This window comes from Thermus oshimai DSM 12092 (assembly GCF_000373145.1).
Lineage (GTDB): Bacteria > Deinococcota > Deinococci > Deinococcales > Thermaceae > Thermus > Thermus oshimai.
The window spans coordinates 212,311-321,092 of sequence record NZ_KB890614.1 but is presented as its reverse complement, the minus strand read 5'-3'; the positions used below and the strand labels follow the sequence as shown (position 1 = coordinate 321,092).

General features: G+C 69.2%; 110 protein-coding genes and 1 pseudogene (2 of these 111 only partly in view). 56 read left to right on the top strand and 55 right to left on the bottom strand.

Features of this window, described 5'->3' with window-relative positions; genetic code table 11:
* A protein-coding gene (locus B043_RS0107300; protein WP_018461475.1) for a class I SAM-dependent methyltransferase crosses the window boundary here: on the top strand, positions 1-95 show its end. The gene continues 463 nt to the left of window position 1, outside the view; only the last 95 of its 558 coding nucleotides appear in the window; its start codon lies off the left edge, out of view; it ends in the stop codon at positions 93-95.
* Here the strand turns inward: B043_RS0107300 and B043_RS0107295 are convergent.
* On the bottom strand, positions 85-2,070 hold the full coding sequence (locus tag B043_RS0107295; RefSeq protein ID WP_018461474.1) for a (Fe-S)-binding protein: 1,986 nt from the start codon (positions 2,068-2,070) through the stop codon (positions 85-87). The genes B043_RS0107300 and B043_RS0107295 overlap by 11 nt on opposite strands.
* 72 nt (positions 2,071-2,142) lie before the next feature.
* On the opposite strand from B043_RS0107295, the gene B043_RS0107290 reads away from it, so the two are divergent.
* Positions 2,143-2,343 (top strand): hypothetical protein, encoded by a 201-nt coding sequence (locus B043_RS0107290; protein WP_018461473.1) that lies wholly within the window; start codon positions 2,143-2,145, stop codon positions 2,341-2,343.
* On the opposite strand, the gene B043_RS0107285 is transcribed toward B043_RS0107290, so the two are convergent.
* The 12 genes from B043_RS0107285 to B043_RS0107230 all read right to left on the bottom strand — a co-directional run bounded on the left by B043_RS0107285 (position 2,322) and on the right by B043_RS0107230 (position 11,165).
* Entirely contained in the window at positions 2,322-2,777 is a 456-nt protein-coding gene (locus B043_RS0107285) for a divergent PAP2 family protein (RefSeq protein ID WP_018461472.1), read from the bottom strand. The genes B043_RS0107290 and B043_RS0107285 overlap by 22 nt on opposite strands.
* On the bottom strand, positions 2,761-3,609 hold the full coding sequence (locus B043_RS0107280) for a bifunctional 5,10-methylenetetrahydrofolate dehydrogenase/5,10-methenyltetrahydrofolate cyclohydrolase (RefSeq protein WP_018461471.1): 849 nt from the start codon (positions 3,607-3,609) through the stop codon (positions 2,761-2,763). The genes B043_RS0107285 and B043_RS0107280 overlap by 17 nt, the downstream gene beginning before the upstream one ends.
* A gap of 1 nt (position 3,610) precedes the next feature.
* Positions 3,611-4,066 carry a transcription antitermination factor NusB gene (gene nusB, locus B043_RS0107275; RefSeq protein ID WP_018461470.1) on the bottom strand — a complete coding sequence of 152 codons (456 nt, stop codon included), beginning with the start codon at positions 4,064-4,066 and terminating at the stop codon, positions 3,611-3,613.
* Complete coding sequence (locus B043_RS0107270) at positions 4,050-4,388, bottom strand: Asp23/Gls24 family envelope stress response protein (RefSeq protein WP_018461469.1); 339 nt, start codon at positions 4,386-4,388, stop codon at positions 4,050-4,052. The genes nusB and B043_RS0107270 overlap by 17 nt, the downstream gene beginning before the upstream one ends.
* A gap of 12 nt (positions 4,389-4,400) precedes the next feature.
* Positions 4,401-5,738 (bottom strand): acetyl-CoA carboxylase biotin carboxylase subunit, encoded by a 1,338-nt coding sequence (accC, locus tag B043_RS0107265; RefSeq protein ID WP_018461468.1) that lies wholly within the window; start codon positions 5,736-5,738, stop codon positions 4,401-4,403.
* Positions 5,735-6,229, bottom strand: a complete 495-nt coding sequence (gene accB, locus B043_RS0107260; protein ID WP_018461467.1) for an acetyl-CoA carboxylase biotin carboxyl carrier protein — start codon at positions 6,227-6,229, stop codon at positions 5,735-5,737. Before accB ends, accC begins: the two co-directional genes overlap by 4 nt.
* A 158-nt stretch (positions 6,230-6,387) precedes the next feature.
* The gene (efp, locus tag B043_RS0107255; RefSeq protein WP_018461466.1) at positions 6,388-6,942 is read right to left on the bottom strand and encodes an elongation factor P; all 555 of its coding nucleotides are present in this window, start codon (positions 6,940-6,942) and stop codon (positions 6,388-6,390) included.
* 9 nt (positions 6,943-6,951) lie between these two features.
* Complete coding sequence (locus tag B043_RS0107250) at positions 6,952-7,842, bottom strand: type 1 periplasmic-binding domain-containing protein (RefSeq protein WP_026234172.1); 891 nt, start codon at positions 7,840-7,842, stop codon at positions 6,952-6,954.
* Positions 7,843-7,848: 6 nt separating this feature from the next.
* Positions 7,849-8,013 (bottom strand): hypothetical protein, encoded by a 165-nt coding sequence (locus tag B043_RS12940; RefSeq protein WP_016329700.1) that lies wholly within the window; start codon positions 8,011-8,013, stop codon positions 7,849-7,851.
* A 9-nt stretch (positions 8,014-8,022) separates the two neighbouring features.
* A complete protein-coding gene (locus B043_RS0107240) occupies positions 8,023-8,907 on the bottom strand; it encodes an alpha/beta hydrolase family protein (RefSeq protein WP_018461464.1) in 885 nt (294 codons plus the stop codon).
* Positions 8,908-8,954: 47 nt separating this feature from the next.
* Complete coding sequence (speB, locus tag B043_RS0107235; protein WP_018461463.1) at positions 8,955-9,821, bottom strand: agmatinase; 867 nt, start codon at positions 9,819-9,821, stop codon at positions 8,955-8,957.
* An 18-nt stretch (positions 9,822-9,839) separates the two neighbouring features.
* Entirely contained in the window at positions 9,840-11,165 is a 1,326-nt protein-coding gene (locus tag B043_RS0107230) for a M20/M25/M40 family metallo-hydrolase (protein ID WP_018461462.1), read from the bottom strand.
* A 17-nt stretch (positions 11,166-11,182) separates the two neighbouring features.
* Here B043_RS0107230 and mglB point away from each other — a divergent pair, with 17 nt between their 5' ends.
* The 11 genes from mglB to B043_RS0107175 all read left to right on the top strand — a co-directional run bounded on the left by mglB (position 11,183) and on the right by B043_RS0107175 (position 21,286).
* A complete protein-coding gene (gene mglB / locus B043_RS0107225) occupies positions 11,183-11,674 on the top strand; it encodes a GTPase-activating protein MglB (protein WP_016329704.1) in 492 nt (163 codons plus the stop codon).
* A gap of 1 nt (position 11,675) precedes the next feature.
* The gene (mglA, locus tag B043_RS0107220) at positions 11,676-12,266 is read left to right on the top strand and encodes a GTPase MglA (protein ID WP_016329705.1); all 591 of its coding nucleotides are present in this window, start codon (positions 11,676-11,678) and stop codon (positions 12,264-12,266) included.
* A 206-nt stretch (positions 12,267-12,472) separates the two neighbouring features.
* Positions 12,473-12,577 carry a cytochrome c oxidase subunit 2A gene (locus B043_RS0107215; protein ID WP_016329706.1) on the top strand — a complete coding sequence of 35 codons (105 nt, stop codon included), beginning with the start codon at positions 12,473-12,475 and terminating at the stop codon, positions 12,575-12,577.
* Between the two features lie 3 nt (positions 12,578-12,580).
* A complete protein-coding gene (locus B043_RS0107210) occupies positions 12,581-13,084 on the top strand; it encodes a cupredoxin domain-containing protein (protein ID WP_018461461.1) in 504 nt (167 codons plus the stop codon).
* Between the two features lie 3 nt (positions 13,085-13,087).
* A complete protein-coding gene (locus B043_RS0107205) occupies positions 13,088-14,776 on the top strand; it encodes a b(o/a)3-type cytochrome-c oxidase subunit 1 (protein ID WP_026234171.1) in 1,689 nt (562 codons plus the stop codon).
* A 50-nt stretch (positions 14,777-14,826) separates the two neighbouring features.
* Positions 14,827-15,306: a hypothetical protein gene (locus B043_RS0107200; protein WP_016329709.1), complete on the top strand. Its 480-nt coding sequence runs from the start codon at positions 14,827-14,829 to the stop codon at positions 15,304-15,306.
* Positions 15,303-16,451: an MFS transporter gene (locus B043_RS0107195; RefSeq protein WP_018461459.1), complete on the top strand. Its 1,149-nt coding sequence runs from the start codon at positions 15,303-15,305 to the stop codon at positions 16,449-16,451. Before B043_RS0107200 ends, B043_RS0107195 begins: the two co-directional genes overlap by 4 nt.
* Before the next feature lie 64 nt (positions 16,452-16,515).
* A complete protein-coding gene (gene rpsO / locus B043_RS0107190) occupies positions 16,516-16,785 on the top strand; it encodes a 30S ribosomal protein S15 (protein ID WP_016329711.1) in 270 nt (89 codons plus the stop codon).
* Positions 16,786-16,891: 106 nt separating this feature from the next.
* Positions 16,892-19,036 carry a polyribonucleotide nucleotidyltransferase gene (gene pnp / locus B043_RS0107185; protein ID WP_018461457.1) on the top strand — a complete coding sequence of 715 codons (2,145 nt, stop codon included), beginning with the start codon at positions 16,892-16,894 and terminating at the stop codon, positions 19,034-19,036.
* 50 nt (positions 19,037-19,086) lie between these two features.
* Positions 19,087-20,838, top strand: coding sequence for a ribonuclease J (locus B043_RS0107180; RefSeq protein ID WP_018461456.1), 1,752 nt, complete (start codon positions 19,087-19,089; stop codon positions 20,836-20,838).
* A 7-nt stretch (positions 20,839-20,845) separates the two neighbouring features.
* On the top strand, positions 20,846-21,286 hold the full coding sequence (locus B043_RS0107175) for a universal stress protein (RefSeq protein ID WP_018461455.1): 441 nt from the start codon (positions 20,846-20,848) through the stop codon (positions 21,284-21,286).
* Positions 21,287-21,355: 69 nt separating this feature from the next.
* On the opposite strand, the gene B043_RS0107170 is transcribed toward B043_RS0107175, so the two are convergent.
* The 3 genes from B043_RS0107170 to B043_RS0107160 are packed head-to-tail and all read right to left on the bottom strand — an operon-like array spanning position 21,356 to position 27,019.
* A complete protein-coding gene (locus B043_RS0107170) occupies positions 21,356-23,788 on the bottom strand; it encodes a cation-translocating P-type ATPase (RefSeq protein WP_018461454.1) in 2,433 nt (810 codons plus the stop codon).
* Positions 23,785-24,147 carry a response regulator gene (locus tag B043_RS0107165; protein ID WP_016329716.1) on the bottom strand — a complete coding sequence of 121 codons (363 nt, stop codon included), beginning with the start codon at positions 24,145-24,147 and terminating at the stop codon, positions 23,785-23,787. Before B043_RS0107165 ends, B043_RS0107170 begins: the two co-directional genes overlap by 4 nt.
* On the bottom strand, positions 24,125-27,019 hold the full coding sequence (locus tag B043_RS0107160) for an ATP-binding protein (RefSeq protein ID WP_018461453.1): 2,895 nt from the start codon (positions 27,017-27,019) through the stop codon (positions 24,125-24,127). The genes B043_RS0107165 and B043_RS0107160 overlap by 23 nt, the downstream gene beginning before the upstream one ends.
* 99 nt (positions 27,020-27,118) lie before the next feature.
* Here B043_RS0107160 and B043_RS0107155 point away from each other — a divergent pair, with 99 nt between their 5' ends.
* Genes B043_RS0107155 through B043_RS0107145 form a run of 3 tightly spaced genes read left to right on the top strand, consistent with a single transcriptional unit; the run spans position 27,119 to position 29,970 of the window.
* Positions 27,119-28,264 (top strand): acyl-CoA dehydrogenase family protein, encoded by a 1,146-nt coding sequence (locus B043_RS0107155; RefSeq protein ID WP_018461452.1) that lies wholly within the window; start codon positions 27,119-27,121, stop codon positions 28,262-28,264.
* Between the two features lie 11 nt (positions 28,265-28,275).
* Positions 28,276-29,019, top strand: a complete 744-nt coding sequence (locus B043_RS0107150) for an electron transfer flavoprotein subunit beta/FixA family protein (RefSeq protein WP_018461451.1) — start codon at positions 28,276-28,278, stop codon at positions 29,017-29,019.
* Between the two features lie 9 nt (positions 29,020-29,028).
* On the top strand, positions 29,029-29,970 hold the full coding sequence (locus B043_RS0107145; RefSeq protein WP_018461450.1) for an electron transfer flavoprotein subunit alpha/FixB family protein: 942 nt from the start codon (positions 29,029-29,031) through the stop codon (positions 29,968-29,970).
* A 43-nt stretch (positions 29,971-30,013) separates the two neighbouring features.
* Here the strand turns inward: B043_RS0107145 and B043_RS0107140 are convergent, their stop codons facing one another.
* Complete coding sequence (locus tag B043_RS0107140) at positions 30,014-30,445, bottom strand: hypothetical protein (protein ID WP_018461449.1); 432 nt, start codon at positions 30,443-30,445, stop codon at positions 30,014-30,016.
* Between the two features lie 65 nt (positions 30,446-30,510).
* Here B043_RS0107140 and B043_RS0107135 point away from each other — a divergent pair, with 65 nt between their 5' ends.
* Both B043_RS0107135 and B043_RS0107130 read left to right on the top strand, forming a co-directional pair.
* Positions 30,511-32,076: an acyl-CoA carboxylase subunit beta gene (locus B043_RS0107135; RefSeq protein ID WP_016329722.1), complete on the top strand. Its 1,566-nt coding sequence runs from the start codon at positions 30,511-30,513 to the stop codon at positions 32,074-32,076.
* A 2-nt stretch (positions 32,077-32,078) separates the two neighbouring features.
* Positions 32,079-32,747, top strand: coding sequence for a uracil-DNA glycosylase (locus B043_RS0107130; RefSeq protein ID WP_018461448.1), 669 nt, complete (start codon positions 32,079-32,081; stop codon positions 32,745-32,747).
* On the opposite strand, the gene polX is transcribed toward B043_RS0107130, so the two are convergent.
* Complete coding sequence (gene polX, locus B043_RS0107125; protein ID WP_018461447.1) at positions 32,725-34,452, bottom strand: DNA polymerase/3'-5' exonuclease PolX; 1,728 nt, start codon at positions 34,450-34,452, stop codon at positions 32,725-32,727. The genes B043_RS0107130 and polX overlap by 23 nt on opposite strands.
* Positions 34,453-34,474: 22 nt before the next feature.
* On the opposite strand from polX, the gene B043_RS0107120 reads away from it, so the two are divergent.
* Entirely contained in the window at positions 34,475-34,711 is a 237-nt protein-coding gene (locus B043_RS0107120) for a hypothetical protein (protein ID WP_016329725.1), read from the top strand.
* On the opposite strand, the gene B043_RS0107115 is transcribed toward B043_RS0107120, so the two are convergent.
* Both B043_RS0107115 and nifJ read right to left on the bottom strand, forming a co-directional pair.
* Entirely contained in the window at positions 34,677-35,675 is a 999-nt protein-coding gene (locus B043_RS0107115; RefSeq protein ID WP_018461446.1) for a dihydroorotate dehydrogenase-like protein, read from the bottom strand. The two genes, B043_RS0107120 and B043_RS0107115, sit on opposite strands and share 35 nt — an antisense overlap.
* Complete coding sequence (gene nifJ, locus B043_RS0107110) at positions 35,672-39,169, bottom strand: pyruvate:ferredoxin (flavodoxin) oxidoreductase (protein WP_018461445.1); 3,498 nt, start codon at positions 39,167-39,169, stop codon at positions 35,672-35,674. Before nifJ ends, B043_RS0107115 begins: the two co-directional genes overlap by 4 nt.
* Positions 39,170-39,231: 62 nt before the next feature.
* Between nifJ and B043_RS12935 the strand changes: the two genes are divergently transcribed.
* The 4 genes from B043_RS12935 to B043_RS12330 all read left to right on the top strand — a co-directional run bounded on the left by B043_RS12935 (position 39,232) and on the right by B043_RS12330 (position 41,503).
* The gene (locus tag B043_RS12935; protein ID WP_016329728.1) at positions 39,232-39,396 is read left to right on the top strand and encodes a hypothetical protein; all 165 of its coding nucleotides are present in this window, start codon (positions 39,232-39,234) and stop codon (positions 39,394-39,396) included.
* A 4-nt stretch (positions 39,397-39,400) separates the two neighbouring features.
* A complete protein-coding gene (locus B043_RS0107100; RefSeq protein WP_018461444.1) occupies positions 39,401-40,627 on the top strand; it encodes an aminopeptidase in 1,227 nt (408 codons plus the stop codon).
* A 272-nt stretch (positions 40,628-40,899) separates the two neighbouring features.
* Positions 40,900-41,172 carry a nucleotidyltransferase family protein gene (locus tag B043_RS0107095; protein WP_026234170.1) on the top strand — a complete coding sequence of 91 codons (273 nt, stop codon included), beginning with the start codon at positions 40,900-40,902 and terminating at the stop codon, positions 41,170-41,172.
* 49 nt (positions 41,173-41,221) lie between these two features.
* On the top strand, positions 41,222-41,503 hold the full coding sequence (locus B043_RS12330; RefSeq protein ID WP_018461442.1) for a HepT-like ribonuclease domain-containing protein: 282 nt from the start codon (positions 41,222-41,224) through the stop codon (positions 41,501-41,503).
* Here the strand turns inward: B043_RS12330 and B043_RS0107085 are convergent.
* Entirely contained in the window at positions 41,500-42,741 is a 1,242-nt protein-coding gene (locus B043_RS0107085) for an aminotransferase class I/II-fold pyridoxal phosphate-dependent enzyme (RefSeq protein ID WP_018461441.1), read from the bottom strand. The two genes, B043_RS12330 and B043_RS0107085, sit on opposite strands and share 4 nt — an antisense overlap.
* A 32-nt stretch (positions 42,742-42,773) precedes the next feature.
* Between B043_RS0107085 and B043_RS0107080 the strand changes: the two genes are divergently transcribed.
* Positions 42,774-43,607, top strand: a complete 834-nt coding sequence (locus B043_RS0107080) for an SDR family oxidoreductase (protein ID WP_018461440.1) — start codon at positions 42,774-42,776, stop codon at positions 43,605-43,607.
* Here the strand turns inward: B043_RS0107080 and B043_RS0107075 are convergent.
* Together B043_RS0107075 and hslO are read right to left on the bottom strand one after the other, a co-directional pair.
* A complete protein-coding gene (locus tag B043_RS0107075) occupies positions 43,596-44,009 on the bottom strand; it encodes a universal stress protein (RefSeq protein ID WP_016329735.1) in 414 nt (137 codons plus the stop codon). The genes B043_RS0107080 and B043_RS0107075 overlap by 12 nt on opposite strands.
* A 9-nt stretch (positions 44,010-44,018) precedes the next feature.
* The gene (hslO, locus tag B043_RS0107070) at positions 44,019-45,044 is read right to left on the bottom strand and encodes an Hsp33 family molecular chaperone HslO (RefSeq protein WP_018461439.1); all 1,026 of its coding nucleotides are present in this window, start codon (positions 45,042-45,044) and stop codon (positions 44,019-44,021) included.
* A 37-nt stretch (positions 45,045-45,081) separates the two neighbouring features.
* On the opposite strand from hslO, the gene cysS reads away from it, so the two are divergent.
* Complete coding sequence (cysS, locus tag B043_RS0107065) at positions 45,082-46,521, top strand: cysteine--tRNA ligase (protein WP_018461438.1); 1,440 nt, start codon at positions 45,082-45,084, stop codon at positions 46,519-46,521.
* A gap of 46 nt (positions 46,522-46,567) precedes the next feature.
* Here cysS and B043_RS0107060 read toward each other — a convergent pair whose 3' ends face one another.
* The 5 genes from B043_RS0107060 to B043_RS0107040 form a co-directional block, all read right to left on the bottom strand.
* Positions 46,568-48,301: an acyl-CoA dehydrogenase family protein gene (locus tag B043_RS0107060; protein ID WP_018461437.1), complete on the bottom strand. Its 1,734-nt coding sequence runs from the start codon at positions 48,299-48,301 to the stop codon at positions 46,568-46,570.
* 11 nt (positions 48,302-48,312) lie between these two features.
* Positions 48,313-49,506 carry a thiolase family protein gene (locus tag B043_RS0107055; RefSeq protein ID WP_018461436.1) on the bottom strand — a complete coding sequence of 398 codons (1,194 nt, stop codon included), beginning with the start codon at positions 49,504-49,506 and terminating at the stop codon, positions 48,313-48,315.
* A gap of 10 nt (positions 49,507-49,516) precedes the next feature.
* The gene (locus tag B043_RS0107050; RefSeq protein ID WP_018461435.1) at positions 49,517-51,808 is read right to left on the bottom strand and encodes a 3-hydroxyacyl-CoA dehydrogenase/enoyl-CoA hydratase family protein; all 2,292 of its coding nucleotides are present in this window, start codon (positions 51,806-51,808) and stop codon (positions 49,517-49,519) included.
* A 66-nt stretch (positions 51,809-51,874) separates the two neighbouring features.
* Positions 51,875-54,820, bottom strand: coding sequence for a transcription-repair coupling factor (gene mfd, locus B043_RS0107045; RefSeq protein ID WP_018461434.1), 2,946 nt, complete (start codon positions 54,818-54,820; stop codon positions 51,875-51,877).
* 32 nt (positions 54,821-54,852) lie between these two features.
* Positions 54,853-55,689, bottom strand: coding sequence for a DegV family protein (locus B043_RS0107040; protein ID WP_018461433.1), 837 nt, complete (start codon positions 55,687-55,689; stop codon positions 54,853-54,855).
* Positions 55,690-55,742: 53 nt separating this feature from the next.
* Between B043_RS0107040 and B043_RS0107035 the strand changes: the two genes are divergently transcribed.
* From B043_RS0107035 to B043_RS0107025, 3 genes are read left to right on the top strand one after another with little or no spacing between them, the layout of a single operon-like run.
* On the top strand, positions 55,743-56,321 hold the full coding sequence (locus B043_RS0107035; RefSeq protein ID WP_018461432.1) for a pyroglutamyl-peptidase I: 579 nt from the start codon (positions 55,743-55,745) through the stop codon (positions 56,319-56,321).
* Positions 56,318-57,490: a lipid-A-disaccharide synthase-related protein gene (locus tag B043_RS0107030; RefSeq protein WP_018461431.1), complete on the top strand. Its 1,173-nt coding sequence runs from the start codon at positions 56,318-56,320 to the stop codon at positions 57,488-57,490. The genes B043_RS0107035 and B043_RS0107030 overlap by 4 nt, the downstream gene beginning before the upstream one ends.
* Positions 57,491-57,508: 18 nt before the next feature.
* A complete protein-coding gene (locus B043_RS0107025) occupies positions 57,509-58,711 on the top strand; it encodes a glycosyltransferase family 4 protein (RefSeq protein ID WP_018461430.1) in 1,203 nt (400 codons plus the stop codon).
* Here B043_RS0107025 and B043_RS0107020 read toward each other — a convergent pair.
* Positions 58,659-59,342, bottom strand: coding sequence for a glycosyltransferase family 2 protein (locus tag B043_RS0107020; protein WP_018461429.1), 684 nt, complete (start codon positions 59,340-59,342; stop codon positions 58,659-58,661). The two genes, B043_RS0107025 and B043_RS0107020, sit on opposite strands and share 53 nt — an antisense overlap.
* A gap of 14 nt (positions 59,343-59,356) precedes the next feature.
* On the opposite strand from B043_RS0107020, the gene B043_RS0107015 reads away from it, so the two are divergent.
* Entirely contained in the window at positions 59,357-60,523 is a 1,167-nt protein-coding gene (locus tag B043_RS0107015) for an MFS transporter (RefSeq protein WP_018461428.1), read from the top strand.
* Positions 60,514-61,695 (top strand): polysaccharide deacetylase family protein, encoded by a 1,182-nt coding sequence (locus tag B043_RS0107010; RefSeq protein WP_018461427.1) that lies wholly within the window; start codon positions 60,514-60,516, stop codon positions 61,693-61,695. Before B043_RS0107015 ends, B043_RS0107010 begins: the two co-directional genes overlap by 10 nt.
* Here the strand turns inward: B043_RS0107010 and mnmC2 are convergent.
* Entirely contained in the window at positions 61,595-62,257 is a 663-nt protein-coding gene (mnmC2, locus tag B043_RS0107005) for a tRNA (5-methylaminomethyl-2-thiouridine)(34)-methyltransferase MnmC2 (RefSeq protein ID WP_018461426.1), read from the bottom strand. The two genes, B043_RS0107010 and mnmC2, sit on opposite strands and share 101 nt — an antisense overlap.
* Before the next feature lie 19 nt (positions 62,258-62,276).
* Between mnmC2 and B043_RS0107000 the strand changes: the two genes are divergently transcribed.
* The 7 genes and pseudogenes from B043_RS0107000 to B043_RS0106970 form a co-directional block, all read left to right on the top strand.
* A complete protein-coding gene (locus tag B043_RS0107000; RefSeq protein WP_016329762.1) occupies positions 62,277-63,020 on the top strand; it encodes a DUF554 domain-containing protein in 744 nt (247 codons plus the stop codon).
* Between the two features lie 6 nt (positions 63,021-63,026).
* Positions 63,027-63,299, top strand: a complete 273-nt coding sequence (gatC, locus tag B043_RS0106995) for an Asp-tRNA(Asn)/Glu-tRNA(Gln) amidotransferase subunit GatC (protein ID WP_018461425.1) — start codon at positions 63,027-63,029, stop codon at positions 63,297-63,299.
* Positions 63,293-64,561, top strand: coding sequence for a serine--tRNA ligase (serS, locus tag B043_RS0106990; RefSeq protein WP_018461424.1), 1,269 nt, complete (start codon positions 63,293-63,295; stop codon positions 64,559-64,561). The genes gatC and serS overlap by 7 nt, the downstream gene beginning before the upstream one ends.
* A complete protein-coding gene (menC, locus tag B043_RS0106985) occupies positions 64,552-65,661 on the top strand; it encodes an o-succinylbenzoate synthase (RefSeq protein WP_018461423.1) in 1,110 nt (369 codons plus the stop codon). Before serS ends, menC begins: the two co-directional genes overlap by 10 nt.
* Positions 65,634-66,416 (top strand): GNAT family N-acetyltransferase, encoded by a 783-nt coding sequence (locus B043_RS0106980; RefSeq protein WP_026234169.1) that lies wholly within the window; start codon positions 65,634-65,636, stop codon positions 66,414-66,416. The genes menC and B043_RS0106980 overlap by 28 nt, the downstream gene beginning before the upstream one ends.
* Positions 66,397-67,506, top strand: a complete 1,110-nt coding sequence (locus tag B043_RS0106975) for an amidohydrolase family protein (protein ID WP_016329767.1) — start codon at positions 66,397-66,399, stop codon at positions 67,504-67,506. Before B043_RS0106980 ends, B043_RS0106975 begins: the two co-directional genes overlap by 20 nt.
* Positions 67,506-68,651 (top strand): annotated as a pseudogene (locus B043_RS0106970) (chloride channel protein); the annotation flags it as partial. The gene B043_RS0106975 and the pseudogene B043_RS0106970, both read left to right, overlap by 1 nt.
* Positions 68,652-68,709: 58 nt before the next feature.
* On the opposite strand, the gene B043_RS12660 reads toward B043_RS0106970, so the two are convergent.
* Entirely contained in the window at positions 68,710-69,387 is a 678-nt protein-coding gene (locus tag B043_RS12660) for a PIG-L deacetylase family protein (protein ID WP_016329769.1), read from the bottom strand.
* A 59-nt stretch (positions 69,388-69,446) separates the two neighbouring features.
* On the opposite strand from B043_RS12660, the gene aroH reads away from it, so the two are divergent.
* Positions 69,447-69,815, top strand: a complete 369-nt coding sequence (aroH, locus tag B043_RS0106960) for a chorismate mutase (protein ID WP_016329770.1) — start codon at positions 69,447-69,449, stop codon at positions 69,813-69,815.
* A 412-nt stretch (positions 69,816-70,227) separates the two neighbouring features.
* Here aroH and pruA read toward each other — a convergent pair whose 3' ends face one another.
* From pruA to B043_RS0106940, 4 genes are read right to left on the bottom strand one after another with little or no spacing between them, the layout of a single operon-like run.
* A complete protein-coding gene (gene pruA, locus B043_RS0106955; protein WP_016329771.1) occupies positions 70,228-71,778 on the bottom strand; it encodes an L-glutamate gamma-semialdehyde dehydrogenase in 1,551 nt (516 codons plus the stop codon).
* A gap of 10 nt (positions 71,779-71,788) precedes the next feature.
* A complete protein-coding gene (locus B043_RS0106950) occupies positions 71,789-72,712 on the bottom strand; it encodes a proline dehydrogenase (RefSeq protein ID WP_016329772.1) in 924 nt (307 codons plus the stop codon).
* Entirely contained in the window at positions 72,709-73,368 is a 660-nt protein-coding gene (locus B043_RS0106945) for a GntR family transcriptional regulator (RefSeq protein ID WP_016329773.1), read from the bottom strand. Before B043_RS0106945 ends, B043_RS0106950 begins: the two co-directional genes overlap by 4 nt.
* A gap of 43 nt (positions 73,369-73,411) precedes the next feature.
* Positions 73,412-74,299: a DUF4032 domain-containing protein gene (locus B043_RS0106940; RefSeq protein ID WP_018461418.1), complete on the bottom strand. Its 888-nt coding sequence runs from the start codon at positions 74,297-74,299 to the stop codon at positions 73,412-73,414.
* Positions 74,300-74,402: 103 nt separating this feature from the next.
* Between B043_RS0106940 and B043_RS0106935 the strand changes: the two genes are divergently transcribed.
* Positions 74,403-75,587, top strand: a complete 1,185-nt coding sequence (locus tag B043_RS0106935) for a glycine C-acetyltransferase (RefSeq protein WP_026234168.1) — start codon at positions 74,403-74,405, stop codon at positions 75,585-75,587.
* A complete protein-coding gene (locus B043_RS0106930) occupies positions 75,584-76,789 on the top strand; it encodes a TaqI-like C-terminal specificity domain-containing protein (RefSeq protein WP_018461416.1) in 1,206 nt (401 codons plus the stop codon). The genes B043_RS0106935 and B043_RS0106930 overlap by 4 nt, the downstream gene beginning before the upstream one ends.
* On the opposite strand, the gene B043_RS0106925 is transcribed toward B043_RS0106930, so the two are convergent.
* Complete coding sequence (locus B043_RS0106925) at positions 76,786-77,172, bottom strand: hypothetical protein (protein ID WP_016329778.1); 387 nt, start codon at positions 77,170-77,172, stop codon at positions 76,786-76,788. The genes B043_RS0106930 and B043_RS0106925 overlap by 4 nt on opposite strands.
* Before the next feature lie 100 nt (positions 77,173-77,272).
* Between B043_RS0106925 and B043_RS0106920 the strand changes: the two genes are divergently transcribed.
* Both B043_RS0106920 and hrpB read left to right on the top strand, forming a co-directional pair.
* Positions 77,273-79,177 carry a DNA topoisomerase subunit B gene (locus B043_RS0106920; protein ID WP_016329779.1) on the top strand — a complete coding sequence of 635 codons (1,905 nt, stop codon included), beginning with the start codon at positions 77,273-77,275 and terminating at the stop codon, positions 79,175-79,177.
* A gap of 47 nt (positions 79,178-79,224) precedes the next feature.
* Complete coding sequence (gene hrpB / locus B043_RS0106915; RefSeq protein WP_018461415.1) at positions 79,225-81,504, top strand: ATP-dependent helicase HrpB; 2,280 nt, start codon at positions 79,225-79,227, stop codon at positions 81,502-81,504.
* Here the strand turns inward: hrpB and B043_RS0106910 are convergent.
* Entirely contained in the window at positions 81,501-81,923 is a 423-nt protein-coding gene (locus B043_RS0106910) for an HAD family hydrolase (RefSeq protein ID WP_018461414.1), read from the bottom strand. The genes hrpB and B043_RS0106910 overlap by 4 nt on opposite strands.
* Before the next feature lie 49 nt (positions 81,924-81,972).
* Between B043_RS0106910 and B043_RS0106905 the strand changes: the two genes are divergently transcribed.
* The 8 genes from B043_RS0106905 (at position 81,973) to B043_RS0106870 (ending at position 90,327) form a co-directional block, all read left to right on the top strand.
* Positions 81,973-82,365 carry an SCP2 sterol-binding domain-containing protein gene (locus B043_RS0106905; protein ID WP_018461413.1) on the top strand — a complete coding sequence of 131 codons (393 nt, stop codon included), beginning with the start codon at positions 81,973-81,975 and terminating at the stop codon, positions 82,363-82,365.
* Positions 82,362-83,396 carry an alcohol dehydrogenase family protein gene (locus B043_RS0106900; RefSeq protein ID WP_016329783.1) on the top strand — a complete coding sequence of 345 codons (1,035 nt, stop codon included), beginning with the start codon at positions 82,362-82,364 and terminating at the stop codon, positions 83,394-83,396. The genes B043_RS0106905 and B043_RS0106900 overlap by 4 nt, the downstream gene beginning before the upstream one ends.
* Positions 83,397-83,635: 239 nt before the next feature.
* A complete protein-coding gene (locus tag B043_RS0106895; protein WP_016329784.1) occupies positions 83,636-84,046 on the top strand; it encodes a hypothetical protein in 411 nt (136 codons plus the stop codon).
* 92 nt (positions 84,047-84,138) lie between these two features.
* Positions 84,139-85,149 (top strand): LptF/LptG family permease, encoded by a 1,011-nt coding sequence (locus B043_RS0106890; protein WP_018461412.1) that lies wholly within the window; start codon positions 84,139-84,141, stop codon positions 85,147-85,149.
* A complete protein-coding gene (locus B043_RS0106885) occupies positions 85,146-86,186 on the top strand; it encodes an LptF/LptG family permease (RefSeq protein ID WP_018461411.1) in 1,041 nt (346 codons plus the stop codon). The genes B043_RS0106890 and B043_RS0106885 overlap by 4 nt, the downstream gene beginning before the upstream one ends.
* The gene (locus B043_RS0106880; RefSeq protein WP_018461410.1) at positions 86,183-88,660 is read left to right on the top strand and encodes an LPS-assembly protein LptD; all 2,478 of its coding nucleotides are present in this window, start codon (positions 86,183-86,185) and stop codon (positions 88,658-88,660) included. Before B043_RS0106885 ends, B043_RS0106880 begins: the two co-directional genes overlap by 4 nt.
* Positions 88,657-89,640 (top strand): hypothetical protein, encoded by a 984-nt coding sequence (locus B043_RS0106875; RefSeq protein WP_018461409.1) that lies wholly within the window; start codon positions 88,657-88,659, stop codon positions 89,638-89,640. The genes B043_RS0106880 and B043_RS0106875 overlap by 4 nt, the downstream gene beginning before the upstream one ends.
* A 3-nt stretch (positions 89,641-89,643) precedes the next feature.
* Positions 89,644-90,327: an SDR family NAD(P)-dependent oxidoreductase gene (locus B043_RS0106870; protein WP_018461408.1), complete on the top strand. Its 684-nt coding sequence runs from the start codon at positions 89,644-89,646 to the stop codon at positions 90,325-90,327.
* On the opposite strand, the gene B043_RS0106865 is transcribed toward B043_RS0106870, so the two are convergent.
* The 11 genes from B043_RS0106865 to B043_RS0106815 form a co-directional block, all read right to left on the bottom strand.
* Complete coding sequence (locus B043_RS0106865) at positions 90,248-90,574, bottom strand: VanZ family protein (RefSeq protein ID WP_144033150.1); 327 nt, start codon at positions 90,572-90,574, stop codon at positions 90,248-90,250. The two genes, B043_RS0106870 and B043_RS0106865, sit on opposite strands and share 80 nt — an antisense overlap.
* A gap of 32 nt (positions 90,575-90,606) precedes the next feature.
* Positions 90,607-90,999 carry a methylmalonyl-CoA epimerase gene (mce, locus tag B043_RS0106860; protein WP_016329791.1) on the bottom strand — a complete coding sequence of 131 codons (393 nt, stop codon included), beginning with the start codon at positions 90,997-90,999 and terminating at the stop codon, positions 90,607-90,609.
* Positions 91,000-91,003: 4 nt separating this feature from the next.
* Positions 91,004-92,641, bottom strand: coding sequence for an FAD-binding dehydrogenase (locus tag B043_RS0106855; RefSeq protein WP_018461407.1), 1,638 nt, complete (start codon positions 92,639-92,641; stop codon positions 91,004-91,006).
* Positions 92,642-92,665: 24 nt separating this feature from the next.
* Positions 92,666-93,610, bottom strand: coding sequence for a 4Fe-4S dicluster domain-containing protein (locus B043_RS0106850; RefSeq protein WP_016329793.1), 945 nt, complete (start codon positions 93,608-93,610; stop codon positions 92,666-92,668).
* Positions 93,610-94,671: a bifunctional 3-deoxy-7-phosphoheptulonate synthase/chorismate mutase gene (locus B043_RS0106845; protein WP_018461406.1), complete on the bottom strand. Its 1,062-nt coding sequence runs from the start codon at positions 94,669-94,671 to the stop codon at positions 93,610-93,612. The genes B043_RS0106850 and B043_RS0106845 overlap by 1 nt, the downstream gene beginning before the upstream one ends.
* 33 nt (positions 94,672-94,704) lie before the next feature.
* Positions 94,705-95,448: a twin-arginine translocase subunit TatC gene (tatC, locus tag B043_RS0106840; protein WP_016329795.1), complete on the bottom strand. Its 744-nt coding sequence runs from the start codon at positions 95,446-95,448 to the stop codon at positions 94,705-94,707.
* Positions 95,445-95,669 carry a TatA/E family twin arginine-targeting protein translocase gene (locus B043_RS0106835; protein ID WP_016329796.1) on the bottom strand — a complete coding sequence of 75 codons (225 nt, stop codon included), beginning with the start codon at positions 95,667-95,669 and terminating at the stop codon, positions 95,445-95,447. Before B043_RS0106835 ends, tatC begins: the two co-directional genes overlap by 4 nt.
* Positions 95,670-95,730: 61 nt before the next feature.
* Positions 95,731-97,092 (bottom strand): bifunctional UDP-N-acetylglucosamine diphosphorylase/glucosamine-1-phosphate N-acetyltransferase GlmU, encoded by a 1,362-nt coding sequence (gene glmU / locus B043_RS0106830; RefSeq protein ID WP_018461405.1) that lies wholly within the window; start codon positions 97,090-97,092, stop codon positions 95,731-95,733.
* A 7-nt stretch (positions 97,093-97,099) separates the two neighbouring features.
* Complete coding sequence (lgt, locus tag B043_RS0106825; RefSeq protein ID WP_155987410.1) at positions 97,100-97,936, bottom strand: prolipoprotein diacylglyceryl transferase; 837 nt, start codon at positions 97,934-97,936, stop codon at positions 97,100-97,102.
* 15 nt (positions 97,937-97,951) lie between these two features.
* Positions 97,952-98,185 (bottom strand): glutaredoxin family protein, encoded by a 234-nt coding sequence (locus tag B043_RS0106820; protein ID WP_016329799.1) that lies wholly within the window; start codon positions 98,183-98,185, stop codon positions 97,952-97,954.
* A 15-nt stretch (positions 98,186-98,200) separates the two neighbouring features.
* Entirely contained in the window at positions 98,201-98,677 is a 477-nt protein-coding gene (locus B043_RS0106815; RefSeq protein ID WP_016329800.1) for a DUF456 family protein, read from the bottom strand.
* 70 nt (positions 98,678-98,747) lie between these two features.
* On the opposite strand from B043_RS0106815, the gene B043_RS0106810 reads away from it, so the two are divergent.
* Together B043_RS0106810 and B043_RS0106805 are read left to right on the top strand one after the other, a co-directional pair.
* Positions 98,748-99,806, top strand: coding sequence for an alanine dehydrogenase (locus B043_RS0106810; protein ID WP_018461402.1), 1,059 nt, complete (start codon positions 98,748-98,750; stop codon positions 99,804-99,806).
* Positions 99,803-101,116 carry an acetyl-CoA hydrolase/transferase family protein gene (locus tag B043_RS0106805; RefSeq protein WP_016329802.1) on the top strand — a complete coding sequence of 438 codons (1,314 nt, stop codon included), beginning with the start codon at positions 99,803-99,805 and terminating at the stop codon, positions 101,114-101,116. Before B043_RS0106810 ends, B043_RS0106805 begins: the two co-directional genes overlap by 4 nt.
* On the opposite strand, the gene B043_RS0106800 is transcribed toward B043_RS0106805, so the two are convergent.
* Positions 101,089-101,832 carry an SIR2 family NAD-dependent protein deacylase gene (locus B043_RS0106800; RefSeq protein ID WP_018461401.1) on the bottom strand — a complete coding sequence of 248 codons (744 nt, stop codon included), beginning with the start codon at positions 101,830-101,832 and terminating at the stop codon, positions 101,089-101,091. The genes B043_RS0106805 and B043_RS0106800 overlap by 28 nt on opposite strands.
* Before the next feature lie 17 nt (positions 101,833-101,849).
* On the opposite strand from B043_RS0106800, the gene B043_RS0106795 reads away from it, so the two are divergent.
* From B043_RS0106795 to B043_RS0106785, 3 genes are read left to right on the top strand one after another with little or no spacing between them, the layout of a single operon-like run.
* Positions 101,850-103,298 (top strand): bifunctional ADP-dependent NAD(P)H-hydrate dehydratase/NAD(P)H-hydrate epimerase, encoded by a 1,449-nt coding sequence (locus B043_RS0106795; RefSeq protein WP_018461400.1) that lies wholly within the window; start codon positions 101,850-101,852, stop codon positions 103,296-103,298.
* Positions 103,299-103,329: 31 nt separating this feature from the next.
* A complete protein-coding gene (thrB, locus tag B043_RS0106790) occupies positions 103,330-104,199 on the top strand; it encodes a homoserine kinase (RefSeq protein ID WP_018461399.1) in 870 nt (289 codons plus the stop codon).
* Complete coding sequence (locus tag B043_RS0106785; RefSeq protein WP_018461398.1) at positions 104,184-104,918, top strand: DUF4388 domain-containing protein; 735 nt, start codon at positions 104,184-104,186, stop codon at positions 104,916-104,918. Before thrB ends, B043_RS0106785 begins: the two co-directional genes overlap by 16 nt.
* Positions 104,919-104,970: 52 nt before the next feature.
* Here the strand turns inward: B043_RS0106785 and B043_RS12655 are convergent, their stop codons facing one another.
* From B043_RS12655 to B043_RS0106770, 3 genes are read right to left on the bottom strand one after another with little or no spacing between them, the layout of a single operon-like run.
* On the bottom strand, positions 104,971-105,054 hold the full coding sequence (locus B043_RS12655; protein ID WP_008632889.1) for a 30S ribosomal protein THX: 84 nt from the start codon (positions 105,052-105,054) through the stop codon (positions 104,971-104,973).
* A 12-nt stretch (positions 105,055-105,066) separates the two neighbouring features.
* Positions 105,067-105,366, bottom strand: a complete 300-nt coding sequence (gene rpsT / locus B043_RS0106775; RefSeq protein ID WP_016329807.1) for a 30S ribosomal protein S20 — start codon at positions 105,364-105,366, stop codon at positions 105,067-105,069.
* Positions 105,367-105,425: 59 nt separating this feature from the next.
* Positions 105,426-105,803 (bottom strand): hypothetical protein, encoded by a 378-nt coding sequence (locus tag B043_RS0106770; RefSeq protein WP_016329808.1) that lies wholly within the window; start codon positions 105,801-105,803, stop codon positions 105,426-105,428.
* 22 nt (positions 105,804-105,825) lie between these two features.
* Between B043_RS0106770 and tyrS the strand changes: the two genes are divergently transcribed.
* Complete coding sequence (tyrS, locus tag B043_RS0106765; RefSeq protein ID WP_016329809.1) at positions 105,826-107,100, top strand: tyrosine--tRNA ligase; 1,275 nt, start codon at positions 105,826-105,828, stop codon at positions 107,098-107,100.
* On the opposite strand, the gene B043_RS0106760 is transcribed toward tyrS, so the two are convergent.
* The 3 genes in view from B043_RS0106760 to B043_RS0106750 are tightly spaced (each overlapping or abutting the next) and all read right to left on the bottom strand, a layout consistent with a single transcriptional unit that may run on beyond the window.
* Positions 107,097-107,651 carry a Rieske 2Fe-2S domain-containing protein gene (locus tag B043_RS0106760; RefSeq protein ID WP_018461397.1) on the bottom strand — a complete coding sequence of 185 codons (555 nt, stop codon included), beginning with the start codon at positions 107,649-107,651 and terminating at the stop codon, positions 107,097-107,099. The two genes, tyrS and B043_RS0106760, sit on opposite strands and share 4 nt — an antisense overlap.
* Positions 107,648-108,628 (bottom strand): c-type cytochrome, encoded by a 981-nt coding sequence (locus B043_RS0106755; protein WP_016329811.1) that lies wholly within the window; start codon positions 108,626-108,628, stop codon positions 107,648-107,650. Before B043_RS0106755 ends, B043_RS0106760 begins: the two co-directional genes overlap by 4 nt.
* Positions 108,625-108,782, bottom strand: the 3' portion of a protein-coding gene (locus B043_RS0106750) for a cytochrome c-type biogenesis protein (protein ID WP_016329812.1). The gene runs 265 nt beyond the window's last position; 158 of the gene's 423 nt are visible here — the last part of the coding sequence; its start codon lies beyond the right edge, outside the window — the gene reads right to left on this strand; its stop codon occupies positions 108,625-108,627. Before B043_RS0106750 ends, B043_RS0106755 begins: the two co-directional genes overlap by 4 nt.

The window sequence follows — 108,782 nt, the reverse complement described above, 5'->3', positions numbered from 1 at the left end:
TCCGCCTTCGGGCCTACGGGGAGGGGTGGATGGAGGGGTATCGGGCCTTCGCCGTCTACGAGCTTGCGCCTCGGCGGAGGCCCCTTAGGCCTTGAGGCGCGCGGCCAAAAGCTCGGCCACGTCCAGAACCTCAGGGGGCGCCTCGTCCTGGGCCACCTCCACGTTCATCATGGCCATGCAGAAGGGGCAGCCCGTGGCGATGGTCTTAGCCCCCGTGGCCTTGAGCTCCCGGTAGCGGTTCTCCGAAACCCGCATGGCCCCGGGCTCCTCCTCCTTCCAGAACTGGGCCCCGCCCGCCCCGCAGCAGAAGCTCTTCTCCCGGGCCCTGGGGGGCTCCTCGAGGCGGAAGCCCACCCCCTTCAGCACCTCCCGGGGGGCCTCGTAGACCCCGTTGTGGCGGCCCAGGTAGCAGGGGTCGTGGAAGACCACGGTCCCCTCCGCCCCCTCCACCTTCAGGCGGCCTTCCCTCAGGAGCTCGGCCAAAAACTCCGTGTGGTGGACCACCCGGTAGGCCCCGCCGAAGTCCTTGTACTCGTTCTTCAGGGTGTGGAGGCAGTGGGGGCAGGTGGTGACAATGGTCTTGGGGGCCACGGCGTTCAGGGTTTCCACGTTCTCCGTGGCCAGCTGGAAGAAGAGGTACTCGTTCCCCGCCCGCCGGGCCGCATCCCCGGTGCACTTCTCCTTCCGGCCCAACACCGCCCAGTCCACCCCGCTGGCGTTTAGGAGCTGGACCATGCTCCGGGCGATCTTCTGGGCGCGGGGGTCGTAGCTTGGGGCGCAGCCCACCCAGTAGAGGACCTCGGGGTGGGGCTTCTCCTCCACCGTGGGGACCTTTAGGCCTTCCGCCCAGTCCAGGCGCTTGTCCTGGCCGATGCCCCAGGGGTTGCCGGAGCGCTCCATGCCCCGGAAGGCGTTGTTGAGCTCCGCGGGGAACTCCCCTTCCATGAGCACCTTGGCCCGGCGCACGTCCAGGATGTGCAGCATGGGCTCGTTGCCCACGGGGCAGACCTCCACGCAGGCCATGCAGGTGGTGCAGGCCCAGAGGGCCTCCTCGTTCAGGGCAAAGTCCATGAGGGGCCTCGGGCTTTCCTTGCCCTCGGCGAAGTCCTTAAGGATCTCGTTCAGCTCGTAGCGTTCGGAGATGACGATGGCCGCCGGGGAGAGGGCCTTGCCCGTGGTGTAGGCGGGGCAGGCCTCCTGGCAGCGGTTGCACATGATGCAGGCGTAGGCGTCCAGAAGCCGCTTCCAGGAAAGGTCCTCCAGCTTCTCCGCCCCAAACTTGGCCTCCTCCTTCTCAAAGTCCAGGGGCTTGAGCGCCCCCGGGACCTCCTGCCGGAAGGTGAGGTTGACGGGCCCCATGAAGAGGTGGATGTGCTTGGAGCGGGGGAAGTAAGGGAGAAAGAGGAGGATGGACCCCAACGCGCCCCACCAGAAGAAGTGCTCCCCCAAGGCCAAGGCCCCCGGGGAAAGCCCAGCAAGGGCCCCCGCCAGGAGGCTCGCCACCGGCTGGAAGGGGTCGGGCTCCGTCTGGGCGAGGTGGAAGGCCTTGGAGAGGAGGCGGCTGCCCACGTGGAAGGCGATGAAGGCCCCCACGATGGCCGAGTCCCGGGGGATGCCCTGCCGGACCCGCTCGTGCAGGGGGGTCTTGGGGTTCCAGGTGAAGTCCCTGGGGGCCACCACGTAGCGGCGGAGCATGAGGCCCAGGATGCCCACCAGGATGGCGGCGGTGAGGAGGTCGGCGAGGAGGTTAAAGGAGTTCCAAAGGCCTCCCCGAGCGTGGAGGAGGAAGAAGCCCTCTAGAAGGTCCACCAGGTTCACCAGGAGGTAGTAGACGAAGCCGTAGAAGACGAAGGCGTGGAGGAGGGAGACCAGGGGGCGCCGCTTGAACACCGTCTTTTGGGTGAGGGTGAGCCAAAGGGCGCGCCCGATGCGCTCCGGCAGGCGGTCAAAGCGGTCTTCCGGCACGCCCCGGCGGACGGCCCGGTACACCCGGGCGAAGCCCTGGTAGGCGTAGTAGAGGCTGAAGGCCGCCAGGAGGATAAAAAGGAGTTTCTCTGGCAGGGTCAGCATGGGTCTGACCTCCTTATACTGAGTAAAAGTTTACTCCATCCCGCCTCAAAGGCAAGGGTAAAATACCCCTTCGTGGAAACCGTAGCCCTCCTCATGCTCCTCCTCTTCGGCCTTTTGAACCTCTGGGTCTTCCGCCGCTTTCAAAAGCCCCTCCTCCCCCTCCTCCTGGCCCTCTTCCTGAGCCTCTTCGTCTTCTTCCTCTCCCCCGTCCTGGGGCTTCTCCTCTTCCTCCTGGGGCAGACCCTGGCCTTTTACGCCGCGGGGAAGAGGTAGAAGCTCAAGAGGGCGACGAAGGCCCCGAGAAGGGCCCCCACCAGGACCTCGAGGTAGGTGTGGCCCAAAAGCTCCTTCAAAGGCCCGGGGGCAGGGCCCTTCCTTAAGACCTCCTGGAGCTCCTGGACCAGCTGGTTGAGGAGCTGGGCGTGGAGGCCCGCGGCGCGGCGGATCCCGGTGGCGTCGTACATGACGATGAGGGCCAACACCGCGGCCACCGCGAAGAGGGTGCTCCCAAACCCCTCTTTAAGCCCCACCCCCACCGCCAGGGCGCTCACCGTGGCGGAGTGGCTGGAGGGCATCCCCCCCGTTTCCAGGAAGCGCCCCCACTGGAAGCGGCCCTCGAGGCGGTAGTAAAGGAAAAGCTTCAGGGTCTGGGCCACCAGGTTGGCGGCCATGGCGGTCCAGAACACCTGGTTAAGCAGGAACTCCATGGCGCCTTAAGAGGGCGGCCTTCCAGGTGTTGTACATGAGCATGGCCACGGTCATGGGGCCCACGCCCCCGGGCACCGGGGTGAGGGCGGAGGCCACCTCGGCCACCTCGGGGTGCACGTCCCCAAGAAGCCTATCCCCCACCCGGTTCACCCCCACGTCCACCACGATGGCCCCGGGGCGGACCCACTCCTTTTGCACCAGGTGGGGGCGGCCCACGGCCACCACCAAAATCTCCGCCCTCCGGGCCACCTCCGGCAGGTTTTGGGTCCGGGAGTGGGCCAGGGTGACGGTGGCGTCCTCCCGAAGGAGAAGGGCCGCAAGAGGCTTCCCCACGATGTTGGAACGGCCCACGATCACCGCCTCCTTCCCCTTTAGCTCCACCCCGTAGTGCTTGAGGAGGCGGACCACCCCCAAGGGGGTGCAGGGGAAAAGCCCCTCCCCCCCGCTCCAAAGCCGCCCCACGTTCAAGGGGTGGAAGCCGTCCACGTCCTTCAGGGGGTCTATGGCCTCCAAGACCCGCTCCGTGCGGATGTGGCGGGGCAGGGGAAGCTGGACCAGGATGCCGTCCACCCCGGGGTCGGCGTTGAGCTCCTGGATGCGCCGGAGGAGGGCCTCCTCGGGAAGGTCCTCGGGGTAGACCTCCACCTGGCTCCGGTAGCCCAGGGCCCGGGCCCTTTTGTCCTTAAGCCGCACGTAGGACACCGAGGCCGGGTCCTCCCCGAGGCGGATGACCCTCAAGGAGGGGACGAAAGGGTGTTCTTTAAGGCGCGCCCGAAGCTCCTCGTACACCGCCTCGGCCACCTCGTGCCCGGAAAGAAGACGGGCCGCCATCCTACGCCTCCTTGGGCGCCGCCTTCAGGGCGCCCTCCTGGATCCGACGGTACACCTTGCCCAACACGCCGTTCACGAAGGCCCCCGAGTGCTCCCCCCCGTAGCGCTTGGCGATCTTCACCGCCACCTCAATGAGGGGGGCGAAGGGGGTGGGCTCAAAGAGCATCTCGTAGACCGCCAGGCGAAGCACGGTGAGGTCGGTCTTGGACATCTGGGCGAAGTCCCAGCCCTCCACCGTCTCCTTCAGAACGCGGTCCACCTCCTCCTGGTGGGCCTTAAAGCCCTCCAGGAGCCTCCGGGCGAAGGCCACCCCTTCCTCGTCCAGGGGGTCCCCGTAGGGGTCCTCCTCCCCCCCCATGGCGGAAAGGGCGTGCTGAAGGGCCTCTTCCAGGTCCACCCCGCCCTGGGTGTGGGCGAAGAGGGCCCGCATGGCCAGTTCCCTAGCCCTGCGCCGCATGGGCCTCCTTGGGGTACTCCACCTGGGCCACGGTGAGGTTCACCGCCTTCACCTTCTCCCCGGTGGCCAAGTAAAGGGCCTCGGCCACCTCCTTCTGGACCTTCGGGGCCAGCTCCGGTATGGGCAGGCCGTAGTCCACGGAGAGGACGAGGTCCACGCTTAGGCCCTCCGGGGTCCTTTCCACCCGCACGGGCCGGGCCCGCTTGAAGACCTCCCCCAGGGGGCGGGGGATGGTCTCCAGGGGGCGCACGCCCTGGAGCTCCATGAGGGCGTGGAGGACCAGGGCTTCCAGGGCCTGGTCGGTGATCTCGTAGTCCACCATCACACGCCCAGTCTACAGCTCCATGCGCCGGGCCACGAAGTTGGTGTAGACCGCCCCCCGGCGGAAGAAGGCGTTTTGGAGGACCTTCTGGTGGAAGGGGATGGTGGTCTTCAGGCCGGGGCCTTCAATGATGGTCTCCGAAAGGGCGCGCTCCATGCGCCGGATGGCCTCCTCCCGCGTGGGGGCCCAGGCGATGATCTTGGCGATGAGGCTGTCGTAGTGAGGGGGGATCTGGTAGCCCGCGTAGAGGTGGCTGTCCACCCGGATGCCGGGGCCCCCGGGGAAGAGGAGGGTTTCCACCTTGCCGATGGAGGGCCTGAAGCCCTTCTCGGGGTCTTCGGCGTTCACCCGCACCTCGATGGCGTGCCCCCGCACCTCGATGTCCTCCTGCCTGAGCCAGAGCTTCTCCCCCATGGCGATGCGGAACTGGGCCTGGACCAGGTCAATCCCGGTGACCATCTCCGTCACCGGGTGCTCCACCTGGATGCGGGTGTTCATCTCTATGAAGTAGAAGTTCCCCTCCTTGTCCACCAAAAACTCCAAGGTGCCCGCAGACACGTACCCCACGTGCTCCGCCAGGCGCCTCGCGGCCTCGGCGATGGCCTTGCGGGTTTCAAAGGGGAGGACGCTGGGGGCCTCCTCAATGAGCTTCTGGTGGCGGCGCTGGATGGAGCAGTCCCGCTCCCAGAGGTGGACCACCCGCTCCCCGTCCCCCAGGACCTGGATCTCGATGTGCTTGGGCTCCTCTATGTACTTCTCCAGGTAGACCGCGGGGTTGCCGAAGGCCGCCCGGGCCTCCTCCTGGGCCTGCTGGACCGCCCGCTCCAGCTCCTCCTCCGTGTGCACCACCCGCATCCCCCGGCCCCCACCCCCGGCGGAGGCCTTGAGGATCACGGGGTAGCCGATCTCCCACGCGGCGCGCTTGGCCTCCTCTATGCTTTCCAGCTCGTCCGTGCCCGGCACCGTGGGCACCCCCGCCTCCCGGGCCACCTTCCTGGCGGTGGCCTTGTCCCCTAAGGCCTTCATGTTCTCCGGGGTGGGGCCGATGAAGGTGAGGCCGTGCTCCCGGCACATCTCCGCAAAGAGGGCGTTTTCCGCCAGGAACCCGTAGCCCGGATGGATGGCGTCCGCCCCCGTCACGATGGCCGCGGAGAGGATGTTGGGGATGTTGAGGTAGCTCTGGCCCGAAGGGGGCGGCCCAATGCAGATGGCCTCGTCCGCCAGGAGGACGGGAAGGCTCTTCTCGTCCGCGGTGGAGTGGGCCACCACCGTCTTGAGCCCGAGCTCCTTGGCCGCCCGGATGATCCTTAAGGCGATCTCCCCCCGGTTGGCGATGAGGACCTTTCTCATACCGGCTGGATGAGGAAGAGGGGCTGCCCGTACTCCACGGGCTCCCCGTTTTGCACCAGGATCTTCTTGACGATCCCCGAGACCTCGGACTCAATCTCGTTCATGAGCTTCATGGCCTCGATGATGCAGAGGACCTGGCCCTTCTCCACCCGGTCCCCCTCCTTCACGTAAGGGGGGGCGTCCGGGGCGGGGGCACGGTAGAAGGTGCCCACGATGGGGGCCCGCACCTCCACGCACCCCGCGCACTCCTCCTCCTTGGCGGGAGGGGCCGCCTGGGGCGCCTCGAGGGGAACAGGGGCGGGGGCAGGCGCCGGGGGCGGGGGCGCGGCGGGGAGGGGCTGGGGTAGGGGCGCGGGCTGGGGCACCGCCACCACCTGCACCTCTCCCCCTCGCCGTACGGTGAGCTTGTAGTCCGGGGTTTCCAGGGTGAGCTCGTTCACCCCGTACTCCACCAGGGCCTGCAGGATCTGCTTCAACTCCTTGGCCGTCATAGGCGCACCTCGGGGCCAAGCTTACCCCAAGGCGGGGCCCTTTTTCCTGAACCGAGTCAAGCGAATCCCCAGGGGGGACGGGCGTCCTAAGCGGAAAAAGCTCCTCCACGGAAGGAGGAGCGCGCTAAGCATCCCGCCGAAGCGAACCGGCGGGGTGTTTAGGCCCGGCCCACGTAGGCCCCGGTGCGGGTGTCCACCTTGATGACCTCCCCGGGCTCCACGAAGAGGGGCACCTGGACCACGGCCCCCGTCTCCAGGGTGGCGGGCTTGGAGCCCCCGGAGACCGTATCCCCCCGCACCCCCGGGGGGGTGTCCACCACCTTGAGCTCCACCACCGTGGGGGGGATGACCTTCAGGGGACGGCCCTCGTACATGTCCCCGAGGACGGTCATGCCCTCTTTTAGGAACTGCCAGGCCTCCACCCGGCTTTTGGGCACGTGGAACTGCTCGTAGGTCTCGAGGTCCATGAGGACCAGCTCCTCCCCCTCGGGGTAGAGGTACTGGAGCTCCCGGGTTTCCACATAGATGTCCTCCAGCTTCTCCCCAGAGTTGAAGGTGCGCTCAATCGTGGCCCCGGTTTCCAGGTTCTTGAACTTGGCCACCACCTTGGCCCCGCCGCGGCCGATCTTCTGGTGCTGGTACTCCACGCACTCAAAAAGGCCGCCCTCCATCCTCACCTTGGTGCCGGGTCGTAAGTCGGTCACGCTGATCATGCGTCCTCCCTAGAGGTCCAGGACCTGGGGCCTAAGCCCTAAGAGGTCAATATACCGAAGATACTCCGCTTCGGTAAGCTCCCGCCCCGCCAGGGCCACCAACATGGCCTCCATGACGTTGGTGCCGAAACTCCGGCCCCCCAGCCGCGGGGTGGTGGTGATGAGCCGGGCCACCCCCCGCGCCCTTAGGAAGGCCACGTCCTCCTCGGTGGTGGTGTTGGTGAGGACGGTCTTGCCCCGCATGTCCTCGGGCATGTGGCGCCGGAGGTAGTGCCAGTCCCCCGCCACCAGGTCGGCCCAAAGGTAGTACCGGCCCCGCCAGTCCTGGACCACCCGCTCCTGGTCCTTCCCCGTGGGGTAGAGGAGGCGGAAGGGGAGCTGGGTGAGGAGGGGCAGGAGGAGGTAGGCGAGCTTTTGCAGGAAGGAGAGGCGGTAAAGGGGGATGGGCAGGCCTAAGGCGAAGATGAAATCCCCGTAGAGCACCCTAGCCCCCGCCTCGTCCAAGGCCTCCGCCAGGCCGAAGCGGTCCACGGCGGAGGGGAGGAGCACTTTTGTATTTTTCCAATCGATCAGGGGGGAGAGGGCCCGCACCGCCTGCCGCTCCAGGGTGTGCTTCAGGCCCGAGCCGTCCACCACCGGGGTCCGTTGGGCTGCTTGCCTGAGCTTCAGGGCCTCGCGGATGGTGTAGCGCCGCCCCCCCGCCCAGAGGTAGAGGTCTATCCCCCCCAGGCCGATGGCGTCCACCTTTCCGTCCAGCTCCCGGATGAGGGCCACCGCCCGGGCCATGTCCCCGTCCGTGCCCCGCCTTTCCAGAACCACCCTCTCCCCCAGGAGCTCCACCTCCGCCAGGGCATCCCGCCGGCTGGAGCCCAGGGAAACGCTCACCACGTGTTTCGCCACGAGGGGCTATTGTAGCCCAAGGTAAAGGCCCAGGGCTAGGGCCAAAAGGGCGAGGGCCAGGAAGGCCGGGGCCCCCCGCACCCCCAGGGCCCGGGCAAGCCCCCAGAGGACCCCAAGGCCAAAGGCCAGGGCGTAAAGGAGCCGGTCTGGGCGGGCGAAGACCTCCTCCATGCCCCCAGGTTACCGGAAAACCCGCCCCAAAAAAGCGGCCACCCGGGCGCGGAACTGGGCCTCCGCCTCCCCCCAGAAGAGGTGGCCCGCGGGGTAGCTGAAGCACTCCACGGGCTTTTTCAGGGCCTTGAGCCTCCGGCAAAGGGCCCAGGACCACTCCGGGGGGACCTGGGCATCCTTTAGGCCGTGGTGGACGCTAAGGGGAACGCGGAGGTCCTCGAGGTAGGTCCAGGCGGAATGGGCGGCCAGGAGCTCCGGAGGAAGGGTATAGAGCTCGCCCCCCCGGGTGCCCCCGGACCAAAAGCGGATCCTTTCCAGGTTAAGCCGCTCGTCCCCGCTCATGCTCCCGTAGAGGACCGCCCCCCTAAGGCCCGGGTCCACCAGGGCCACGATCTGGGCGATCCCGCCCCCCATGGAGTGGCCGAAAAGGACGATGCGGGCGGGGTCGGCCTGGGGGAAGGCCCCCTTGCGCACCTCCGCCAGGAGGTTCAGGACGTCCACCGCGTAGGGGTGGCGGAGGCCCCGGGCGGGGGCCCCTTCCGAGGGGGGGTGGCCCCGGTAGTTGGGGTGGAGGACCAGAAAGCCCCGCTCCGCCAGCCAGTCCGCGTAAGGGGCGGTGTAGGCGAGGAGGCGGTAGCGGCTGGGCTCCACGTAGCCGTGGAGGACGGCCACCACGGGAAAAGGCCCCCTCCCCTTGGGGAGGTTGGCGAAGCCGTGAACCCGGAGGCCCTCGGAGAGGTGGGAGAACTGCACCCGGGTGAAGCGGGCCCTTTCCTCCAAGACCCGCTCCACCCGGAAGCCCCCTTCCCCATAGGCGCGGGCCCGGAGCTCGGGGAGGGTGTACTGGGCCAGGGCCAGGCCGGAAAGGAGGAAGGCCAGGGCCAGGGGGCGCACCCCTTTAGGCTAAGGGCTTCCCAAAAGCGGAAAGGTAATCCAAGGCGCTACCCGGGCCGGAGCCACCCCGCCTTTAGGCCCTTAAGCCCGATGGCGTGGTAGACCAGCTGGGCCGCGGTCATCTCCGCGTGGAACTGGCCATTAGGGGAAAGCTCCACGAAGTCCATCCCCACCACCTCCTTGGCCCGGAAGACCGCCTCCAGGAGGTCCACCACCTGGCGGTAGGAAAGCCCCCCGGGCAGGGGGGTCCCCACGCTGGGCATGACCGAGGGGTCCAGGGCGTCAAAGTCCAGGCTGATGTAGACCCGATCCCCCAAGGCCCCAAGGACCGCCTCCAGGGGCAGGCCCTCCCGGTGAATGCGGTGGGCGGGGAAAAGGGCCACCCCCTTTTCCCGGGCGAGGTTTAGGGAGTCCCGGTCCATGGCGCGGATCCCCACCTGCACCAGGGGAAAACCCTCCTGGAGGAGGCGGTAAAACGGGCTTGCGTGGGAGTACACCGAGCCCTGCCACTCGGGGTAGAGGTCCGCGTGGGCGTCAATGTGCAGGATGGAGAACTCCCCTAAGGCCTCCCGGTGGGCCAGGACCAGGGGGTGGACGATGGAGTGGTCCCCCCCGAGGCTCACCAAAAACTTCCCCGCCCGGAGGTGCCTAAGGGCCTCCTCGTAGATCCGGCGGTGGCTCGCCTCCGCGCTCCCCGCCACGAAGGGCACGGGGGGTAGGGCGTGGATCCCCACCTCCTCCGGGGCCACCCCAAGCTCCAACAGGAAAGGCTCCAGCTCCCGGCTCGCCAGGAGGATGGCCTCCGGGCCCCGCCGGGCCCCGGGGAGGAAGGAGAGGGAGAGGTCGTAGGGCACGGGGAGGACCACCACCCGGGCCTCCTCGTAGGGGGTTTGGACTTCGCCAAAGGCCAGCATACCCGGAGAATGGTACGGCTAACCCTCGAGGAAGTAAAGCTCCAGGAGGCGGAGGAGGGCCAAGACCCCCCGCTCAAAGTCCCGGATGCGGATGTGCTCGTTGGGGCTGTGGACCCGGCTTCCGGGGTAGCCCACCCCAAGCCCCACCGCGGGGGCACCGAGGTGGTGGAGGAAGGGGTGCATGGGCCCCGAGCCCGCCATGTTGGGGTAGAGCACGGCCTTCTCCCCAAAGGCCTCCTCCAGGGCCCGCCGGGCCAGGGCCACGAAGGGGTGGGCCAGGTCGCTCCGCGCCGGGTGCTCCCCCTTCTCCAGGACCACCACCTCCACGTCGTGGAAGCCGTGGGCCTCGAGGTGGCGCTTGAGGAGAAGGGGAATCTCCTCCGGGTCCTGGTCCGGCACCAGGCGCACGTCCAGCTTGGCGTAGGCCTCGGCGGGGAGGACGGTCTTGGAACCGGGACCCCCGTAGCCCGCGTGGAAGCCGTTAAAGTTGATGCAGGGCTCGGCGTAAAGCCGCTGGTTGAACTCCAGGTTCCGCGCGCCTCCCAGGAAGTCCCGCACCCCGAAGGCCTCCTTCAGGGCCTCGGACTCGTCGGGGATCTCCGCCAGCACCTCCATCTCCAAGGGGGTGAGGGGCCGGACCCGGTGGTAAAACCCCTCCACCAGAACCCGGCCCTCCTCGTCCCGTAAAGAGGCCAGGGCCTTGCTCAGGCGGTAGATGGGGTTTTCCACCACCGCCCCGTAGGAGGAGTGGAGGTCAAAGGCCGCCGTCTTCACCCGCAGCTCCAGGGCCACGATGCCCTTAAGCCCCGCGTAGAGGTAGGGCCGCCCCCTGGCGTCCACCCCCCCGGCCTCCCAGAGGATGGCCCCCGCCCCTAGGGCCTCCTTGTGGTCCCTTACGAAGTCCGCCAGGTGGGGGCTTCCCACCTCCTCCTCCCCCTCCACCACGAAGCGCACCCGGGGAAGGAAGCCGTGCTTCTCCTGGAAAAGCCTCAAGGCCACCACCCGGGCCACCAGCTCCCCCTTGTCGTCGTGGGCCCCGCGGGCGTACCAGGCCCCCTCCTTCTCCACCAGGGTGAAGGGGTCCGTGGCCCAAAGCTCCAGGGGGTCCGGGGGCTGGACATCGTAGTGGTTGTAGAAAAGAAGGGTCCTCTCCCCCACCCCGCCCTCCGCCAGGACCACCGGGGGGCCGTAGCCCCGCTTGAGCTCCGCCCGTAGGCCCAGGCCCTCCAGGACCTCCGCCACCTTCTTGGCCCCCTCCTCCAGGGCCCGCCCCTCCGCGCTCACCGTGGGCAGGGCCACCAGCTCCGCCAAAAGGGCCTTCGCCTCCTCAAGAAAAGCCTCCATGGTAGACTGAGCATACTATGGTGGAACCCACCCTGGTCCTCTACGGGGCCCTCTACGAGAAGGCGGTGGAGGCCCTGGAAGAAACCCTACGGGAAACCGGAGCCCGTTACGCCCTTCTGGTGGACCGGAAAGGCTTCGTCCTGGCCCACAAGGAGGCCCTCTGGGCCCCCAAGCCCCCGCCTCTGGACTCCCTGGCCACCCTGGCCGCGGGGAACGCCGCCGCCACCCAGGCCCTGGCCAAGCTCCTGGGGGAGGTGCGCTTCCAGGAGATCCTCCACCAAGGGGAACGGATCGGGCTCTACATGGACGAGGCCGGGGACCACGCCCTTCTCCTCCTGGTCTTTGACGAAAGCGCCCCCTTGGGCAAGGTGAAGCTCTACGGTAAAAGGGCCGCGGAGGCTCTGGCCAGGCTGGTGGAGGAGGCCATCGCCAACCCCCCCAAGCTCAACCTGGACACGGAATACCGCGAAGGGGCCAAGGCCCTCCTGGACGAACTCTTCGGCAACTAGCATGAGCACCATCAACTTCGCCAACCGTGAGATCAACTTCAAGATCGTCTACTACGGCCCTGGCCTTTCCGGGAAGACCACCAACCTCAAGTGGATCTACGGCAAAATCCCCGAGGGGCGCAAAGGGGAGATGATCTCCCTGGCCACCGAGGACGAGCGCACCCTGTTCTTTGACTTCCTGCCCCTGGACCTGGGGGAGGTGAAGGGCTTCAAAACCCGGTTCCACCTCTACACCGTGCCGGGGCAGGTCTTCTACAACGCCAGCCGCAAGCTCATCCTAAGGGGGGTGGACGGCATCGTCTTCGTGGCGGACTCGGCCCCAAACCGCCTAAGGGCCAACGCGGAGAGCATGCGCAACATGCGGGAGAACCTGGCGGAATACGGCCTCAAGCTGGAGGACCTCCCCATCGTCCTGCAGGTGAACAAGCGCGACCTCCCGGATGCCCTTCCCGTGGAGATGGTCCGGGCGGTGGTGGACCCCGAGGGGCGCTTCCCCGTCTTTGAGGCCGTGGCCACGGAGGGCAAAGGGGTGTTTGAAACCCTGAAGGAGGTGAGCCGCCTGGTCCTGGCCCGGGTGGGAAGCGGGGCGTAAGGGGAAAGCCCAAGGCCCCCTGGACCCCAGGGTCCAGGGGGTTTCCTCTATACCCCTACCCTGTAAAAGGCCAGGCTTCTTGAGAAGGAAGGGACAAAAGTCCTCCAAAAGGGCCTTGCGAAGGGACAAATGTACCTCGCCTTGGACCGGGGTTTTGGCTACCATGAGCCCCGTATACGGCAACCGCCGTGGAGGGAGGCACGGGTATGGAAGAAAAACCGGTTGGGGCTTTAGGAGTCGTGGTGGTTCTCAGCATCACCATCCTGGTCTTCTGGCTGGGGGTATACGCCCTCTTCTTCGCCCGGGGGTAGGGTATGGACGAGCACAAGGTGCACAAGGCCATCCTGGTCTACGAGCGGGCCTGGATCGCGTTTTCGGTGGTGATGGTCCTGTTCTTCATCGCCCTCATCGGCTACACCCTGGCCACCCACACCGCCGGGGCCATCCCCGCAGGGAAGCTGGAGCGGGTGGACCCCACCAAGGTGCGCACGGAGGGCCCCTGGGCCGACCCGGCCCAGGCGGTGGTCCAGACCGGGCCCAACCAGTACACGGTCTACGTCCTAGCCTTCGCCTTCGGCTACCAGCCCAACCCCATTGAGGTGCCCAAGGGAGCGGAGATCGTCTTCAAGATCACCAGCCCCGACGTGATCCACGGTTTCCACGTGGAGGGCACCAACATCAACGTGGAGGTCCTGCCCGGGGAGGTGTCCACCGTGCGTTACACCTTCAAGCGGGCCGGGGAGTACCGGATCATCTGCAACCAGTACTGCGGCCTTGGCCACCAGAACATGTTCGGCAAGGTTGTGGTGAAGGAGTGAGCTATGGCGGCGCGAGTCGGTGAAATGAGCCGCGTGTACGCGGCCTATCCGGAAAAGAAGGCCACCCTCTACTTCCTGGTCTTGGGCTTTATCGCGGTGATCGTGGGGAGCCTCTTCGGCCCCTTCCAGGCCCTGAACTACGGGAACGTGGACGCTTACCCTCTCCTTAAGCGCCTTTTGCCCTTCGTCCAGTCCTACTACCAGGGCCTGACCCTGCACGGGGTCTTGAACGCCATCGTCTTCACCCAGCTCTTCGCCCAGGCCATCATGGTCTACCTCCCCGCCCGGGAGCTCAACATGAGGCCCAACATGGGCCTCATGTGGCTCTCCTGGTGGATGGCCTTCATCGGCCTGGTCATCGCCGCCCTTCCCCTTCTCGCCAACGAGGCCACGGTGCTCTATACCTTCTACCCGCCCCTTAAGGGGCACTGGGCCTTCTACCTGGGGGCCAGCGTCTTCGTGCTCTCCACCTGGGTGAGCATCTACATCGTCCTGGACCTCTGGCGGCGCTGGAAGGCCGCAAACCCCGGCCGCCCCACGCCCCTGGTCACCTACATGGCGGTGACCTTCTGGCTCATGTGGTTCATCGCCTCCATCGGGCTCGTGCTCGAGGCGGTGCTCTTCCTCCTCCCCTGGTCCTTTGGGCTCATGGAGGGGGTGGATCCCCTCATCACCCGCACCCTCTTCTGGTGGACGGGCCACCCCATCGTCTACTTCTGGCTCCTGCCCGCCTACGCCATCCTCTACACCGTCTTGCCCAAGCAGGCGGGGGGCAAGCTCATCTCCGACCCCCTGGCCCGGATCGTCTTCCTCCTCTTCCTCCTCCTCTCCACCCCGGTGGGCTTCCACCACCAGTTCGCCGACCCCGGCATTGACCCCACCTGGAAGATGATCCACTCCGTTCTCACCATGTTCGTGGCGGTGCCGAGCCTCATCACCGCCTTCACCCTGGCCGCGAGCCTGGAGATTGCAGGCCGCATGCGGGGCGGCCGGGGGCTTCTGGGCTGGATTAAGGCCCTTCCCTGGGACAACCCCGCCTTCGTGGCCCCCGTCCTGGGCCTTTTGGGCTTCATCCCCGGCGGGGCGGGGGGCCTCGTGAACGCCAGCTTCACCCTGGACTACGTGGTGCACAACACCGCCTGGATCCCCGGCCACTTCCACCTCCAGGTGGCCAGCCTGGTCACCCTCACCGCCATGGGCTCCCTCTACTGGCTCATCCCCAACCTCACGGGCAAGCCCATCACCGATGGGCAGAGGCGGCTCGGCCTGGCGGTGGTGTGGCTCTGGTTCCTGGGGATGATGATCATGGCCCTCGGCCTCCACTGGGCGGGCCTTTTAAACGTGCCCCGCAGGGCCTACATCGCCCAGGTGCCGGACGCCTACACCCACGCCGCGGTGCCCATGATCTTTAACGTGATCAGCGGCATCGTCCTCCTGGTGGCCCTCCTCCTCTTCATCTACGGCCTTTTCAGCGTCCTCCTCTCCGCCCGGCGGGACCCCGCCCTGGCCGAGGCCCCCGTGCCCTTTGCGGAGGTGATCTCGGGACCTGAGGACCGCAGGGTCATCCTGGCCCTGGACCGCATCGGCTTCTGGTTCGCGGTGGCGGTGATCCTGGTCCTCCTGGCCTACGGGCCCACCCTGGCCCAGCTCTTCAGCAACCTGAACCCGGTACCGGGCATGCGCCTCTGGTAGGGGACTTCCTTCCCTGGGGGCCTTTGGCCCCCAGGGGTATCCTTTAGGGGATGGGCTTTGTGGCCGGTCCTTGGCTTCCTTGGGTGGTGGGCCTCGAGCTCGCCCCCTTTTTCCTGCAGTTCTTGGGCCTGAGCCTGGGGGAGGTCCTGGGGGAGGGGCTTTGCGGAAGCGCCCTTGGGGTTTCGGAGCTCGAGGCGGTGCGCTACGGCCTGGTGAGCGAGTACTTCCTCTATGGAAGGCTCTTCCTGGCCCTCCTCGCCCTCAAGGCCACCTACGCCCTGGCCCTCCTGGTCCTCCGGTTCATGTACCCCGAGAAAGACCCCCCCTTCGCGAGAGGGGTCTGGGGAGTGGGGCTAGGGCTTTCCGGCGTCTACCTCGGGCTTTTCCTCCTCACCCGCACCCTGCCCCTTCCCTTTAGCACCCCCTTAGGGCCCGCCCTCTTGGCCCCGGCCCCTCTGGACCCCTTGAGCCTCCTCATGGCCCTGCCCGAGATCCCCCTCCTTTACCTCCTCTACAGGGGTAGGCCATGAAGCTCCCCTCCACCATCTGGCTCCTGGGCCTGGTGAGCCTCCTCATGGACGTGGCCAGCGAGATGGTCTACCCCCTCCTCCCCCTCTTCCTGGTGGGCCTGGGGGCGGGGGCGGCCACGGTGGGCCTGGTGGAAGGGGTGGCGGAGGCCACGGCCAGCCTCTTCAAGGTGGTGGGGGGCCGGGTCTCGGACCGCCTGGGGCGGAGGCGCCCCCTCCTCCTTTTGGGCTACGGCCTGCCCGCCCTCTTCCGGCCCCTCCTGGCCCTGGCCACCCTCCCCGGGCACGTCCTCCTCTACCGGTTTCTGGACCGCATGGGCAAGGGCCTGCGCACCGCCCCCCGGGACGCCCTCATCGCGGAAAGCGTCCCCCAGGAGGCCCTGGGCCGGGCCTACGGCCTGCATCGGGGCCTGGACACCCTGGGGGCCACCTTGGGCCCGCTCTTGGCCTTTTTCCTCCTCCCCCACCTGGGCCTGAGGGGGGTGTTTTTGGCCTCCGCCCTCCCCGCCCTCCTGGCCTTCCTCCTCCTCTTTCTCTTGAAGGAGAGGCCCGGGCCCCCAAGGCCCCTTCCCCCTTTGCGCCTCGGCCGCATGGGACGGGGGTACCGGCGCTTCCTCCTGGTGTCGGCCCTTTTCACCCTGGCCCTTTCCTCCAACGCCTTTCTGCTCCTGCGCCTAAAGGAACTGGGGCTTAGCGAGGGAGAGGTGACCCTGGCCTACACCCTGTACAACCTGGGCTACGCCCTCCTGGCCTACCCCTTTGGGAGCCTGGCGGACCGGGTGGGGCTCAGGAAGGCGGTGGCCCTGGGGTACGCCCTTTACGCCCTGGTCTACCTGGGCTTCGCCCTGGCGGAACGCGCCCTCTTTGGGGTGGCCTTCCTCCTCCTTTACGCCCTCTACTCCGCCCTCTTTGAGGGGGCGAGCCGGGCCTACCTGGCCACCTTGGTGCCCAAGGAGGAAAAGGCCAGCGCCATGGGCCTCTACCACACCTTGACCGGGCTTCTCCTCCTGCCGGCAAGCCTCCTTTTTGGCCTGCTCTGGCAGGCCTTGGGGGCCCGGGCGGCCTTCGGGGTGGGGGCGGGCCTGGCCCTCCTCGCCCTCCTCCTCTTCCTGGTTGACGGAAGGGAAAAGGCCCCCTATCCTAAGTGAGGCCCTTGGGAGGCCTTTGAGGAGGAAGGGGCTAAAAGCGCCTTCCCCCCTGACGGAGGAGAAGATGCCCATCAGCAAAGAGGAAAAGCAGAAGACCATCGAGGCCTTTGCCCGCTTCCCCGGGGACACGGGGAGCACCGAGGTCCAGATCGCCCTCCTCACCCTGAGGATCAACCGGCTTTCGGAGCACCTCGCCCAGCACAAGCACGACCACCACTCCCACCGGGGGCTTCTCATGCTGGTGGGGCAAAGGAAGCGGCTTCTCCGCTACCTGCGGCGGGAAGACCCCGAGCGCTACCAGGCCCTGGTTGAGAAGTTGGGGATCCGGGGGTAAACTAAACCTTAGGTCGGGGGCGGGGCCGGAAGACCGGTCCCGCCTTTTCCTCAAAATGGACCCCTGGAGGCTTTAGGCCCCTGGGGGGCTGCCTAAGGATAAGGTTATGCCCGAAGCCACACCCAATACCCCCCAGGCCCACCGGTTCCAGACGGAGGTGGGCGGCCGGCTCCTGGTCCTGGAAACCGGCAAGTACGCCAAGCAGGCCTCAGGGTCGGTTCTGGTGCGCTACGCGGACACCGTGGTCCTGGCCACGGCCCAGGCCTCGGAGGAGCCCATCCAGGCGGACTTCCTCCCCCTCACCGTGGAGTTTGAGGAGCGGCACTACGCCGTGGGCAAGATCCCGGGGAGCTTCATGCGCCGGGAGGGCCGCCCCGGGGAGAAGGCCATCCTCTCCGCCCGGATGACGGACCGGCCCATCCGCCCCCTCTTCCCCAAAGGCTTCCGCCACGAGGTCCAGATCATCGTCACCGTGCTCTCCGCGGACCAGAAGAACCCCCCGGACATCCTGGGCCCCATCGCGGCCAGCGCGGCCCTCCTGCTTTCGGACATCCCCTGGCAGGGCCCCATCGCCGCGGTGCGGGTGGGGCTCATCGGGGGGAGCTTCGTCCTAAACCCCACCCTGCAGGAGCTGGAGGAAAGCGCCCTGGACCTGGTGGTGGCGGGAAGCCGCGAGGCCATCCTCATGGTGGAGGCCGGGGCGGGAGAGGTGGACGAGGAGACCATGGTCCAGGCCCTAGAGTTCGCCCATCGGGCCATGGGGCCCATCCTGGACCTGCAGGAGGCCATGGCCAAGGCCCTGGGCAAGCCCAAGATGGCCTGGACCCCCCCCGAGACCCTGGGGGAGGAGGAGAAGGAGGCCCTCTACCGCCTGGCCCTGGAGCGGGGGCTTTCCGCCGTGCTCCAGACCGCGAGCAAAGGGGAGCGCAGCCGGGCCCTCGAGGCCTTCCGGGAGGCCCTCATCCTGGAGGCCCTCCCCAAGGGGGAGGACGGCGCCCCCTTGGAGGAGAAGAAACCCCTCTACGAGAGCGCCTTTGAGGAGATCGTCCGCAAGGAGCTGAGGCGCTTGGTGCTGGAGGAGGGCAGGCGGGCGGACGGCCGGGGGCCCAAGGACTTAAGGCCCATCTGGATCGAGGTGGACGTCCTGCCCCGGGCCCACGGTTCCGCGGTCTTCACCCGGGGGGAGACCCAGGTCCTAGGCACGGTCACCCTGGGCACGGGCCGGGACGAGCAGATCATCGACGACCTGGGCATTGACGAGACCGACCCCTTCCTGGTCCACTACAACTTCCCCCCCTTCTCCACCGGGGAGGTGAAGCGCCTTCGGGGGGTCTCGAGGCGGGAGGTGGGCCACGGCAACCTGGCCAAGCGGGCCCTACGGGCCGTCCTCCCCAAGGAGGAGGACTTCCCCTACACCATCCGGGTGGTGGGGGACGTGCTGGAGTCCAACGGCTCCAGCTCCATGGCCACGGTCTGCGCGGGCTGCCTGGCCCTCATGGACGCCGGGGTGCCCATCCGCCGCCCCGTGGCCGGGGTGGCCATGGGCCTCGTATGGGAAGGGGACCGGGCGGTGATCCTCACGGACATCCTGGGCCTGGAGGATGCCCTGGGGGACATGGACTTCAAGGTGGCGGGCACCAGGGAGGGCATCACCGCCCTGCAGATGGACAACAAGGTGGGGGGCCTGCCCCGGGAGGTCCTTAAGGAAGCCCTCCTGCAGGCCCGGGAGGCCCGGCTCAAGATCCTGGACCTCATGGAACAGGTCCTCCCCGCCCCCCGCCCCGAGCTCAAGCCCTTCGCCCCCCGGATCCTCTCCCTCAAGGTGCCCGTGGACAAGATCGGCCTGGTCATCGGCCCCGGGGGCAAGAACGTGCGCGCCTTGGAGGAGCTTGGGGTGGAGGTGGACATCGAGGAGGACGGGACGGTCCGCATCTACTCCAGCGACATGGCCGCGGCGGAGAAGGCCAAGGCCCAGATCGAGGCCCTCACCCGGGAGGCCAAGGTGGGCGAGATCTACGAGGGCACCGTGACCAAGATCACCCCCTTCGGGGCCTTCATCAGCCTCTTCCCGGGCACGGAGGGCCTCCTCCACATCAGCCAGGTGGCCCCGGGCCGGGTGGAGCGGGTGGAGGACCACCTCAAGGTGGGGGACGTGATCAAGGTCAAGGTGCACCGCATTGACGAGAAGGGCAAGATTGACCTGATCCGCCCCGAGCTGGAAGGGAAGATCCCCCCCAGGCGGCGCTCCTAGGCCCTACCCGCGAAGCGAACGGGCCCCAGGGCCCGTAAAAAAGGAGGTTTATGGAAAAAGAACGGAAACCGCGCAGGAGAAGGCGGCGCAAGCCCGGGGAAACCCCGGCCCCAAGCCCCCAGGACGCCCTGGAGATCATCCCCTTAGGGGGGATGGGGGAGATCGGCAAGAACATCACCGCCTTCCGCTACCGGGACGAGATCTTCGTCCTGGATGGGGGGCTGGCCTTCCCCGAGGAGGGGATGCCCGGGGTGGACCTCCTCATCCCCCGGGTGGACTACCTGGTCCAGCACCGCCACCTCATCAAGGCCTGGGTGCTCACACACGGCCACGAGGACCACATCGGGGGCCTGCCCTACCTCCTGCCCATGGTCTTCGGCAAGGGGTCGGAGGTGCCCATTTACGGGGCCAGGCTCACCCTGGGGCTTTTGAAGGGCAAGCTGGAGGAGGCGGGGCTCAGGCCGGGAAGCTTCAACCTCAAGGAGGTCTCCCCCGACGACCGCATCCAGGTGGGCCGGTACTTCACCCTGGACCTCTTCCGCATGACCCACTCCATCCCCGACAACTCGGGGCTGGTGATCCGCACCCCCATCGGCACCATCGTCCACACCGGGGACTTTAAGCTGGACCCCACCCCCATTGACGGGAAGGTCTCCCACCTGGCCAAGGTGGCCCAGGCGGGGGCGGAAGGGGTTTTGCTCCTCATCGCCGACTCCACCAACGCCGAGCGCCCGGGCTACACCCCGAGCGAGATGGAGATCGCCAAGGAGCTGGACCGGGCCATCGGCCGGGCCCCGGGCCGGGTCTTCGTCACCACCTTCGCCAGCCACATCCACCGCATCCAGGCGGTGATCTGGGCGGCGGAGAAGTACGGGCGCAAGGTGGCCATGGAGGGCCGGAGCATGCTCAAGTTCAGCCGCATCGCCATGCAGCTGGGCTACCTCCAGGTGAAGGACCGGCTCTATACCCTGGAGGAGGTGAAGGACCTCCCCGACCACCAGGTCCTCATCCTGGCCACCGGGAGCCAGGGCCAGCCCATGTCCGTCCTCCACCGCCTGGCCTTTGAGGGCCACGCCAAGATGGCCATCAAGCCCGGGGACACGGTGATCCTCTCCTCCAGCCCCATCCCCGGCAACGAGGAGGCGGTGAACCGGGTCATCAACCGCCTCTACGCCCTGGGGGCCTACGTCCTCTACCCCCCCACCTACAAGGTCCACGCCTCGGGCCACGCCTCCCAGGAGGAGCTCAAGCTCATCCTGAACCTCACCACCCCCCGCTTCTTCCTCCCCTGGCACGGGGAGGTGCGCCACCAGACCAACTTCAAGTGGCTGGCGGAGGGGATGAGCCGCCCCCCGGAGAAAACCCTCATCGGGGAAAACGGCGCGGTCTACCGCCTCACCCCAGACAGCTTTGAGAAGGTGGGGACGGTGCCCTCCGGGGTTCTCTACGTGGACGGGCTCGGCGTGGGGGACATCACCGAGGAGATCCTGGCCGACCGGCGGCACATGGCCGAGGAGGGCATGGTGTTCATCACCGGCCTCCTCTCCCCCAGCCCCACGGTGGAGGTGGTGTCCCGGGGGTTCGTGAAGGCCGGGGAGCGGGTTTTGGGGGAGGTGAAGAAGCTGGCCCTCGAGGCCCTCCACCGGGGCTTTAGGGAAAAAAGGCCTCTTGAGCGCATCCGGGACGACATCACCTACCCCGTGAAGAAGCTCCTGAAGAAGGCCACGGGGCGGGACCCCCTGGTCCTCACCGTGGTCCTGGAGGGTGTGGCCGCGGGGGAGGTCCAGGAGGCCCTAAGGTAGGGGGAAGATGTACCGCACCCTGCTTTTACCCACGGACGGCTCCGAAGCCGCGGAAAGGAGCCTTCGGGAGGGCCTGGACCTGGCCCAGGCCCTGCGGGCCCAGGTGAGCCTGGTCTACGTCCTGGAACCCCTAAGGCCAAACCTCCTTCTGGGGCGGGAGACCGTCCCCTATTACGAACAGCTCCTGGAGGACCTCCGGCAGGAGGGGCTACGGGCCCTGGACCGGGCCACCCGGCTGGCCCAGGAGCGGGGGGTGGAGTTCAGCGCCCACCTCCTGGAAGGCCGCCCCGCGGAGGTGATCCTGAGGCTGGCGGAGGACCACGACCTCGTCGTCATGGCCACCCACGGCCGCACGGGGCTGGACCGGCTCCTTCTGGGAAGCGTCACCTTGGAGGTGGTGCGCAAAAGCCCCAAGCCCGTCCTGGTGGTGCCCTACCGCAGGGCGTAAAGCCCTAAGGGGCCAGCCTCTCCCTCAGGCTGGTGCCCACAGGGACCGCGATGGCGGCGTCTTTGGCCTTCATGCCGCCTCCTTTCGCCAGATTACCCGATCCACCCCCTCCGCCAGGAGCCAGGTGAACAGCGCGGCCAGCACCACCCCCCCCAAGGCCAGGGGGGGCAAGAGGGGGGTTTCAAAGGCCTGGGGCAGGAAAAACGCGATCCCAAGCTGGAGGAGGACCCCCAGGGCCACCGCCCCGGAGAGCCAGGGGTTGGGCAGGGGGTGGAGGTGGGTGTGGCGGGCGGGGAAGGCGAAGAAGAGCTGGCCGATGGCCATGTAGTGGAAGACCGCCCCCCGGGCGCCCTCGAGGCCCAGGAAGAGGGGCAGGAGGGCGAGAAGCCCCAGGGCCACCAGGGCCTTCAGGCTTCCCGTGAGGAGGATGAAGCGGAGGCTCAAGGAGTCCAGGAGGGGGGCCTCCTTGGGCCTGGGAGGGCGGAGGAGGACCCCGGGGTTCCGGTCCAGGGCCAGGGCCAGGGCGGGGAGGCCGTCGGTGACCAGGTTGATCCAGAGGATCTGCACCGCGGTGAGGGGAAGGAGGAGGTGACCCTCCGGGTCCCTCAGGCCGAGGAGGGCGGCGAAGACCAGGCCCAGGGAAACCACCAAAAGCTCCGAGAGGTTGGTGGAGAAGAGGAAGCGCAGGAACTTCTGGATGTTCTCAAAGATGTTCCGCCCCTCCTCTATGGCGGCCACGATGGTGGCGAAGTTGTCGTCCAGAAGGACCAGGTCCGCCACCTCCCGGGAGACGTCCGAGCCCCGCTGGCCCATGGCCACCCCCACGTCCGCCCGCTTGAGGGCCGGGGCGTCGTTCACCCCGTCCCCGGTCATGGCCACCACGTGCCCCGCCTCCTGGTAGGCCTCCACGATGCGGAGCTTGTCCTCGGGGGCCACCCGGGCGAAGAGGTCCACCTCCAGAAGCTCCTCCCGGCTCAAGCGGGGGATCTCCGCCCCCGTGGCCACCCGGCGGACCCCTAGGCCCACCTTCCTGGCGATGGCCAAGGCGGTGGCCGGGTGGTCCCCGGTGACCATGACCACCCGCACCCCCGCCTCCCGCACCCGGCGCACCGCCTCGGGCACCTCAGGACGGGGCGGGTCCAGGAGGAGGACGAAGCCCAAGAAGGTGAGGCCTTCCTCCCGCTCCCCCTCCCCGTAGGCCAGGGCCAGGAGGCGGTAGCCCTCTTCCGCCAAGGCCTCGGCCTCCTCCAACAGGCGGGCCTGGCCCTCCCCGTCCAGGGCCAGGCGGGGGATGAGGGCCTCGGGGGCCCCCTTGAGGAAGCTCCCCTTGGGGGTGGTCACCCGCATGTACTTCCAGGCGCTGTCAAAGGGACGCTCGGAAAGGCGGGGGTGGGCTTGGCGCAGGGCCTTCACGTCCACCCTCCCCGCGGCGTAGCGGAGGAGGCCCAGCTCCAAGGGGTCCCCGGCCCCCGTGTCCAGGTCCGCGTCGTTGGGGAGGACCATGGCCAGGAGGACGAGCTCTTCTGGGGGCTTGGGGAAGCCTTCGGGGAAGTGCACCCCCTGGACCTCCATGCGGTTTTCCGTGAGGGTGCCCGTCTTGTCCGTGGCGATGAGGGTTACGCTCCCCAGGGCCTCCACCGCGGAAAGGCGGCGCACCACCGCCTTCCTTCGCGCCATGCGCTCCACCCCCAGGGCCAGGGCCACGGCCAGGATGGCGGGCAGGCCCTCGGGGACCGCGGCCACCGCCAGGGCCACGGCGAAGAGGAGGATCTTCAGGGAAAACCCCTCGGCCAAAGCCCCCAGGAGGACCAGGAGGAAGGCGAGGAGGAGGACCAGCCGGGCCACCCGGCGGCCGAAGGCCTCGAGGCGCCTTTCTAAAGGGGTCTTCTCCTCCTCCATCTCCGAAAGGAGGCCGGCGATGCGGCCCATGGCGCTCTGGGGGCCGGTGCGGGTGACCTCCAGAAGGGCCCGGCCCCGGACCAGAAGGGTTCCCGCCAGGGCCTCCTCCCCCGCCCCCTTCTCCAGGGGGACGCTTTCCCCGGTGAGGACGCTTTCGTCCAGCAGGACCCCATGGGCCTCCAGGAAGCGGCCGTCCGCGGGAATCCGGTCCCCCGCCTCCAGACGCACCACGTCCCCGGGGACGAGGAGGGCGCTGGGCAGGCGGCGGAAGGCCCCGTCCCGCAGGACCCAGACCAGGGGCTGGGCCAGGGCCTTGAGGCGGCGCAGGGCCTCTTCCGAGCGCTTCTCCTGCCACACCCCGAGAAGGGCGTTCAGGAGGAGGATGGCCAGGATGGCCAAGGCCTCCAGGGGAACCCCCTGGCCCCCTTCCCAAAGCCACAGCCCCCCCTCCAGGAGGAGGGCGAAGAGGAGGATGTAGATGAGGGGGCTTTGGAACTGGCGGAGGAACTTCCGCCAGAGGGGCTCGGGGGGCCTTTCGGGGAGGGCGTTGGGGCCCACCGCCTTAAGGCGCCGTTCAGCCTCTTGCTGGGTAAGACCCCTCACGCCTGGCCTTCCCCCAGCAGGCGGTCCACCAGGGCCAGAAGACCCTGGGCCTCAAAAGGCTTGCCCAAAAAGGCCCGGGCCCCCGCCCGCAGGGCCTCCTCTTGGCTTTGGGCGGAGACGCTGGCGGAAAGGGCCAGGACCGGGGGGCCCCCCGCCTCCCTGATCCTCCGGATGACCTCGAGGCCGGAAAGCCCGGGCATGACCAGGTCGCAGACCACCAGCTGGAACCCCTCCCCCAAAAGGGCCAGCCCCCTTTCGCCGGAGGGGGCCCAGACCACCTGGTGCCCTGCCCGCTCCAGGTGGCGGCGCAGGGTGTGGGCCACCAGGGGTTCGTCCTCAATGAGGAGGATCCGGGCCATACAGGGGTAGGATAACCCGGAAGCGGCTTCCCTTCCCCTCCTCCGTCTCCACCTCGATCCGCCCCCCGTGGGCCTCCACGATGTGCTTGGAGATGAAAAGGCCAAGCCCCGTGCCCGAAACCCCCCGTTTCTCCGCGTTCTTGGCCCGGGCGTAGCGCTGGAAAAGGCGGGGCAGGTCCTCCTTGGGGATGCCGGGGCCGGTGTCCGCCACCTCCAGGACCACCGCCTCCTCTGTGGCGCGGGCGGAAAGCCGCACCTCCCCCCCTGGGGGGGTGAACTTGAAGGCGTTACTCAAGAGGTTCCCCACCACCTGCACCACCCGGTCGGGGTCGGCGAGGAAAAGGGGAAGCTCCTCCACCTCCACCGAAAAGCCCACCCCCGAAAGCCGGGCCACCCCGGAAAAGCTCCGGGCCAGGTCTCTTAGAAGGGGGGCCAGGTGCACAGGCCGCCGGTTCACCTCAAAGCGGCCGGCCTCCAAGCGGCTCGTGTCCAGGAGGTTGTCCACCATGGTCTTGAGGCGGAAGGCGCTTTCCAGGATGAGCTCTACGGACTCCTCTGCGGAAGGGGAAAGGCCCTCCTCCTTGAGAAGCTCCGCCAGGCCCATGATCACCGCCAGAGGGGTCCTGAGCTCGTGGCTCACCGCGGCGATGAACTCCCCTTTGAGCCGCTCCGCCTCCAGGTGGGGCCTTAAGTCCCGCAGGGTGACCACCACCCCCCCCACCCGGGGGTCGTGGAGGAGGTTCCGGCCGAAGGCCTCCATGGGGATGGGCTCCCCCGAGGCGTGGAGGACGCGGAACGCCGCCGAGCGCACCTCCCCCCCATGGGCCAAAAGCTCCCGGAAGAGGCTCTCGGCCAGGGGGCGGTCCTCGGGGTGGACGAAGTCCAGGGCGTTCAGGGGGGCCTTCTTGTGCCCCTCGGGGTCGTAGCCGAGGACCGGGCGGACGCTTTCGCTCACGAAGCGGATATACCCCTCCCTGTCCAGGACGTAGACCACGTCCTGGGCGTTTTCCAATAGGGCCCTGAGGCGCACCTCCTCCGCCTCGAGGCGCTCCAGGAAGCGGGCCTTTTCCAGCACCAGGGCCAGGAGGGCGGAGAGCTGGCCGAGCCGATCCAAGGCCTTGCCGAAACGCCGGGGCCGCTTGTAGCCGAGAAGGAGGCCGCCCCTAAACCCCCCCGCCCGGAAGGGGATGACGAGGGCCGATTTCAGGCCCAAGGCCTCCGCCAGGGCGCAGTCCGCCCGGCCCAAGGCCTCCACCCCCAAAGGCTTCCCCTCCTCCATGGCCCGTTCCAGGAGGTTGGGCCGGGGAAGGCCCCCAGGGGGCAGGGGGCAGGTGGTGTAGAGGGGGCGCAACGCCCCCCCCTCCTCCGCGGCCAGGAAGGCCTCCTCCGCCCCGAAAAGGCCCCGAAGCCGCTCGGCGATGCGCGCCGCCAGGGCCTCGAGGCGCCCCTCCGCCAGGGCGGCCTGGGCCAGGTCCACCAGGGCCTGGGTAAAGGCCACCTGATCCCTCAGGGCCTTTTCCATGCGGGCCCGCTCGCTGATGTCGTGGAGCACGAGAACGCTGAAGCCCGAAAGCCTGCGCCCCCGGACGCTATAGGCCTGGCCCCCCAGAAGGAGCTCCGTCCGCCCCCCGGAAAGGGCGGGGCCCAGGGCCAGGGGAAGCTCCGCCAGGCCCACCTCCGCCCCCACCCCCAAAGCCTCCCGGGCCCGGGCGTTGGCGAAGCCCCGCTCCCCAAAGAGGACCACCACCCCGTCGGGGAGCTCCTCCAGCACCTCCGAAAGCCGCTTCCGCTCCGAGGCCAGGGCTAAGGAGAGCGCGGTCTTCTCCCGGTAAAGCTGGGCGTTCCTCAGGGCCACCCCCGCCACCCCCGAGAGGAGCTCCAGGTAGCGCACCTCCTCCTCGCTCACCCCCGGCCCCCCAGGCCCGTGGTCCACGGCCAACGCCCCCAGGGCCTCCCCCTCCGCCAGGATGGGCACGAAGGCCACCGTGGCGCCCATCTCCCCCCTCAAGGGCTCAGGGAGCTCCTCCCGGGAGAGGAGGAGGGTTTTGCCCTCCCGCACCGCCCGGGCCAGGGGGTCGGGGGAGGAGGCGAGGCTTAAGCGAATGCGGCTCCTCCCTTCCGTCCAGTAGAGGGCCTCCCCCTTGAGGGTGAGGTGGCCCTGGAGGACCCCGTCCCGGGCCAGGGCCACGGTGACCCGGTAGAACCCGAAGCGCTCCTTCAGGGCCCGGGCCAGGGTTTCCAGCACGGCGTCGGGCTCCAGGGAGCGGGCGATCTCCCGGGAGAGGGCGGTGACGTGGGCCAGGGCCTCCGCCTGGCGGGCAAGCCGGGCCAGGGCCCCGTCCCGCTCCTTCAGGAGGTGGGCGTTTTTCAGGGCCAAGGCGGTGAGCTGGGCCAAGAGGGGAAGGAGGGGCTTTAGGGGCTCGGGGACCCCCTCCAGGCTCAGCACCCCTTTGGCGGCAAAGCGGGGGCAGGAGGGGCAGATGAGGGGGCGGCTTTCCCGGCTTGCGCGGGGGCGCTGGGTGCACCGCGCCTCGGGGTCGGCCCAGCAGTAGTCCCCCTCCTCCCCCACCACGGGAAGGAGCCACTCCTCGCCCCGCTTCACCGGCCCCTCGGAGAAAAAGGCCTCCTGCACCTCCCCCTTCCGGTAGAGGGGCAGGGCGATGGCCGAGACCGTGTAGTGCCGCCCCCGGCCCGAGGCCACCTCCCCCACCAGCTCCCGGGTCTCGGGGTGGTAGAGGAACAGGGCCGCCCGCTCCGCCCCCTCCTCCGTGGCCACTTCCAGGAGGTTTCTCAGGATCTGGGTGGGCTCGAGGTCCTTGAGAAGAGCCCGCTGAAAGCGCCCGAGGACGGAAAGGGCTCCAGAAAGCCGCATCTGCCCCCATGGTAGCATGGGGCCGGGGTTGCAAGGGCGGGGCGAAAATCTTAGACTTGGTCAAAGGGAGGCCCGCCCGGGGGCCCCAAGGAGGTCAGGATGGCCATAGATTTCAGCCTCACCGAGGAGCAGAAACAGCTCCAGGCCCTGGCCCGGCGCTTCGCCAAGGAGGTCATCCTCCCCGTGGCCCGGGAGTACGACGAAAAGGAAGAGGTCCCCTGGCCGGTGATAGAGAAGCTCCACGAAGTGGGCCTCCTCAACGCCATCATCCCCGAGGAATACGGCGGGATGGGCCTCAAGATGCTGGACGAGGTCATCGTGGGGGAGGAGCTGGCCTACGGGTGCATGGGCATCTACACCATCCCCATGGCCAGCGACCTGGGCATCACCCCCGTGCTCCTTGCCGGCACAGAGGAGCAGAAGCGGCGCTTCCTGAAGCCCCTCACGGAAAAGCCCGCCCTGGCCGCCTTCGCCCTCTCAGAGCCCGGAAACGGCTCGGACGCGGCCGCCCTTAGGACTAGGGCCGTCCGCCAAGGGGACCGGTACATCCTGAACGGCACCAAGATGTGGATCTCCAACGGGGGCGAGGCGGAGTGGGTGGTGGTCTTCGCCACCCTGAACCCCGAGCTCCGGCACAAGGGGGTGGTGGCCCTGGTGGTGGAGCGGGGCACCCCCGGCTTCAAGGCCATCAAGATCCACGGGAAGATGGGCCAGCGGGCCTCGGGCACCTACGAGCTCGTGTTTGAGAACGTGGAGGTGCCGGTGGAAAACCGCCTGGGGGAGGAGGGCGAGGGGTTCAAGATCGCCATGCAGACCCTGAACAAGACCCGCATCCCCGTGGCCGCAGGGAGCGTGGGGGTGGCCCGGCGCGCCCTGGACGAGGCGGTGAAGTACGCCAAGGAACGGGAGGCCTTCGGGCAGAAGATCGCGAACTTCCAGGCCATCCAGTTCAAGCTGGCGGACATCCTCATCGGGATTGAAACCGCCCGCGCCTACACCTACTACGCCGCCTGGCTGGCGGACCAGGGCCTACCCCACGCCCACGCCAGCGCCATCGCCAAGGCCTACGCCTCGGAGGTGGCCTTTGAGGCCGCCAACCAGGCCATCCAGATCCACGGGGGCTACGGCTACGTGCGGGAATACCCGGTGGAAAAGCTCCTCAGGGACGTGAAGCTCAACCAGATCTACGAGGGCACCAACGAGATCCAGAGGCTCATCATCGCCAGGCACATCCTGGCGGAATAGGAGGCGAGGAGATGAAGTTCATCGCGGTGATCCGGCAGGTCCCCGACGGGGAGAGCAGGCTCAAGGTCCAGGGGGGGCGGGTGGACCTCTCGGGGGCCACCCTCATCCTGGACCAGATGGACGAGTACGCGGTGGAGGAGGCCCTGCGGCTGAAGGAGAAGCACGGGGGGGAGGCCGTGGTGGTGGGCTTTGGCCCTGAGCGGGTGGAGGAGGCCATCCGCACCGCCTTGGCCATGGGCATGGACCGGGGGGTGCACGTGGTCCATGAGGGCTACGCCGACCCCGTGGCGGTGGCGGAGGCCCTGGCCCCCGTGCTCCGGGAGGAGGCCCCCACCCTCGTCCTCACCGGGGGGCAGCAGGCGGACTGGGACAGCCAAGCCCTGGGGGGCGCCCTGGCGGAGGCCCTGGGGGTGCCGGTGGTGGCCTGGACCACCGCCCTCGAGCTGGAAGGCGAAACCGCCCGGGCCAAGCACGACCTGGACGAGGGGGCGGAGTGGGTGCGGGTGCGGCTCCCCGCGGTCTTCACCACCCAGCAGGGCCTGAACGAGCCCCGCTACCCCACCCTCCCCGGCATCATGAAGGCCAAGAAAAAGGAGATCCGCAAGGTGGCCGCCCAGGTGAGCCCCAAGGTGGCCCTCCTGGAGGAGACCATCCAGGAAAAGGCCAGGCTCGGAAAGATCCTGGACGGCAAGGACCCCGTGGCCGCGGCGGAGGAGCTGGTCCGGCTCCTCCACGAAGAGGCCAAGGTGATCTAGGAGGTGGCCATGATCCTGGTGGTGCTGGACCACGACGGAAACCGGCTGAGAAAGGGGAGCCTCGAGGCCCTCGCCCGGGCCTACCGGCTCCAGGAGGCCTTGGGGGGCGAGGTGGCGGGGGTCCTCATCGGGGAGGGCCTGGGCGGAGTGGCGGAGGAGGCCCGCAGGTACGTGGACCTCCTCTACACCGTGGAGGCCGGCCCCTACACCGCGGAGCGCTGGGCCAAGGCCGTTTTGGAGGCGGCCAAGAAGGGGGCTAAGGCCGTGGTTGCCCCCTCCTCCCGCCAGTCCCGCACCTACCTGGGCCGGGTGGCCTTCGCCCTGGGGGCGGGGCTTCTGGAGGACACCCTGGAGTCCTGGGCCGAGGGGGGCGAGGTCTACGCCACCCGCTACGCCTACCTGAACCGGGTAACCCAAAAGGTGAAGGCCGCCCTCCCGGTGGTGCTCACCGTGAAGCCCAACACCACCCCCCCCGCCGAGCCCAAAGGGGAAGGCCGGGTGGAGGCCCTCCCCCTCCCGCCGGTGGAAACGGTGGAGGTCCTGGAGAAGATCCAGGAGGAGAAGAAGGGGGTCTCCCTCGCCGAGGCGGACGTGGTGGTCACGGGGGGCCGGGGCATGGGGAGCGCGGAGGCCTTCAAGGCCATAGAGGAGCTCGCCGCCCTCCTCGGGGGCGCGGTGGGGGCCACCCGGGCGGTGGTGGACGCGGGCTGGCGCCCCTACGGCGAGCAGGTGGGCCAGACGGGCAAGACCGTGCAGCCCACCCTCTACATCGCCCTGGGGGTTTCCGGGGCGGTGCAGCACCTCGCCGGGATGAACAAGAGCAAGTACATCGTAGCGGTGAACAAGGACCCCGAGGCCCCCATCTTCAAGCACGCGGACTACGGCATCGTGGGGGACGTGCACCAGGTCCTGCCCGCCCTGATCCAGGCGGTGAAGAAGCTGAAAGACTAAGACCCTTGGGGCCCCCGCCGAAGCGAAGGCTTCGGCGGGGCACTTAACTCCGGTCCTCAGGCTTAGGGGGAGCGCCCTCCTCCTCCATGCGCTTTTCCTCCTGGAGCTCCTCGGCGAAAGAGGCGCCCTTTCCCTCCTTAAGGGAGGCGGGGCGCGAAGGCAGGAGCAGGCGGAAAAGGAGGTAAAGGAGGAGGGCCACCACCAAGGCCCCAAGCACGTAGGGCCAGGCGGGGGGCGCGGGGGCCTCGGGGGGCTGGGGCAGGGCCAGGGGCTCGGCAGGGGCCTGGAGCACCTCCTTTTCCAGGTCCGCCACCCGGCCCCCCAAGGTCTTTAGGGCCTCCTCCTGGGCAGAAAGGCGCTCCTCCAGGGCCGCCACCCGCGCCTCGAGGCGCCCCAGGGCCACGTACCCCCGGTACCCCACGAAGGCCAGAAGGAGGAGCAGGACCAAGGACACGCCGAAAAGCCACCTTTTCATGGAACCCCTCCTTTCCTTCCCCGGCGTAGGCCCGGGGAGTCTCGTCATAGTATCATGCGGGCCGTATGGCGGACAACGCCCGGCTCATCCTGGATGAACTCCTGGCGGAACTGGAGGAAAGAAGGAAAAAAATCCTCCTGGGCGGGGGGGAAGAGCGCATAAAAAAACAGCACCAGCAGGGCAAACTCACCGCCCGGGAGCGGATAGAACACCTCCTGGACCCCGGGAGCTTCGTGGAGCTCATGCCCTTCGTGGAGCATTTGGAAACCGGGCTCATGGAGGGCCTCGAGGCCCCCGCGGACGGGGTGGTGACGGGCTACGGCACCATCGGGGGGCGGCGGGTCTTCGTCTTCAGCCAGGACTTCACCGTCCTGGGGGGGTCCTTGGGCAAGATGCACGGCCGCAAGATCGCCAGCCTCATGGACCTGGCGGCCAAGGTGGGGGCCCCCATCATCGGCCTGAACGACTCCGCGGGGGCCCGCATCCAGGAGGGGGTGGATAGCCTCTCGGGCTACGGGGAGGTCTTCTACCGCAACGCCCTCTATTCCGGGGTGGTGCCCCAGATCTCCGCCATCCTGGGCCCCTGCGCCGGGGGGGCGGTCTACAGCCCGGCCATGACGGACTTCGTCCTCATGAGCCGGGGGACGAGCTACATGTTCATCACCGGCCCCGAGGTCATCAAGAGCGTGACCCGGGAGGAGGTGAGCTTTGAGGAGCTGGGCGGGGCCGACGTGCACATGGAGAAAAGCGGGGTGGCCCACCTGGAGGGGAAGGACGACCTGGAGGTCCTGGAGCTCATCCGCAAGCTCCTCTCCTACCTGCCCCAAAACAGCCGGGAAAAGCCCCCCGTGCTGGCCCCAAAGGACGACCCCCTCCGCCCCACCCCGGAGCTTATGGACATCGTCCACCCCGACGCCAAGCGCCCCTACAACATGCACCAGGTGATCCGCACCCTTCTGGACGGCGGGGAGTTCCTGGAGATCCAACCCCGCTTCGCCCGCAACATCATCGTGGGCCTGGGGCGGCTTGGGGGCTACCCCGTGGGGGTGGTGGCCAACAACCCCCGCTTCATGGCCGGGGCCCTGGACATCCACGCCTCGGACAAGGCCGCCCGCTTCATCCGCACCATGGACGCCTTCAACATCCCCATCCTCACCCTGGTGGACGTCACGGGCTTCCTCCCCGGGGTGGCCCAGGAGCACGGGGGCATCATCCGCCACGGGGCCAAGATGCTCTTCGCCTACGCTGAGGCCACGGTGCCCAAGATCACCCTCATCGTGCGCAAGGCCTACGGGGGGGCCTACCTGGCCATGAACTCCAAGGACATGGGGGCGGACGTGGTCCTGGCCTGGCCCACCGCGGCGGTGGCGGTGATGGGGGCCGAGGGGGCGGCCAACATCGTCTTCCGCAAGGAGATCCAGTCCTCCCCCAACCCCGAGGAAACCCGCAGGCGGAAGATCGAGGAGTACCGCCAGGCCTTTGACAACCCCTACGTGGCCGCGGCCCGGGGGTACATTGACGACATCATCAGCCCCGAGCATACCCGGGCCGTCCTCTTCCGCCACCTGGAGATGCTCTGGACGAAGAAGGAGGAGCGGCCCTTCAAAAAGCACGACAACATCCCCCTCTAAGCATGGAAGCGGACCTGGAGGCCCTTTACCAAGAGCTTTCCGCCTGCCGCCTCTGCCCAAGGCTGGTCGCCCACCGGGAGGAGGTGGCCAGGAAAAAACGCGCCGCCTACCGGGACTTTCCCTACTGGGGCAGGCCGGTGCCGGGGTTTGGGGACCCTAGGGCCAGGGTCCTCCTCTTCGGCCTGGCCCCGGGGGCCCACGGCTCCAACCGCACGGGCCGCCCCTTCACCGGGGACGCCTCCGGGGCCTTCCTCTACCCCCTCCTCTTCCAGGCCGGGCTTGCCAACAAGCCGGAAAGCGAGCCCGGGGACGACCTGAAGCTCTTTGGGGTCTACCTCACCGCCGCCGTGCGCTGCGCCCCGCCGGGGAACCGCCCAAGCCGGGCGGAGCTTAGGACCTGCGCCCGCTGGACGGAGCGCGAGCTCGCCCTCCTCCCCGAGGTCAGGGTCTACCTGGCCCTGGGCCATATCGCCCACGAGGCCCTACTGGAGCACTTTGGGCTAAAAAAGGCCCATTTCCCCTTCGCCCACGGCCGGATCCACCCCCTCCCCGGGGGGAAATACCTCCTGGACAGCTACCACGTCTCCCGCCAGAACACCCAGACCGGCAGGCTCACGAAGGAGATGTTCCTCCAGGTGCTGGAGGAAGCTAAACGCCTCGCCGGGCTTTGAGCCAGGCCATGAGCTTCTCGTAAGGAAGGGTGTTCAGGACCCTCTCCTTACCAATCCAGGCCCTTTGGGCCGTGCCCACCGCGAGCTCCATGTAGCGCAGGTGGTCGGTCTGGTGGGCGTCGGTGGAGAGGCTCACCCAAAGGCCCATCCCGTAGGCCAGGCGGGCCAGGTCGTCGGGGAGGTCCATGCGGTCGTAATAGCCGTCAATCTCCACCGCCACCCCCTGGGCCCTCGCCTTGGCGAAGACCGCCTCCCAGTCCGCCTCTATAGGCGGGCGGCGGCCCAGGAGGCGGGCCGTGGGGTGGGCCAGGACGTGGACGAAGGGGCTTTCCAGGGCCTTGAGGAGCCTTTTGGTCTGCTCGGCCTTGGAGAGCTTGAAGTGGCTGTGGATGGAAACGAGGACGATATCCAGCTCCCTCAGGACCCAGTCGGGGTAGTCCAGGCCCCCGTCCTTGTGGATGTCCACCTCCGCCCCCGCGAGGAGGTAGGGGGGCCCATGGGTCTCGTTGAAGCGGCGGATGGCCTCGATGCGCTTGAGGGCCGCCTCGGGGGAAGGCCCCCCCGCCACCCGCACCGCGGGGGAGTGGTCCGTGACCGCCAGGTACTCGTACCCCAGGGCCTTGGCCGCCCGCCAGAGCTCCTCCAGGGTGTTCTTGCCGTCGGAATAGGTGGAGTGGACCTGGAGGTCCCCCCGGATGTCCTCCGGGGCGAGGAGCACGGGGAGCTCGCCCTTTAGGGCCGCCTCCACCTCCCCCCGGTTCTCCCTTAGGGGGGGCGGGATCCAGGGGAGGCCGAGGGCGGCGTAGACCTCCTCCTCCGTGGCCCCCGCCAGGCGTTCCTCCCCCCGGAAGACCCCGTACTCGGAAAGCTTTAAGCCCTTTTCCTGGGCCAGGGCCCGTAGGCGGATGGAGTGGTCCTTGCTCCCCGTGAGGTACTGGAGGCCCGAGCCAAAGCTTTCCGGCGGGACCACCCGGAGGTCCACCTGGAGGCCATCCTTCAGGAAAACCGTGGCCCTTTCCTCCCCTTTGGCGTAGACCCGGGCCACCCCCTTTAGGCGCACGAAGCCCTCCACCACCCGCTCGGGGGTGGGGCTCGCCGCCAGGTAGTCCAGATCCCCCACGGTCTCCTTGTAGCGCCGGGCCGAGCCGCAAAGCTCCGCCTTCTCCACCCCGGGAAGGGCCCGGATCTCTTCCAAAAAGTTCCGGGCAAAGGAGAGCACCGCCCCCAAGGGGCGCCTCCTCCCGGTGGCCTGGAGGAGATCCAGCCCCTCCCGGATGCGCTCCGCCTTCTTCGGGCCAAAACCCTTAAGCTTCAGGAGATCCCCCCGCTCCAGGGCCTCTTTCAGCCCTTCCAGGGAGTCTATCCCCAAGGCCTCGTAAAGCTGGCGGGCGGTTTTGGGCCCCACCCCGGGCACGGCCATGACCGCAAGGACCCCCCGGGGGACCTGGGCCAAAAGCTCCTGGTGTTTTTTCACCCGCCCCGTGGCCAAAAACTCCAGGATCTTTTCCGCCAAATCAGGGCCGATGCCGGGAAGCTCCAACAGGGCCTCCTTGCCCTTTTGGGCCACGGTTTCAATGGGGATGTCCAGGTCGCGGAGGGTGCGGGCGGCCTCGAGGTAGGCCCGCACCCGGAAGGGGTTGTCCCCCAGGAACTCGCTCATGAGGGCGATCTCCTCAAAGACCTGGGCCAGCTCCTCGTTCCGCATAGGCCTACTATAGACTTTTCCCGTGGCCTTCCGGGAATGGGTGGTGGAGATCCTGAAGGAAGCGGGCCGCCCCCTCCACTACCGGGAGGTGGGGCTGAAGCTCAAGGAAAAGGGCCACTGGCGGGAGGTACAGGACCCGGTGAAGATCGCCCGCATCCGCCTCTCCGCCCTAGCCCGCTGGCACCGGAGCCCGGTGGTGGCCCTGGGGAAGGGGGTGTACGCCCTCAAGGAAGAAGCCGATACGAGCCCAGCACCTTGAGGTAGTTGGCCCGCTCCAAGGCCGCGGGTTCGGCCACCTTCTGGTAGCTCATGGCCCCCCGCATCTCCTCCAGGCTCTCGTACCCCTTCTCCTCCATGAAGGCCCGAAGCTCCCCCAAGACGGTGCGGAAGTGGCCGGGGCCCTGCTGGAGCACCGCGGAGGTCATCATGACCACCTGGGCCCCGGCCAGGATCCCCTTGGCCGCCTCCCGCCCCGAGTGCACGCCCCCCGTAAGGGCCAGCTCCAGCCCCACCCGGCCGTAGAGGAGGGCGATCCAGTGGAGGCGCAACAGGGCCTCGTAGGGGCGGGAAAGGGAGAGGGTGGGGACGTACTCCAGCCGTTCCAGGTCTATGTCCGGCTGGTAGAAGCGGTTGAAGAGCACGAGGCCCTTAGCCCCCGTGCCCTCCACCCGCTTGGCGAAGTGGGCGAAGGCGGTGAAGGCGTGCCCCACCTTCACGGCCACGGGGATCCGCACCTCCTCCACCACCGCCCGGATGGTGTCCAGGTACATGGCCTCCACCTCGGCCCCGGAAAGGGCGGGGTCGGTGGGGATGTAGTAGAGGTTGAGCTCCAAGGCGTCCGCCCCCGCCTCCTCCAGGAGCCGGGCGTACTCCACCCACCCCCCCCGGCTCACCCCGTTCAGGCTGGCGATGATGGGCACGGAAACCCGTTCCTTGGCCCGGGCCAGGAGGTCCAGGTGGCGCTCGGGGGAAAGGCGGTACTCGTGGGCCCGGGGGAAGTAGGAGAGGGCCTCGGCGTAGCTCTCGTGGCCGTAGTGGAGGTAGTGGTCCAGGGCCTCCTCCTCGTGCAGGACCTGCTCCTCAAAGAGGGAGTGCATCACGATGGCGCTCGCCCCCCCGTCCTCCAAGCGCAGGAAGCCGTCCAGCTTCTCCGTAAGGGGGGAGGCGGAGGCCACCAGGGGGTGCTCCAGAGGGAGCCCCAGGTAGGTGGTCTTCAGGTTCACGCCGTCACCTCCTTCGCCGCCATGCGCTCAAGCCGCTCCCAGCGGGCCCGCACCGCCCGTTCCGCCTCCTCCAACAGGGCCTCCGCCGCCTCGGGGTGGGTCTGGAGGACCAGGCGGTAGCGGTTTTCCGCGTAGAGGTACTCCCTTAGAGGAAGGGTGGGGGGCTTGGAGTCCAGGAAGAGGCCCTGGCCGGGGAGGTAGCGGAAAAGGGGCCAGTAGCCGGAGCGCTCCGCCATCTTCTGGTGCTCCATGCCCTTGGCCATGTCGATCCCGTGGGCGATGCAGTGGCTGTAGGCCACGATGAGAGCGGGGCCGGGGTGGGCCTCGGCCTCGAGGAAGGCCCGCACCGTGTGGGCGTCGTTGGCCCCCATGGCCACCTGGGCCACGTAGACGTGCCCGTAGCTCATGGCCATGAAGGCCAGGTCCTTCTTGGGGGTCTTCTTGCCCCCCGCGGCGAACTTGGCCACCGCCCCCAGCCCCGTGGCCTTGGAGGCCTGGCCCCCGGTGTTGGAGTAGACCTCGGTGTCCAGGACCAGGACCTTGACGTTGGCCCCGCTGGCAAGCACATGGTCTAGCCCCCCATACCCGATGTCGTAGGCCCAGCCGTCCCCCCCCACGATCCAGACCGTGTGGGGGATGAGGGCTTCCGCCACCGCCAGGAGGTCCTGGGCCCTGGGGTCTTGGAGGGAGGAAAGGCGCTCCCTTAAAAGGGCCACGTCCTTCCGCCTCTCCTCCACCCCCTCAGGCCCCACCTGGGCTAAGAGCCTTTCCACCAGTTCCGCCCCCAACACCTCCCGGAACTCGGGAAGGAGGCGCCTGGCGTACTCCGCCTTCTTGTCCAGGGCCAGGCGCATGCCGAGGCCGAACTCCGCGTTGTCCTCAAAGAGGGAGTTGGCCCAGGCGGGCCCCCGGCCCTCCGCGTTCTTGGCCCAGGGGGTGGTGGGCAGGTTGCCCCCGTAGATGGAGCTGCACCCGGTGGCGTTGGCCACGATGAGGCGGTCCCCGAAGAGCTGGGAAAGGAGCTTCAGGTACGGGGTTTCCCCGCACCCCGCGCAGGCCCCCGGGAACTCAAAGAGGGGCGGGAGGAGCTGCACGTCCTTCACCGTGTGGAGCTTTAGGGGCGCCCTGGGCGTTTCGGGAAGGCTGAGGAAGAAGTCCCAGTGCCGGTTCATCTCCTCCCGCACCAGAAGCCTCGGGGCCATGTTCAAGGCCTTGCGGCTGGGGTTGGTCTTGTCCTTGGCCGGGCAGACCTCCACGCAGAGGCTGCAGCCCGTGCAGTCGTCGGGGGAGATGGCCAGGGTGTAGGCCCCGGAAAGCTCCCGCCACATGGCCTTCCGGTGGCGGAAGCCCTCGGGGGCCCCCTGGAGGACCTCCTCCGGGACCACCTTGGCCCGGATGACGCTGTGGGGGCAGACCAGCACGCACTTCCCGCACTGGACGCAGACCCCTTCGTCCCAGGTGGGCACGTACTCGGCGATGCCCCGCTTCTCGTAGCGGGCGGTGCCCGTGGGGAAGGTGCCGTCTGGGGGGAAGGCGGAGACGGGGAGCTTGTCCCCAAGCCCCAGGGCGATGGGCCCCAGCACCTCCCGCACGAAGGGAGGGGCCTCCCCCACCATGGGGGGCAGGAGGTCTTGGCTCGAGGTCACCCGCCCGGGGATGGGAAGGGGTTCCACCCGCTCAAAGCCCAGGTCCACCGCCCGGAAGTTCTTCTCTAAAACGCTCCTTCCCCGCTTGCCGTAGCTCTTCTCAATGCCCCGCTTGATGCGGGCCTTGGCCTCCTCCTCGGGCAGGACCCCCGAGAGCTTGAAGAAGGCGGCCTGCATGATGGTGTTGATGCGCCCCGGAAGGCCCACCTGCCGGGCCAGCTCGTAGGCGTTGATGACGTAGACCTTGAGCCCCTTCTCCAGGATGGCCTCCTGGACGGGCCGGGGCAGGCGGTCCCAGACCTCCTCCTTGGGGTAAGGGGCGTTGAGGAGCAGGGTGGCCCCCTCCTCGGCCACGTCCAGCATGGGCACCCGCTCCAGGAAGCTCCACTGGTGGATGCCCACAAAGCTGGCCTTCCGGATCAGGTAGGGCTTCTGTAGGGGCCTTGGGCCGAAGCGCAGGTGGCTCACGGTGCGGGAGCCGGATTTCTTGGAGTCGTAGACGAAGTAGCCCTGGGCGTAGAGGGGGGTTTCCTCCCCGATGATCTTGATGGTGTTCTTGTTGGCGGACACCGTGCCGTCGGAGCCCAGGGCGAAGAAGACCGCCCGCACGGACCCGGGGTCCTCAAAGTCCACCTCCGGGTAGGGGAGGCTAAGCCCGGTGACGTCGTCCTCTATCCCCACGGTGAAGCCGTGGCGGGGGTTTTCCCGGGCCAGCTCCTCGTAGACCCCAAGGGCCATGGCGGGGGTGAACTCCTTGGAGGAAAGCCCGTACCGCCCCCCCACCAGGAGGGCCTGCCGCCCGCCCAGGGCCAAGGCCGCGGCCACGTCCTGGAAAAGGGGCTCCCCCAAGGCCCCCGCCTCCTTGCCCCGGTCCAAGACGGCGATGCGGCGTGCGGTCTTGGGCAGGGCCTCCAGGAAGGCCTCGAGGCCGAAGGGCCGGTAGAGGCGGACCCGCACCATCCCCACCCGCTCCCCCCGCTTCAGGAGGTACTCCAGGGCCTCCTCCACCGCCAGGCTCCCCGAGCCCATGACCACCACCACCCGCTCCGCCTCCGGGTGGCCCAGGTACTGGTAGGGCTGGTAGGGCCGGCCCGTGACCCGGCCGAAGGCCTCCATGACCTCCGCCACCACCTTCGGGGCCCGGAGGTAGAAGGGGTTGCTGGCCTCGCGGTTTTGGAAGAAGTGGTCGGGGTTCTGGGCGCTCCCCCGAAGGACGGGGGCCTCCGGGGTGAGGGCCCGTTCCCGGAAGGCCTTCAGGGCCTCAAAGGGGAAGAGGGCTTTGAGCTCCCGGTCGGAAAGGGGCTGGATCTTCTGCACCTCGTGGGAGGTGCGGAACCCGTCCATGGCGTGGAGGAAGGGGAGGCTGGCCTTCAGGGCGGCAACGTGGGCGATGGCCGCCAGGTCCTGGGCCGCCTGCACGGACTCGGAGACCAGGATCCCGAACCCCGTGGGGCGGACGGCGTAGAGGTCCTGGTGGTCGCCGAAGATGGAAAGGGCGTGGGTGGCCACGGCGCGGGCGGCCACGTGGATGACCCCGGGGAGGAGCTGGCCGGCCATCTTGTACATGTCGGGGATCATGAGGAGGAGGCCCTGGCTGGCGGTGAAGGTGGTGGCCAGGACCCCTTCCTGCAAGGCCCCGTGCAAGGCCCCCGCCGCCCCGCCCTCGGACTGCATCTCCACCACCCGGGGCACGCTGCCCAAGAGGTTGGGCAGGCCCTGGGCCGCCCATTCGTCGGAGAGCTCCGCCATGGGGCTGGAGGGGGTGATGGGGTAGATGGCGATGACCTCGGAAAGGCGGTAGGCCACCCGGGCCACCGCCTCGTTGCCGTCCACGGTGATGGGGCGCATGGTGTCACCTCTTCCCTACCCTACACCTTTCCCTTGGGGGAGAAATGTCCCATACTGGAGCCATGCGCCCTTATCTGCGCTACGGCCTCGTGGGGGGGCTTCTCCTCCTGGCCCTCCTCTTCCCCGAAGGTCGCCCACCCCTCCTCCTCCTTGCGGGCCTGGTCCTCCTCTTCGCCCGCCCCGCCGCCTGCCCCCTTGACGCCAGGGAGGGAAAGGAAAAGACTTGAGGGCGTGCGCACCTTTGAGGAGAACCTAGAGCGGCTTGCGGAACTGGGCATCCGGGTGGGGCTTAACCTACAACCCCACCAGGAGGTCATCGCCACCGCCCCCCTCGAGGCGGTGGACTTCGTGCGCCTTCTGGCCAAGAAGGCCTACGAGGCGGGGGCAAGCCTCTTCACCGTGCTCTACAGCGACAACGTCCTGGCCCGGGAACGGCTTTCCCGGGTGGCCCCGGAGGACCTGGACCGGGCCCCAGCCTGGCTCTACGAGGGCATGGGCCGGGCCTTCCGCGAGGGGGCGGCCAGGCTTGCGGTCTCCGGGAACGACCCCAAGGCCCTTGCGGGCCTGGACCCCGAGCGGATCGGCCGGGCGCAGAAGGCCCAGGCCCAGGCCTACGAGCCCGCCCTCAAGGCCATCACCGAGTTCGCCACCAACTGGAGCATCGTCCCCTTCGCCCACCCGGGCTGGGCGCGGGCCGTGTTCCCGGAGCTTCCCGAGAAGGAGGCGGTGGAGAGGCTCTGGTGGGCCATCTTCCAGGCCACCCGCGTCCTGGAAGAGGACCCCGTGGCGGCCTGGCGGGAGCACAACCGCCGCCTCCACGAGAAGGTGGCCTACCTGAACGCGCGCCGCTTCCACGCCCTCCACTTCCGGGGCCCCGGCACCGACCTCACCGTGGGCCTGGCGGAGGGCCACCTCTGGCAGGGCGGGGCCACGGAGGCCCAGAACGGGGTGGTCTGCAACCCCAACCTGCCCACGGAGGAGGTCTTCACCGCCCCCCACCGGGCGCGGGTGGAAGGGGTGGTGCGCGCAAGCCGCCCCCTGGCCCTCGGGGGGGAGCTAGTGGAGGGCATCTGGGCCCGCTTCCAAGACGGGGTGGCGGTGGAGGTGGGGGCGGAGAAGAACGCGGAGCTCCTCCTCAAGGCCCTGGAGACGGACGAGGGGGCCAGGCGCCTGGGCGAGGTGGCCCTGGTCCCCGCGGACAACCCCATCGCCAAGACGGGCCTGGTCTTCTTTGACACCCTCTTTGACGAGAACGCCGCCAGCCACCTGGCCTTCGGCCAAGCCTACGCGGAGAACCTCGAGGGCCACCCCACGGGGGAGGAGCTTCTCAAGCGGGGGGCCAACCGGAGCCTCATCCACATCGACTGGATGATCGGCTCGGAGGAGGTGGACGTGGACGGGCTCTACGAGGACGGCACCCGCGTCCCCCTCATGCGCAAGGGGGTGTGGGTGGTCTAGAGGTCCCACGGCAAAGGCGTTTAGGGCTTCGGGCCCGTCTATCCCCGGCCCCCACCTAAAGGGCCGGGGATTTTCCTAACCCCGATCAAGGCAGAAAAGGGTGGGCACCTTTTACCTACGGAAGGGGTGGGTAAGCCTAGAGCTTGGGACTGTGTATTCTGGGAGTCAACCCCTACGCCACCTCTAGGGAGGGCTTAAACTGGAAGCAAGGGGGGAAGTCCTTGGCAAGGGACGCACGGGAAAACCTCGTATCCCAGCTAGGGGGCCCAGAGGTGCAAGAACTGCTAAAGCGCCACAGGGTCAAAAGGCTCTGCTTGGTGGGTTCCCACGCCCGGGGAGAAGCCCAGGAGGCCAGCGACCTGGACCTCCTGGTGGAGTTCCTACCCATGCCCCCCGAGGAGCATGCCAGCCACTATCTGGACCTAATGTTGGAACTCCAGGAGCTCTTGGGCCTTCCTGTGGATCTCTTGGAAACGCAGAGCTTACAAAACCCCTTCGTGCGTGCCCGCATAGAGGAACACCTTCAAGAAATCTATGCCGCTTAGGGACCTCAAAGGGTACATGTGGGATATTTGAGAGGCGGGGAGGGAGGCCATGGTGTTTCTCCAGGGCATCGCCTTTCATGACTTTGTGGAAAATCCCCTCCTCCGAGCGGCGGTGGAGCGCAAGCTAGAGATCGTGGGGGAAGCCCTGTCCCAAGCCATCAAGCACTTTCCCGAAATCCAGCCCCTCTTCCCCGAAGCCCCCCAGGTCATGGCCATGCGGAATCGCCTTATCCATGCCTACGCCCGCGTAGACCCCGCGGTGGTCTTTGGGGTGGTGCACCGCCACCTTCCCGAGCTGGTGGCGAAGGCCGAGGAGCTTCTAAACCGCTAGACGCTTTCCAGGGCCTCCTGGAAGAGCGCGAGGAGGTCTTCCGGGTCCTCCAGACCCACGGAGACCCGGACGAGCCCCGGGGTCACGCCGGCCTCGAGGCGGGCCTCCTCCTTGAGGCGGCTATGGGTGGTGGTCCAGGGGTGGACGAGGAGGGTGCGGGCGTCCCCCAGGTTGGGGGCCTTGAGGAGGCGGATGGCCTTCAGGAACCGGCTCGCCCCTTCCAGGCTCCCCAGGTCCAGGGTGAGGACGGGGCCGAAGGCGGTGAGGTACTTCCGGGCCCGGGCGTGGGCGGGGTCCTCGGGGAGGCCGGGGTAGCGGAGGGCCTTCACCTTGGGGTGGGCCCTAAGGGCCTCCGCCAGGCGCAGGGCGCTTTGGCTCATCCGCCCCACCCTTAGGGCCACGGTCTCCAGGCCCTGGAAGAGGAGGTAGGCGTTGAAGGGGCTTAGGCTCATCCCCCCCAGGGAAAGCCCGAGCTGGCGCACCCTTTCGGGGAAACACCGGGGGCCTAGGGCCTCCCAGGGGACCCTTCCCTTTAGGTCGGGCTCCAGGAACTGGGGGAAGCGGGCCCAGAGGCCGGTTTCCCGGGCCAAGACCGCCCCGCCCAGCACGGAGCCGTGCCCCGAGGCCCACTTGGTGAGGCTCTGGACCACCGCGTGGGCCCCCCACTTGAGGGGCTGGGATAGCGCCCCCGCGGCCCCGAAGGTGTTGTCCACCACCAGGGCCACACCCCTTTCCTCCGCCAGCTCCGCCAGGGCCTCGAGGTCGGGGACCAGGAGGGCCGGGTTGGCCACGGTCTCCACGAAAAGGACCCGCGTCCTCTCCGAAAGGGCCTCCCGCACGGCCTCAGGCTCGGGGTCCACGTAGCGCACCCTGACCCCCATGAGGGGACTTAGGACCTGGTCCAAAAGCCCGATGGTCTGGCCGAAAAGCCCCTTGGCGGCCACCACCTCGTCCCCCGGGCGGAGGAGGGCGAGGAGGGCGGAAAAGGTGGCCGCCTGGCCCGAGGCCACGGCCACCGCCTCCAAGGCCCCCTCCAGGGCCTTAAGCCGCACCTCCAAGGCCTTTGCTGTGGGGTCCTTCTGCCGGGCGTAGACGTAGCCTTCCCCCGTGGCGAAGCGCTCCGCCCCCTCCTCCAGGGTGGGGAACCCGTAAGCGGCCACGGCGTAGATGGGAAGCCCCACCGCCCCGTGGGGATCCTCAGGGAGCCCCGCCAGCACCGCCAGGGTCTCGTACCTCATGCCCCCTAGTCTAGCCGGTAAGCTGGTGGCCCATGGAGAGGACCGTTCTGGTCACGGGGGCGGGCAGCGGCATCGGCCTGGCCACGGCCACCCTCCTGAAGGCGCGGGGGTTTACCGTCTACGCGGGGGCCAGGAAGCCGGAGGACCTCAAGAGGCTAGAGGCCCTGGGCCTCATCCCCCTCCCCCTGGACGTCACCCGCCCCGAGGACCTAGCGCAAGCCCAGGAAGCCATTCCCGAAGCGCTTTTCGGCCTGGTGGCGAACGCCGGCCTTGCCCCGGCAGGCCCCCTCGAGCTCGTGCCCCCCGAGGTGGTGGAGGAGGGCCTCAGGGTGAACGTCCTCGGGGCCCTGCGCACGGTGCAGGCCTTCCTGCCCCACCTGAGGCGGGGAAGGGGGCGGATCGTCCTCATGGGCTCCGTCTCGGGCCTTTTGGCCCTTCCCCTCATGGGGCCCTACGCGGCGAGCAAGTTCGCCCTCGAGGCCCTGGCGGACGCCCTACGGGTGGAGCTTGCCCCCTTCGGGGTCAAGGTGGTCCTGGTAGAGCCGGGCTCCGTGGCCACCCCCATCTGGGGGCGGAGCCTCCGCTGGGCCGAGGGCTACCTCCTCCCCCCGCCCCCGGGGACGGAAGGGGTCTACGGGGCCTATCTGGAAGCCGCCCGGAGGATGGCGGAGCGAAACGCCAAAAGGGGTCTTCCCCCAGAACGGGTGGCCGAGGCGGTCCTAAAGGCCCTCACCCACCCCCGCCCCAGGGCCCGCTACCTGGTGGCCCACCCGGCCCGGGCGCGGGAGGTCCGCCTCTTAAGGCTCCTCCCCGAAGCCCTCCGGGATGCCCTCATCCTGAGGGTGCTCCGGCGGCTAGCGCACTAGGAGCACCGGGCAGGGGGCCTGGGCCACCACCTTCTGGCTCTGGCTCCCCAGGAAAAGCCCCCCCAAAGCCCCAAGGCCCCGGGTGCCCATGACGATGAGGTCGGCCTTCTCCCCGTGCGCCGCCTCCAGGATGGCCCCCGCGGGCTCCCCTTCTAGAAGAAGGCCGTTCTCCGGGGGAAGGCCCACCAGGGCAAGCCCCTCCTTTAGCACCGCCTCCGCCCGCTCCAGGCGCCGCTTCAGGGCCTCCTCAAAGAAGGGCTCCCCCAGGTAGTCGGGCACGGGCTCGTAGACGTGCACCACAAGGAGCCGGGCCCCATGGGCCTCCCCTTCCGCCTTGGCCACCTGGGCCGCCCGCTTGGCGTGCTCCGAGCCGTCGTAGGCCAGGAGGATGGTCTTGAACATGCCCCTAGTCTACGCCTCCGCCCGCCTCTCCCCGGGCAGCTCCACCCTCCGGCCGCACCGGCAGGTGTCCCCCTCTATGCGGAACAGGGTGCCGTCCGCCTTGGGGTAGAGCCACAGGGCCCCGCAGTCCGGGCAGCGCACCTCGGCCACCAGGGAGCGGATCTCCTCGGGGCTGAAGCGGTAGGCCGCCCCGCACCAGTGGCAGATCACCTCCGCCCCGCCGTCTTTTACGATCATGTCCTCCCGCTCCTCGGGGGTGAAGAAGACCAGGGCCTCCAGGGCCTTCTCCCGGTTGCAGCGGCAGCGGAAGCGGGCGGGGATCTCGTTTTCCGCATAGCCCAGGGCGCGGAGGTCCGTGCGCTCCAGGCCCAGGCCCTGGAAAAGGGCCGCCAACGCCCCCTCCAGGCCCTCCTTGCGGAGGCGCTCCGTGAGGGGGCCGAAGTCCTTTAGGTTGGCCTCGAGGCGGCCCAGGACCTCCTCCGAGGCCCCGGGGAGGACCTGGACGGCGATGCCCCCCGCGGCCTCCACCTCCCCTTCCCCCTTCACCCGCACCCCCAGGAGGAGGGCGGAGGGGATCTGCTCCGACTGCCAGAGGTAGTGGGCCAGGTCCTCGGCGATCTCCCCCGAGACCAGGGGCACGGTGCTGGTGTAGATCTCCCCGTTGGGCAGGGCCCGGTCCACCCTTAAAAAGCCCCGCCCCACCGCGGCCCCCACGTTGAGCTTGCCGTCCTCCCGCAAGGGGACCTCCGCCTTGGGGTTCTTCACATACCCCCTCACCCCCCCCATGGGGTCCGCCTCGACCACCACGCCCCCTAAGGGGCCATCTCCCTCGAGGCGCAGGGTGAGGCGCTCCTTGGGGGTCTTGAGAAGGAGCTGGGCCAGGAGGAGCGCCCCGGTCATGGCCCGGCCCAAGGCGGCGGTGGCCGTGGGGGAAAGGCCGTGGCGGAGGCGGGCCTCCTCCACCACGTCCCCCGTGTCCGCGGCCACCACCCGGAGGTTCCCCTCCCCCGCCAGGGCCCGAAGGATCCGTCCCATACCCCGCCATTATGGCACGAACCCCTATAATCGCCCTATGGGCCTTGTCCTCTACGACACCCTCCAGCGGAAGAAGGTCCCCTTTGAGCCCGCGGTGAAGGGGCACGTGGGCATCTACGTGTGCGGACCCACGGTCTACGCCGACCCCCACCTGGGCCACGCCCGGGGGCCCATCGTCTACGACGTGCTGAGGCGCTACTTCCTCCACCAGGGGTACAGGGTGCGCTTCGTTTCCAACATCACCGACGTGGGCCACCTCACGGACGACGCCGACCAGGGGGAGGACAAGATCCAAAAGCGGGCCAAGCTGGAGCAGCTCGAGCCCATGGAGGTGGCCGAGAAGTACACCTGGAGCTACTTTGACGCCATGCAGACCCTAAACGTCCTGAGGCCCTCCATCGCCCCTAGGGCCTCGGGGCACATCCCCGAGCAGCTGGAACTCACCCAGCGCCTTCTGGAGCGGGGCTTCGCCTACGTGCGGGGGGGAAGCGTGTACTTCCGGGTGCGGGCCTTCCCCGAGTACGGGAAGCTTTCGGGGAAAAGGCTGGAGGAGCTCCGCGCGGGGGCCCGGGTGGAGGTGCGGGAGGAGAAGGAAGACCCCCTGGACTTCGCCCTCTGGAAGGCGGCGGAGCCGGGCCACCTCATGCGCTGGAAAAGCCCCTGGGGGGAGGGGTACCCCGGCTGGCACATTGAGTGCACGGCCATGAGCCTGAAGTACCTGGGGGAGGGGTTTGACCTGCACGCGGGGGGCATAGACCTCCAGTTCCCCCACCACGAGTGCGAGATCGCCCAGGCGGAGGCCGCGGGCTACCGCTTCGCCCGGCACTGGATGCACCACAACCACGTGCTCCTGGAAGGGGAAAAGATGGCCAAGAGCACGGGGAATCTCGTCCTCCTCCACGACCTCCTAAAGGCCCACGAGCCCATGGCCCTCCGCTTCTACCTCCTCCAGACCCACTACCGGAGCCCCATGGACTTTACCTTCCAGGGCCTCGAGGCCGCCGAACGGGGCTACGCCCGCCTCCTCCAGGCCTACCGGGAGGTGCGGGCCAGGAAGGCCCAGGCCCCTTCCGGCACCACCCCGGAGCTGGAAAGGGCCCTGGACGCCCTGGAGAAGGCCTTCCTGGAGGCCATAGAGGACGACCTCTCCACCCCCGAGGCCCTGGCCGCCTTCTTCACCTTCCTTCCGGAGCTAAACCGCCTCCTTCCCGAGGCGGGAAGGGAGAGCCTGGAGCGGGCAGAAAGGGTCTTCCACACCCTAGGGGAAGGCATCCTCGGCCTCTTCCCGGAACGGGTCCTGGAGGAAAAGGTTTCCGGGCCCCTCCTCCAAGGCCTCATGGCCCTCCTCCTGGAGCTCAGGGAGGAGGCCCGGCGGGCCCGGGACTTCGCCAAGGCGGACCTGATCAGGGAAAGGCTTAAGGCCCTTGGGGTCATCGTGGAGGACACCAAGGAGGGCCCCAAGTGGCGGCTGGAATAAAGGCCCCCCGCAAAGGGTCCTTTGCGGGGGGAAAGGCGCTTAGGGCTTAGCGGGGGATGGGGTAGCCCTCGGCCTCGAGGACCGCCTCGGCCACCCGCCGCCTCAGGGCCACCAGGTCCACGTAGTCCCGCTTGGTGAAGCGGCGGGCGGCGGAGTAGACCACCCGGGCCTCGTCCCCCTCCACCAGGCGGGGCAGGACGGAAAGGGCCCGGGCCTGGGCCCGGTCCACGGCCTGGAGGAGGTAGATCTGGGCCATGTCCTGGGCCACGCCCTGAAGCCTGCGGGCCCGGAGGAGGGCGCTTTCCGCGGCGTAGGCATCGATGAGGATGTCCGCCACCGCCGCCAGGACCTCCTGCTCCTCCTCCACCCCCTGGCCGTACTTCTGCAGGGCCAGGCCCGCCACCATGAGGGCCAGCTTCTTAAGCCCGGCGATGTAGGCCGCCTCCCGGTCCTCGGGCTCCTCAAAGCTGGGCTCCAGGATCTCCTTCTGCAGGCGCGTGGCCGCCTGCACGAGGGGAAGCTGGCCCTTCAGGGCCCGCCGGATGAGCATGCCCGGGATGAGGAGGCGGTTGATCTCGTTGGTCCCCTCAAAGATGCGGTTGATGCGGGCGTCGCGGTAGGCCCGCTCAATGGGGTACTCCTGGGAGTAGCCGTAGCCCCCGTGGATCTGCACCCCCTCGTCCACCACGTAGTCCAGGACCTCCGAGCCCAGGACCTTGATGATGGAGGCCTCCACCGCGTACTCCTCAATGCCCGCCATTACCGCTTCCGCGCCCTTCTTCCCCAAAAGGGCCTCGTCAATGAGGCCCACGGTGCGGTAGACCGCGCTCTCCGCGGCGTAGATGCGGCTGGCCATCTCCCCCAGCTTCTCCTGGATGAGACCGAACCGCCCGATGGGCCGCCCGAACTGCTGCCGGGCCTTGGCGTAGGCGGCGGAGAGCTCCAAAGCCCGCTTGGACCCGCCCACGGCCCCCGCCCCCAGCTTGTACCGGCCCACGTTGAGGACGTTGAAGGCGATCTTGTGCCCCTTGCCGATCTCCCCCAGGACGTTCTCCACCGGGACCTTCACGTCCTCCAGGATCACCTGGCGGGTGGAGGAGGCCTTGATGCCCATCTTCTTCTCCTCGGGGCCGAAGGAAAGCCCGGGGGTGTCCCGCTCCACCAAGAAGGCGGTGAAGTGCTCCCCGTCCACCTTGGCGAAGACGGTGAAGAGCTGGGCGAAGCCCGCGTTGGAGATCCACTGCTTGACCCCGTTCAGGATGTAGTGGCGGCCGTCCTCGCTCAAGGTGGCCCGGGTCTTGGCCGCCAGGGCGTCGGAGCCGGAGCCGGGCTCGGTGAGGCAGTAGGCGGCGATCCACTCCCCGCTGGCCAGCTTGGGGAGGTACTTCCGCTTCTGCTCCTCCGTGCCGAAGTAGACCAGGGGCAGGGTGCCGATGGAGGTGTGGGCCCCGTAGGTGACGGAAAAGCCCCCGCTCCCGGAAAGCTCCTCGGCCACCACGGTGGAGATGACCTTGGGCAGGTCCAGCCCCCCGTACTCCTCGGGGACGTCAATGGCGAGAAGCCCGAGCTCCCCCGCCTTTTTCATGAGGGGGACGTTGAGCTCCAGCTCCCCGTGCTCCATGCGCTCCAGAAGGGGGAGGACCTCCCGCTCCACGAAGGTGCGGGTGGTGCGGGCGATCTCCTTGACGCTCTCGTCAAAGTCCTCCGGGGTGTAGATCCCCTCGGGAGCCTCCAGAAGCCAGCCGCCGCCTTTCTTCCAAAGCTTCTTCTCCTCGGTCATGGCACTCCCTCCTAGGCCGGGTACACCTCAAAGACCCCCGCGGCCCCCATGCCGCCGCCGATGCACATGGTCACCAGGCCGTAGCCCCCGCCCCGGCGGGAGAGCTCGGCGATGAGCTGGGCGGTGAGCTTGGCCCCCGTGGCCCCCAAGGGGTGGCCCAGGGCGATGGCCCCGCCGTTCACGTTGGTCTTCTCCTCGGGCATCCCCAGGGCGCGCATCACCGCCAGGACCTGGGCGGCGAAAGCCTCGTTGAACTCAATGAGGCCGATCTGGTCCAGGGTGAGCCCGGCCCGGGCCAGGGCCTTGGGCACCGCCTTCACCGGGCCGATGCCCATCACGTCGGGCTCCACCCCGGCCACGGCGAAGCTCACAAAGCGGGCCAGGGGCTTAAGCCCCAGGGCCTCCGCCTTGGCCCGGCTCATGACCAAAACCGCCGCCGCCCCGTCGGAGTAGGGGCTGGCGTTCCCCGCGGTCACCGTGCCCCCCTTCTTGAAGGCGGGCTTGAGCTTGGAGAGGGCCTCGAGGCTGGTCTCGGGGCGCACGGTCTCGTCCCGCTCAAAGAGGACCTCCTCCATCACCTTCTTGGTCCCCTGGTAGCGCACCTTGGGGACGCGGATAGGGACCACCTCGGTAAAACGCCCCTCCGCCCAGGCCTGGGCCGCCCGTTGGTGGCTCCTAAGGGCCCACCGGTCCTGGTCCTCGCGGCTGATGCCGAAGCGCTCCGCCACCCTTTCCGCGGTGAAGCCCATGCCGATGTAGGTGGAGTAGGTCTCCGGGCTCCACTCCGTGGGGGTGAGGTCGGGGTGGAGGCGGGTGTGGTAGCCGGACATGGGCACCTGGCTCATCATCTCCACCCCGCCCGCCAAGACGGCCTCCGCCATCCCGGTCATCACCGCCTGGGCGGCCATGGCCACGGTCTGGAGGCCGCTGGAGCAGAAGCGGTTGATGGTGGCCCCCGCCACCTCCACGGGGAAGCCCGCGCGGAGGAGGGCCAGCCGGGCGATGTTGAGCCCCTGGGCCGCCTCGGGCATGGCGCACCCCCAGAGGACGTCCTCCAGCTCTTTAGGGTCCAAACCCACCCGCTCCACCGCGGCCCGCATCACCTGGGCCGAGAGGTCCACCGGGTGGAGGGTGGCCAGGGCCCCGTCCTTCTTGCCCCGGGCCACGGGGCTCCGCACTGCGCTGACGATCACGGCTTCCTGCATGGCTCCACCTCTAGTTCCTAAGGGGCTTGCCCGTCTTAAGGGTGTAGGCGATGCGCTCCTGGGTCTTGCGGGTGCCCAGGAGCTTCAAGAAGGCCTCCCGCTCCAGGTCCAAAAGGTCCCACTCGGACACCTCCCGCCTGGGACCCTCCCCGCCGGAGAGGACGTAGGCGATCTCCAGGCCGATGCGCAGGTCGTGGTCCGAGATCTCCCCCGCCTCCCGGAAGGCCCAGACCGCGTAGCGCAGGTTCCCTAAAGCCTCGCTTCCCAGGACCTGGATCCGGGGCGGGAGGGGCGGGCGGTAGTCGGGGGCCAGCTCCAGCACCCGGCGCTTGGCGTCTTGGAGGAGGAAGTCCCGGTTCATGCTGATGCGGTCCCGGTCGCGCAGGAAGCCCATCTTCCGGGCCTCGAGGGCGCTTTCCGAGGTGCGGGCTAGGGCGATGAGGTTGAAGGCCCGCTTCACCCCCTCAAAGGGGTCGGCCTCCTCGTAGGGGGCAAGCTCCTGGGTGAAGCGGAGGAGCATCTCCTTGGTCCCGCCCCCCGCGGGCAGAAGCCCCACCCCCGCCTCCACCAGGCCCATGTACAGCTCCGCGTGGGCCTGGACGGCGTCCGCGTGCAGGGTGAACTCCGCCCCGCCCCCCAGGGTGAGGCCGAAGGGGGCCACCACCACCGGGAAGGGGCTGTAGCGCAGGGACATGGAGGCCTTCTGGAACTGGCGCACCGCTAGGGCGAGCTCGTCCCAGTCCCCCTCCTGGGCCAGGGAAAGGATGAGGGCCAGGTTGGCCCCGGCGGAGAAGGCCCGCGGGTCCTCGTTGCCGATGACCAGGCCCACATACCCCTTCTCCTCCACGAACTCCAGGCTCTTCTGGAGCATGCGGATGACCCCCTCCCCGATGGCGTTCATCTTGGTGCGGAACTCCAGGAGGGCCACCCCGTCCCCCAGGTCCAGAAGGGCCGCCTCCTTGCTCTCCAAAAGGACCTTCCCCTCCGCCTTTAGGGCCTTCAGGGAGAGGACCCCTTCCCGCTTGGGCAGGGGGTGGTAGGCCCCGTCAAAGCCCAGGTAGGTCCCGTCCTTGTAGAAGGCCCCCTGGGCCTTAGCCAGGAGGGGGGGCTCGGAAAGCCCGTGCTCCGCAAGGAGGGCCTTAAGCCGCCCGTGGCCCACCGCGTCCATGTTCTTGAAGGGCCCCATCTCCCAGCCGAAGCCCCACTCCAGGGCCTGGTCCACGGAAACCAGGTCGTAGGCGATCTCCTCGGCCTTCAGGAGGGTGTAGTGGGCGGTGCGGGCGAAAAGCTCCCTTAGGAAGGCCCCGTACTTGCCGGGAAGGTCCAAGGCCCCTTGGAGGCGCTCCTCTAGGGGCCGGTCCTTTAGGGCACCAAGCTCGGGGAGGTTCGGCTTGGCGCGGGGGACGTACTCCAGGGTGTGGTAGTCCAGGGTGAGGATCTCCCCGTTCACCCGCTTGTAGAACCCCGCCCCCGCCTTCTCCCCAAGCCGCCCCTCCTCCACCAGGCGGAGGACCCAAGGGGGCAGGGCGAAGTCCTCCCCGGTGGCGTGGGCCAGCTCCTCCGTGACCAGCTTGAGCACGTCCAGGCCCGTGAGGTCCGCGGTGCGGAAGGTGGCCGAGCCGGGGCGGCCCAGGAGGGGGCCGGTGAGGGCGTCCACCTCGTCAATGGTGAGGCCGTGCTTCTCCATGAGGCGCACCGCCTGGACCATGCCGTAGACCCCCAGGCGGTTGGCGATGAAGCCGGGGACGTCCTTGGCCAAGACGGTGCCCTTCCCCAGGATGCGCTCCCCGAAGCGGCGGATCTCCCTTAGGACCTCGGGGTCGGTCTCCGGGGTGGGGATGAGCTCCAGGAGGTGGAGGTAGCGGGGGGGGTTGAAGAAGTGGGTGCCGAGGAAACGGCGCCGGAAGCCCTCGGAGCGGCCCCCCAGGAGGATCCTCATGGGGATGCCGCTGGTGTTGGAGGTCACGATGGCCGTGGGCTTCAGGAGGGCCTCGAGGCGGGCGTAGAGGGCCTGCTTGGGCTCGGGCTTCTCAATGATGGCCTCCACCACCCAGTCGCAGTCCTTGAGCTTGTCCAGGTGGTCCTCGGTGTTGCCGATCTCCACGTAGCGGGCCAGGTCCTTGTCCATGAAGGCCGCGGGCCTGGCCTTGAGGGCCCTTTCCAGGCCCCTTTTGGCGTACTCGTTCCGGTCTTCCTTCCCCGGGATGTCCAGAAGGACCACGGGGATGCCGGCGCTGGCCACCAGGGCGGCGATCCCGCTTCCCATGGTCCCCGCGCCCACCACGCCAACCTTTTTGATCATGGCCTACCTCCTTATACTGAGTCAAAGTTTACGACGAGGCCCCGCCCCTGTCAAAGGGGGAACCCCCTATCGGTCGGCGAAGAGGTAGAGGGCCTGGAGGAGGGCCTCGGGGTAGTCCTTGGGCTTTAGGCCCCGCTTCTCCAGGCGGAAGCCCGGGGGGTACTGGGTGATCTCCGCCCGCTGGGGGAGGTGCTTTAGCCCCCGGGCGTCGTAGTCCAGGGGCCAGTGGCCGAAGACCACCTCCAGGTGGGTGAGGCTTTCGGTGATGGAGCGCACCCCCTTCTTCTCCGCCACCAGGCGGAGCCGGGCAAGCTCAACGAAGGCTTCCGCCTCCTCGGGCAGGGGGCCGTAGCGCCCCTTGAGCTCCCGCACCAACCGGGAGAGCTCCGCCAGGCCCCGCACCTGGGCGAAGCGGCCGTAGTAGAGGCTTCGCGCCTCCAGGGAGGGGATGTAGTCCTCGGGGAGGCGGGCGGAGAGGGCCAGGTCCAGGGTGAGGGGGGGCCGGGCCTCGAGGGGGGCCTCCCCCTTCAGCCGGCGGATGGCCTCCTCCAGGAGCTCCGTGTAGACCTCGAGGGAAAGGGCCTTGATGTGCCCGTGCTGCTCGGGACCCAGGAGGTTCCCCACCCCCCGGATCTCCATGTCCTTCTCCGCCAGGAGGTGGCCGCTTCCGAGATCCGAGAGGTCGGCGATGGCCAGGAGGCGCTTCTCCGCCGCCTCCGTGAGGCGGGGGGGGTGGAAGAGGTAGGCGTAGGCCTCCTCCTGCCGGCGGCCCACCCGGCCCCGGAGCTGGTACAGCGTGGCCAGGCCCAGCCGGTCCGCCCGCTCAATCAGGATGGTGTTGGCCTCCCCCACGTCCAGGCCCGACTCCACGATGGTGGTGGCCAGAAGGACGTCGTAGGCCCCCTCCGCAAAGAGGAGCATGGTTTCCTCCACGAGGGCCTCCGGCATCTGGCCGTGGACCACCCCGATGCGGGCCTCGGGCACCAGGTTCTCCAAGTAGCGGCGCCGGGCCTCGATGGTGGCCACCCGGTCGTGGATGTAGAAGGCCTTCCCCCCCCGCTCCAGTTCCAGGAGGATGGCCTCCCGCACCAAAAGGGGGTCAAAGGGGGCAAGGAAGGTGCGGATAGGCTTGCGCCCAGGCGGGGGGGTCTGGATGCTGGAGAGGTCCTTAAGCCCCACCAGGGCGCTATACAGGGTGCGAGGGATGGGGGTGGCGGAGAGGTAGAGGGTGTCCACGTTGGCCTTCAGTTCCCGAAGCCGTTCCTTCTGGGCCACCCCGAAGCGGTGCTCCTCGTCCACGATGAGGAGGCCCAGGTCCTTGAAGGCCACGTCGGGCTGGAGGAGGCGGTGGGTGCCGATGACGAGGTCCACCGTGCCCTCTTTGAGCCCCTTCAGGATGGCCTCCTCCTCCTTAGGGGGGGTGAAGCGGGAGAGGACCCCGATGCGCACCGGCAGGGCCCGGAAGCGCTCGCGGAAGGTCTTGCCGTGCTGCTCCGCAAGCAGGGTGGTAGGGACCAAAAAGGCCACCTGGGCCCCGTGGCCCACCACCCGGGCGGCGGCCCTGAGGGCCACCTCCGTCTTGCCGAAGCCCACATCCCCCGAGACCAGCCGGTCCATGGGGTAGGGGGCCTCGAGGTCCCTCAGGACCTCCTCCAGGGCCCGGGCCTGGTCGGGGGTAAGGGCGTAGGGGAAGCCCTGGGCCACCTGGGCCTCCCACTCGGGGAGAGGGGGGAAGGCCCGGCCCGGGGTGGCCCTCCGCTTGGCCTGGAGGACGAGGAGCCTTTGGGCGAGCTCCTCCACGTCCTTTTTCGCCCGCTCCTTGGCCCTTTTCCACTCGTTTTTCCCCAAGGAGGAGAGCTCCGGGGGGTCGTCCGTGGTGCCGGGGTGGCGCTTGAGAAGGGGAAGCTGCTCCACGGGAAGGTAGAGCCGCCCCTCCCCCTGGTAGCGGAGGACCAGATAGTCCCGCCTGGCCCCCAAAACCTCCCGGGTCTCCAGGCCCAGGTACTGGCCGATGCCGTGCTCGGGGTGGATGAGGTAGTCCCCCGGGGAGAGGGCCGAGGGGTCGGAAAGCCCCTCCCCCCGCCTCATCCGCCCCCGCACCGCCCCGGTGGCGAAGACCAAGGCCTCGGTGAGGAAGACCTCCTCCCCCCACTCCGCCCCCCCCTCAAAGGCCCCCGGGAGGAGGGCGAGCCGCCCCGGGGGGGCGGGGTAGCGGTCCAGGAGGAGGGGCTGGAAAGGGGCAAGGCGCCTTTTCAGGTACTCCAGGGTGCGCCCATGCCCGGCGAAGAGGTGGACCCGGCGCCCCTCCGCAAGCCAGCGGGCGAGGTCCTTCTCCAAGGCCTTCAGGCTTCCCCGGTAGGGGGGAAGGGGCCTTACCCCGAGGTCCAAGGGGGGAAGGTCCACCCCGCCCCCAAAGGCCACCAGGGGCCGGCCCTGGAGGAGGGGGAAGATCGCTTTGGGGGCCAGGGCGGGGGTGTCCAGGTACACCGCCCCCGGGAAGTGGAGGATCTTCTTAGAGGTGAAGCCCTCGGCCTTCCCCGGCTTGGGGAGGAGGACGTGGCGGCGCACCTCCTCGCCCCTTACCAAAATCCTCTCCAGCTCGTCCCCGAAGAAGAGGAGGCGCACCTCCCCCTCGAGGAGCTCCAAGACCTCCCCCAAGACCCGGTAGTCCTCGTCCCGGGCGTAGCCCATGCGGAGGAGGCGGTCCAGAAGGGCCCCCCTCGGGTAGCTCCGGCCCACCTCAAAGACGAGCCGCCAGGAAGCGGGGTCCTCGGGGAAGGGGCTTAGGGCCTCCTCGTAGGAGAAGACGAAGAGGGCCTTCTCCTCCAGGGCCTCGAGGCCCGGGTTCACGTAAACGGGCGCCCCGAAGGCGGAAAGATCCCGGTAGCGCCTAAGGCGCTCCTCCGGGGCGAGGAGGACCGCCGGGGGGGTCTCGCGGGCGAAGAGGAGGGCCCGCACCGCCTGGGGAAGCTCCAGCCGGTGCCCGTAAAGCGTTTTCAGAACAGGCGTCATGGGGCCTTGCCCCTTAAGGGGGCAAACGCCCCCTATTCTAGCGCGTAGGCGTGGACGGCCAAAGCCCCTAGGCCCACGTTGGCGGCGATGGTGGCCCCGGAGCGGGTGATGCGGCCCCGCTCCAGGCGAAGGGCGCCCTCCAGGCTCCGCTTAAGCCCCTCAATCCACTCGCTCCGGGCGTCGCTGTGGGCGATGGTGATGCGGGCCACCCGCCCCCTGAACTCCCCCAGGACCAGGCTCGCCAGGGCCTCGGGCACCGCGTTTTCCCGGGCTACTTTCAGGAAGCGGATGTGCCCCTTCTCTATCCGGAGGATGGGCCTGAGGCCGAGGAGGTTCCCCACCACCTCCCCGAAGCGGGGGAGGCGGCCGTTTCGGGCCAGGTGGGAGAGGTCCGCCACGCTGAAGTAGAGGCTGGAGCGCTTAAGCCGCTCCAGCTCCCGCACGATGGCCTCCTCCTCCGCACCCCCCCTAAGCATCTCCACCGCCCTTAGGACCATGGCCCCAAGCCCCGCGGAGACCATGGCCGAGTCCACCACCCGGATGCGGGTGGGGGCCACCTTTAGGGCGGCCTCGCGGGCCCTTTCCACCGTCTTGGAAAGCTCGCCGGAAACGTGGATGGAGAGCAGACGATCGTACACCTGGAGGTGGCGCTCGTAGACCTCGGCGAAGTCCTCCACGCTGGGGGGCTCGGTGACGGGCTCGGCCCCCGCGCGCATGGCCTGGTAGAGGGCGTCGGGGGTGAGCTCCTGCCAGTCCTTGTAGCGCCTACCCCCCAGATGCACGTAGATGGGCACCAGGCCCACCGCCTCCTCCTGGAGGAGCTTGGGGGAAAGGTCCGCCGCGGTATCGGTGACGAGACCCAGGTCCACGCCCCTTATCCTATACCAGGTCAAGGATTTACCCCCTATAATGGCCCAAGCGTATGCTCCTCGTCACCAGATTCGCCCCCTTCGGCGGGCTGGACCACAACCCCGCCCAGGCGGTCTTGGACCTCCTCCCGGACCGGCTTGGGGGGGAGGAGGTGGTCAAGGCCGTCCTGCCCGTGGAGGCGGAGGCCCTGCCGGAGGTCCTCTTCCGCCTTCACGCCCTGGGGCCCAGGGCCGTCCTCCACCTGGGCCTGGCCCAGGACCGCCCCCTCCCCACCCTCGAGCGCCTGGCGGTGAACCTCCTGGACTTCCCCATCCCGGATAACCGGGGAGCCCAACCCCAGGACCTCCCCATCGTCCCCGGGGGGCCTTTGGCCCTGGCGGCGCGCTTTCCCCTTCGGGAAACCCTAAAGCGCTGGCAGGAGGCAGGCATCCCGGGCCGGCTCAGCCTCTCCGCGGGGAGCTACCTCTGCAACCAGGCCTTTTACCTTTCCCTTTACCATCTGCCCGAGGAGGTCCGGGTGGGCTTCCTCCACCTCCCCCCGGACGAGACCCTGGCCCTAGGGCGCGGGGGGGCCTACATGCCCCTAAAGGAGCAGGCCCGGGCGGTGGGGGTGGCCTTAAGCGTTTTATGAAGCCTATCCTCTTCATATCCAACGGCCCCACGGAGGACGCCATCGGGGCCCAGGTGGCTCGAGGCCTGCCCTCCCCCATATGGGCCTTGCCCCTGGTGGGCCAGGGCAAGGCCTACGAAGGGGTGGCCGAGCGCATCCTGGGCCCCCGGAAGGACATGCCCTCCGGAGGGTTCCTCTTCGGAAGCCTGCGCAACCTGGTGGAAGACCTTAAAGCGGGGTTCCTCAGCATGACCCTGGCCCAGTGGCGGGCCGCCCGGGCCACACCCCCCCCAAGGGCGGTGGTGGTGGTGGGGGACGCCTACGCCCTCAGCGTGGGGGTCTTCGCGGGCCGGGGAGCCCCCCTCTACCACCTCAACCCGCTGGTCTCCGCCCATTACCTGGAAGGCCTCTCCTCCCCCTTGGAGCTCCTCTTGGACTGGGGGGGCAGCGACTTCACCCCTTACGAGCGCCTCCTCCACCGCCGGGCCCGGGCGGTCTTCGTGCGGGATGAGAAGAGCCAAAAACGGCTCCAAAGCCTGGGGGTCCGCCACGCCTACTGGTACGGCAGCTTCGCCATGGACCTGCTTTCCCCTCCCGAAAGGGACCTGGCCTTCTTAGGCCCTGACCCCTGCCTCGCCCTCCTGCCCGGGACCCGGGGGGATGAGGCCTTCAGCCTACCCCTGATGCTCGAGGCCAGCCGCCACCTCCCCCTTACCCCTCTCGTGGCCTGGCCTAAGCCCTGGGAAGCCCTCCCCCCCTTGGAAGGCTGGGCACGGGCCTGGCCGGATGGGGACACCCTCCGGCTCACCCGAGGGGACCGGGTGGCCTGGGTTCTGCGCCGCGCGTTTTCCGCCATCCTGCACCGGTCCACCCTGGCCTTGGCCACCGCAGGCACCGCGGCCGAGCAAGCCGCCGGCTTGGGCCTGCCCATCGTGGCCTTCCCCACCCCGGGGCCCCAGTACACCCGGGCCTTTGCCCGAAGGCAGAAGCGGCTCCTAGGGGACGCGTTGCATCTGGTGGAGGCGGATCCTTATCGGATCGCAGGGCAAGCCCTTATGCTGCTGAAGGTTCCCGAGCTGTACCAGAAGGCCAGCCAGGCCGGTAAGGCCCGCATCGGCCCCCCAGGGGGGATTGGGGGTGCCATCCGGCACATCCGGGAAGATTTGGAGAGGGCACAGGAGCCATCGTAGTATGCTCGGGGGAAACGCATGCGCCTTTACCGCGTAGGCCTCTTCACCGACGTGTACTTCCCCAACCCCAACGGGGTCACCACCAGCGTCTACCTCCTCCTAAGGGAGCTCCGGCGCATGGGCCACGAGGCTTGGGTGATCGCACCCCACCACCCGGAAGCCCCGGAGGAGGAGGAAGGGGTGGTGCGGGTGCCCTCCGTGGCCTACCCCTTCTACGAGGGGCAGCAGATCGCCCTGCCCTCCGCCCGGCACCTGCCCACGGAGTTTGAGCTGGTGCACACCCACACCCCCCTCACCCTGGGGGTCTGGGGCTTGCGGCTGGCCCGCAACAAGGGCCTCCCCCACGTCTCCACCTTCCACACCCACTACGAGAAGTACGCCCACTACGTCCCCGGCCTCGCGGTCCTGGACCGGTACACAGGGATCGTGCCCCGCCTGGCCAAGGCCTTCTACAACCGGGTGGAGGTGGTCATCGCCCCCACGGAGCCCGTGAAGCGCCTGGCGGAGAGCTACGGCATCGAAAGGCCCATCCGGGTCATCCCCACGGGGATTGACAACCGCCTCCTGGAGGAAGCCCCCCTCCCCTCCCCCTGTCCCTGGCCCGAGGGGAAAAGGCGGCTCATCACCGTGGGGCGGCTCGGGAAGGAAAAGAGCTTTGACGTGGTCTTGAAGGCGGTGGCGGAGCTCGCCAAGGAGGAGGACGTTTTTCTTGTCCACATCGGGGAAGGGCCGGAGCTTCCCCACCTAAAGCGCCTAACCGAGGAGCTCCACATCGCCGAGCGGGTCCTTTTCCTGGGGCCCGTGCCCTACCGGAGGATCGGGGGGTACTACCGGCTGGCCGAGCTCTTCCTCTTCGCCAGCGAGACGGAAACCCAGGGCCTGGTGATCTGGGAGGCCCAGGCCATGGGGGTGCCGGTGGTGGCCGTGGGGGCGGAAGGGGTGTTGGAGGGGGTTCTGGAGGGAAAGACGGGGTTTTTGGTGCCCCCAGGGGACTTCAAGGCCATGGCGGAAAAGGCCCTCCTTCTTCTCCGGGACGAGGAGAAGCGGCGCGCCTTCAGCCTCGAGGCCCGGGCCTTCGCCCTGGAGCGCTCGGCAGAGCGGATCGCGGAGAAGGTGGTGGCCGTCTACGACGAGGCCCGGGAGATCCTAAAGGTGGAGCCGAAAAGGCTCATCTTCCCCTTTCCCCGCCTTCCCCGAAATAACCTCGAGGATCGCCCATGAGGTTCCTGAGCTGCCTCAGGAGAAACCGCCCCCACCCCCCTTTAAGCCGGCGGGCGGAGGTGAGGACCAAAGCCCTCGGGGCGTAGCGCAGGGGGCCGAGGGCCCTAAGCTTGTAGCCCAGGAGCACGTCCTCCCGGGCCTCCACCTCGGGGAACCCCCCCGCTTTTAGGGCCACCTCCTTCAGGACCATCAGGTTGGCCCCCGCCAGGTTGGGCCGCCCGAGAAGGGCCATGAGGTGGAGAAAGGCCCTATACCCCCACTCGGAAAGGGCGGCCTCCAGGGGGGAGACCCCGTAGAAGCGCAAGGGGCCGTAGACCCCCACCGCCCCTTCCGCCTTCTCGGCAAGGGCCTCCAGCCAGTGAGGGAGGGGCCTGGAGTCCGCGTCCGTCATGGCCACCCACTCGCCCCGGGCGGCGAGGAGCCCCGCCTGACGGGCGTGGGCCACCCCTTTCCTGGGGCAGTAGACCACCCGGGCCCCGAAGGCCTCCGCCACCTCGCGGGTGCGGTCGGTGGAGGCGTTGTCCACCACGAGGACCTCCAAGGGGGAAAGGGTCTGGGCCCTTACGGCCTCCAAGGCGGCGGGGAGGTAGGCCTCCTCGTTGTGGGCGGGGATCACCACGCTGATCCGCACGGGTATACTGTACCGTGTTTCGCCACCTCCCTTGGGCCAAGGATGGCCTCTCCGCGCTCCTAAGGCTCATCCTGGCCATCGGGCTCATGGAGGGGGTCCGGAGCGGCTACTTCGCGGGCTTCCTCCCCTTCTACGCCCCCGAGCACCTCCACCTAGGCCCTGCGGTCTTCACCCTGGCCTACACCCTGCACCAGCTTGCGGAAAACCTCTCCAAGGGTTTTGGGGGGCTTCTGGCCGAGCGGGTGGGCTTCGGCCTCATGGTGGGCCTGGCGGCGTTGGTGGGGCTTTTTGCCCTCCTCCTCACCCCCCTGGCCCAGGCGGGCTGGGCCCTTTGGGGCCTGGGCCTCCTTTGGGGGCTTGGCATGTCCGCCCTCTATCCCGGGCTTATGACCTACACCAGCCGCATCGCCCGACCCGGGCGGGAGGCCCGGGCCCTTTCCTTCACCCTCACCCTGGTCATGCCCTGGGTGGGCATCGGCCTGGTGGGGGTGGGGCAGGTGGCGGCCAAAGACCCCAAGGCCGCCCACGCCCTCCTCCTCCTGGCCCAGGGGCTGGCCTTCCTCCTGGCCCTCTCCCTCCTGCGCTTCAGGATCCCCATCCCCGCGCAAAGCCGGGAGCGCTACCCCTTGGGGCGGCTTCTCCTCTTCCTGCCCGCGGCCTTCGGCCAGACCTTCGCCCCCGCTTTGGTGTCCCTCTTCCTCCTGCGCTACGCCAAGGAGGCCTTGGGCCTCGAGCCCATCGCCCTTGGGGGGCTCCTCCTCCTGGGCGGGGGGCTGGCCTTCCTCCTCCTCCCCTTCACGGGGCGGGCGGTGGACCGAAGGGGGTACCGGGCCGCCCTCATGGGGGGGCTTTTCCTCCTGGGGGCGGTCATGGGGCGGATTCCCCTGGCCCTAGGGGTCCTGGAACTGGCCCTTCTCGCCCTCCTGGCGGGGCTCGGTTTCAGCCTCTTCCTCCCCGGCTGGAACGGCTTCCTGGCCAAGAACCTCCCCCAGGAGAACCGGGGGGCCATATGGGGGAGCCTCATGACCGTGGAGGGCCTGGGGGTGGCCCTGGGCCCCGCGGTGGGGGGGGTGCTCTGGGAGGCCTTTGGACCTAAGGCGCCCTTCTTCGCCGGGTCCTCCGTTTTCTTGGCCCTAAGCCTCTTTTACGCCTTCGCCTTAAGGAGGCCGGGATGGAAGTAGCCCTGGGGCTTACCCTCCTCCTCTATGGGCTTTCGGACCTCCTCTTCCGCCACCTGGGGCTCCTCGCCTACGCCCGGGGAAGCCGAAAGACGCCCCTGGTGGCCCTCACCTTTGACGACGGCCCCTCGGAGAGGACGGAGGCCCTTCTCGCCCTCCTCCATAGGCACGGGGTGAAGGCCACCTTCTTCCTCACGGGGGAAAAGGCCCGGGCCCGGCCGGACCTGGTGGAGAGGATCCGGGAAGAGGGGCACCAGGTGGAGGACCACGGGCTTTGGCACGAGCCCTGGAGGCTCCTCCTGCCCTGGCTGGAGTGGCGGCACATGGCGGCGGGCCAGGGGCGGTACTACCGCCCGCCCCACGGCCTCCACACCCCCTTCACCCGCCTTTTCGCCTGGGCGCTCAAAAAGCGCATCGCCCTCTGGGACACGGAGGGCAAGGACTGGCTGGACCTCCCGCCGGAAGACCTGGCGGAAAGGCTCCTCTTCTACCTCCGTCCGGGGAGCGTCGTCCTCCTCCACGACGGCCCGGAAAGGACCCTGAGGCTACTAGAGCTCGCCCTTCCCCGGATGCTCGCCCTGGGCTACCGGCCCGTGACCCTGGACGAGCTCAACCCCCTCCCCCTCTCCCCGAGGCTCGCCCTCATCCGGGGCCTGCAGGGCCTCGAGGAGCGCTACAACCGCCGCCACGGGGTGCGGCGGGCGGGGCTTGGGCCCTTCCACCTCTTCCGCCTGGAGAAGAAGCCCTTCCCCGGGCCGGCCCTGCCCGGCCTCCCCCCGGGCACCCCCGCCTTTGAGCTCCACCTGGAAAGCGAGCGGGCCATGGAGCTCTCCACCCCCGAGGCCATCCGCGCCTTCCGGAACAGCCTCAAGGAGGTCGCTAAGGCCCTTCTGGAAGACCCGGAGGTGAGGCTCGTCTACGGGGCGAGCCCCCTGGCCCTGGGGGCGGAGCTTTTCGGCTTCAAAACCGCCCCCCTTCCCCCCTGGCCCCGGCTCGTGTCCAGCCTGGCGGGGGCCTTCTTCCTTTGGCTTTACCGGGGAGAGCTCCCCAAGAAGGGGCGCTTCCTCGCCCGGCTCACCTACCTGGAGCGGGAAGAGGTCCTACGGCGATACCCACCGTCCACTCCCGCTTCCCCACCCCCCGCACCCGGTGCACCCGGAAGCCCGCCCCCCTAAGGGCCCGGCGGAAGGCCCCTTGGGCGGAGTAGGTGGCAAGCCGCCCGCCCTCCCGTAGGGCCAGGCGGAGCTTTAGGAGGACAGGGGCGCTCCAGGCCTCGGGGTTGGCCTTTGGGCTAAAGGGGTCCAGGTAGACCGCGCTGGCCCAAAAGGGGGGAAGCTCCGCCCGGGCCACGTCGGCGAAGAGGAGGCGGAGCTCCCCCCAGGGGCCCCGGAAGCGGGCCTCCGGCCAGGCCTTGAGGATCTCCCGGAACACCCCTTCCGCCCGGGGGAGGGGGAGGCGGGCCGCCTCCAGGACCTCCCGGGGAAGGGGGGCCTTCTCCACCGCCAGGTAGCGGAGCCTAACCCCCCGCTCTAGGGCGCTTTCCAGGGCGGCGCGGAAGTTCACCCCCAGGCCGAAGCCCACCTCCAGGACCCGGGGGGCGGGGTGGAGGTGGGTGAGGGTCTTCTCCAGGTAGAGCCTCCGGGCCTGGAGAAGGGCCCCTTGGCGGGGGTGGTAGGCCTCGCGGTAGCCGGGGTGGAAGAGGGTGGGGGTGCCGTCTTCGGTAAGGACCCACTCCACGAGGCCCTAGAATACCCCCATGGAGCTCGGCCTGCTCGCCAAGCTTTCCGGCACCCTGGCCAACGCGGCCACGGTCCTTCTGGGCACCCTTCTCGGGCTTTTCCTCCGGGGCAAGCTCCCCGAAAGGATGGGGGGGATCATGGTCCAGGGGGTGGGGCTCACCACCCTCTTCATCGGCGTTTCCATGGCGGGCGCCCTCTCCAAGGCCCAGGGGGGCGCGGTGGACGGGGTGGTCCTGGGCCTCCTCGCCCTCGTCCTGGGGGGGCTCTTGGGGGAGTGGGCCCGGCTGGAGGAGGGCCTCGAGGCCCTGGGGGAGCGCCTCAAGCGGGCGGTGCGGGGCGGGGGAGGCTTCACCGAGGGGTTCGTGGCCGCAAGCCTCCTCTTCTGCGTGGGGCCCATGACCCTGGTGGGGGCCCTGCAGAACGGCCTCACGGGGGACCCCCGCCTCCTCCTCCTCAAGGCCACCCTAGACGGCCTTTCCGCCATCGCCCTCACCGCCAGCTTCGGGGTGGGGGTGGGGATGAGCGTCCTGGTCATCCTCCTCTACCAGGGGGGGGTGGCCCTCCTGGCGGGGGTCCTGGCCCAGGCCCTCCCCGACCCCGCCCAGGACCCCCGGGTCCTCCTGGTCACCGGGGTGGGGGGGCTCATGATCCTGGGCATCGGGATCAACCTCCTGGGCCTTGGGCGGGTGCGGGTGGCCTCCTTCCTCCCCGCCCTCCTCCTGGCCCCCATCCTCTTCGCCCTGGCGGAGGCGTTAAGCTAAACCCATATGGAGCTCACGCCCGACCTCCTACGGCACCTGGAGTCCCTAAGCAAGCTCAAGCTCTCCCCGGAGGAGGAGGCCCTTCTCCTCCAGGACCTGAACCGCATCCTGGCCTTCGTGGAGGCCCTGCCGGAGGTGGAAGAGGGGGAGGAAGAACCCCCCACGGGCCGCCTCCGCAAGGATGAGCCCCGCCCCGGCCTTTCCCAGGAAGAGGCCCTGGCCCTGGCCCCCGAGCGGGAGGAGGGGTTTTTCCGCGTGCCCAAGGTGCTGGAATGGTAGACCTCAAGTGGCTCCGCACCCACCCCGAGGAGGCCCAAAGGGCCATCCGGCTCAAAGGGGTAGACCTGGACCTGGAAGCCCTTCTCGCCCTGGACCGGGAGGTGCAGGGCCTAAAGGCCAGGCTCCAGGAGGTCCAGACCGAACGGAACCGCATCGCCAAGGAGGTGCCCAAGGCCCAGGGCGAGGCCAAGGAAGCCTTGATCGCCCGGGGGCGGGCCCTAGGGGAGGAGGCCAAGGCCCTGGAGGAGGCCCTAAGGGAGAAGGAGGCAAGCCTCATGGACCTCCTCCTAAAAGTCCCCCTCCCCCCCTGGCCCGGGGCCCCGGTGGGGGAGGACGACCGGGCCAACCGGGAGGTGCGGCGGGTGGGGGAGCCCAGGGCCTTCCCCTTCCCGCCCCTGGACCACGTGGCCCTCATGGAGAAAAACGGCTGGTGGGAGCCCCGGATCGCCCAGGTCTCGGGAAGCCGCTCCTACGCCCTACGGGGGGACCTCGCCCTCTACGAGCTTGCCCTCCTCCGCTTCGCCATGGACTTCATGGTGAAGAAGGGCTTCATCCCCCTCACCCTCCCCTCCTATGCCCGGGAGGCGGCCTTCATCGGCACCGGCCACTTCCCTGCGGCCCGGGACCAGGTCTGGGCCATCGCCGGCACCGACCTCTACCTCACGGGCACCGCGGAGGTGGTCCTAAACGCCCTCCACAGCGGGGAGATCCTAAAGGCGGAGGAGCTTCCCAAGCGCTACGCGGGCTACGCCCCCGCCTTCCGCTCGGAGGCGGGGAGCTTCGGGAAGGACGTGCGGGGGCTTTTAAGGGTCCACCAGTTCCACAAGGTGGAGCAGTACGTGCTCACCGAGGCCAGCCTCGAGGCCTCCGACCGGGCCTTTGAGGAGCTTCTTGGGAACGCCGAAGAAATCCTCAGGCTTCTGGAGCTCCCCTACCGGGTGGTGGAGGTCTCCACCGGGGACATGGGCCCGGGGAAGTGGCGGCAGGTGGACCTGGAGGTCTTCCTCCCCTCCGAGGGGCGCTACCGGGAAACCCACTCCTGCTCGGCCCTCCTGGACTGGCAGGCCCGGCGGGCGAACCTCCGCTACCGCGACGCAGAGGGCCGGGTGCGCTACGCCTACACCCTGAACAACACCGCCTTGGCCACCCCGAGAATTCTCGCCATGCTCCTGGAAAACCACCAGCTGGAGGACGGCCGGGTGCGGGTGCCAAAGGCCCTCGTCCCCTACCTGGGCAAGGAGGTGCTGGAGCCGTGCGGATAGAGGCGGCGGAGCTGAGGATCCTGGAGCTACCCCTGAAGTTCCGCTTTGAAACCAGCTTCGGGGTCCAGACCAAAAGGACCATCCTCCTCCTAAGGCTCTTCGGGGAGGGCCTCGAGGGCCTGGGGGAGGGGGTGATGGAGCGCCTGCCCCTCTACCGGGAGGAGACGGTGGAGGGGGCCCGCTACCTCCTGGAAGAGGCCTTCCTCCCCCGCCTCCTGGGGCAGGACCTCCCGAACCCCGAGGCCCTCGCGGAGGCCCTAAGGCCCTTCCGGGGGAACCCCATGGCCAAGGCGGTGGTGGAGATGGCCTTCTTTGACCTCTTCGCCAAGGGCCTGGGGAAGCCCCTTTGGCAGGTCCTGGGGGGGGTGAGGACGCGGGTGGAGGTGGGGGTTTCCCTGGGGATCCAGCCCACGGTGGAGGACACCCTACGGGTGGTGGAAAAGCACCTTCAGGAGGGCTACCGCCGCATCAAGCTCAAGATCAAGCCGGGCTGGGACTACGAGGTCCTGAAAGCAGTGCGCCAGGCCTTTCCCGAGGCCACCCTCACCGCGGACGCCAACAGCGCCTACCGCATGGCGGACCTCCCCCGTCTGGAGCGGCTGGACGAGCTCGGCCTGGACTACATTGAACAGCCCCTGGGCTACGACGACCTCCTGGACCACGCCCGGCTCCAGGCGAGGCTCAAGACCCCCATCTGCCTGGACGAAAGCCTCACCTCGGCGGAAAAGGCCAGGAAAGCCATAGAACTCAGGGCGGGCCTCGTCTTCAACCTCAAGCCCGCCCGGCTTGGGGGGCATGGGGAAAGCCTGAAGGTGCACGCCCTGGCGGAGGCGGCGGGGATTCCCCTCTGGATGGGGGGGATGCTGGAGGCGGGGGTGGGCCGGGCCCACAACCTCCACCTGGCCACCCTGAGGGGCTTCACCAAGCCGGGGGACGTGAGCTCGGCCAGCCGCTACTGGGAGGAGGACATCGTGGAGGAGGCCCTGGAAGCGGAAGAGGGCCTCATGCCCGTGCCAGAGGGCCCCGGCATCGGGGTCACCTTAAAGCTCCCCTTCGTGGAGAGGGTCACCCTATGGCGGAGGTACGTGTCCGCGAGCTAAGGGGCCCTGCGGAGATGGAAGGGGTGGTGGAGCTCCAGCGGGCGGTCTGGGGCCGGGAGGACCGGGATTTGGTGCCGAGGGGCCTCCTCATCGCCATCCAGGACGAGGGGGGGCTGGTGGCGGGGGCTTTCATTGGGGAAGCGCTCGTGGGCTTCGTCTTCGGCTTCCCCACCAAGGACCCCGCCCTCCACCACTCCCACATGCTCGGGGTTTTGGAACCCTACCGGGGCACGGGGGCGGCCCTCCTCCTCAAGCGCTTCCAGCGGGACTGGTGCCTGGCCCGGGGGGTCAGGAAGGTGGTCTGGACCTTTGACCCCCTAAGGGGCCCCAACGCCAACTTCAACCTCCGGAAGCTCGGGGCCACCGCCCAGACCTACCTCCCCGACCACTACGGCCCCATGGGGGGGATCAACGCCGGGGCTCCCTCGGACCGGCTCCTTGCGGAGTGGGACCTCCTAAGCCCCAGGGTCTACGAGCGGATCTACGCCCCACCGCCCCCGGTGGAGGCGGAGGGACTCCCCCAGGCCAACCGGGTGGAGGGGGAAAGGCCGGTGGCGGCCCTGTTGGACCTCGAGGCCCCCCGCGTGCTGGTCCAAATCCCCGAGGACTGGGGAAAGATCCTCCGGGAGGACCCGGCCCTCGCCCTCCTCTGGCGCGAGCACAGCCGGGAGGTCTTCAGGGCCTACTTCGCCCGGGGCTACCGGGCGGTGGACTTCCTGCGGGGCCCCAACCGCTATGTTCTGGCTAAGGACTGAGCTCTGGACCGCGGAGGTGGTCTACACCGGCTTCGGCACCCCCATGCGCCGGGGGGCCTTGGCGGTGCAGGGGGGGCGGGTGGTGGGCCAGGGGCCCTTGGAGGAGCTTCAGGCCCGCTTCCCCCAAGGGGAGGTGGTGCACAAGGGCAAGGCCCTCTTCCCCAAGGCGGTGAACGCCCACACCCACCTGGACCTCTCCCTTCTGCCCCTTTACCGGGGGCCTTTTGCCGGCTTCATCCCCCACGTGCTGGCCCACCGCGCCCTGAGGGGGCTGGAAGGGGCAAAGCAGGGCCTAGACGAACTCGTACGCAGCGGGGCTGGGGCCTTTGGGGACATCGTCTTCAAGGACGAGGTCATGGACTTCCTCCTCCTGGAAAGCCCCCTGCCCGGCGTGGCCTTCTACGAGGTCTTCGCCCCAAACCCCCTGGAGGCGGAAGCGGTCTTCGCCGAGGTGCGAAGGAAGGTGGAGGCCTGGCGGAAGCGGGAAGGGCGGGTCAAGGTGGGGCTTTCCCCCCACTCCCCTTACGGGGTGAGCGCCCCCCTCCTAAGGCGCCTTGCAGAGTACGCCCGGGCCGAGGGGATTCCCCTCATGGTCCACGCGGCGGAAAGCCCGGAGGAGGTGGCCTTCCTGAAGGAGGGCCGGGGGGCTTTGGCGGAGCTCCTTACGCGCTTCGGCCTAGGGGCCTTCACCCCCCCCGGCACCACCCCCATCCGCCACCTCCACGCCCTGGGGGTCTTGGGGCCCACCACCGCCCTGGTGCACGGGGTGCAGGTGGACGAGGAGGAGGCCGCCCTCCTGGCCCAGACCGGGACCAAGGTGGTCCTCTGCCCCCGGTCCAACCGGAACCTGGAGGTGGGGGAAGCCCCCCTGGCCCTCTACGCCCGGTATGGGGTGGAAGTGGCCCTGGGCACGGACTCCCGGGGGAGCAGCCCGGACCTTAACGTGAAGAACGAGGCCCTTTTCCTCTGGGACAAGGCCGACCCCCGCCTCCTGGTGCGGGCCTTAAGCCGGGGGGGGTACCGGGCCCTGGGCCTTCCCACCCCCAGGCTCACCCGGGGAAGCCCGGTGGACTTGGTAGACTCCCTCTGATGGAAGGCGAGGCCTCCCGCCCCTCCCGCCTCGAGGCCACCGGCCCCCTCCTCCTCTACAGCGCCTTCACCGGGGCCCTGGCGGGCCTGGGGGCGGCCCTTTTGGCCTGGGTCCTGAGGGCCCTCACGGAGGGGGTGGGCCTCCTCCTCGGCTACCTTCCCCCCTTTCCCCCCGGGGAAGGGGGGGTGCTCCAGGCCTTCACCGGACCCTCCTTCCCCCTCCTCTTCCTCCTCCTCCCCCTGGCCTACGCCCTGGTGAGCCTCCTGGGAAGCGGCCTGGGCCTTGCGGCCCTCCTCCGCCACGCCCGGGAAGGGGTCCCGCCCCCCCGCTGGGTCCACGGGCGCACCCTTTTGGGGAGCCTCCTCCAGCTTGGGCTCTACTCCCCCATGGGCCGGGAGGGGCCCCTAGGGGTTTTAGGGCTTTGGCTTGGGGGGGTCTTGGACCGGCGCTTTCCCAGAGTGGGCGGGGGGCTGGCCTTCGCGGGGCTCGCCGCGGGGCTCGGGGCCGCCCTCCACGCCCCGGTGGCGGGGGCCCTCCTGGCCACGGAGATCCTCTACCGGGGGCTTTTCCTGGAGGCCAAAGCCCTCACCCCGGCCCTGGTGGGGGCCCTTTCGGGCTTCGCGGTCTACGGGGCCTTCTTAGGCTACACCCCCCTCCTCCCCTTCCGGGTGGAGGTGGACCTAAGGGCCCTTCCCCTGGGGCTTCTCCTGGGCCTCGGGGGGGCGCTTCTCTCCACCCTTTGGGTCGTGGGGGGTGAGGCCCTGGAAGACCGCCTCCGCCCCCTCCCCTTCCCCTTACGGCACGGCCTTTTGGGGCTCGCCCTGGGGCTTCTCCTTCTCCTCGCCCCGGAGGCGTTGGGAAGCGGCCTGGGCTGGGTGGCGGTGGCCGTCACCCCCCTCTTCCCCACCCTGGGCCTCCTTTACCTCCTCCTCCTGAAGCTCCTCCTCCTGGTGCTGGCCGTGGGGGCGCGGGCCTACGGGGGGCCCTACACCCCGGCCCTGGTCCTGGGGGGGCTCATGGGGGCCCTTTTGGGCCGGGTCCTGCCCCTGGGGCTCCCCCCGGAGGCCCTGGCCCTGGCGGGGGGGGCGGCCCTCCTTTCGGGGGTGGCCCGGGCCCCCTTCGCGGCCACGGTCCTGGCGGCGGAGTGGGGCGGGTACGCCACCCTGCCCCTGGTCCTCCCCGCGGTCTTCCTGGCCTACGCCCTCACCCCTCCCCCCCGGGAACCCGCCCTACCAGGGCCGGAAGGGGCACCGGCGCCTCCGTCTGAAACGCCTCCGCAAAGCGCACCCCCGCCTCCCGCCCCAGAAGCCGGCGCCGAGCCCGAAACTCCTCCAGGGTGAAGGGCCAGCGGTAGAAGTCCCGGTAGAAGCCGAAGACCGCCTCCGCCACCTCCTCCGTGGGGGTGGTGTCCACGTAGACCCAGGGGCGGGGAAGGTCCCGCCGGGGGTAGTGGTAAAGGCGCACGGGGGCGCGGTGGGCCTCCCCCACCAGCTTGGGGATGCGGCAGAGCTTTAGGGCGGAGAGCACCGCCTGGTGGGTGGCCCGGTGGTCGGGGTGGACGTCCAGGGGGTCCCAGGTGATGACCGCGTCCGGCCGGAACTCGGCCATGAGGCGGGCCAGGGCCAAGGCCTCCTCCCGCCCCCCGCTGAGAAGGGTGTCCCCAAAGGGCAGGAAGCGGTGCTGGGCCCCAATGAGCCCCGCCACGTGGGCCCCATGCCCCTCGCGGATCCGGGCCACCTCCTCCCCGGGGAGATCCCCAAACTGGCTGGCCAGCTCCCCCCGGGTCATCCAGACCAGGAGGACCTCATCCCCCCGCCGGGCGTGGAGGGCCAGGGTGCCCGCGGCCCCGATCTCGTCGTCGGGATGGGCGAAGACCGCCATCACCCTCATGCCCCCCACTTTACCAGGGGGAAGCGCATGGCGTACCATGGAGCCCAACTATGGTCCGGGGCATCAGGGGGGCCATCACCGTGGAGGAGGATACGCCCGAGGCCATCCTCCAGGCCACCGCGGAGCTTCTCCAGAAGATGCTGGAGGCAAACGGCATTCAAAGCCACGAGGAGCTTGCCGCCATCATCTTCACCGTAACGGAAGACCTCTCCTCCGCTTTCCCTGCGGAGGCCGCCCGCAGGCTGGGGATGAACCGGGTGCCCCTCCTCTCCGCCCGGGAGATCCCCGTGCCGGGAAGCCTCCCCAGGGTCATCCGGGTGCTGGCCCTTTGGAACACGGACACCCCGCAGGACCGGGTGCGCCACGTGTACCTAAGGGAGGCCGTGCGCCTCCGCCCGGACCTGGAGAGCGCGCAGTAAAGATGCCCTCACTTTACCTAAAGAAACTTTTGCGCTGGTAAGGGAAAATCTAGCTGTAAAATTCAGAATCCGAAAAGGGCCCCCCTGGAGCCTTCTCCCAACCCATTGACACAAGGGGACTCAAGATGCCAACCCCCACCCAAAACCGGGCTTCCGGGGGGGTCTTGACAGCTAAACCCTCCCGGGTGCGCAAATACGCGTTTTCTACGTTTCATCGTCCTCACCTCCCCCCTCAAAACCCCCTTTATGCGCCTATGTATATCCCAGACTCCATCTTTCTCACATTTAGGGCCCCTCTGAGCCCCCTTCTGGACGATGCGCTTAGGGGGGTAGGGTTGCCCGCGATGCTTCCCCGTAAGGGGATACAAACTGCCCCGCCGGAATACCGGCGGGGCTTCTGCTTTCTTACGGCCTAGAAGCGCTCGGCCACGGTCTTCATCTGCAGGAAGTGGAGGAGGTAGTCGGGACCGCCGGCCTTGGTGTCGGTGCCGGAGAGGTTGAAGCCCCCAAAGGGCTGGACCCCTACCAGAGCGCCCGTAATCTTGCGGTTGAAGTAGAGGTTCCCCACGTGGAACTCCCGCCGGGCCCGTTCCAGGTGCTCCCTCTTCCGGGAATAGACCCCCCCTGTGAGGCCGTAGACGGTGTCGTTGGCCACCTCGAGGGCCTCGGCGAAGTCCTTCACCCGAATCACGGAAAGCACCGGGCCGAAGATCTCCTCCTGGGCGATCCGGGCCTTGGGGGGCACCTCGGTAAAGACCGTGGGGGCGAGGAAGTAGCCTTCCCCTTCCAGGCGCTTGCCCCCAAGCACCAGCTGGCCCTCCCCCTTGCCGATCTCAATGTAGGAGAGGACCTTCTCCTCCTGGGCCCGGCTCGCCACGGGGCCGAGGTCGGGGTTCTCCTCCGCGGGGCCCACCACGAGCCTTTCCGCCCGGGCCAAGACCCTTTCCAAGACGGGCTCGTAGGCCCCTTCCGTGAGGATGAGGCGGCTTGCGGCGGAGCACTTCTGCCCCTGGAAGCCGTAGGCGGAGATGATGACCCCCTCCGCGGCCAGGTCAAAGTCCGCGGTCTCGTCCACGATGATGGCGTCCTTGCCCCCAAGCTCCAGGAAGACCCGCTTGATCCAGCGCTGGCCCGGGGCCAGGCGGCTTGCGGCCTCATTGATCCAGAGGCCCACCTCCAGGCTCCCCGTGAAGTTGATGAAGCGGGTCCGGGGGTGCTCCACCAAATAGGCCCCCACCTCCCGCCCCTCCCCCTGGACGAGGTTCACCACGCCGGGGGGGAAGCCCGCCTCGTGGAAGACCTGGAAGACCTTGGCGGCGATCACGGGGGTGTCCTCCGCGGGCTTGGCCACCACGGTGTTGCCCACGGCCACGGGGCCCGCGATCATCCCGGTGAAGATGGCGATGGGGAAGTTCCAGGGGGCGATGACCACCCCGGCCCCTAAGGGGATGTAAAAGCTTTCGTTGTCCTCCCCGGGGTAGGGGGTGACCTCCACCGAGGGGTACTTGTACTTCAGGGCCTGGCGGGCGTAGTACTCCAGGAAGTCTATGGCCTCGGCCACCTCGGCGCTGGCCTCAATCCAGTTCTTGCCGATCTCGTAGACCAGGGTGGCCTCCAGCTCCCGCCGCCTCCTTTTCATGATGGCCGCGGCTTTGAGGAGGAGGCGGCTCCGGTCCTCCTGGGGCCAGTCCTTCCAGGTGCGGAAGGCCTTCCAGGCGGCCTCGAGGGCGGCCTCGGCCTCCGCCCGGCCCCCCTTGGCCACGGTGCCCACCACCTCGCTGGGGGCGGAGGGGTTTAGGGAGGCGAGCTTCTCCCCCGTGTCCACCCAGGCCCCCCCGATGTAGAGGGGGTAGTGGCGGCCGAACTCCTCCCGCACCCGCCTCAGGGCCTCCTTCATCTCCCGGCGGGCCTCCTCCGAGGTGAAGGTCTCTATGGGCTGGTTCCTAAAGGGTTCTACGGTCATGGCGTTCCTCCTAGCCTCCCAAGAGGCTCCTCAGGACCAAAAAGAGGTTCTCGGGCCTTTCCGCGATGCGCCGGGATAGGTAGGGGTACCAGTGGGTGCCGTAGGGCACGTAGGCCCGCACCGTGTACCCCTCCCGGGCCAGGCGCCTCTGCTCCTCCGGACGCACCCCGTAGAGGAGCTGGAACTCAAAGCGGTCTTTGGGGATCCCCAACGCCTCCGCGTGCCGCTTCACCTCCCCGATCATGCGCGGGTCGTGGGTGGCCACGGCCACGTAAAGCCCCTCGTGCAGGGCGAGCTTGGTGAGGTGCAGGAGCTGGGCGTCTATGAGCCTCTTGTCCTGGAAGGCCACCTCCTTGGGCTCCCGGTAGGCCCCTTTGACCAGGCGCAGGTTGGGCCTTAGGGGAAGGAGGTCCAGGAGGTCTTTTTCCGTGCGGTAAAGGTAGCTTTGGAGGACGATCCCCACCCCCTCAAACCCCTCCGCCCGGAGGGCCTTGTACACCCGCAAGGTGGCCTCCACCCGGGGGGAGTCCTCCATGTCTATGCGCACGAAGACCCCCCGGGGCTCGGCCTCGGCCAGGATGCCCCGGAGGAGGCTTAGGGCCAAGCCCTCGGAGAGGTCCAGGCCGAGCTGGGTGAGCTTAAGGGAAACATAGCGGGGCCAGGGCTTCTCCCCAAGGGCCCGCACCAGCTCCAAAATCCCTTCCTGGAAGGCCCGGGCCTGGGCCTCGTCCGCCACCATCTCCCCCAGGAGGTCCAGGATGGCGTGGACCCCTTCCCCCTCCAGCCTTTCCGCGGCCCGTAGGGCCTCCTCCAGGCTCTCCCCCGCCACATAGCGGCGCACGAGCCCCCGCGCCCGTCTTCGGATGAGGGCCTCCACCTGGGGGCTATGGGCCACCTTGAGGACCAGGGACCGGTAGGCCAGGTCTAGGTTCATCTCCCCTCCTTTAGGCGCTCCAGAACAAGCCGCTTAAACCGCTCCACATGGGCCTCCACCGCCCTCCTCGCCCCCTCGGGATCCCGGGCCTTTAGGGCCTCAAGGATGGCCCTGTGCTCCCTCCTGGTGGTTTCCTCCTGGGAAAGGTTGGGGAGGGCGCTCCGCACCAGGGCCAGGCTGGAGAGGAGGTCCTCGTAGAGGCGAAAGAGGGTGCGGTTTCCAGAAAGCCGCACCAGGGCGCGGTGGAACTCCAGGTCCCGGCGCATCTGTTCGGCGAAGTCCTCCCGCGGGGCCTGGTCTATGGCCTCAAGGCGCTCCTCCAGCTCCTTAAGCTCCCAGGGGGTGGCCCGCAGGGCGGCGAGCCGGGCGGCCTCCCCCTCCAGAAGGGCCCGCACCCCGTAGACCTCCTCCACCTCCTCTGGGGTGAAGCGCCTAACCCGCGCCCCCTTACCGGGGACGAGCTCCACCAGGCCCTCCTCCGCCAGGCGCATGAGGGCCTCCCGCACGGGGGTGCGGGAGACCCCCAGCTCCTGGGCCAGCAGGGGTTCGGAAAGCCGCTCTTCGGGCGCGAAGCGGCCCGAGAGGAGGAGGTCTTTCAGGTGGCGGTAGACGGCCTCCCGAAGCTGGTTGGGGCGGCGGAAACCCAGGGCCTGCATCCTGTATACAGTATAACCCCACCGGGGCCCCAGGGCAACCGGGTTACCGCCGGCCAATAAGGGCCTTCAACCCGCCCCCAAGCCGCTTCCAAAGGGGCCCGAAACGGGCCTCGTAGGAGCGGGCGGCCTCCTCGGGGCCGGGGTCCCCCCCCAGCTCCTGGGCCAGGAAGTGGCGGTGGTCCATGACCCAAAGGTAAAGGTCCGCCTCCGTGCGGCCGGGGAAGTCCTTGAGGAGGCCCAGGCGGCGGATGGCCTCCACCGTGGGGCGGTAGAGGGTCTGGTACCAGTCCGCCACCGCCTCCTCCCAGGGGATGGGGCGGCCCTCCTCGAGGCCCTTGAAGTAGCGCCGGGTGGCGATGTGGTCCAGAAGGAGGTCGTAGCGGCCTAAAGCGGTGAAGCGGATCTCCTCCGCCTCGGGGATGTGCGCCTTAAGCCGGGTCTTCTCCAGAAAGTGGGCGTACTCCGCCTTGAGGATGAGGTCTTTCAGGGTATCCCCGGGCTCCACGGGCACAGGCACCTCCAGGGCGATGACCTCCGCGTCGATGTACTTCTGCCCCGTGGCCTTGGCCAGGGCCACCCGGTGGTTCCCGTCCTTGACGAAGTAGGCCTCCCCCACCTGGTAGACCTCAATGGGGGGAAGCTCCACCCCCGCAAGCTGGAGGGCCCGGAGCCGCTTCCAGCGCTCCAGGGTGTGGGGGGTCTTGGGGAGGAAGCGACGGTCAAAGTCCTCGTACCGGTCCACCGAACCCACGATGCGGTCCACCTCGATGGTCCTAAGCCCCAGGTGGTGCTCCCCTTGGGGGCGGAGGGCTAAGGCCTGGTGGAAGGGCAGGAGGGTGTTGGGCTCCCCTCTAAGGCGATGGAGGAGCTCGTGGAGCTTGGCCCTGAGCTCCAGCCTTTCCTTTTCCGCTTCCGCCTGCCAGGTCCCCATGGGTTTGGAAGCGCTACCAACGCGCCCATCCCCAGGGTAGCACGCCCCGGTCAGAAGAAGGTGAGGGCTGGACAAAACCCCCTCGCGGCCGTTAGATGGAGGCGTGAGCGTGAACCTGAAGGCTCGGATTGAGGAGGAGATCGCCCGGCTTAAGGCGGAGGGGCTCTACATCCGGCCCCGGGTCCTCGAGGCCCCCCAGGAGCCCGTGACCCGGGTGGAGGGGCGGGAGGTGGTGAACCTGGCCTCCAACAACTACCTGGGCTTCGCCAACCACCCCTACCTCAAGGAGAAGGCCCGCCAGTACCTGGAGCGCTGGGGGGCGGGGAGCGGGGCGGTCAGGACCATCGCCGGCACCTTCCCCTACCACCTGGAGCTGGAGGAGGCCCTGGCCCGCTTCAAGGGCACGGAGACCGCCCTGGTCTTCCAGTCCGGCTTCACCGCCAACCAGGGGGTGCTGGGGGCGCTTCTCAAGGAGGGGGACCTGGTCTTCTCCGACGAGCTCAACCACGCCTCCATCATCGACGGCCTCAGGCTCACCAAGGCCACCCGCCTGGTCTACCGCCACGCGGACGTGGAGCACCTGGAAGAGCTCCTCAAGACCCACGACACCGACGGCCTCAAGCTCATCGTCACCGACGGGGTCTTCTCCATGGACGGGGACATCGCCCCCCTGGACCGGATCGTCCCCCTGGCCAAGCGCTACGGGGCGGTGGTCTACGTGGACGACGCCCACGGGAGCGGGGTCCTGGGGGCTCGGGGGGAGGGCACGGTCCACCACTTCGGCTTCCACGAAGACCCCGACGTGATCCAGGTGGCCACCCTTTCCAAGGCCTGGGCGGTCATCGGGGGGTACGCGGCCGGGGCCTTGGAGCTGAAAGAGCTTCTCCTCAACAAGGCCCGGCCCCTCCTCTTCTCCACCACCCACCCCCCGGCGGTGGTGGGGGCCCTCCTGGGGGCCCTGGAGCTGGTGCAGAAGGAGCCGGAAAGGATCGGGCGGCTTTGGGAAAACACCCGCTACTTCAAGGCCGAGCTCGCCCGCCTGGGCTTTGACACCATGGGGAGCCAAACCCCCATCACCCCGGTGCTCTTCGGGGAGGCAAGGGCGGCCTTTGAAGCGAGCCGCCTGCTCCTGGAGGAGGGGGTCTTCGCAGTGGGCATCGGCTTCCCCACCGTGCCCCGGGGGAAGGCCAGGATCCGCAACATCGTCACCGCCGCCCACACCAAGGAGATGCTGGACAAGGCCCTTTCGGCCTACGAGAAGGTGGGGCGGAAGCTGGGCGTGATATGAGGCGGGCCCGGGGCCAGGTGCCCACCCCGCCGGAGCTCGTAGCCCGGATGGTGGCCCTCGCCCGCCCCTGGGCGGGGGGCCTAAGGGTGCTGGAGCCGGGGTGCGGGCGCTGCCCCTTCCTCAGGGCCTTCCGGGAAGCCTACGGGGCGGGCTTCCGCTTCGTGGGGGTGGAGCGCTTCCCCGAGGCCCTGGACCCTCCCCCCTTCGCCGAGGTCCACCTGGCGGACTTCCTGGGCTTCCAGGGGGGGCCTTTTGACCTCATCCTGGCCAACCCCCCCTACGGGGCCCCCGGGGCGGGCATCGGCCTGGGGGAGGCGGAGCGCCGGGCCTACCGGAAGCGCTTCGCCACCTGGTACGGGCGCTACAACCTCTACGGGGCCTTTCTGGAACAGGGGGTCAGGCTCCTCGCCCCCGGGGGGGTCCTGGTCTACGTGGTGCCCGCGGGCTGGATGGTCCTGGACGAGTTCCGCCGCCTGCGCCGCTTCCTGGCCCTGGAAGGGGGTTTGGAGGTGTTTTACCTGGGCCGGGCCTTCCCGGGGCTCAAGGTGCGGGCCACGGTGGTGCGCTTCACCAAGGGGGGGAGGGGCTTAAAGCTCTACCAGGGGTTTGAGGAGGAGCTTTGGGTGGACCCCGACTGGCAGGGGGGGATGGTGCGCTTCCCCCACCCAAAGGCCCTGGCCCTGGAACGGGAGGGCGTGCCCCTGGGCGAGCTCTTTGAAATCCGCTTCGCCGCCAGGAGCCCCGAGCTCAAGCGCCACCCCCTCACCCGTACCGTGCCGGGGCCGGGCCTGGTCCCGGTCCTTACCGGCCGCAACCTCAAGCCGGGGCACATCGACTACGAAACCCCCTATTCCGGCCTCTTCTTCCCCAAGGAAAGGGCAAACCTCCTCAAGCCCTTCTACGCCCTCCCCCACCTGGTGGTGGGCCACACCCGCCACGGCAAGGTGGTGGCGGCCTTTGACGAAAGGGCCTACCCCTGGCGGGAGGAGTTCCACCTCCTGCCCAAAGGGGCCCCCCTTCCCGAAAGGCGGATGGCGGCCTTAGTGGAGTACCTGAACGGCCCAGAGGTCCAGGGGTACTACCAGGGGCTCTACCGGGACGCGGTGCCCCACCTCACCCGGAGCATGCTGGAAAGGCTACCCCTCCCCCGGGACCTCCTCTTGCTTCGCAAATCCGTTTGCCCTAACGGGCAAAGCGACTAGCGGCCCGTGAAGTAGGCCCTCAAGCCCAGCCCCAGGGCGAAGAGGAGGCCCAGGGCCACGTAGACCTCGGGGCGCTTGGGGGGCTCCCTTAGGCCCCGGTGGAACCACCCCCCGGGCTCGAGGCCCCCCAGGTAGTGGAGCCCGGTGGCGAGGAGGAGGCCGTAGAGGAGGTGGAGCCCCTCCTTGGGCCTGAGCCCCAGGAAGAAGAGCCAAAACCCCAGGAGGACCTGGAGGATGGCCACCCAGGCCAAGGCCCGCACCCCCCGGTAGACCCAAGGGGCGAGGGGGCGGAAGAAGCCGGGAAGGGCAGCCAGGGCCAGTAGGGGAAGGCCCAAAAGGAGGAGAAGGCCCAAAACCCCGTGGAGGACCACGCCCCACACCATGCCCCCAGGATAAGGGGGATTAAACGGAATGAAATCATAAAACTCCACAGCCTCTGGGGGTTCAGCCCCGTATGGAAGGCACTTGTGCTAGAATGGGGGTGTGAGCTACGACGCTTCGGCCATCAAGGTGCTCAAAGGCTTGGAAGGGGTGCGCCACCGCCCGGCCATGTACATCGGGGGCACGGGGGTGGAGGGGTACCACCATCTCTTCAAAGAAATCCTGGACAACGCCGTGGACGAGGCCCTGGCGGGCTACGCCACGGAGATCTGGGTCACGCTGAACCCGGACTTCTCCCTCACCGTGGAGGACAACGGCCGGGGCATCCCCGTGGACCTCATGCCCGAGGAGGGGAAGCCCGCGGTGGAGGTCATCTACACCACCCTGCACTCGGGGGGCAAGTTTGAGGCCGGGGCCTACAAGGTCTCCGGGGGGCTCCACGGGGTGGGGGCCAGCGTGGTGAACGCCCTCTCCGAGTGGACCGTGGTGGAGGTCTTCCGCGAGGGCAAGCACCACCGCATCGCCTTCAGCCGGGGGGAGGTGACGGAACCCCTGAAGGTGGTGGGGGAGGCCAAGGGGAAGCGGGGCACCCGGGTCACCTTCAAACCAGACCCGGAGATCTTCGGGGAGCTCCGCTTTGACCCCAGCAAGATCCGCGCCCGCCTCCGGGAGGTGAGCTACCTGGTGGCCGGGCTCAAGCTCCACTTCCGCGACCTGGTCCACGGCCGGGAGGAGACCTTCTTTGACAAGGGGGGGGTGGCCTCCTTCGCCAAGGCCTTGGCGGAGGGGGAGGTCCTCCTCCACGAGAAGCCCCTCTTCCTCCGGGGCGGGGAGGGCGAGGTGGAGGTGGAGGTGGGCCTGGTCTACACCCAGGGCTACACCACGGAGATCCTCACCTACGCCAACATGATCCCCACCCGGGACGGGGGCACCCACCTCACGGGCTTTAAGAAGGCCTACACCCGCGCCCTGGGCCAGTACGCCAAGCGGGCGGGGCTCAACAAGGACAAGGGCCCCCAGCCCACGGGGGACGACCTCCTGGAGGGGGTCTACGCGGTGGTGAGCGTGAAGCTCCCCCAGCCCCAGTTTGAGGGCCAGACCAAGGGGAAGCTCCTAAACCCCGAGGCGGAGACCGCCACGGGCCAGGTGGTCTACGAAAAGCTCATGGAGGCCCTGGAGGAAAACCCCCGCCTGGCCCGGCTGGTCTACGAGAAGGCCCTGAGGGCGGCCCAGGCCCGGGAGGCGGCGCGGAAGGCCAGGGAGCTCGTGCGGCGGCAGAACCCCCTGGAGTCCGACGACCTCCCCGGGAAGCTCGCGGACTGCCAGACGGAAAACCCTGAGGAGGCGGAGCTTTTCATCGTGGAGGGGGACTCCGCCGGGGGGAGCGCCAAGCAGGGGCGGGACCGGCGCTTCCAGGCCATCCTCCCCTTGCGGGGAAAGATCCTGAACGTGGAGAAGGCGGGGCTTTCCAAGGCCCTGAAGAACGCCGAGGTGCGGGCCATGGTGGCGGCCATCGGGGCGGGGATCATGGGCACGGGGGACGAGGCCCACTTTGACCTGGAAGGCCTCCGGTACCACAAGATCATCATCATGACCGACGCGGACGTGGACGGAAGCCACATCCGCACCCTGCTCCTCACCTTCTTCTACCGCTACATGCGCCCCCTTATTGAAGGGGGCTACGTCTACATCGCCCAGCCCCCCCTCTACCGGCTCCAGGTGGGGAAGAAGGTGGAGTACCTTTACTCCGAGGAAGAGCTCCAGGCCCGTCTAAAGGAGCTCGAGGGGAAGAGCTACGAGGTCCAGCGCTTCAAGGGCCTGGGGGAGATGAACCCCGAGCAGCTTTGGGAGACCACCATGAACCCCGAGAAGCGGGTGCTGAAGCGGGTGGAGCTTAGGGATGCCCTCGAGGCCAGCGAGCTCTTTGAAAGGCTCATGGGCGAGAAGGTGGCCCCCAGGCGGGAGTTCATTGAGGAGCACGCCCGCTACGCGGAGCTGGACATCTAAACCACCCCACCGCGGCCTAGGCCGCGGTGGGGGCCCCGGATAAACCCATGGATTGGATCCAGGAAGGGGTGGAACGGCTCAGACACCACCCCCGCCTCCTCCTGAAAGCCCCCCCGGGGGCGGGGAAGTCCACCCTCTTCCCCTTGGCCCTCCTGAAGGCCTTCCCCGGCAAGGTCCTCCTCTCCGAGCCCCGGCGGCTTGCCGCCCGGGCGGTGGCCTTCCGGCTTGCGGAAAACCTGGGGGAGCCTTTGGGGGAGACCGTGGGCTACAGGGTGCGCCTCGAGGGCAAGGAAGGCCCCAAGACCCGCCTCCTGGTCCTCACCGAGGGCCTCCTCCTCCAGGCCCTCCTCAAGGACCCCACCCTGGAAGGGGTTTCCGCCGTCCTCCTGGACGAGGCCCACGAACGGCACCTGGAGACGGACCTGGCCTTAGGCCTCCTCCTTAAGGTCCAGGCCCTTCTCCGGCCCGACCTGCGCCTTGTCGTCCTCTCTGCCACCCCGGACGAGGCCCTCGTGGAGCGGATGGGCCAGGTGCTGGAGGTGGCGGAAAGGCCCTACCCCGTGGAGGTCCACCACCTGGAGCGCCCGGAGGGGCCCCTGGAGGCCCTGGCGGCCCGCTACGCCCGGAAGGCCTTCCTGGAGGGGGAGGGGAGCGTGTTGGTCTTCCTCCCCGGCAAGGGGGAGATCGCCCGCACCCAAAGGCTCCTAGCGGACCTCCCCGCCTACCCCCTCCACGGGGGGCTTCCCCTCGCGGAGCAGGCCGCCCTCCTCCGCCCAGGGCCCAGGCGGATCGTCCTGGCCACGGACGTGGCCGAGACCAGCCTCACCCTCCCGGGGGTGCGGCGGGTGGTGGACACGGGGCTGGCCAAACGCCCCCGCTTTGACCCAAGGACGGGCCTAAGCCGCCTCGAGGTGGTCCCCATCCCCGAGGAGTCCGCCCTTCAGCGGGCGGGGCGCGCGGGAAGGGAGGGGCCGGGGAAGGTCTTCCGCCTCTACCCCAAAGGGGCCTTCCCCCCCAAGCGGCCGGAGATCCTGGAGGCGGACCTGGCCCAGGCCCTCCTCCTCGCCTTAGGGCTTGGGGAGCGGTTGGAAGACCTCCCCCTCCCCACCCCGCCCCCCAGGGGGGCCCTGGAGGCGGCCTGGGGGCTCCTTCGGCTCCTCGGGGCGGTGGAGGGGGAGGCCCTCACGCCCCTGGGCCAAGCCCTCCTCGCCCTCCCCACCCACCCCCGGCTTGGGCGGATGGTGCTGGCCGCGCGGGAGCTCGGCCTCCTCCCCCTGGCGGCGGACCTCCTGGCCCTTTTGGAGGAGCGGGACCCCTTGGAGGGGGAGCCCGACCTCATGCCCCGCCTGGAAGGCCTCCTCCGGGCGAGGCGGGGGGAAGGGGGGCTTTTCCAGGCCCTAGAACGGGTCTCCGCCCTCTGGCGGAGGCGGCTCCACACCCCGCCCTTAAAGGCCCTCCCCCACCCCGAGGAGGTGGGGCGGCTCCTCCTTTACGCCTACCCCGACCGGGTAGGGGAACGGACCGCCCCGGGCCGGTACCGGCTCGCAAGCGGCCGGGCGGTGCGCCTCGAGGGGGACGGCCCCCCCTACCTGGTGGCCCCGGCGGCGGACCTGGTGGGGCGGGAGGGCCGGGTCCTCCTCATGGCCCCCCTGGCCCGGGAGGACCTCCGCCCCCTAGCCCGGGAGGAGATCCGGCGGGGGTGGGAGGGGGGGCGGTGGGTGGGCTTCCGGGAGCGGCGGCTTGGGGCCTTGGTCCTGGAAAGGACCCCCATGGACCCCGGCCCCCCCACGGAGGAGGCCCTAAAGGAGGCCCTGAAGGGGGGGCTTCCTTGGGGGGAAGCGGAGGGGCTTCGGGCGCGGGTGGCCTTCCTAAGGGCCCAGGGGGTGGATCTCCCGGACCTCTCCCCCGAGGCCCTTCTCCAAGACCTCTCCTGGCTCCTCCCCTACGCGGCAGGGGTGCGGAGGAAGGAAGAACTGGAGGCCCTCCCCTGGAAAGCCCTCCTTTTGGGGCTACTGGGGGAAAAGGCGGCCCTTTTAGAGCGGCTTGCCCCCGAAACCCTTACCCTCCCCTCGGGGCGGAGGAAGCGCCTCCTCTACCGGGAGGAAGGCCCCCTGCTCCGCCTCACCATCCAGGAGGCCTTGGGGCTCAAGGAGACCCCTAAGGTTTTGGAGGGGCGGGTGCCCGTGACCGTAGAGCTCCTCTCCCCCGCAGGAAGGCCCGTGCAGGTGACGCAGGACCTGAAGGGGTTTTGGGAGAGAACCTACCCTACCTTGCGCAAAGAGTTCATGCGCCGCTACCCCAAGCACCCCTGGCCGGAAAACCCCTAAAAGAGCTCCGCCCTCACCCCAAGCCCCCGGGCCCTTTCCACCCAGAGGGGGTTGTCGTCCAGGTACAAGGCCTCCTTGGGGGAAAGGCCCAGGCCCTCCAACGCCAGGCGCAGAGCGGCGAGCTTGTCCGGGTGGAAGAAGGCGGAAAGGCCCTCCGGGGGCGGCAGGTCCGAGACCAGGTGGAAGGGCTCGGGAAAGGGGTGCCCCCGGATCCGAAAGGCCTTGGGGTAGAGGCGGGAGGCCCCAGGGAAAAGGGCCTCCAGGACAAAAGGCCCCTCCTCCTTCAGGCGGGGAAGGAGGGCGTAAAAGGCCTCGGAAAGGTAGAAGAGGGGTTCCCCGCTGGCCTCGGAGAGGAGGCGGAGGAGGTGGGGCTCCACCGGCTCGCAGTAGACCCCGGAAAGGTCCAGGAGGTAGACCACTTCCCAAGCCTACCAGGAGCGGCTTATACTCGGTGCAAAGGAGGAAGCCATGCAGCTTTTCGGGGAAGCGTGGGCCCAGGCCTACTGCCAGAAGCTGAACGAGAGCGAGGCCTACCAGAAGGCGGCCAGCACCTGGGAGGGGTCCCTGGCCCTGGCGGTGCGCCCGGACCCCCAGGCGGGGTTTCCCCAGGGGGTGGCCGTGGTCCTGGACCTCTGGCACGGGGCCTGCCGGGGGGTGAGGGTGGTGGAGGGGGAGGCGGAGGCGGACTTCGTCATCGAGGCCGACCTGGCCACCTGGCAGGAGGTGCTGGAGGGGCGCCTCGAGCCCCTCACCGCCCTCATGCGGGGACTTTTGGAGCTCAAGCGGGGCTCCATCGCCGCCCTGGCCCCCTACGCCCAGGCCGCGCAGGAGCTGGTCCGGGTGGCCCGGGAGGTGGCATGAAGGCCGTGGTCTACCAGGGCCCCTTCCAGGTGGCGGTGGAGGAGGTGGAGGAGCCCCGCCTCCAGGAGGACACCGACGCCATCGTGGAGGTGGAGCTGGCCGCCATCTGCGGCTCGGACCTGCACATCTACCACGGCAAGATCGCGGGGGTCCTGCCGGGCACGGTCCTGGGGCACGAGTTCGTGGGGCGGATCGTGGAAAAAGGCCCCCTGGTCCCCTTCGCCCTGGGGGAGCGGGTGGTGGGGAGCTTCCAGGTGGCCTGCGGGGACTGCCCGGCCTGCCGCCGGGGGCAGTTCTTCGCCTGCCTGAGGGGAGGGGTCTACGGCTTCGGCCTGGCCCTGGGCAACCTCCCGGGGGCCCAGGCGGAGCGGGTGCGGGTGCCCTTCGCCCGCACCAGCCTCTTCCCCATCGGGGACCTCCCCGCGGAGGAGGCCATCCTGGCGGGGGACATCCTCACCACCGCCTACGGGGGGGTGCGGCCCTTCCTCACCCCGGGGATGAGCGTGGCCGTGGTGGGCTCGGGGCCGGTGGGGCTTTTGGCCCAGGCGGTGGCCCACGCCCTGGGGGCGGGGATGGTCTTCGCCATAGATCCGGAAGAAACCCGCCTGGAAAAGGCCAGGGCCCTGGGGAGCCTCCCCCTGAACCCCAAGGCCCAGGACCCCATCGCCCAGGTGCGCCGGGCCACGGAGGGGCTCGGGGCGGAGCTGGTGGTGGAGGCCGTGGGGGGGGATGGGGAGGCCCTAAAGACCGCCTTGAAGCTGGCCGCCCCCGGGGGGGTGGTCTCCAGCCTGGGGGTGCCCACCGCGGAAAAGCTGGACTACCCCTGGCTTGCCGCCTTCAGCCGGGGCCTCACCCTAAGGAGCGCCCTGGCCAACGTGCCCCGGTACATCGGGGAGGTCCTGGCCCTCCAGCGGGTGGGGCGGCTCAAGGGGAGCTTCGTCTTCAGCCACCGCCTGCCCCTCTCCGAGGCCCCGGAGGGGTACCGGCTCTTCCACGAGCGGCAGGCCACCAAGGTGGCCCTGGTACCCTGAGCACCCCCAAAACCCCATCAGACCCTGGGGCCTTCCCCACGGAGCCGGTTCTTTCCAGGCTTGACTTCTTCATTATACCGCCCTTTGCCCGTATGTAAAGTGCTATGCAGCAAAAGCCTTGGGCAAGGGGCTTGGGCGGGGTGGGTTGGGGGTTTTTGGTATCCAATCTGGGGAAATCGTGAGCCCCTTTCCCCTCGGCCCCCCTCCCCGCCCTTAGCCTGGGGAAAAGGAGGTGCGCCATGCGCTACCTGGTGGTGGCCCACCGCACGGCCAAAAGCCCGGCCCTGGCGGCCAAGCTCCGGGAGATCCTGGAGAAGGACCCCGAGGCCCGCTTTGTCCTCCTGGTGCCCGCGAGGCCTCCTTCAGGCTGGGTGTACGACGAAGGGGAGGTGCGCCGGCGGGCGGAGGAAGAGGCCAGGGCGGCAAAGGAGGCCCTTAAGGCCCAGGGGATCCCCATAGAGGAGGCCAAGGCGGGGGACATCTCCCCCCTTTTGGCCCTGGAGGAGGAGCTTGCCGCCCACCCCGGGGCCTACCAGGCCATCGTGCTCTCCACCCTGCCCCCGGGGCTTTCCCGCTGGCTCCGGCTGGACGTGCACACCCAGGCCGAACGCTTTGGCCTCCCCGTGATCCACGTCATGGCCCCCGCTTAAGCGCCCCCAAAAGGCTCGGGGCCCGGCCGATCTTCCCCCCTAGGGCCGGAGGCCCTTAGCCTTTCTCATCCTGGGTCCGTATACTTGGCCTGGTGCTGGGGCGCTACCTCCTTAAGGAAGTCCTCCTGCCCTACCTGGTGGGGGTCTTCCTCTTCGTGGCCCTCCTCACCCTGGACCTCCTTTCCAGCCTCTCCGGCTTCCTCCTGGCCCGGGGGGTGGGGGTGCGGGAGATCGCCCTCCTCGTCCTCTACCGCCTGCCCTGGACCTTAAGCCTGGCCCTGCCCCTGGCCCTGGTCTTCGCCCTCCTCATAGGCCTGGCCCGCCTCATCCGCTCCTCCGAGCTCAAAGCGGCCTACGCGGGGGGGGTGCCCCCCTTGGCCCTCCTCAAGCCCCTATTGGGCCTGGCCCTTCTGGTGAGCCTGGCGAACCTCTACAACCTGGCCGAGGTCCGGCCCAGGGCCCTTTCCGCCTACGATGCCCTCCTGGGCCGCCTCCTCTACGGGGAAGGGGGGGCGGTGGCGGTGCTCCGGAAGCAGGTCTACGCCCCCCCTGGCCTTGGGGTCTACTACGCGGAGGAGGTCTGGCCGGGGGAGAGGGCGAACCGGCTCTTGGGGGTGCGGGTGGTGGACGAAGAGGGGCGGATCTACAGCGCCGAGGAGGGGGTCTGGGACGAAAGGGGGTGGCGCCTTAAGGGCTACGTGCTGGAGGGGGGGAAGCCCAAGCCCTTCTTTGGGGTCCTCCCCTTCCCCACCCACTTCCAGCCCAAGGAGAGCCTAGGCTCCCGCGACCCCTACGACACCAGCACCTTAAGGGAGCTCCTGGCCCGGGCAGAGGTGGAATCCGGGGCCCGGTTCGCCCTCTACCGCCGCCTTTCGGACGCCCTGGGGGGCCTCTTCCTGGGGCTCGTGGCCGCGGGCCTCGGCCTCTCCCTGCGGGAGGCCGCCTGGGCGGTGCTCGGGGTGGTCCTCCTCATCTTCGGCTACTACGTCTTCTGGACCCTTACCGCCCAGCTCGCCCGCTACGACGTGAACCCCCTCCTGGCCTTCCTGCCCAACCTGGCCTATGGGGCCCTAGGGGCCTTCCTCCTCTGGAGGCTCAGGTGAAGACCCTGGACCGCTACCTCCTCCGGGAAGTCCTCCCCCCCTTCCTAGGGGGCCTTTCCGCCATCGTCCTCCTCTTCCTGGCGGGGGCGGTGTACGAGGTCCTGGCCCCCCTGGTGGCCAAGGGGGCGGACCCCAAGGCGGTCCTCCTCTACCTGGCCTACCGCACCCCCGAGGCCCTGGTGCGGGGGGCGCCGGTGGCCTACCTCTTCGCCCTTTTGCTCCTCCTCTTCCGCCTGGCGGAGGACGGGGAGCTCAAGGCCCTCCTGGCCCTGGGGGTGCCCCGGGGGCGGGTCCTCCTCCCCTTCCTAGGGTTTGGGCTCGTCCTGGCCCTCCTAGGCTTCGCCTTAGGGGAAAGCCTGGTGCCGAGGGCCCTGGCGGAGGGGCAGGACCTCTTGAGGCGCACGGTGCTGGAACGCCCCCGGGCCCTCCTCACCCCGGGGGCCACCTTCCAGGACGCCCGGGGGCGGGTGGTCTACGTGGGGAAGGTGGGGGAAGGGATCGGGGCCCTTAGGGTCCTCTCCGCAGGGGAGGTCCTTCTAGCGGAACGGGGGCGGCTTCGGGCGGGGGTTTTGGAGGTGGAGGAGGGCCTGAGGGTCACCTACGAGGGGGCGAGGCCCAGGACCCTGGCCCGCTTCCAAAAGGGGGAGCTCGTCCTCAAGGACCTCACCTTCGACCCCTGGCCCAACCCCGCAAACCGCATGCCCCTCCCCGAGCTTAGGAAGGAGGTGGAGCGCCTTAGGGCCCTGGGGCTTAGAGTGGGCCTCGAGGCCACCACCTATTACCGCCGCTACGCCGAGCCCTTCGCCAGCCCCGTCTTCGCCCTCTTCGCCGTGGGGCTCGCCTTCTTCCTCCTCTCGGGCTCCCGGAGCCTGGGGTTCGTGGGGGTGGCGGTCCTCACCTTCCTCTACTACGCCACCTGGAGCGTGGCCCGCATCATGGGGGAGCAGAACGCCCTAAGCCCCGTTCTCGCCGCCTGGGGGCCGAACCTCCTCTTCGGCCTCCTGGGGCTACTCCTCTTCCTGGGGGGTAAGCGGTGAGGGCCCTCCTCCTCCTCCTCTTCCTCCTCTACCCCGCCTTGGCCCAGGAGGGGCGGGTGCTGAAGGTGCTGGAGGCGGAGAGGCTGGAGCTAAGAGCGGAGGGGGAAGAGGAGGTCTACGTCCTGGTGGGGAACCCCGTGCGCCTGGAGCGGGAGGGAGAGGCGATTGAGGCCAAGCGGGTGGTCTACAACCGCACCCGGCGGAAGCTTTACCTGATGGAGGGGGTGCGTTACCGGGACCGGGAGGGGCGGACCATAGAGGCGGAGGAGCTCCAGCTGGACCTAGGGGACGAGTCCTTTGACGCCCTGGAGGTGCGCATAGAGGCCCGGGGCCTCCTCCTCACGGGGCCCCTCTGCCAGCGGGCCGCGGGGGCCATCCTCCTCCAGGAGGGGTACGCCACCCCCTGCGCGGGGTGCGGCCAAGCGGTGCCGGACTACGCCTTCCGGGCGGAGGAGGTGGTCCTCTACCCGGGGGACCGGGTGGTGGCCCGAAAGGTGACCCTCCTTTGGCAGGAAAACCCCATCCTGGAACTGCCCGTCCTCCTCCTCTTCCTCTCGGAAAGGAGCCCCCGGCTGGAGGTGGGGCAGGACGAGGGGGGGGTTTACCTGAAGGCTGCCCTTCCTTACGCGAGCGAGCTGGGCCTGGGCTTCACCCTCCTCCAGTACTACCAGGGCCGGGGCTATGGGTTCGGGCTGGACCACTTCGGGGTGGGGGAGGCCAAGGAACGCTACTTCTTCCTCCACACCCCCCCCGACACCTTCCAGTACCGGGGGGAGTACGGGCTCAAGCGGCCGGAGTTCGCCCTAAGCGCCCTCCTGGAGCGGGACGACACCCGGGAGAAGCTCTCCCGCTTCCGCCTGGAAGCCCTCCTCCCGGGCGCCCCCACCCCCCAGGACTGGCGGTACGCCCTGCGCCTGGAAGGCTTCCTGGACCACGACCCCGCCACCCCCCCACCGCGAACGCTGAAGCGGCTTCCGGAAGTGGAGGCGCAAAGCCCCCCCCTGCAGGAGGGCCCCTTCCGCCTGCAGGCGGGCCTCCTCCTCGGCTACTACAAGGCGGAGACCAACCCCCTAAACCGCTCCGCCCGGGCCCTGGGGCCTTACGCAGGGGCGGGCAGGGCCCTCCTCACCCACGAGGAAAGCCTCACCCTCACCCCCTGGCCCGGGGGCACCTTGAGGGGGCAGAACCGCTTCCGGGGCTTCTACTACAGCACGCAAAACCCCGATGGGGAGTACGAGCGCCAGGTGGACTGGACGGCCCAGGCCTCCTTCCGCCAGACCCTGGGGGGCTTCAGCCTCGAGGCGGGCTACCTGAGGAGCGTCCAGGAGGGGGAAAGCCCCTTTCGCTTTGACGCCCTGCCCCCAAGGCGCACCCACCAGGCCACCTTGGCCCTGGGCTTCCAGGAAAGGCCCCTCAGCCTCTCCCTGAAGGGGGGGCGGGACCTGGAGAAGGGGGCCTACCTGCCCCTGGAGGCGGAGGCCCGGCTCCAGGAGGGGGCCTTTGGCCTCCTCCTCTACCACAAGCGGGGGCTTACCGAAGGCCCCCTGGAAACCCGCCTGGAAGGAAGCCTCACCCCCTACCCCTTCTCCCTCCGGCTGGGCCTCCGCCTAGACCACGCCAAGGCCCTCTTTGACCCCCTCCTCCTCCAAGGGGGCTACGCCCTCCCCGGGGGGAGCCTGAACCTCACCCACCGCCACGGGCTGAACGGGGAAGGGGCCCTCACCACCGCGCTAAGCCTCAACCTGAGGGAAGGCCGGGAGGCCTACGCCCTCCAGGCCCAGCGGGACTGGGCCAAGGACACCCTCACCCTCCAGGGCCAGGCCCTATGGGGTCCGGAAAGCCTGGCCCTGCAGCTGGCCCTGGACCCATTGCGGCTGAACTACGCCCTCACCTTCCGCTCCGGGGCAGCCCCGGGGCCCCTCTGGGAGGCGGCCCTTTCCGGCCGGGCGGAAGGGGGCTTTAAGGGGACCAACCTGCGCCTTTCCGCCACCGCCTTTGCCCCCGAGGTGGGCTTCCGCCTCCAGGCCAACCTGCACCTGCCCGAGGTGGGGGACGAGGCGGTCTACCTCAAGGACCTCACCTTCAGCGGGGGGGCAGAGCTTTGGGGCCCCACGCCCCCGGAAGGGGAAAGCCCGGGCCTGCCGGGCCTGGCCTTCTCGGGGGGGCTCTCCTACGCCCGCGCCCCAAGCCGCCCCGAGGGGTACACCCTCTCCTTGAGGAACTTCGGCCCCACCTTTACCTTCCTGGGGCGGGAGAACACCAGGCTCCACCTCTCCGCCCTCCTCACCCAGGACCTGCCGGGAAGCCCCCTCAAGCCCCGGTTCATCGTCACCCTGGACCGGTGCTGCTGGGCCTTCCGCTTCACCGCGGACGCCGCCAAGGGGAGTGTGAGCCTGGCCTTCCTCTACGGGGGGCAGGCCGCGGGGGTGCTCCTCTCGGAGGAGGGCATCCAGCTGGGAGGTGGAACCCCATGAGGCGCACCCTTTGGCTTCTCGCCCTCCTCCTTGCCGCCTGCACCGGAAGCCAGGAGCCGGCCCTCGAGGCCCTCCTGGCGGCAGGGGGCGAGGGGCAGGTGGCCTTTTACCGCGCCCTAGACCTCCAGCGGGGGCTCTCCTCCCCCGTGGCCACCTGGAGCGCGCCAGGCCTCCAGGACCTGGCCTACAGCCAGGCCTTCCGGAGGCTCTACCTCCTCTTCCCGGACCGCCTCGAGGCCTACGACGCCACCGGCTTTAGCCTGACCGCCGTCCCCCAAACCCCCACCGCCACCCTCCCCCTCCCCTCGGACTGCACCGAAGGCTACCTGCGCCTGGGCCAAAACGCCCTCCTCGCCCACTGCCCTGGGGCGAGAAGGGCCTACCTTTCCCCCCTCCCTGACCCCAGCGCCTTAGAAGAAGCGGACCTCACCGGCCTTCCCCCCTCCAGCCGTCTGGCCCTCCTCCCCGCAGGCGGGCAGGACCTCCTGGCCTACCTCACGGGGGAGGCCATGGGCTACCGGCCGGCCCAAGCCCCCTCCGGCACCCCGGCCCTGGAAAAGCCCCTGGACGCCCCCCTCTCAGGAGACCCCCTGGACCTCAAGGCGGACGGGGGCCGGGGGCGGCTTTTGGGCCTCGGCCCCACGGCCACGGAGGTGCGGCTCTACACCCTGCAAAACGAAACCCTGCAAAGCCGGAAGGTCCTGGGGGACTTCCCCGGGGAGGCCCGGCTGGCCCTGGACCCGGTGGCGGGGCTGGTGGCCCTGGGCCGGGGCTTCCAGGTTTTGGAGCCCCGGGACTCCGGGCCCCAGGAAACCTTTACCCCTTTCCAGGCGGGCCTGGTGGGCCAGGACGGGTACCTGTACCTGGCGGCGGGGAGGTCCCTTTCCGTCTACGACCTCGTCCCCTCCCCGCCCCAGCGGGTGGCCTTCCCCACCCTGGGGCTTTCCCCAAAGGCCCTGGCCCTCATCCCGGTAGAATGAGGCATGCTCCAAGGTAAGACCGTGCTGGTCACCGGCGCTGGAGGGGCCCTGGCCCGGGCGGTGGTCCCCGCCTTCCACCGGGCCGGGGCCCGGCTCCTCCTCTCGGACCCCCGCCTCGAGCGCATGGCGGAACGGGCCGAGGCGGTGGGGGCCAAGACCTTCGTGGCCGACCTCACCCGCCTGGAGGAGGCCCAGGCCCTAGCCCAGTTCGCGGAACGGGAAGGGCCCCTTTACGGGGTGGTCCACACCGTGGGGGGGTTCGCGGCGGGGCGCTTTTTGGACTCTGACCCCGGGCTTTACGACTGGCTCTTGGACCTCAACCTCCGCACCACCTATAACCTTCTGAAGGCCGTCCTCCCCTACATGGAGGCGAGGCGGGAGGGCTTCTTCGCGGCCATCGCCGCGGGGCCCGCCTGGACGGGGGTGGGCCCGGGCCGGGCCCTTTACACCATGGCCAAGACCGCCCTGGCAAGCCTCCTCAAGTCCCTCCAGGGGGAGGTGGAGGGGGTGCGCTTCCTGGTGGTCTACCCCATGGGCACCCTGGACACGGAACAGAACCGCCGGGCCATGCCCGAGGCCGACCCCAGCCGCTGGATCCGCCCCGGCCTCATCGCCGAGGCCCTGGTCCTGGCCGCGGGGGCGGAAGGAGGGCGGTTTTTGGAGATCCCGGTCTACCCGCCCCTATAGCCGCCCCCAGGGCGTCCGCCAGGAGGTCCCACCCGAAGGCCTCCCGCCCGGGGACGAAGCTTTGGTGCCACTCGTCCACCACCCCGTAGCCCGAAGCCAGGAGGAAAGCCCCCCAAAACCTCCCCAGGCCAAGGCGCCAAAGGAGGGCCAAAAGGGCGTAGGCCAGGAAGTGGGCCCCCTTGTCCCAGGGGTGGGGAAGGCCGGCCCCGGTGGCGGGCTGGCCCGAAAGCCACCACAAGACCCCCATCCAGAGGAGGGCGAGCCCCAGGAAAAGGCCCCTCACCCCTCCACCAGCTCCCACAGGACCCCCTGGGCAAAGGAGGGGTGGAGGAAGGCCACCCGGTGCCCCCCAAACCCCGGCCGGGGGGTTTCGTCCACCGGCCGGGCCCCCGCGGCCCTAAGCGCGGCCAGGGCCCCCTCGATGTCCGGGGTGGCGAAGGCCAGGTGGTGGAGGCCGGGGCCCCGCTTGGCGAGGAAGCGGCCCACGGGGGTCTCCGGGCCTAGGGGGGCGAGGAGCTCCAGCAGGGCCTCCCCTTCCCCCCGGAGCATGGCCACCCGCACCCCCTGGGCCGCCACCTCCCCTTCCGCCTCCACCCGGAAGCCCAGGAGGAGGTAGCGGGCCTTGGCCGCCTCGAGGTCCTCCACCGCGATGCCCACGTGGTGCAGCCGCATGGGCCTATTCTAGCCCCTCCAGGACCCCTTGGGCCGCCCGGAGGCCGGTGAAGAGGCACCCCCCCAGGAAGGTCCCCTCCAGGGCCTTGTACCCGTGGAAGGCCCCCCCGCCAAACCCCGCGGCCTCCCCCGCGGCGAAAAGCCCCTCCAGGGGCGCCCCCGAAGGGGTGAGGGCCCGGCCCTTGAGGTCCGTCTGGATGCCCCCTAGGGTCTTGCGGGTGAGGGTCCAAAGCCGGACCGCCACCAAAGGCCCCCTCCCCTTTAGGAGGGGGGCGGGCTTGGCCACCCGGAAAAGCCGGTCCCCCAGGTAGCGGCGGAAGGCGTGAACCGCCAGGACCTGGGCGTCCTTGGCGAAGGGGTTTAGGAGCTCCCGGTCCCGGGCCTTCACCTCCCGCTCCAAGCGGGAGGGGTCCAGGACCCCGGGGGCCAGGGCGTCCATCCTGCGCATGAGCTCGGACAGGTCCTCCGCCAAGAGGAAGTCCTTCCCCCGCGTGAGAAAGGCCTTGACCGGGGCGGCGGGGCCCAGGAGGCGGTTTTTCAACACCAAAGGCCAGCTCCGCCCGGTGAGGTCGGGGTTCTGCTCCGAGCCGGAAAGGGCGAACTCCCTCTTCAGGGTGCGCAGGTCCAGGACGAACCAGCTCCAGTCAAACCCCGTTCCCCTCAGATAGCACAGGGTCTCCAGGGCATCAAACCCCGGGAAGAGGGGCGGGGGCAGGCGCCGGCCGGTGGCGTCCACCCAAAGGGGGGAGGGCCCGGGGAGGATGCGGATCCCGTGGCGGGTCCAGAGGGGGGTGTGGTTCTCCACCCCCTCGGGGTAGTGCCACATGCGGTCCAGGTTCACCAGCCTAGCCCCCGCCCGCTGGGCCAGGAGAAGCCCCTGGCCGTCCACGTGGTCGGGCACCCCGGAAAGGAGGCGCCCTGGAGGGGGCCCCACCCGCTCGGGCCAAAAGCGGCGCACCAGGTCCAGGTTGGCCCCGATCCCCCCCGTGGCCAGGAGGACCGCCTGGGCGCGGAAGCGGAAGGCTCCCACGGGCTTCCGGCTCGTGGGCACCCCCCTTGGCCTCGGGTCTTCCTCCAGCACCACCCCCGCCACCCCCACCACCCGCCCCCCCTCCACCAGGACCTCCTCCACCCGGTGGCGAAGGAGGACCCGGAGGAGGCCCCGCTCCTTGAGCTCCTCCACCCGGCGCAGAAAGGGCTCCAGAAGCCCCGGCCCCGTCCCCCAGACGATGTGGAAGCGGGGCACGGAGTTGCCGTGGCCCGTGGCCAGCCCCCCGCCCCGCTCCGCCCAGCCCACCACGGGGAAGAAGCGCACCCCCAAGGAGAAAAGCCAGGCCCGCATCTCCCCCGCGGCGAACTGGATGTAGGCCTGGGCCAGAAGCCGCCCCCACTCGTCCTCAGGGCGGTCGTACCCCGCGGCCCCAAACCAGTCCTGCTGGGCGAGCTCCGCGGAATCGCGGATGCCCAGGCGGCGCTGCTCGGGGGTGTCCACCAGGAAAAGCCCCCCGAAGGACCAGAAGGCCTGACCCCCCAGGTAAGGCTCCTGCTCCAGGAGGAGGACCCGCTTCCCCTTCCGGGCCACCTCCGTGGCGGCCACCAGCCCCGCCAGGCCTCCCCCCACCACCACCAGGTCGGCGTCCATGGTTGGGGATAGAATACGCCCAGCCTAGAGGTCGTACCAGGGGGGACGGCCCCGGAAGAGGGGGAGCTCCTGCAAGACCTCCTCCTTGGAGGCCTCCTCCAGGCGCATCACCTGGGGCGGGCAGCTCTCCACGCAGGCCCCGCAGCCGGTGCAGGCCTCCACCTTGAGGTAGAGCACGTACTCCTCCCCTTCCCGCTCCCGCCTCAGGGCCTCCGTGGGGCAGACGTTGGTGCACACCGGGCAGAGGGTGCACCCCTCCTCCACCCGCACCTTGGGCCAGCGCACCCCTTCCGCCCGCCGGGCCGCGGCCCGGCGCAGGCGGAGCTCAGCCGGCAGGCCCTTCTCCTCGGGCTCCTGGGGGAGGGGAAGCTCGGGGAGGACCTCGGCGGCGGTGCGCCGCGCGCTCCCCAAAAGGGCCCGGAAGAGCTCCCGCCGCCCCACGGGCTCCCCTGGCAAGGCCCCCTCCACCACCTCCACCTCCAGGTCCGGGAAGTAGCGCCGGGCCTCCTCCGCCATGCGCGCGAGGTGCTCGGGCACCCCAGGCCCCCCCACCTTGCACCCCGCGCAGTCCCCCCGGGCGAGGACCAGCTTCCCGAAGCGGCTTCCTGCCTCCGCGAGGAGCCCCGGGGTGAGGCGGCCCAGGCAGAGCACCTCCTCCCCCTTCCCCTCGGCCTTGGAACAGCGGAGCTGCCCCTTCCCGCGGATCAAGGCCTCCTGGATGGCCCCCAAGGGGTACTCCAGGGCCACCCCCGGGCAGACCCCGGTGCAGAGGCCGCACCCCGTGCACAGGACCTCGTCCAGCTCCACCCGCCAGCCCTCGAGGCGCACCGCCCCCTTGGGGCAGGCCTGGTAGCACCGGTCGCACCCCCCCACGCTGTTCTTGTAGAGGAGGCAGCGGCCCTCGGTGTAGCGGGGCCGGGGGTCCGTGGCCTTTAAGAAGGCGTCCAGGAGGTTATCCAAAAGGCCCATCAGCGTAAGAGGTCGGCGATCCCCTGGAGGAAGGCCTCAAACTGGGCGAAGTCCATCTGCTGCTGGTTGTCGGAAAGGGCCACCTTGGGGTTGGGGTGGACCTCCACGTGCACCCCGTCCGCCCCCACGGCCAGGGCCGCCCGGGCCAGGGGGGTGAGGAGGTCGGTGCGGCCCGCGGCGTGGGTCACGTCCACCACCACCGGCAGGTGGGTTTCCTGCTTGGCCAGGGCCACGGCGGAGAGGTCTAAGGTGTTCCGGGTCCAGCGCTCAAAGGTGCGGATGCCCCGCTCGGCCAGGATCACCTTTTCGTTCCCCTGGGAGAGGATGTACTCCGCGGCGTAAAACCACTCCTCCATGGTGGCGGAAAGCCCCCGCTTGAGGAGGACGGGCTTCCCCACGCGGCCCACCTCCTTGAGGAGGGCGAAGTTCTGCATGTTGCGGGCCCCGATCTGGAGGATGTCCGCGTACTCCGCCACCACCTCCACGTCCCGGGTGTCCATGACCTCGGTGACGAAGACCATGCCGAAGGCGTCCGCGGCCTTCCGCCCAAGCTTTAAGCCCTCCACCCCGAGGCCCTGGAAGCCGTAGGGGCTCGTCCTGGGCTTGAAGGCCCCGCCCCTTAGGACCTTCACCCCCCGTTCGGCGAGGAAACGGGCGGTGGCCATCATCTGCTCCTCGGACTCAATGGAGCAGGGCCCGGCGATGAGGAGGGGCCGTTCCCCGAAGACCACCCCCTTCACCGCCACCCGGGTGGGCTCGGGCTTATGGGCCCGGGAGTAGAGGAACTTCTTCTGGTCCTGCCGTTCTTCCAGGTCCAGGCTGGCCTTGAAGATCTCCTTGAAGAGCTTGCGGATGGTCTCGTCCGGAAAGGGCCCCGGGTTTTCCCGGGTGAGGTAGGAAAGCATCTCCTCCTCCCGCTTGGGGTCGTAGTGGGGCAGGCCCAGCTCCGTCTGGATGCGGCCGATCTCCTGCACCAGCCTGCCCCTTTCCGAGAGGAGGCGCAAAAGCTCCCGGTTGATCCGGTCCACCTCCCGCCTAAGGGCCTGGATGCGCTCGTCCATGGGCTATTTTATGGGGAAGCGCCCCTTCCCCTGTCAAGCGGCCTCCTCCTTGGGCCGGGCCCGTTCCGCCAGCCGGGCCACCAGGACGCTCAGCCAGTAGAGGACGAGCAGGGGCCCGGTGACGATGGAGAGGCTCACCACGTCCACCGTGGGGGTGATGACCGCGGCCAGGGTGAGGAGGAGGACCACGGCGATGCGCCAGTTCCGGGCCAAAAAGCTGGAGGAAAGAAGGCCGAGCCGCGCCAGGAGGTAGCTCACCACCGGCATCTCAAAGACCAGGCCCATGACGGTCATCATCATGAGCACCTGGCCCATGTAGCGGCCGATGGAGATCTGGGGGGTCACCACGTCCCCCAGGAAGCCCAGGAGAAAGGGGATGGCGAAGGGGAGGAAGCCGTAGTAGGCGAAGAGGGCCCCCAGGGCGAAGCTGAAGCCCGCCCCCAGGAGGAAGGGGGCCGCCAGGCGTTTCTCGTGCTCGTAAAGCCCGGGGGCGATGAAGGCCCAGACCTGGTAGACGATGAAGGGGAGGGCCAGGACCAGCCCCCCAAAGGCGGCCACCTTCAAGGAGACCAAAAAGGGCTCGGTGATGTCCAGGACGATGAGGTTCACCTGGATGCCGTTCTGCTTGGCCGCCAGGTCCAAGGGGCGCTTGAGCCAGTCCAGAAGCGGGACCCTAAAGGTCCAGGCCACGCCCGTCATCACCGCCCAGGCCAGGAGGGACCAGAGGAGGCGGGCTCGGAGCTCCTCGAGGTGTTCTACAAGGGGGGCTTCCTTCAAGCTTTGGGCTCCTCTTGGGGCTTGGCCTCAGGGGCCTTGGCCTTGGGCTCCTCCTTAACCTCCACGCTCCGCTCCAGCTCCTCGCGGATCTCCTGCGCCCCCCGCCGGAACTCGCGGATGCTCTGCCCCAGGGAGCGCCCGAGCTCGGGGAGCTTCTTGGGCCCGAAGATGAGGAGGGCCACCACCAGGATCACCAGGATTTCCGGCATGCCCAGGTTCATGCCCCTCAGTTTACCACCCGGGCTGAAGGGAACGTGAACCCTCCTTACGCTGGCGGGGTACTCAGCTCCCCTCCCGCTTCCTCCGGGCGTAGCCCAAGAGGTTCCGCTGCCGGGCGCGGGCAAGGGCCAGGGCATCCTCCGGCACGTCCTCCGTGACCACGCTCCCCGCCCCCACCAGGGCCCCAGGCCCGATGCGCACCGGGGCCACCAGGACGCTGTTGGAGCCGATGAAGGCCCCCTCTCCGATCTCCGTGCGGTGCTTCCGCTTCCCGTCGTAGTTGGCGGTGATGACCCCGGCCCCGATGTTGGCCCCCGCCCCCACCTCCGCGTCCCCCAAATAGGCCAGGTGGCCCGCCTTCACCCCCTCGTGGAGGACGCTGTTCTTCACCTCCACGAAGTTCCCCACGTGGGCTCCCCGCTTCAGCACCGCCCCCGGGCGGAGCCGGGCGAAGGGCCCCGCGTCCGCGCCCACCTCCAGGTGGGCCCCCTGGAGGACGCTATGGGGGAGGACCCGGGCCCCAGGCTCCAGGACCGTGTCCTCCAGGACGCTGTAGGCCCCCACCTCGCACCCCTCCCCCACCCGGGTCTTCCCCTTAAGCACCACCCCCGGCCCCAGGGTCACGTCGGGGGCGAGCTCCACGGAGGGCTCCAAATAGATGGTCTCTGGGAGGAGCATCCGCACCCCCCTTAGCATCCACTCCCGGCGGAGGCGGTCCAGGAGGAGCTCCTCCACCCGGGCAAGCTCCAAGCGGGTGTTCACCCCTAGGGCCTCCTCCACCCTTCCCCGCACGGCCACCACCTTTTTCCCGTGGGCCCGGTAGATGGCGATGAGGTCGGGGAGGTAGTACTCGCGGGCGGCGTTTTCGTTCCGCACCTCCCTCAGGGCCTGGAAGAGGAAGGGGTCAAAAGCGTAGGCCCCCGCGTTCACCTCCCGGATGGCCCTCACCTCCGGGGAAGCGTCCTTCTCCTCCACGTTGGCCAGGACCTCCTCCCCCTCGCGCAGGATGCGCCCGTAGCCCGTGGGGTCCGGAAGCTCCACGGTGAGGAGGGCCATCCCCGCCCCCTCCTTCAGGGCGGCGAGGAGGGCCCTTAGGGTGTCTGGGGCCAGGAGGGGGGTGTCCCCCTGGGTCACCAGGATGGGGCCGGAAAAGCCCTTCAAGGCTCCTTCTGCCTGCAAAAGGGCGTGGGCAGTGCCGAGCTGCTCCTTCTGCTCGGCAAAGACCACCGGGTAGCCCTCTAGGGCCTCCCGCACGGCTTCCCCCCCGTGGCCCACCACCACCACCAGGCGCTCGGGGGCCAGGGCAAGGGCGGCCTCCACCGCGTAGGCCAGCATGGGCCGGCCCAGAAGGGGGTGCAGAACCTTGGGCAGGCGGGACTTCATCCTCGTCCCCTGCCCGGCGGCCAGGATCACGTGGGCGTGCATGGCCCTATTATCCCTCAGGGCGCAGGCGGGCGAGGCGCCGGAGGGCCCACCAGGAGAGGAGGATGAGGGGGATGCTCACGATCTGGGTGGCGGTGAAGAGCCCAATCCCCAGCTCGTCGTTCCGGTAGACGGGAAGCCAGAGGGGGTTCAGGCGGAAGGGCTCCTCCAGCATCGAGCGCAGGACGCTGTACCAGAGGAGGAAGTTCCAGAAGGCGTAGCCGTAGAAGGGCCTCTTTTTAAGCCAGTAGAGGGAAAGGAAGAGGAGGACGAGCCCCACCCCCACCCCGTAGATCTGGGTGAGGTGCACCGGGCCCCGGAGGAGCTCGGTGCACCGGTAGACCTGGGAGATGTCGTCAATGCCGGGGCAGACCCCGGGGAAGCCCGTGGCGCTTTCCGGCCAGGTGAAGCCGATGGGGAGGGTGGTGAGGCGGCCTGCGGTGTCGGAGCCGTTCATGAAGTTGCCAAGCCGCCCCGCCATGATCCCCAGGGCCACCCCCGGGGTGGCCGCGTCCAGGTAGGGGTAGAGGGGGTAGCCCTTGCGCTTGTGGAAGTAGAGGAAGGCCAGGGCCCCGCCCAAAACGGCCCCGTGGAAGGAAAGCCCCCCGTGCCAGATGTAGAGGATCTCCGCCGGGTTCTCCAGGAAGGGCCCAGGAGAGGTGAGGACGTAGCCCAGCCGGGCCCCCACCACCCCCCACACCACCGCCCAGAAGGCCACGTGCTCAAAGCGCTCCGTGTCCAGCCCCCAGGCCTTGAGGCGGCGCTTGGCCAGCTCAAAGGCGGCGAAGATGGCCACGGTGAGGAAAAAGCCGTACCACTGGATGCGCAAGGGGCCGATCTGGATCATGGTGGGGTCCACAGCCTAACCTCCAAGAAGGGTGTTCATCTTTTCCCAAAGGGCCTTCTCGTCAAAAAGGCCCTCCATCAGCACCTCATCCCCCAAAAGGAGCACGGGCACCCGGAAGGTGTAGAGGCGGAAAAGCTCCGGATCGCTGTCCACGTCCCGGCGCACGTAGGGCACCCCCAGGGCCCAGAGGACCCGCTCCGCCTTCTCGCAAAGCCCGCACCCTTCCCGGGTGACGAAGACCAGCTCCACGCCCTAAAGCCTACCCTAAAAGATGGCCCGGAGGACGAGAAGGCCCATGGCTAGGTGCAAAAGGGCCTTCCCCACCATCCCCCCCATGAGGCCCACCAACGTGCCCCAGGCGGCCCGTAGGGCCTCCTCCGGCCTCCTTCCCGAAAGCCACTCAAAGAGCCAGGCCAGCAAAAAGGGCAGGAGGAGCACCCCCAAAACCCCAAAGAAGAGGCCCAAAAGCCCCCCGAGGAAGGCCCCCCATAGCCCCGCCCGGCCGGCCCCGTAGCGCCTGGCCCCAAGGAGGGCCGCCAGGTTGTCCAGGGCCATGGCAAAAAGGCCCAGGGCCAGGAGGCCGAGCCAAAGGCCCAAGGAAAGCTCGCGGAAGCCCACCAAAAGCTCGTGGAGAAGCGCAGCCAGAAGGACCACCAAGGTGGCGGGCACGAAGGGCAGGAAGGTGAGGAGGACCCCAAGGGCCCAAAGGACCACAAAGAGCCAGTCCGCGAAGGCCTCCATGGGGAGAAGCCTACCCAAAGGCCCCCCTAGGGACAAGTGGCCCTTCGGTAGGGCGTAAGCTCAAGGAGGTATGGACTTTAGCCTGCCGAAAGAGCGCGGGGCCCTCAGGGCCCTACCCCCCTGGGCGGGGGAGGAGGTGCGGGAAAGGCGGGTGGCCCTCACCCCCCAAGGGGTGCGGGAGCTTGTGGCCCTGGGGCACCGGGTCTTCGTGGAGCGGGGGGCCGGGGAAGGGGCGGGCTTCCCCGACGAGGAGTACGAGCGCGCCGGGGCGCGCATCGTCTACACCCAGGAGGAGGCCTACCGCCGGGGGGAGGTGGTCTTAAGGGTGGGGCGGCCCAGCCTCGAGGAGATCGCCCTCCTGCGCCCCGGAACGGTCCTCCTGGGCTTTTTGCACCTGGCGGCGGCGGAGTCCGGGGTTTTGGAGGCCCTGGAGGCGAAGGGCCTCACCGCCATCGGCTACGAGCTCTTGGGCACCCCCGAGGAGCGGCCGGTGCTTAAGGCCATGAGCGAGATCGCGGGGCGGCTTGCCCCCCAGATCGCAGGCCGCCTCCTGGAGGCCCCCCAGGGGCCGGGGATCCTCCTTTCCGGCCTGCCCGGCATCCCGCCGGCGGACGTGGTCATCCTGGGGGCCGGGGTCCTGGGCCGGGCCGCGGCCAAGGCCTTCTTGGGGGCCGGGGCCTCCGTCTACCTCCTGGACCAGGACCTGAAGGCCCTGGAGCGGGCGGCCCAGGAGGCGGCGGGGGCGGTGACCGCCCTCATCACCCAGACCCGGCTGGAGCGCTACACCGCCTTCGCGGACGTCCTGGTGGGGGCGGTGGCGGTGCCCGGGGAGAGGACCCCCATCCTCCTCACCCGGAGCCTTCTGGAGAGGATGCGGCCCGGCTCCGTCCTCCTGGACTTCGCCATAGACCAAGGCGGGGTGGCGGAGACCAGCCGCCCGGGGATCTACCAGGAGCTGGGCGTCACCCACTTCTGCGTGCCCAACGTGCCGGCCCTGGTGCCCCGCACCGCCAGCCACGCCCTCACCCTCCACCTCCTGCCCTACCTGAAGGAGCTCGGGGAAAAGGGGCCGGAGGCCCTGCGCGCGGGGGCCTACCTCTTCCGGGGGGAGAAGGGAGGTGAGCTGTGAGCGCCTACCGCAAGCGCCTCACCAGCCTCGAGGACGCCGTGGGCCTCATCCGCTCGGGGATGCGGGTCTTCGTTTCCGGCAACGCCGCCACCCCCACCCCTCTCCTCAAAGCCCTAGCCGCCCGCAAGGACGAACTGGAAGGGGTGGAGCTCATCCACCTCCTGCAGATGGGGGAAGACCCCTTCGCGGGGCCCGAAATGGAGGGGCACTTCCGGCGGCGCTCCCTCTTCGTGGGCCCGGCGGACCGGCCCGCGGTGAACGAGGGCCGGGCGGACTACGTGCCCATCATGCTCCACCAGGTGCCCTGGCTCTTTAAAAGGCGGGTCCTCCCCCTGGACGCCGCGCTTGTCCAGGTCTCCCCCCCGGACGAGCACGGGTTCTGCTCCTTGGGGGTGGAGGTCATCGCCACCAAGGCCGCCCTGGAAAGCGCCCCCCTGGTCATCGCCCTGGTGAACCCCAGGATGCCCCGCACCCTGGGGGACACCTTCGTGCACGTGTCCCGCTTCACGGCCATCGTGGAGATGGACTACCCCCTGCCGGAGCTCAAGCGGGAGGGGTTCGGGGAGGTGGAGCGGCGCATCGGGGCCCACGTGGCCAGCCTCATTGAGGACGGGGCCACCCTGCAGATGGGCATCGGGGCCATCCCCGACGCGGTGCTGGCCAGCCTCGAGGGCCGCCGCGACCTCGGGGTGCACACGGAGATGATCTCCGACGGGGTCCTGGAGGCCTTGGAGAAAGGGCTCATCACCGGGGCGCGGAAGACCCTCCACCCGGGCAAGATCATCGGCACCTTCGTCCTGGGCTCGGAACGGCTTTACCGCTTCGTGCACGACAACCCCCTCTTTGAGCTCCACCCCGCGGACTACGTGAACGACCCCTTCGTGGTGGCCCAGAACCGCAAGATGGTGGCCATCAACTCCGCCATAGAGGTGGACCTCACGGGCCAGGTGGTGGCGGACTCCATCGGCACCCGCATCTACTCGGGCTTCGGGGGCCAGCTGGACTTCATCCGGGGGGCGGCCCGGAGCGAGGGGGGGAAGCCCATCATCGCCCTCCCCTCCACGGCCAAGGGCCAAAGCCGCATCGTCCCCTACCTGAAGCCGGGGGCGGGGGTGGTCACCACCCGGGCGGACGTGCACTACGTGGTGACGGAGTGGGGCATCGCCGAGCTCTTCGGCCGCTCCCTAAGGGAACGGGCCCTGGCCCTCATCGAGGTGGCCCACCCGGACTTCCGGGAGGAGCTTCTTAAAGCCGCCTGGGAGCGGAAGCTCCTCCCCCGGAGCTACCCCGGGGCCGAGCTCAAGGGGTAAAGGGCCTCCAGGCCCTCCACCGCCCCCAGGCGCAGGGAGAGGTGGGCTAAGGGGGTGAGGGGGGTGGGCTCGGGGTTCACCTCCACCAGGTAGGCCCCTGCCGTATAGGCGATGCGGCCCAAGGAGGCCGCGGGCTCCACCTCCGCGCTGGTGCCCACCACCAGGGCGAAGTCGGCCTCGGAGAAGGCCCTTAAGGCCTTTTCCCAGGCCCCCTCGGGGAGGAGCTCCCCGAACCAGACCACGTCGGGCCGGGCCCGCGCCCCGCAGGCCGGGCAGGAGGGGGGGATGGGGAAGGCCTCGGGGAGGGGGAAGCGCCGCCCGCAGGCCTCGCAGCGGGCCCGGAGGATGTTCCCGTGGAGCTCCACCAGCCTCTTGCTCCCCGCGCGGGCGTGGAGCCCGTCCACGTTCTGGGTTACCAAGAGAAAGTCCCCGCCCCGGGCCAGGAGGTCGGCCTCGAGGCGGGCCAAGGCGTAGTGGGCGGGGTTGGGCTCCGCCTCCCGCACCTTGGCGATGCGCCAGGCGTACCACGCCCAGACCTTCTTGGGGTCCCGGGCGTAGGCCTCGGGGGTGGCGTAGTCCAGGGGGTTGAAGGCCTTCCAAAGCCCCTCCGCGTCCCGGAAGGTGGGGATCCCCGAGGGCTTGGAGATCCCCGCCCCCGTGAGGACCGCCACCCGCTTGGCCTCCCTCAGGCGCCTTCTCGCCTCTTCCAGCCCCATGGGGCTATTGTAGAACCATGCGGCTCTTCACCCCCGAGGCCATGCGCCGGGCAGACGAACGGGCGGCCGAGCGGGGCTACCCCACCCTCCTCCTCATGGAGTGGGCGGGGATGAAGGCGGCCCGGGTCTACCGGGCCCTCTTCGGCGAGGCCCCCGCGGTGGTCCTTGCGGGCAAAGGGAACAACGGCGGGGACGGGCTCGTCCTGGCCCGCCACCTCCTCCTGGAGGGGGTGAGGGTGCGGGTGTATGCGGAGGAGGGGCAGAAGGGAGACGCCCTTTTGGCCCTAAAGGCCCTCCTGGCCCACGGGGTGGAGGTCCGCCCCCTGGAGGAGGCCTCTTGGGCGGAAGGGGAGGTCCTGGCGGACGCCCTCTTCGGCACCGGGCTAAAAGGGCCCCTTACGGGGTTTTACGCGGGGCTGGTGGAAAGGATGAACGCCTCCCGCCTCCCCATCCTGGCCCTGGACCTGCCCTCGGGGCTCCCCCACGCCCCCCACGTGCGGGCCACGGCCACCGTGGCCTTCGGGGGGCTCAAGACGCCCCACCTCTTTCAGCGGGAGGCCTGCGGGCGGCTTTTCCTGGCGGAGATCGGCCTCCCTAAGGACCTCCTGGAGGACTCCACCCTCCCGGAGGTCGCCACCTTGGAGGCCCTAAGGCCCCTCCTCCCCCGCCGCCCCCTCACCGCCCACAAGGGGAGCGTGGGCCGGGTGGGGGTTCTGGGGGGGTACCGGGGGGAAGGGCTCCTCTACGCGGGGGCCCCCCTCCTCGCCGCCCTCGGGGCCTACCGCATGGGGGCCGGTCTGGTGCACCTGGTCCTGCCCAAGGGGCACCCCCCTTCGCCCCTGGAGGCGGTCTTCCACCCCGTGCCCGCCCCCAGCCTTCCCCCCCTCAAGGTGGAGGCCCTGGCGGTGGGGATGGGTGGGGGGCCTTGGGGGGCGGCCTGGGCCCTGGCGGCCTTGGAGGCGGGCCTCCCCACCGTCCTGGACGCGGACGCCCTGACCCTCGAGGTGGCGGAGGCCTACCGCAGGCGGGGCCTTCCTGCGGTCCTCACCCCCCACGCGGGGGAGGCGGCCCGCCTCCTCGGCACCACGCCGGAGGCCGTGGCGGGAGACCCCCTGGAGGCCGCCCGGGCCCTGGCCGAGCGGACGGGCCTCACCGTGGTCCTCAAAGGGGCCCCCACGGTGGTGGCGGAAGGGGAGAGGCTTTCCGTGAACCCCACGGGCCACCCCGCCCTGGCCACCGGGGGCACGGGGGACGTGCTCTCGGGGGCCATCGCCGCCCTCTTAGCCGCGGGCCTTCCCCCCTTTGAGGCGGCGAGGCTCGGGGTCTTCCTCCATGGCCTAGCGGGGGACCTCCTGGCGGGGGAAAAGGGGATAGGCCTCCTGGCCCACGAGGTGGCCGAGGCCCTGCCCCGGGCGAGGCGGCTTTTGGAGGAGGGGCGGGTACCCATGCCTTTCGGGGTGGTCTAGAGGGCCCACTGGTATCCTGAAGGGGACTTGTATGCCCCGCCTCTTCGTCCCCGCCACCCTCGCCAACCTGGGCTCCGGGTTTGACGCCCTGGGCGTGGCCCTGGACCTTTACCTACAGGTGGAGGCCGAGCCCGCCCGGGAAGACCTCTTCGTGTACGAGGGCGAAGGCCAGGTGGAGGGCCCGGATAACCTCATCCACGAGGGCTACCGGGCCGGGATGCGCGCCCTAGGGCTTTCCCCCGAGCCCCTTTTAATCCGCGCCTTCAACCCCATCCCCCTGGCCCGGGGCATGGGAAGCTCCTCCGCCGCCCTGGTGGCCGGGGTGGCCCTGGCGGACCGGGCCTCCGGGGGGCGGCTTGGCCGGGAAGGGGTCTTCCGGGTGGCGGCCGGGCTGGAGGGCCACCCGGACAACGTGGCCCCCGCGGTCTACGGGGGGTTCGTGGCCGCCCTGGCGGACCCCCCCCTGGCCATCCCCCTCCCCCGCCCGGAAGGGGTGCGCTTCGTGCTCGCCGTGCCCCCCTACGAGGTGCCCACCCCCCTGGCCCGAAAGGCCCTGCCCGAGAAGGTGCCCCTTCGGGACGCGATCTTCAACCTGGCCCGGAGCGCCCTCTGGCCCGCGGCCCTCTTCTCAGGCCGCCTCGAGGCCCTAAAGGAGGCCTGCCAAGACCGCCTCCACCAGCCCCACCGGGCCCACCTCATGCCCGGGGTGCTGGAGGCCATCGGAAAGGCCCTGGCGGCGGGGGCCCTGGCGGCCTTCATCGGCGGGGCGGGGCCCACGGTGGCCGCGCTGGTGCGGGAAGGGGAGGAAGAGGGGGTGGCAAGGGCCCTGGAGGCCTACCGGGGGGAAGGGCGTATCCTGGTGCTGGAGATCGGGGAGGGGTTCTTTTGGAAGGAGAGCTGAGCGTTTTCCCTCTAACGGAGGCCTTAAGCCTCATCCACGAGCACCGGCGCTCCGGGACCTTGGAGGTGCAGGCCGGCCCCCTGCCCCTCACCCTGAGGCTCCAAGCGGGGGAGGTGGTGGGGGCGGCCATCCTGGACTGGGAGGGCTTGGAGGCCCTCTTCACCTTCCCCCTCCACCCCAAGGAGGGGCGCTTCCGCTTCCGCCCCGGGCCCCCGGGGACGGAAAAGCCCCTCATGCCCTTCGCCGCCCTTCTCGGGGAGTGGGCCCGGGTGAACGACGAGTGGGACCGGTTCCGCACCCTGGTGGACTCCCCAAGCCGCGTCCTGGAGGCCATCCGCCCCAAGGAGCCCTACGAGGTCTTCCAGGGGGGGAAGAGCGTGCGGGCTGCGGCCAAGGCCTGGGGGGTGCCCCTCCTCATCGCCATGGAACGGGCCTACATGGGGGTGAGGGAGGGGGACCTCTACCCCCTTCGCCGCTACGCCTGGTACGCCCTGAGGATCCGCCACCAAGGGAAGAAGAGCCCCACCCTGGAGGAGTTCGGCGCCCTGGCCGCCCTCCTGGACGGGACCCGCAACCTGGGGGAGATCATCGCCCAGGGGGTGCCCGTGGACCTGGTGCGCCGCTATTTGGTGCGGGGGCTTTCCTCCGGGGAGCTTTCCCCCCCGGGGCGGGGGTGGCTTCTCAGGGACCTCCTCTGGGAGATGGAGCGGGAAAGCTAGAGGCCCCACCGCTGCGTTGCCCGCGGTGGGGAAACCAAGGCCCTTAAAGGGCCTACTTCTTCTTGCGGGGGCGGTACTTGCCGTAGGTGCCGCGCCAGATCTTGCCCCTACGGGTGCGACGGTCGCCCTTACCCATAAGGCACCTCCCTTAGGCCTGGACCCCTGCGGCCTGCAGGGCCTTCTGCACCTTGCGCATGAGCCGGGACTTCTTGCGGGCCGCGGTGTTCTTGTGCAGGGTGGAACCCTTGGCCGCCTTGTCAATGAGGCTCTGGGCCTTGCGCAGGATGGTGAGGGCGTCCTCCACCTTGCCCTCCGCGGCCAGGGCCACGGCCTTCTTGCTCAGGGTCTTGATGGCCGACTTCTTGGCCCGGTTGCGCATCCTGCGCTTCAGGGACTGGCGGTGCCGCTTCAGAGCAGAAAGGTTCCTCTTGGGTTTCTTTTGCGCCATGATCCTCCCCTTATGCCCCCCAGGGGGCAAGCCAGGCTCAAGTGTAGCACATCCGGGCCCTAGGGGGCAAACTTGGTGGCCACCCAGTCGTAGCGCACGAAGCCCTTGGCGTCCTCGAGGCGGAAACGGATCACGTACTCCCCAGGGGCGGTGGGAAAGCGGAGCTCGCGCTGAAAAGCCCCGCTAAAGCGCTCCTCCCCCACCACCCGCCCCTCCCTTAGGAGGGCCACCCAAAGCCGCCCCTCCTTAAGCTCCCCCCCCACCTTGACCTTCACCGCGTCCATGAGGCCGGTCACCCTTATGGGGTAGCGGGCCTCCCCGGTGTACTTCCAGTAGAGCATGGGGAGGAACGGGGGGTAGCCCACGGCCAGGCCGTACTCCTCCGCGTACCAGTACATCCCCAACGCCACCAAAAGGAGGAAACCCAGGCTGCGCATTGCCCTCAGTATACTTGGGGGCATGGAGGATGCCTTTTCCTGGCTCAAGCGGGGGAGCGCGGAGATCATCCCCGAGGAGGAGCTCAAGGCCAAGCTGGCGGAGGGCCGGCCCCTCACGGTGAAGCTGGGGGCCGACCCCACCCGGCCCGACCTCCACCTGGGCCACGCGGTGGTCCTGAGAAAGATGCGCCAGTTCCAGGAGCTCGGGCACAAGGTGGTGCTCATCATCGGGGACTTCACGGGGATGATCGGGGACCCCTCGGGCCGGAGCAAGACCCGCCCCCCCCTCACCCTGGAGGAAACCCGGGAAAACGCCAAGAGCTACGTGGAGCAGGCGGGGAAGATCCTGAGGCAGGAACCCCACCTCTTTGAGCTCCGCTACAACTCCGAGTGGCTGGAAGGGCTCACCTTCAAGGAGGTGGTGCGCCTCACCTCCCTCCTCACCGTGGCCCAGATGCTGGAGCGGGAGGACTTCAAGAAGCGCTACGAGGAAGGCATCCCCATCTCCCTGCACGAGTTCCTCTACCCCTTCGCCCAGGCCTACGACTCCGTGGCCATCCGGGCGGACGTGGAGATGGGGGGCACGGACCAGAAGTTCAACCTCCTGGTGGGCCGGGAGGTGCAACGGGCCTACGGGCAAGCCCCCCAGGTCTGCTTCCTCATGCCCCTCCTCGTGGGCCTGGACGGCCGGGAGAAGATGTCCAAGAGCCTGGACAACTACATCGGCATCACCGACCCCCCAGAGGTGATGTTCAAGAAGCTCATGTGGGTGCCCGACCCCCTCCTTCCCGACTACTTCCGCCTGCTCACGGACCTAACGGAGGCGGAGATCGGGGAGGTCCTGGCCCAGGGGCCGGTGCCCGCCCACCGGGTCCTGGCCCGGCTCCTCACCGCCGCCTACAGCGAGCCCCTCCTTCCCCCCAGGCTGGACCGGGCCTACTACGAGGGCCTGGGCTACGCCTGGGCGGCCTTCGGCCGGGACCAGGGGGTGGGCCCCGAAGGGGTGCGGGAGGCCGAGGCCCGCTACGACCAGGTGGCCAAGGGGGCCATCCCCGAGAACCTGCCCGAGGTGGAGATCCCCCCTTCTGAGCTAAAGGAGGGCCGGATCCCCGTGGCCCGCCTCTTCACCCTGGCGGGCCTCACCCCCTCCAACGCCGAGGCCAAGCGGCTTATCAAGAACCGGGGCCTTAGGATCAACGGGGAAGTGGTAGAGGACCCCCACCTGGAGGTGGAGCTCAAAGGCCCCCTGGTCCTCCAGCGGGGCAAGGACCGCTTCGTCCGGGTGCGGCCCCTTTAAAGCCCTTCCATGGGCCTCAGGGGCACCTCGTGCCCGGTGGCGTAGAGGGCCTCCCCTTGGGCCTCGAGGCGCAGGCGGGGCAGGGGGTAGCGGGGGGGGCCGTAGACCGCCTTCCCCCCGAGGAGGGGGTCAAAGGCCCCGAAGTGGCAGGGGCAGCCCAGGAAGGGGCGCTCGTAGCGGAAGTTGTAGAGGAGGGAGGCGGCCTCGGGGTCGGGGACGTAGTTCAGGGTGCAGGCCTGGTGGGTGCAGATGCGGCTAAAGGCGATGTAGTGCTCCTCCCCCAGGGAAAGCCCCCCAGGGGCGGGCTCGGGGAGGCGGAGGAGGAAGGCCGAAAGCTCCCCCTGGGGCAGAGGGTAGTGGAAGGGCTTGGCCCCCCAAAGGGGGAGTTCCCCCAGGCGGGCCACCTCCACCCGGGGGCCCTCCTTCCACTGGGGCTCCATGGCTTCCGGCCGGGGGCGGAAGCGGAGGTTGTAGGTGCGCACCCCAAACCACAGGAAAAACCCTCCCGCGGCCGCCACCGGAAGGTAGAAGACGAGGTCGCGCCGCCTCATAGCGTTTTCAGGTAGTCCAGAAGGGCCTTAAGCTCCTCCTCGGAAAGGGGCACCGCGGGCATGGTGCCCCGGCCCCTTAGCACGATCTCCCGTACCGCCTCGGGGGCCCTTAGGATGGGGTTCCCCTTGAGCCTGGGGCCCACCCCCCCTTCGGCCTCCGGCCCGTGGCAGGCCGCGCAGCGGGCCAGGTACACCGTGCGCCCGTCCGTCCCGCCCGCCTCCTGGGCCTTGGCCATTTGGATCAGGCCCTGGACCCGCTCCCGGGCCTCCCCCCCCACCTCCAAGTACTTCTCCCAGGCGGCGATGGCCCGCTCCCGGTCCCCCTCCTGGAAGTACAGGTTCCCCAGGAAGAGCCAGCCCTCCGCGGCCTTGGGGTCCGCGTGCTGGGCGATCTCCAGGAAGGCCTTCGCCTCCTCCGGCCGCCCGGCCATGAAGAGGAGGATGCCCACCCGGCGGATGGCCTCCACGTTCCTGGGGTCCTTCTCCAGCACCTTGAGGTAGGCCTCCGCCGCCTGCTCGTAAACCCCCAGGGCGTAGGCCTCCCGCCCCCAGGCCAGGAGGTCCTCCACCGCCCCCGTGCCCTTCGCCCTCTCCGCCAAGGCCCGGAGCTTCTGGGCCTCGAGGCGCTGGGTGGTCACCGTCTCCCCGGGAAGCCGGGGCAGGGTGTAGCGCCAAAGCCCCACCCCCAGGAGGAGCACCGCGCCCAGGGCCAGGAAGAGGGGGAGGGGCCGGAAAGGCCGGGGCGCTGGGGGGCGGTAGCCCTCCAGGGCCCGCTCCAGCTCCACCATGCGGGCCAGGGCCAGCCTGCGCTCCTCGCCCTCCAGGGCCTTCGCCTCCTCCTTTAGGACCTCGAGTTCCTTAAGGAGGTCCTCCCGCCTGGGGGGCTCGGGGAAGGGCTCCTTGGGGCCGAAAAGGGGCCTTAGGGCCAGGAAAAGGCCCAGGGCCAGGAAAAGGAGGAAAAGAAGGGTGGCCGTCATGCCGGGGGCTCCTTCATCCGGCGCTCCGCCTCTTCCAAAAGCTCCTTGGGCAGGGGCCTGGGCCGGAAGTAGGCGAAAAGCCCAAGGCCAAGGAGGAGAAGGGCCACAAGGGGCAGGACCCAGGCCCAGAGGGTAAGGCCCCTCCGGGGGGGCT

Coding starts and splice junctions, on each gene's coding strand:
- B043_RS0107280 (WP_018461471.1), bottom strand. CDS start 3,609: ATGGCGGCCCGTCTTCTTTCCGGGCACGAGGTGGCCGAGGCGGTGTAC.
- B043_RS0107210 (WP_018461461.1), top strand. CDS start 12,581: ATGGACGAGCACAAGGTGCACAAGGCCATCCTGGTCTACGAGCGGGCC.
- B043_RS0106760 (WP_018461397.1), bottom strand. CDS start 107,651: ATGAGGCGGCGCGACCTCGTCTTCTACCTTCCGGTGGCGGCCGCGGGA.
- B043_RS0106980 (WP_026234169.1), top strand. CDS start 65,634: ATGGCGGAGGTACGTGTCCGCGAGCTAAGGGGCCCTGCGGAGATGGAA.
- rpsO (WP_016329711.1), top strand. CDS start 16,516: ATGCCCATCAGCAAAGAGGAAAAGCAGAAGACCATCGAGGCCTTTGCC.
- nusB (WP_018461470.1), bottom strand. CDS start 4,066: ATGCGGCGCAGGGCTAGGGAACTGGCCATGCGGGCCCTCTTCGCCCAC.
- tyrS (WP_016329809.1), top strand. CDS start 105,826: ATGGAGGATGCCTTTTCCTGGCTCAAGCGGGGGAGCGCGGAGATCATC.
- B043_RS0107060 (WP_018461437.1), bottom strand. CDS start 48,301: ATGACCGAGGAGAAGAAGCTTTGGAAGAAAGGCGGCGGCTGGCTTCTG.
- nifJ (WP_018461445.1), bottom strand. CDS start 39,169: ATGCGCCCCATCACCGTGGACGGCAACGAGGCGGTGGCCCGGGTGGCC.
- B043_RS0106810 (WP_018461402.1), top strand. CDS start 98,748: ATGGACTTTAGCCTGCCGAAAGAGCGCGGGGCCCTCAGGGCCCTACCC.
- efp (WP_018461466.1), bottom strand. CDS start 6,942: ATGATCAGCGTGACCGACTTACGACCCGGCACCAAGGTGAGGATGGAG.
- B043_RS0107055 (WP_018461436.1), bottom strand. CDS start 49,506: ATGCAGGAAGCCGTGATCGTCAGCGCAGTGCGGAGCCCCGTGGCCCGG.
- B043_RS0106865 (WP_144033150.1), bottom strand. CDS start 90,574: ATGGGGGTCTTGTGGTGGCTTTCGGGCCAGCCCGCCACCGGGGCCGGC.
- polX (WP_018461447.1), bottom strand. CDS start 34,452: ATGCGGAACGAGGAGCTGGCCCAGGTCTTTGAGGAGATCGCCCTCATG.
- mfd (WP_018461434.1), bottom strand. CDS start 54,820: ATGACGCCTGTTCTGAAAACGCTTTACGGGCACCGGCTGGAGCTTCCC.
- B043_RS0107025 (WP_018461430.1), top strand. CDS start 57,509: ATGCGCCTTTACCGCGTAGGCCTCTTCACCGACGTGTACTTCCCCAAC.
- B043_RS0107180 (WP_018461456.1), top strand. CDS start 19,087: ATGGAAAAAGAACGGAAACCGCGCAGGAGAAGGCGGCGCAAGCCCGGG.
- hrpB (WP_018461415.1), top strand. CDS start 79,225: ATGGATTGGATCCAGGAAGGGGTGGAACGGCTCAGACACCACCCCCGC.
- cysS (WP_018461438.1), top strand. CDS start 45,082: ATGGGCCTTGTCCTCTACGACACCCTCCAGCGGAAGAAGGTCCCCTTT.
- B043_RS0106770 (WP_016329808.1), bottom strand. CDS start 105,803: ATGCGCAGCCTGGGTTTCCTCCTTTTGGTGGCGTTGGGGATGTACTGG.
- accC (WP_018461468.1), bottom strand. CDS start 5,738: ATGAGAAAGGTCCTCATCGCCAACCGGGGGGAGATCGCCTTAAGGATC.
- B043_RS0107075 (WP_016329735.1), bottom strand. CDS start 44,009: ATGTTCAAGACCATCCTCCTGGCCTACGACGGCTCGGAGCACGCCAAG.
- B043_RS0107000 (WP_016329762.1), top strand. CDS start 62,277: ATGGAGCTCGGCCTGCTCGCCAAGCTTTCCGGCACCCTGGCCAACGCG.
- B043_RS0106815 (WP_016329800.1), bottom strand. CDS start 98,677: ATGGAGGCCTTCGCGGACTGGCTCTTTGTGGTCCTTTGGGCCCTTGGG.
- B043_RS0107035 (WP_018461432.1), top strand. CDS start 55,743: ATGCTCCTCGTCACCAGATTCGCCCCCTTCGGCGGGCTGGACCACAAC.
- B043_RS0107150 (WP_018461451.1), top strand. CDS start 28,276: ATGAAGTTCATCGCGGTGATCCGGCAGGTCCCCGACGGGGAGAGCAGG.
- B043_RS0107145 (WP_018461450.1), top strand. CDS start 29,029: ATGATCCTGGTGGTGCTGGACCACGACGGAAACCGGCTGAGAAAGGGG.
- hslO (WP_018461439.1), bottom strand. CDS start 45,044: ATGGGACGGATCCTTCGGGCCCTGGCGGGGGAGGGGAACCTCCGGGTG.
- B043_RS12660 (WP_016329769.1), bottom strand. CDS start 69,387: ATGGCGGTCTTCGCCCATCCCGACGACGAGATCGGGGCCGCGGGCACC.
- B043_RS0106875 (WP_018461409.1), top strand. CDS start 88,657: ATGAGGCGCACCCTTTGGCTTCTCGCCCTCCTCCTTGCCGCCTGCACC.
- aroH (WP_016329770.1), top strand. CDS start 69,447: ATGGTCCGGGGCATCAGGGGGGCCATCACCGTGGAGGAGGATACGCCC.
- B043_RS0107295 (WP_018461474.1), bottom strand. CDS start 2,070: ATGCTGACCCTGCCAGAGAAACTCCTTTTTATCCTCCTGGCGGCCTTC.
- B043_RS0107195 (WP_018461459.1), top strand. CDS start 15,303: ATGAAGCTCCCCTCCACCATCTGGCTCCTGGGCCTGGTGAGCCTCCTC.
- B043_RS0107030 (WP_018461431.1), top strand. CDS start 56,318: ATGAAGCCTATCCTCTTCATATCCAACGGCCCCACGGAGGACGCCATC.
- B043_RS0107215 (WP_016329706.1), top strand. CDS start 12,473: ATGGAAGAAAAACCGGTTGGGGCTTTAGGAGTCGTGGTGGTTCTCAGC.
- B043_RS0106945 (WP_016329773.1), bottom strand. CDS start 73,368: ATGCAGGCCCTGGGTTTCCGCCGCCCCAACCAGCTTCGGGAGGCCGTC.
- B043_RS0106800 (WP_018461401.1), bottom strand. CDS start 101,832: ATGGGGCTGGAAGAGGCGAGAAGGCGCCTGAGGGAGGCCAAGCGGGTG.
- B043_RS0107160 (WP_018461453.1), bottom strand. CDS start 27,019: ATGCGGCTTTCTGGAGCCCTTTCCGTCCTCGGGCGCTTTCAGCGGGCT.
- B043_RS0106925 (WP_016329778.1), bottom strand. CDS start 77,172: ATGGTGTGGGGCGTGGTCCTCCACGGGGTTTTGGGCCTTCTCCTCCTT.
- B043_RS0107140 (WP_018461449.1), bottom strand. CDS start 30,445: ATGAAAAGGTGGCTTTTCGGCGTGTCCTTGGTCCTGCTCCTCCTTCTG.
- speB (WP_018461463.1), bottom strand. CDS start 9,821: ATGCTGGCCTTTGGCGAAGTCCAAACCCCCTACGAGGAGGCCCGGGTG.
- glmU (WP_018461405.1), bottom strand. CDS start 97,092: ATGCACGCCCACGTGATCCTGGCCGCCGGGCAGGGGACGAGGATGAAG.
- B043_RS0106795 (WP_018461400.1), top strand. CDS start 101,850: ATGCGGCTCTTCACCCCCGAGGCCATGCGCCGGGCAGACGAACGGGCG.
- B043_RS0107135 (WP_016329722.1), top strand. CDS start 30,511: ATGGCGGACAACGCCCGGCTCATCCTGGATGAACTCCTGGCGGAACTG.
- B043_RS0107270 (WP_018461469.1), bottom strand. CDS start 4,388: ATGGTGGACTACGAGATCACCGACCAGGCCCTGGAAGCCCTGGTCCTC.
- gatC (WP_018461425.1), top strand. CDS start 63,027: ATGGAGCTCACGCCCGACCTCCTACGGCACCTGGAGTCCCTAAGCAAG.
- B043_RS0106845 (WP_018461406.1), bottom strand. CDS start 94,671: ATGGACGAGCGCATCCAGGCCCTTAGGCGGGAGGTGGACCGGATCAAC.
- B043_RS0106850 (WP_016329793.1), bottom strand. CDS start 93,610: ATGGGCCTTTTGGATAACCTCCTGGACGCCTTCTTAAAGGCCACGGAC.
- B043_RS0107175 (WP_018461455.1), top strand. CDS start 20,846: ATGTACCGCACCCTGCTTTTACCCACGGACGGCTCCGAAGCCGCGGAA.
- mglB (WP_016329704.1), top strand. CDS start 11,183: ATGGTGGAACCCACCCTGGTCCTCTACGGGGCCCTCTACGAGAAGGCG.
- B043_RS0106900 (WP_016329783.1), top strand. CDS start 82,362: ATGAAGGCCGTGGTCTACCAGGGCCCCTTCCAGGTGGCGGTGGAGGAG.
- mglA (WP_016329705.1), top strand. CDS start 11,676: ATGAGCACCATCAACTTCGCCAACCGTGAGATCAACTTCAAGATCGTC.
- pruA (WP_016329771.1), bottom strand. CDS start 71,778: ATGACCGTAGAACCCTTTAGGAACCAGCCCATAGAGACCTTCACCTCG.
- B043_RS0106975 (WP_016329767.1), top strand. CDS start 66,397: ATGTTCTGGCTAAGGACTGAGCTCTGGACCGCGGAGGTGGTCTACACC.
- B043_RS12655 (WP_008632889.1), bottom strand. CDS start 105,054: ATGGGTAAGGGCGACCGTCGCACCCGTAGGGGCAAGATCTGGCGCGGC.
- B043_RS0107285 (WP_018461472.1), bottom strand. CDS start 2,777: ATGGAGTTCCTGCTTAACCAGGTGTTCTGGACCGCCATGGCCGCCAAC.
- B043_RS0107155 (WP_018461452.1), top strand. CDS start 27,119: ATGGCCATAGATTTCAGCCTCACCGAGGAGCAGAAACAGCTCCAGGCC.
- B043_RS0106905 (WP_018461413.1), top strand. CDS start 81,973: ATGCAGCTTTTCGGGGAAGCGTGGGCCCAGGCCTACTGCCAGAAGCTG.
- accB (WP_018461467.1), bottom strand. CDS start 6,229: ATGACGGCCAAGGAGTTGAAGCAGATCCTGCAGGCCCTGGTGGAGTAC.
- rpsT (WP_016329807.1), bottom strand. CDS start 105,366: ATGGCGCAAAAGAAACCCAAGAGGAACCTTTCTGCTCTGAAGCGGCAC.
- B043_RS0107165 (WP_016329716.1), bottom strand. CDS start 24,147: ATGGCCCGGATCCTCCTCATTGAGGACGAACCCCTGGTGGCCCACACC.
- B043_RS0106755 (WP_016329811.1), bottom strand. CDS start 108,628: ATGACGGCCACCCTTCTTTTCCTCCTTTTCCTGGCCCTGGGCCTTTTC.
- B043_RS0106855 (WP_018461407.1), bottom strand. CDS start 92,641: ATGGACGCCGACCTGGTGGTGGTGGGGGGAGGCCTGGCGGGGCTGGTG.
- B043_RS0106950 (WP_016329772.1), bottom strand. CDS start 72,712: ATGAACCTAGACCTGGCCTACCGGTCCCTGGTCCTCAAGGTGGCCCAT.
- mce (WP_016329791.1), bottom strand. CDS start 90,999: ATGCGGCTGCACCACGTGGGCATCGCGGTGGAGGACCTCGAGGCGGCC.
- B043_RS0106870 (WP_018461408.1), top strand. CDS start 89,644: ATGCTCCAAGGTAAGACCGTGCTGGTCACCGGCGCTGGAGGGGCCCTG.
- B043_RS0106930 (WP_018461416.1), top strand. CDS start 75,584: ATGAGGCGGGCCCGGGGCCAGGTGCCCACCCCGCCGGAGCTCGTAGCC.
- B043_RS0107200 (WP_016329709.1), top strand. CDS start 14,827: ATGGGCTTTGTGGCCGGTCCTTGGCTTCCTTGGGTGGTGGGCCTCGAG.
- B043_RS12330 (WP_018461442.1), top strand. CDS start 41,222: ATGGTGTTTCTCCAGGGCATCGCCTTTCATGACTTTGTGGAAAATCCC.
- B043_RS0106940 (WP_018461418.1), bottom strand. CDS start 74,299: ATGGGGACCTGGCAGGCGGAAGCGGAAAAGGAAAGGCTGGAGCTCAGG.
- lgt (WP_155987410.1), bottom strand. CDS start 97,936: ATGATCCAGATCGGCCCCTTGCGCATCCAGTGGTACGGCTTTTTCCTC.
- B043_RS12940 (WP_016329700.1), bottom strand. CDS start 8,013: ATGGAGGAGGTCTTCGCCCGCCCAGACCGGCTCCTTTACGCCCTGGCC.
- B043_RS0106835 (WP_016329796.1), bottom strand. CDS start 95,669: ATGAACCTGGGCATGCCGGAAATCCTGGTGATCCTGGTGGTGGCCCTC.
- B043_RS0107050 (WP_018461435.1), bottom strand. CDS start 51,808: ATGATCAAAAAGGTTGGCGTGGTGGGCGCGGGGACCATGGGAAGCGGG.
- B043_RS0106895 (WP_016329784.1), top strand. CDS start 83,636: ATGCGCTACCTGGTGGTGGCCCACCGCACGGCCAAAAGCCCGGCCCTG.
- B043_RS0107230 (WP_018461462.1), bottom strand. CDS start 11,165: ATGGAGGCTTTTCTTGAGGAGGCGAAGGCCCTTTTGGCGGAGCTGGTG.
- B043_RS0107085 (WP_018461441.1), bottom strand. CDS start 42,741: ATGAGGTACGAGACCCTGGCGGTGCTGGCGGGGCTCCCTGAGGATCCC.
- B043_RS0107205 (WP_026234171.1), top strand. CDS start 13,088: ATGGCGGCGCGAGTCGGTGAAATGAGCCGCGTGTACGCGGCCTATCCG.
- B043_RS12935 (WP_016329728.1), top strand. CDS start 39,232: ATGCGCCCTTATCTGCGCTACGGCCTCGTGGGGGGGCTTCTCCTCCTG.
- serS (WP_018461424.1), top strand. CDS start 63,293: ATGGTAGACCTCAAGTGGCTCCGCACCCACCCCGAGGAGGCCCAAAGG.
- B043_RS0107010 (WP_018461427.1), top strand. CDS start 60,514: ATGGAAGTAGCCCTGGGGCTTACCCTCCTCCTCTATGGGCTTTCGGAC.
- thrB (WP_018461399.1), top strand. CDS start 103,330: ATGCCCCGCCTCTTCGTCCCCGCCACCCTCGCCAACCTGGGCTCCGGG.
- B043_RS0107130 (WP_018461448.1), top strand. CDS start 32,079: ATGGAAGCGGACCTGGAGGCCCTTTACCAAGAGCTTTCCGCCTGCCGC.
- pnp (WP_018461457.1), top strand. CDS start 16,892: ATGCCCGAAGCCACACCCAATACCCCCCAGGCCCACCGGTTCCAGACG.
- B043_RS0107080 (WP_018461440.1), top strand. CDS start 42,774: ATGGAGAGGACCGTTCTGGTCACGGGGGCGGGCAGCGGCATCGGCCTG.